The sequence below is a fragment of the Polyangium fumosum genome, assembly GCF_005144585.1.
Taxonomy (GTDB): Bacteria; Myxococcota_A; Polyangia; order Polyangiales; family Polyangiaceae; genus Polyangium; species Polyangium fumosum.
Genome location: NZ_SSMQ01000024.1, coordinates 1 through 115343 on the forward strand (window position 1 = coordinate 1; position 115343 = coordinate 115343).

Consider the following 115343-nt stretch of genomic DNA (forward strand, 5'->3'; position numbering starts at 1 on the left):
TGGGGCCTGCTACCGGGCGCTCCGGCGCTTACCCGGACGGGACTCTCACCCGTTGGAGACGTGCAGCGCAAGACCGACCCTCGAACCGGTGTCCCGGCCGTTTGGTCGATCTCCTCACGACGCACCACGCCGGGCATCGTAGGGCGCGAGCGCCCTCGAAATCCACCCCGAAGCTTTACGTCGCGAGCCGGCCGAGGCAACGCTCGATCGCTGCGAGGATCGCGCCCTCGTCCTTCGTCTCCGCGCCGAGCGCCTCGAATGAGGCGGCGTCGATTTCTGCGGGGAGATGCGCCCCGGGATCTGCGCGCATGGCCTCGTGAATCGCCCGCGCCGCGTGCCCCGTCGCCGCGATGGGCAGGACCACGAGGCCTTGCGCCTTTGCGATCTCGAACTCTTCCAGCACGCCGGGCGCCGGCACGCCGCGCCGCAATCCTCCGATGACGATCATCACGCCCGATTGCACGATCAGGTCCTCGCGCGACTTTTTCTTCCACGCCTCCAGCGACGCGCCGGGCGGGACGACCTCGCGGACCGGGCGCACCACGAGCCGCCTCGAAATGGCCGCGGCCGTTCGGCCGTCGAGCGCCTCGACGAGCCCCGTGACCGCGGCGCTGCCCACGACCCGCCCGAGCCCCGTCACGAGCTGCATATTCTTCGAGCCCACGATGCGCCCCACGCCGCGCGCGATCGACGCGACGAACGCGCGCTCTTTTTCGTCCCCGTCCTCGGGAAAGCTGCCCGACACGAACACGCTGCGCTGCGCCCGGCGCCGCTCCAGTTTGCGCAGGATCTCCGTGATGCCGGCAAAATCGTCGACCACGAGCGCGCGAATGCCATATCGGTGCAAGTCCGTGACGAGGTGCGCGAACCGCTGCGCATCGTACGGGTCCGAGGGGCGCCTGAGAATCGTGTAATGCTGGCGCGGGCCGTCTTCGAAGGAGCGGCGCAGCGCGGAGAGGACGTGCCCGAGGTTCGGATCCGTGAAGCTGAGTCCGAGGAACAGGAACGTGCGTGTCGTGAGGTCACTCTCGAGGATCTGCAAAAAGGCGGGCCGCGTGCGCGCATACCGCTCGTAATCGTCTTTCGTCAGGACGATCGCGTCCGGCTGCGAGGCCGTGCCGTGCATCTTGAAGAGCAACGCGTCGGCCTCGGGGTCCGAGGTCGTGAGGTCGCGGCTGCGCGATTTCACGTCGAAGACCTTGCCCGCCTCCCGCCACGCGCCTTCGAGGATCTCGTCGTAGTTCGTGGTCCAGACGTGGCCAATCGGCAGGCGCGCCAGGATCCGGTGGTTGTCCGGGATGGCCACGTCACGATCGAACGTGCGCCGGACGAGGGATTCGAGGTGCGTGCGGTTGCCGGCGTACCGATTGACGTAGTATTGGCTGAGCGAGACGAGGTCGTGCTCTTTGCCGACGTCGAGCCCAATCTCGCGCGCCATGCCTTCGAGCAGCTTGCCCCAGCCCGGCAGGCCGGTCGCCATCGACAATCCCGCGCCGACGAAGAGGGCCGCGCTCCCGCGTTCGAGGGCGTCGACGTAATCTCGCAGGAAATCGCTGAGGCCCTGATCCATGCTCCGGCTCCTCCGCGCCCGGCACGCGCCGCGCGTTTGCTCAGCGTACACCCGAGGCGCCGCGCCTGGTAGACTCCGCATCCATGAGTGACGCCGCGCAAGGGCAGGAGATGTGGGTGCAGGTCGCGGGCACGGGTTCGCGCAAAGCGCCGTTGCCCAGGACGGAGGAGCTCACGGCACAAGCGATCGGGCGGGCGCTGGCGCACAGCGGCGCCGGGCTCGTGACGTGCGGCTGGAACGGCGTGGACAAGGCCGCGACGATGGCCTTCGCCGGCGAGCTCCAGGCCCTCGGGATGCCGCTCTCCACGCGGCTCAAGCAAATCGTCCCGCGCCCCGACGAGCCCTCCTTTTTCGGCGGCGACGTGGTGTACGTGGAGAAAGGGGTCCCCGAATGGGTCGAGAGCGTGCGGCGCGCGCAAGCCGTGGTCCTCATCGGTGGCCTCGGCGGGACGTACAAGACCTACCAAACCGCGCGCAATGAGCAGGTGCCCGTGTTTCCGCTGCCGTCCACGGGCGGCGACGCGAAGAAGGCATTCGACGAGATCATGGCCGATTTTCAGGGGCTCGGTCTCCACCGGCGCGTGACGCGGGCGCAGGTCGCCGCGCTCGATACGCCGATCACGACGCGCGAAGAGGCCGACGACGTCGCCGAGCGGCTGCTGGATCTCATCACGGAGGAGCTCTCGGGCCGGCGGCCCGTCACCGCCACGGATCGCCCGAAGGGGCCGCGGCAGCCGAAGAGCACGTCGAAAACGAAGCCCGAGCGGGTCGATTTTTTGCTGGTGACGGCGCTGCCCGAGGAGCGCGACGCGCTTTTGCGGCGCCTGCCCGGCTTCGAGCGGGTCGTGCCGCGCAAGGACGACGTGCACGTCTATTTCCGGGCGACCTTGCCCGTGACGGACGGGTCGGGCAGCTATCGAATCGTGGTGCTGCCGCTGCTCGGCATGGGCCGCGTGAATGCAGCGACGGCGACGGGCGAGGCGATCAAGCGCTGGCGGCCCCGGCACGTGGTGCTCGTGGGGATCGCGGGGGGCGTCGCGGCGCGCAGCGTCTCGCTCGGGGATCTGCTGATCTCGGAGCAGGTCGTCGATTACGAGCTGCAAAAGCTCACGGAGCAGGGGATCGAGGTGCGCTGGTCGGTGCACAAAGCATCACGGCGGCTCTATGCGGCGGCGCTGAACGTGCTCGGCGACGCGTGGACGAAGAGCCTCTCGGTGCCGCGTCCGGGCGAGGGCGCGCCGCGGATCCACCTCGGGCCCATCGCTTCGGGCGACAAGGTGGTCGCGGTCGAGCGGGTGCTCACGGAGTATCGAAATGTATGGCCGACGCTGATCGGCGTGGAGATGGAGGCCGCGGGCGTGGCGAGCGCTTGTTTCGCGGCGGCGCGTCAGCCCGAGTTTTTCATGGTGCGCGGCGTGTCGGACCTCGCCGACGAGAACAAGAACACGCCGCGGGTGGATGGTTTTCGATCCTATGCCTGCGAGGTGGCCGCGGGATACACGGTGGAGCTCTTGCGCAGCCACCCGATCCCCTTCTTGAAGAGCCGTTAGCTCATTTCGGTTCGAGCTTCACGCCATGCAGGACGTTGCGCTTCTTGTCGACCTCTTCCAGGAGATCGGAATCGATGAGCAGGTGCGCCTGCATGCTGTCTTCTTCGCTGTTCCAGAGCTTGCCCGCGAACGAGATGCGGCCCGCGCTGTCCGTGTCGAGCCAATAATTGCCGCTCGCGTCGTCGCCGGCCACGGTGGAGGAACCGGGGAGCGGCTCATTGCCGCTGTCGTTGCCGGGGAACGGGTTCGGAGGCTGCGCGAACTGCTGGCCGAGCAGGTTCGTCACGCGCCGCTCGAAGGGCGACGCGGGCGAAGGGTCGAGCGCGAGGGGGCGCAAAAACCCGCGATCGTCTCTCATCAATTGGGGGCTACGCTCGGCCAAGCCGAGCTGCGCCCCCAAACCCCCGGCGAGGCGCGAGCCCTTCACCGTGAACACGAGCGAGGTGCCCGGCTCGAAGCTGACGGCGAGCGCGCGCGGGCCGACCTTCACGGCGACGCCCGGGGTCTTCGCCGGGATCACGACCTCCTCGATCTGCTTGCCCGAGATGAGCAGCAGCTTGTGGCCCGGGGTGATCTTGCGGCCGCCCGACTCGACCTCGCGGCGGAGGGTGATGCCGTGGGAGCTATAGAACTGGAGGTTCTTGACCTCGTCGTCGGTGAGCCCGTGCTCGGTGCGGATCTCGTGGGTGAAAGGAACGAGGCTCGCGCACCCCGTGAGACCCGAGAGCGCGACGAGGACGAGGGACGCGAGGAGAGCAGGGCGGGCGAGCATCAGGATCCTCCGAGGAGAGCGCAGCGAGGGGCGGCTTTCAAGGGCCGGCATGCCTCGAGAACGTCCGCAGCCCGGCCAGGCTTACAGGGCAAGCTCCCGAGGCGCGCCGAAAGCTCGGGGACGGACGTGAATGGACAGGTCGAGGGTCGGGTTGACGGACTGGACACCCCCGCGTATTGCACGGTGTCCTGGGCGAAACTTTGAGCTTCAACGAGGAGCAGCCTTGCTACACGACGCGCGCATCTTCTCCATTGGCCATGCCCATCGCGTGCGCTTCGAGCCGCCCGATGTCGTGGTGCTGGCCTGGAACGGCGACGTGGAGCCGGAGCACATGCTCACGTTTTACGACATCCTCGAAGAGGTGGCGCAGGGGCGGCAGGTGCTGGTCATGAACGACCTGACGCACTCGAACGATCCCGGGGCGCGGACACGCAAGGTGGCGACGATGGATCCACGTTCGCGGCTCGTGGGCGCGCTCGCGCTGCTCCGCGCGAACTTCCGGCTCCGCGTGATCGTGGCGATGATGGACAAGGCGGTGCGTGTCTTCCAGGGGCAAACCCGGCGGACGGCCTGCTTCGACGAGGAGCGCGAAGCGCGGACTTGGCTCGCCACGCAGCGCCAGCACCTCGCGCCGATCGATCTCGCGTCGGCGTTCTAGTCGCGTCCTACGCGGCTTCCCAGCCGAGGCGCGCGACGACGCCGCGGCGCTTCTCCATCCACTCGGCGATGCGCTCGCGCGTCGTGCGGTACGCGTATTCGAGGATGGCGCGGCGCGCGGCGAGGTTCGAAGGGTTGTGCAGGAAGAGCAGGACGTCCGTCGGCTCGGGTTCGAGGACGAGGACGTGCATGCCGGTCTTCTGCTGGATCTGCTCGACGTTCTGCGCGAGCCGCGCGTGCGTGCCGATGCGCATGGCCTGGTTCATCACCCAGAACAAGCCCTTGTCGCGCACGCTCTGCCGCACGCCGTGCCCCGTGGGGACGGCGCGATGCGCGACGGAGACGGGCACCATGGGGTTCACGACGACGGCAAACTCGACGCCCGCCTCGGCCGCGACGTCGAGGTGCGCGACGTCGCCAAGGCCGCCGTCGATGTAGTGCCGATCCCCGATGCGGATCGGCGAAAAGAAGGGCGGGAGCGCGAGCGACGCGGCGCACGCGAGCGAGACCGGGATGTCCTCGTGCCCCTCGGCGCCGAAGAGGATGCGATCGCCGCAGTCGACGTCGTACGTGGGAATGCGCAAGGGGCGCGGCATGGCGCGGAACGCGTTCGGGATGCCGCGGCGAAGGAAAAACTCGGCGAGGAACCGCTCGTACCGGTCGAGCGTGAAGAAGCCGGCGGGGAGCGAGTCGGCGAGGCGATCGATCTGCTCCCACAGGTAGAGGTGGCCCGGCGCGGCGGGCGAGACGGGGTCGCGGCTCGACGAGAGCCGCGCGAGGGCGTGGCGAATCGCGACCCAGGAGGTCGAGAGCGCGCGGCGCCACTCGTCGATGTCCATGCGGAAGACGTGGCTGCGTTCGAGCGGGAAGAAGTTGTCGACCGGATCGAGCAGCGCGCGGTAGAGGCGATCGACGGGGATGCCGCCGGCGAGCGCAGCCGCGACACTCGCGCCGCTCGATTGTCCGAGGTAGAGGGAAAAACTCTGCCCGTCGACGCCACGCACGCCGTCGGCGAGCGCGGCGAGCGCGCCGATCTGGTAGAGCGCGCCGGTCAGGCCTCCGCCGGGCAAGCAGAGGGCGGTCTTCGGAGGTTCGTGGGAGGAACGGGGCGCGTCGCTCACGCTACGTCCTTTTCTCGGGCCTCGCGCGCCACCTCGGACTTTTTTCCGAGGAGGTAGACGAGGCCCAGCAAGACGAGGGTGACGGCAGATCCGCCGATCGTCACGGAGAGCGGGATCGGCGCGGAGTCCGCGATTTCCGTGGGGGAGCGCGAGTACACGGAGCCGAGGGTAATGCCGTTGAAGAGCCCGTGCATGACGAAGCTCGGCAGGAGCGAGCCGCTCGCGCTGCGGAGCAAGCCGAGCGAGAGGCCGACGATGCCGATGGGCAAGACGAGCTGCCACTCGAGGTGCGCGAACGCGAAGAAGGTGCTCGTCGCGAGGATCGTCCCGAGCGCGTCGTAACGGCGACGGAGCGGGCGGAAGAGCGCGCCGCGGAAGAAGACCTCCTCGATGAGCGGGCCGGCGAGCACGAGGATGACGAAGAAGAGGACGCGCTTCGGCACGCCGCCCGCGAGCTCCTCCTGGAGCATCTCCTCGCGCGGCTGCCCCGTGGGCCAGCGCTTGACAATGATGTCGTAGAGCGCGTTCGCCGGGATCTGCACGGCCATGCCGAGCATCGCCGCGAGCGGGAAGAAGCCGCGGTGCGTCGCGCGCACGCCGAGGTAGTCGCGGATCGATTTGTCCGGCGCGTGGAGCTGCAGGATCAAGAAGAGCGCGAGGAGCGTGGAGACGAGCTGGCAGCCGAAGCTCGTGACGAGGTCCAAGCGGCCCTCCCCGCCGCCGCGGATCGAGCCGATGAGCGACAGGAAAAAGATGTAGAGGAACGTCGTGCCGACCGCGAACCCCGCGGCGCTGAGGTAACTCATCGAGCGCTCGCCGCGCTCGGCGGGCGGTACGAGCGGGCTGCTCGGGCGGTCGTCGTCGTTCGGATCCATCAACGACCTCGAAGATGAGGCACGACGCCTCGCTTGACCACGATGTCCGCGGCGAACCGATCGTTCGTCTGCGGATAATCGATCGTCGCGTGCAAGCCGCGGCTCTCGTGGCGCGCAGCCGCGCAGCCGACGATGAGCTCGGCGACGGTGGCGATGTTGCGGAGCTCGAGGAGGTCGCGCGTCACGAGGTGGCGCCAGTAATACTCGCGGATCTCGTCCTGCAAGAGGGCGATGCGGCGAGCGGCGCGGCGCAGGCGCGCGTTCGAGCGGACGATGCCGACGTAGTTCCACATGGTGCGGCGGAGCTCGTCCCAGTTGTGCGTGACCACGACCTCCTCGTCGCTCGGGACGGCGTCGCCGATCTGCCACTCGGGGACCTCGGGGAACGGGCTCTTGCAGAGCTCGCCCATCGTGCTCGCGAGGCGCACGGCGGCGCGGTGGCCGAAGACGAGGCCTTCGAGGAGCGAGTTCGAGGCGAGGCGGTTGGCGCCGTGCAGGCCCGTGCACGCGCACTCGCCGACGGCCCAGAGGCCGGGGATCGTGGTGCGGCCGTGGAGGTCGGTGCTGATGCCGCCGCAGAGGTAGTGCGCCGCGGGGACGACGGGGATCGGCTGCGAGGTGATGTCGATCCCGAAGCGCAGACACTCGGCGTAGATCGTGGGGAAGTGATTACAGACGAAGTTCGCGGGCTTGTGCGTGATGTCGAGCAGGACGAACTCGCTGCCCGTGCGCTTCATCTCGAAGTCGATGGCGCGGGCGACGATGTCGCGCGGCGCGAGCTCCTTGCGCGGGTCGTGGTTCGCCATGAACGGCGTGCCGTCGGGCAAGCGGAGGATCGCGCCCTCGCCGCGCAGCGCCTCGGTGATGAGAAAGCTCTTCGCCTGCGGGTGGTAGAGGCAGGTCGGGTGGAACTGGTAGAACTCCATGTTCGCGATCTCGGCGCCTGCCCGGTACGCCATCGCGATGCCGTCGCCCGTCGCGACGTCGGGGTTCGAGGTGTAGAGGTAGACCTTGCCCGCCCCGCCCGAGGCGAGGATCGTGGCGCGCGCGAGGTACGTCTCGACGAGGTGGCTCTTCGCGTCGTCCTCGCCGTCCGAGCGCGTGGCCATGTTGAGCACGTACGCGCCGACGCAGACGTCGGGACCGCCGAAACGCGACATGACGATGAGGTCGATCGCCATGTGGTGCTCGAGGATGCGGATGTTCGGGTGCGCGCGGCAGCGCTCGAGCAGCGCGCGCTCGACCTCGAAGCCGGTCGCGTCCGCGACGTGCAGGACACGCCGCGCGCTGTGCCCGCCCTCGCGGGCGAGGGCGATCGAGCCGTCTTTTTCACGGTCGAAGCGCGCGCCGCGGTCCATGAGCTCGCGGATCCGATCGGGTCCTTCGCGGACGCAGATGTCGACGACGACGTCGTGGCAGAGGCCAGCGCCGGCGACGAGCGTGTCCTTGATGTGCGCGTCGAAGGTGTCTTCGGGCGAGATGACGGCGGCGATGCCGCCCTGCGCCCACCGGGTGTTCGACTCCTCGCTGCTGCGTTTGGTGACGACCACGACCTCACCGTGTTCGGCGATGTCGAGGGCGAAGGTCAGGCCAGCGATCCCGCTGCCGATGACGAGAAAATCGGTCGTGACGGCCACGGGCGGCAGGGTAGCAGGCTCCTTGACGCACAACGACAACGCTGTCATGAGGCACGCGCCTGGCGGGCGCGCGCGTCCTGTTGGGCCCGACCCTTGGCCGCCGAAAGGAGCCTCCCGAACCGTGAAGATCCTCGTTGCTCTCAAGCGCGTCGCCGACCCGGACAACGCCAACAAGGTGAAGATCCCTGCCTCGGGAGAGAAGATCGACACCACCGGGCTCGAGTGGAAGCCGAACCCCTTCGACGAGTACGCCCTCGAGGCCGCCCTGCGGCTCACGGAAAACGGTACGCAGCCGAAGGTTCGTGCCGGTGAGGTCGTCGTGGTGACGTTCGGCCCGAAGGAGACGGAGACGACGCTGCGCGCCGCGCTGGCGACGGGCGCCGACAAGGCGATCCGCGTGGACGCGGCCGACGACAAACTCGACGGTGATCTCGTCGCGCGGGCGCTGAAGGCGCTCGTCGAGAAGGAGAAGCCGGACGTCGTGCTGATGGGCAAGCAGGCGGTCGACGGCGATTCGAACCAGGTGGGGCAGATCCTCGCGGAGCTGCTCGACTGGCCGATGGCGACGTTCGCCGCGACGATCCGCGAGGAGGCGGGCGCGCTGCTCGTCGGTCGCGAGGTCGACGGCGGCGTGTCGACGCTGCGCGTGAAGCTGCCGGCCGTGGTGACGGTCGATCTGCGCATCGTGGCGCCGACGAGCGTGTACTCGACGAAGACGCCGGCGACCCACAAGTACAACGACGGCGTGCGCTTCGCGGCGCTGCCGGCGATCATGGCGGCGAAGAAGAAGCCGCTCGTCGAGGTGAAGCTCGCGGACCTCGCGCCGGATCAGGCGCTGAAGGTTTCGTACCACGGCTTCGCGGCGCCCCCGGCGCGCAAGGCCGGCATCAAGGTCAAGGACGTGAGCGAGCTCGTCTCGAAGCTCAAGAACGAAGCGAAGGTCCTCTGAGGACCCTCTAGGACAAACACCCCCATTTCGGAGAAGAGGAATCAGAATGGCTGACGTTCTCGTTGTGGCGGAGGTTGCCGAGGGCAAGCTCAAGAAGACCACCCACTCGGCGATCACGTTCGCGCAGAAGGCGGCGGCGACGATCGGCGGGACGTTCTCGCTCCTGGTGATCGGCGACGGCGCCGGGAAGGCGGCGGCCGAGGCGCAGGGCTTTGGCGCGGCGAAGATCCTCGTGGTCGAGGACGCGTCGCTGAAGAACTACCTCGCCGAGCGCTACGCGCCGACGGTGGCCGCGGTCGGCAAGGGCTACGCCGTCGTCGTGGGCACGGCGAGCGCCTACGGCAAGGACCTGCTCCCGCGCGTCGCGGCGCGCCTCGGCGCGGGCTACGCGAGCGACATCACGGAGGTCATCGCGGACGGCGGCAAGCTCAAGTACAAGCGGCCGATGTTCGCGGGCAACGCGTTCGGGATCAGCTCGATCACGACGCCGATCCAGGTGGTGAGCGTGCGCCAGAGCGCGTTCGCCGCGGCGGAGCCCACGGGCGGCCCGTCGGCGGTGGAGACGGTCGCGTACGCGGGCCCGAGCAAGGCGGCGGAGCGCGTGGAGTTCGTCTCGTTCGACCAGGTGAAGAGCGCGCGTCCGGAGCTGACGGAGGCGCGTGTCGTGGTGTCGGGCGGCCGCGCGCTGAAGGAGAAGTTCAACCAGGTGCTCGACCCGCTCGCCGACGTGCTCGGCGCGGCCGTGGGCGCGAGCCGCGCGGCCTGCGACGCGGGGTATGCGCCGAGCGATCTGCAGGTCGGCCAGACGGGCAAGATCGTGGCGCCGCAGCTCTACTTCGCGATCGGCATCTCGGGCGCGATCCAGCACCTCGCGGGCATGAAGGGCTCGAAGGTGATCGTGGCGATCAACAAGGACGCCGACGCGCCGATCTTCCAGGTCGCGGATTACGGCCTCGTCGCGGACCTGTTCGCGACGGTGCCGGAGCTCGTGAAGGGCATCCAGGCCGCGAAGGGCTGACCGAAACCAGCTCCCGGGCTCCTGAAGGCCCCCTCTCCCCGCGGAGAGGGGGCTTTTTTCGTTTGTGTACCTACGAACCTGTAGGCGTCCTCCGCTCTTCTTTCGTTTGTGCACCTACGAACCGATGGTACCCTCGGGGCTTTCTTTCGTTTGTGCACCTACGAACTCGTGCAGAGAAGACTATGTGCGTGCTCGAAATTGGAATAGATTGACGCGTGGGGCACGTCGCGCCTCCACCTGTTTCTCTCGCGCCACGGAGTCGACACCATGGGCGGCAACCTCGAGGTCACGGTCAGCTCGGGCGATGTATTCGACGTCCGGGAGTTCACGATTCACCAGCGGATGTCCTCGATTTTCGACGTCACGCTCCACGCCGTGTGTGAAAACCCGGACGTCGATTTCAACGCCGTCGTGGGGCAGCCGGCGCGCTTCCTCCTCTACAGCGGCGTCGGGGGCACGCAGGTCCGGTTCTGGTCGGGCATCTGCAACGATCTCTCGCAGGTCCGCGTCGAGGAGCGGGGGCTCTCGACCTACCGGCTGAACATCGTGCCCACGCTGTGGCTCCTGACGCAGCGACGCAATTACCGCATGTTCCAGCAGATCTCGGAGCCCGACATCGTGCTCAAGGTCCTCTCCGAGTGGGGCATCGAGCCCGAGCTCAAGATCGACAAAGGGGCGTACAAGAAGCGCAAGTACCGCGTCCAGTACGCCGAGTCGGATTACGCCTTCATCAGCCGCATGCTCGAGGACGCGGGCATCTCTTTCTACTTCATGCAGAGCGGCGACGAGACGAAGCTCGTGCTCGCCGACGCGCCCCACACGAACGCGCCCCGCCCGACGATCTCGTTCCGGGACAACCCCACCGTGGCCGACCGCGAGCACGTGACGAACGTCCGCGTCGGGCAGCGGGTGCGCCCCGGCAAGTACACGATGCGGGACCACGACTATCGCCGCCCGCCCTCGTACAAGCTCGCGGCGAGCGCCGCTGCGCCGAAGGTGAGCATCGAGGAGCGGCTCGAACGATTCCACTACACGCCGGGCGCGTTCCTGTTCGGCGCCGACCGCGGCGACGACACGCCCAACGCGGACGACAGAGGCAAGACGCGCACGGACGAGGCCGAGGCGGCCGGGCTCGCCGAAAAACGCCTCGCCGCCAAGCGGAGCAGCGGCAACGTCATTTCCTTCGAGACGAACGTCCACGACCTCGCGCCGGGCGTGGTCGTGACCTTCGCGGATCATCCGCGCGGGGATCTCGCCGCGGGGAAAAACTTGCTCCTCGTCGAATCCCTCCTCGCGGGCACGCCCAATGGCGACTGGCACCACGCGTGCGAAGCGCGCCGCACCGAAGCGCCCTACCGGCCGCCCATGACGACGCCAAAGCCCAAGGCGGTCGGCGTCGAGAGCGCCACCGTGGTGGGCCCGCCCGGCGAGGAGATCCATTGCGACGAGTTCGGTCGCGTCCGGGTCCATTTCCACTGGGACCGCGAGAGCCAGATGGACGACAAGAGCTCCTGCTGGATCCACGTGAGCCACCCGTGGGGCGGCGCGGGCTATGGCGGGATGAACATCCCGCGCGTCGGGCAGGAGGTGATCGTCGATTTCCTCGGGGGGGATCCCGATCGCCCGGTGATCATCGGGCGCGTCTATACGAACCTCCAGAAGGTCCCGTACAAGCTGCCGGACAACAAGACGCAGAGCGGCTGGAAGAGCAATTCGACCACCGCCACCGGCGGCTACAACGAGCTCATGTTCGAGGACTCCGCGGGCAAGGAGCAGGTGCGCATCCAGGCCGAGCGCGACATGAACACGCTCGTCAAGAACGACCAGACCACGACGGTGCGCCGCAACCGCTCGACGTTCGTGCTCGCGAACGACCTCGAGGTCGTCACCGCGTTCCAGACGCAGGTCGTCGGGCTCGACCGGACCGTGGCCGTGCTCCAGAGCCAGACGCACGCCGTCACGAAGAACATCATCCAGACCGCGGTCGAGGGCTTCGCCTACCACAAGTCGAAGCAGACGACGTTCATCGAGAGCGACGAGCAGATCATCCTGAAGGTCGGGGACAATTCCTTCATTCGGATCACCCCCGAGGGCATCGTGATCCAGGGGCCCAAGGTGTTCATCAATCCGAACGAAGGCGAATAGGCGCGGAACACGCGATGAAGATCAAGCGACTCCTCACGAACGGCTTCCGCGGCCTGCCGGACCGCGCGTTCGATTTCACGTCCCCGAGGACGGGCGCCCCCGCCGACTTGGTTGTGGTGACGGGGCCTTCAGGGTCGGGCAAGACGAGCCTGCTCGAAGCGATCGTCGCGGCCAAAGAGGACGTGGGGCCCTATGGGCTCAAGCGCTCTCCGAGCGCCTTCATCCGCCCCGGCGATGCCGCGGCGAAGGTGCGCGTCGATTGGGTGCTCACGCAAGAAGAGCGGGCGCGCGTCGGCGCGACGGGCTCGGAGCTGTCCAGCGAGTCGATCTTCGCGCCCAACCTCTTCTCGTCCATCGATCACGATCCCTCGCTCGTCGCGCTCCTCGGCGAATACGACGTCGATCCCGGCGTGAGCAAGGTCGAGTATTTCCACGCGAGCCGCCGCATCCCGCGCGGAGGCGCGCCCAGCATGGCCACGATCGGCATCCCCGAGGGCGAACGGCTCGCGCGGCTCACGCGGGACGACGCCAAGTACGCGCTCGTCCCGCAGTACGTCGCCGAGGCGAGCCTCGGCCTTCACGACCAGGGCAGCAAGCGGGGCGCCGAGCGGCTCGCGGACGCGTTCGCGAAGCTCTGCCGGACACGGACACTCGCGGGGGTCGAGCAGGCCGGACGAGCGCTCGTGCCGCGCTTCGTCGATGCGCGCGGCGGGGTCGTCGGCCCGGACGAGCTCTCCGACAGCGAGCGGCAGGCGCTCCTCTTCGTGGTGACGTTTCTGCGCTCCGGGATCGAGGGTTCGCTCGTCCTCGTCGATACGCCGGAGCTGCACATCCCCGAGCCCGAAGTCGGCGCGTTTGTCGCGGCGCTCGCGCGGCTCGGGCTCGACAACCAGCTCATCATCGCGACCGGATCGCCGGGGCTCGTCGCTGGCAACCCGGAGGCGCTCGTCCTTCCGATGGGGTGAGGTGAGGCGTGCGCACGTACCATACCGACGAGCTGCTCTTCGACGTGCCGGATGAATGGAGCGACCGCTCCGTGAACATCTTCGTCAGCGCGCCCGGCGACCGCGTCCCCTTCAACATCGTGGTCACGCGGGACCCGCTCGGGGACGCGGAGCTTCGGCCCTTCGTGCTCGGGAAGCTCAAGGAGATCTCCAAGAGCGTGCCCAAGCTCAACATCCTCGGCCAGCGGGAGCGCATGGTGGGGCCCCTCTCGGGCCTCGAGGCCCGCATTCAATGGCCCGTGCAAGGCGGGACGATGTATCAGCACCAGGTCTACGTGCCTTATTATGGCGAGGTCCTGGTCTTCACCGCGTCGAGCGTCGTGAAGCTCGCGCCCCAGTGTGACGCTTATCTCGAGCAGATGCTCTCCGGCATCAAGTTCCGAAAACAATGAGCGAGTACACGATCGACCAGGCGGTGTTTCCGCTGCCGAGCGGGTGGTTCGACCGCTCCTTGAACGTGCTCGGGCCCGAGCCGAGCGTGGACGAGTTCAAGGTGCTCGTCTCGCGCGCGGATCAAAATGGGCGCACGCTCGACGATTTCGTGAGCAGCCAGGTCAAGGACCTCTCGCAGCGCATGCCGTGGTTCGAGGAGAAGGGCCGGGACGAACGCGTGGTCGCGGGCCTGCGGGCGCTCTCGGTTCGCTCGACGTTCCGCGACGGGAAGAACGAGATGTTCCAGCAACAAGTCACGCTCGTCGTGCGCGGGAAATTCGTCACCTTCACGGCCGCGAGCCTGGCGCGCGTCGAGGAGGCTTGTTCGAAAGAACTCGCGCGGCTGCTCGCGACCGTGAGGGTGAGGCCGATTCTGGACGAAGGACGCTGACGACGAGACGAGGAGAACCCCATGTCCGGTCCCCCGCCTGCTGCACGTGTCGGAGACCCGATCGAACACTCGAACGCCTTGCTCGGCGCGATCACGGGGATCGCGATGGGCCTGGCCATCGGCGTGGCCATTGGCGTCGCGGGGATCCTCACGGTCGCCACCGGTGGACTCGCCGCCGTGGCGTTCGCGGTGATCGGGGCGGCGGCCATGGCGTGTACGGGTGCCGTTGCGGGGTTCTCCTTCGGCGAGTGGATAGGGCAAAAATCCAAATCGATATCCGGGGTCATCAAGGAAGGCGCGAAGACCGTCTTCATCGGGCAGGGTTGTCCCCCGGCGGCGAGGGCCTACGACAAACTCGCGTGTGGGGATCCTCCCGTCACGCCGGGCAAGGTGGTCGTCGCCGCGCTCCTCGGCCCCCTCGGGATGATCGGCCTCGGCATTTACAGCTTTTCGCGCAGCGACCACGGGGACGCGCGGATCGCCGACGGGAGCAAGACCGTCTACATCGAGGGATTCAACGCCGCGCGCGAGACGGACGAGACCGAGTGCAGCGGCAAGATCGTCCAGGGGTGCAAGACCGTCCGGATCGGCGGCCCGAGGATCCAGCTCCTTCCGAAGCGGCCCGAGATCTCCGAGAAGTTCCGGGAGTGGATGGCGTTCATCGACAAGGCCGGCGTCCTTCTGGGCATCATCTCCGGGATCGGCGCGGTCCGGGTGCTCTTCACGCAGGGCATCAAGGGTTTCCTCCCGGCGCTTCGATCCCTGACGAGCTCCCAGCGCTGGGATGTCGGCTTGGCGCTGGGTGATGGGGGGCTCTGGCTCGCCGAGACGTACGGCGGCCTGAACCCGTGGGTCCGCACATTCTACGAGACCGGGACGCTCGGCCGGTCGGGCTGGCTCGCCCGGCCTGGGCGCGGCGGCGCGCCCAGTCTGCCCACCGGCCCGCGCGGCGGCACGCCCGATCTGCCCACCGCCCCGCGTGCCGGCACGCCCGATCTGCCCACGGCCCCGCGCGTCGATACGCCCGATCTTCCCACCGCCCCGCGCGTCGACGCGCCCAATGTGCCGCCCACGCCGCCGAGGGCTATCCCGCAGGGCGGCCAGTCGATCAGCGAGCGCATGGCGCAAGGAGGCAATCCACCACCGTACGCCCGGCAAAACCCGGACAACTATTTTTACGACCCTGCCGCGGGCAGGTACAAACGGCGCCCCTGAGCGGCGCGCCCCCCTCCCACGAAAACCCCACGATGACCCGACCCATTTACGAAGGCGCGTACGCCGAAGTGCCGCCGCCCGGATACCACGTGATCTCCCGCCTCGAAAAGGCGGGCGGCGAGCCCCTGTCCGTCGACGTGATCAAGATCCCCGTCCTCGAACCACGTGATCGCGTGCTCGAATGCACCTACGAGATCCTCGTCGACGGCCTCGACGACGCCGAGGCGGTCCGCCTCATCGTCGACGTCGTCCTGGGCGAGTTATCCGACCATTATTACCGCGACCAGGCCGACACGATCACGCTCGTCAACCTGCGCACCTCGGCGCGGCGGACGATCCCCTACCCCCCCTGACCCTCAGCGCCGGCCCGGCATACCGAGCACACGCCCCAGCGCCAGGGCCACGAGCGCGAGCGGGTTCGTCTCGTATTGATCCTGCTGCCCGCGCGCCTCGGCGATGACCGCGGCGCGGAAACGCTGAAAGAGCGGCAGCTTCGCTTCGAGCTCCTCCGAGAGATAACAAGGGATCGGCGTGGACGAGCCCTCGGGCACGAGGGCCGCGCGGATGCGCTTCTCTCCCAGGATCATGCGCTTCTGATAGCTGCGCTGTTCGAGCAACACGCGCTCGATGTTCTGGTCGAGGAAGTTGCTCGGCAACGTTCGATTGGCCTGCACGAACGCCTCGCGCAGCCGGCTCGTCATGCCGTCGGCCGCGAGCGCGGTGCACTTCCAGTCCGATTGCACGAGCTCGTTCGCGGCGTCGAGCGTCTCGCGCAGCCGTTTGTCCGCGCCCGCGAGCGGCGACGTCACCGCGATCGTCGCCTTGAGCGTCTGCACCTCGTTGAAAAAGAGCTGCACCTCGCCGGTGACCACCACGAGCGGCGGCGTGAGCGCGCCCTCCTCGTCAATGGCCTCCGCCATCGCGCGCATCACGCCGTCGCCGTCGACCGGCGTGACGCGCCGAAGGACACGCACGACGTCGCGACGATCCTTGATCTCCTGCTTCGGCTGCTGCGTGTCGTCGAGCGTGAGCCACGCGCCGCTCTCGCTCGGGTCGCGCAGCTCCTCCGCGAAGCTCGCCTGCGCGCGCACGCGCTTCGGCGCGGTTTTGTCGAACCAGAGCAGGTCGATGTACGGATCGTTCGGCGAGACGCGCGACGCGCGGTACGCGGGCGGCGCGACCGGCTCGGGGACGACCTCGGACGACGACGGCGACGGCGGCACGCTCTCGGCGACGACCCGCTGCCCGATCGAGACCTTCGCGGCCGGTTGCTCCAGCGAGGGCACGGGCCAGAACGCCGGGGGCGCGCTCGGCGGAGGCGCCTGCATCGGCGGAGGCGCCTGGACGGGCAGAGGCGCGCTCGGCGGAGGCGCTTGCATGGGCGGGGCCGCCTGGGCGGGCGGGGACGCGGCCGACAACGACGCGAAGGGCAGACCCGCGAGGGCGCTGCCCGGACGAACGGGCGCGCCGGCCGGGGGGGCCTCGACCACGGGCTGCTGCATCATGAACGGCATCACCTGCCGCGAGGGCTCCAGGGGACGAACGTGCGTCGTCTCCGTGGGGTCGATGGTCATGGTGAGGGGCCGCCTCGGTTTCTCGCTCATGGGCGGGGCGGATGCGGCGGACGGGACCGACGCGCTGGACGCGGGGCCACGCGCTTCGTCGAGGCTCACCGTGATCCGACCGGGCTCGCGGGGATGCGCGAGGTTCAGCCGGCCGCGCCACACCAAGGTGCAGAGGCCACGCCCGGTGTCGATCCACATGGAATCGGCCGTGAGGGCAATCTCTTCGCGCCGGCCGGGGGCGCGCTCCGCCACGGCGCGGGGCCGGAGCCCCGGCAAGCTGGTCGAAAGGCGCTCGTGCTCGGGGTGCAGGTTTTCGAGCACGATGCGCTCATTGTCCCGCAGCTCGCTCACATTCTGATCCCGCGGCGCCACGTTGAAGAACGACGCGTCGAATCCCTCGGGCAGGGGTCGCTCGTACCAGCGCCGAGAATCCCAGACGCCTGCATAAGGCCCGAGCTTCTCCATGCGCGAGGGCCACGTCGGCGCAAGGGGCCCGAACCCGATCGGCTCGACGAAATCACCGCGGCGCATCGGGGTCTTTCCGGGCGGCAAGAGGTTCGGCAGGGGCAACCTTCCGTAGGCGTCGGGCGGACCGGCGCAGCGCACGCCGACGGGATTCCACGTCCCCGGGCCGCCGCTCGCGCGCTCGTAACGGAGGGGCATTCGCGCCACGCGGCTGCCGTCCTGGAGCGTCCCGTCCGCCGCCCACACGCGGTCGCTCGCAACCTCGATCGATTTGTCGACGTCTCCCACGATCATGCGCACGTGAAAGGACGTCGTGGGGACGCGGCCGGGCGCGAAGGCATACCCGACGAGCACGATGTCGGCGCAGGGTTTGTAAGGCGCGAGCTCGCTCGGCGCATAGAGGCTACGCGCGGGATCGTCGTCCCAGTAGTTATCGTCCTCGTTGAGCGCTTCTTGCTCGGGGGCGAGCTGCGACGTCCCCGGGAGGAGGACGTAGGTGGCTTTGCACGCGACCGTGAGCAACGGGGCGCCGTGCGCCGAGGTCCAGACCCGCGCGGCGACGCGGAGCGGGCAGGTTGATTCTACGTCCATCGTGATTGAACCTATTCCGATCGCGGGTCCGGCGCCCGGCAGCTCAATTTCGGCTGTACCGACGGTATGCCTCGGCCATTTTGGTATCGTACTGGTTCGAGGCGTAGTCCTCGCCGTTGTACCCGAGGGCGAAGGCGGCCCAGTTCTTCGTCAAGAGGTGGCGGGTGAGCCGCTTGTCGCGGCAAAAACCAAGAAAGGCGCGCATGTGTTGCGCCTCCGAGACGAACATATCCTCCACGAACGTGCGGACGTTGCGCCACCCGCACATCGCGTGGTTCTCGCCCATGACCTGGAACATGCCCCACGAGCAGCTCTTCACCGCGGCCTCGGGGTCGAGCGTGAATGCCTCGCGGAGGACCTGCCACTGGTCCTTGCGATAACTCTCCCTGCGGCGAGGGCTCTCGTAAGGGGCGGAGAGGTGCGGGTGGCTCTGGTCGTAGCGCCGGGCCGTGTGCTTGCGGAACTTGTGGACCTCGAAGAGGATCTTGGGCCGCTTCTGCGCGTCGAAGCCGCTCCGCCCGCCGGACTCGACCTCGGCGACCGCGCGCACGGCCGCCGTCTCGCAGCCGAGCTCCCGCGCGGCGTTCGCGAAATCGGTGGGGACGAGCTTCAGCGCGAGGCCCTCGCCCGGCAGGATCCAATCGCTGTTCGGCGAGGTGAGCGGGGGGTTCGAGCGGTTCGCGCCGCTCGTCTCGGTGGTGGTGGGGCGCGTGTCGGACGCGGCGTTCGTGCTGCCCTCGCCGCCGCCGCCGCCGCCGCCCCCGGCGCCTTCTGCCGTGGGCAGGACGAGGCGCTGCCCGACGGACAGGACGTTCGGATTCGTGAGCTGGGGGTTGGCCGAGACGATCTCGCGGACGGTCAGACCATTGCGCGAAGCGATCTTGCTCAGCGTGTCGCCTGCCTGGACCACGTAGTTCATCGGGTCGAGGGTACCGCGAAAGGCGCGCGGTGCTCAACGGGTAGTTTGAGGTCCAAGGGCTTTCCGGCGCGCCCATTTCGCGCTCGTGCCTCGTTCCGAGGTTCGAGAACTCCTTGACGATCGCGCGTGAGCGGACGTACCGTCACTGCACACTCCTTCCCTCCCAAGCGCGAGCTGGCCCCATGGCGAAAAATACTTACCAGACGTACACCGAAGAGACGCCTTTTGATACGTACCGCGAGGATTTCATCCGCCGGGGCGCGATGTGCAGCGCGCTTGCCCAGCGGTATCCCGGGCTCGCCGCCGTCGGCGCCGAGGCCAGCGCCCTCGTCGCGGAAATCGACGGCCGCCGAGCCGCCTTGCAGGCCGCCGAGGACGATCAGATCCGGGCGCGCGCCGTCGAGGACGCCGAGAAGCTCGATGTCGTCGACATCTACACGGAGCTGCGGCGGACGATCGCCGTCAAGAGCCCGGAGGAGGCGCTCACGCTCCTGCCCGAGGCCCCTTCCGCGCTCCGCCGTCTCGGCGCTGCGACGTTCACGGATCGCACGAACACGGCCCTCTCGAACCTGCGCACGCGCGGGGTGGACGATCCGCTCCGGGTGGCCTTTCTCGACAAGCTGGAGAAGGAGCTCGCGGAGTTCTCCACCGCCGACAAGAACGAAGACAAGACGCGCCTCGCGCTCCAGAGCGGGAAGGTCGCCCTGACGCTCTACAAGTCCGAGCTCTCGCAGGTGCGCGAGGCGGAGCTGGGCACGATCCAGAGCATCCTCAAGGACCGCGAGAAGACGGCCCTGTTCACGATTCCGTGGCGCAAGACGAGCCGCTCCAGTGCCGCCGCCGCGCCCGAAGCCACCCCCTGAAGCGCAGGCGCCCGTGCGGGGGACGGAAAACGCACCCGCGATGGTGCGGGACGCGTCGCAAGCGTCCGACGACGCTCCCCGCATCCCTGCGGCAGGCGTGACGATCGCCTGAGCGCCCCTCTCCCGCCGACGCCGGGCTCGTCGCAACCGGCTTGCCGGGCCTTGCGCGATGCCGCGGGGAGCCGCGCAGCCGCCTGCGTGAGGTCCCGCATCATCGCTCCTCCGTGGGTCAGGGGCGCGCGGACGACGCCGCGTCCTCGCAGGGCGGCTGCTCGGGCGTCTGCTGGCGCGGGATGCCGTGGAAGATGCGCGTGGAGGGTGCGGAGAGCGCCCGCCACGCGCGAACGGTCCCCCTTCGGGACCAGCGCTGTGAAGCGCGCGCCTTGCAGGGCCTCATCCCTTTTGCGGCTTTGCCCGCGCCTTGCGGCGGGCCTCGCGGCGCTCGATGAGCTCGCGGAAGAGGCGGGCGCGCTCCTCGATCTCCGCTTCAATCATTTTTTCAAGGTGTTGTTGAAAACCGAGGCCATATGCGAAGGGGACAGCCATCTGAAACCCAGTGTCATTTTCCTCAGCCCCCTCCAACTCCCATCGAAGCGGAATCCCGCTCTGCACGAGCATGCTGCGAATGCCACTCAAGGCATTCTGGATGGCCCCCATCGAATCTTCGCTGTAACCAAATTGAATCGATTCGTCGCCGAGCCCCAAGATGATGAACGGGCATTTCCAGGGCCCGGCGCCAGGGGGCCATACTGGAACACCGATGCGGACCACCACGATGCCCCCGACGGCATCACGCCGCTCGAGACGGCGCTCGGCCATCCAGCGCGTTCCTTTGGTTCTCGAGGTGATCTTTTTAGGCTTGGACATTACCATCTCCCGAATTTCTCGTTGCACCAACCGCGCTTTTTCTGTTCGCTCTCATTCACTAGACTCCAGCACCTCTCACGGGCGCGGAGATTGGGGATCGAATTGCACAAGTTCTGCCAAAGCACACCGCCGGCCGCGGCAGCATCAAGGCAGCTATTCAAGTTCGGCTTGGGCCGCTTCCGAGCCGCCTCCGCAATATCCGACTTGCCAATCTCCACCGACGCGGCGATCACGACGATGATGGGGGCCGCCTCGATGATGAGGTCGGCGAGGGCGATCGCCACGAACACGAGCGCACCGGGGTGCCCGACGAGCCCACGCTCGGCCGGCGTCTGCCCGTGCGTAGATGCGGCGGACGCGGAAAGGCGCAACGTGGACAGCCTGAGGAGCTGGTCCGGGACGGTCATGCCTCGCAGCGCGATCCGCATGCATATCGCGAGCTCTTCATGGGGCACGCCTCTGCTCTTGACATCCACGACCTGCCCATCTTCGTCGACCGTCAAGGCGACGTCGAACGTGAACTTCCCGCGGGGAAGGTCACCCCCGAATTCATCGACACATTCCCGCAGCCGCTCCGCGGTGGCGTCCGGGACCCGCGGGCGTTCGTCCTCCACCGTGGGATAGACGATCTTCGCCGCGCAGCCGAGCGGCACGAGCGCCGCCGCCGCGCAGCCGAGGAGCCCCCACGAGACGAGGCTACGCAGGCGTGGGACTCTCATTTCCCACAGGAGACACGAGGCATTGGGCTCTGTCCATCCACGTGGTGCGCGTCTGCCCGCGCGGACGCCCCCATTCACCGATCCGCCAGCACCTCGACCACGATCTCGCACATATCGTCCCCGCGCAGCGGCGAGCGCGTCTCTTCCACATGGAACCGCACGCCACCGCCGCCGAAGAGCCCCGCATACGACTTCGCGCTGATCGGATTCGGCACCGCGAAATCCACCCGGTGGAGGAGCTGCATCACGGCGAGGACCGCGCCCTGCTGAAAGAAAAGGCGGTTTCGCACGGACGCACCATACCGCGTCCCGTAATAGATGCTCTCCTGCGTGGTCGGGCTCCGCACGACGAGCGATTGGCCCGGGAAAAACTCGACCGAATACCAGCGGCCCCAGCCGAGCACGCGGGCGATCGAGAGGAGCTTCTCCAGCCGGTGCTCGACCGGCCCCGTCGCCTTCGAGGAAATCGCCCACTCCGGCGACGAGAGCACCCCGCCGAGCAAATGAAACGCCCCCGCCTGCGCCGCCTCGCGCACGAGCGCCGCATACACCGGCACGAGCTCCGGCGTGCGGCTCTCCAAAAGGTGCATCGTGTCGAACGTGATCTGGTTTACGTACCCGACCGGCACGATCGCGAGGCGCACGCCAAACGCCGCAAGCGCGCCCTCCTCGGTCGCCGCGAGGTTGCGGAGGACCCGCATCGCCGAGGGAATGGCATGCGGATACTGCGAGGCCGGCGCGTCGAGCGGCGGCGCCTTGAGCGGGAGCCCCGCCACGACCTGGCGCGTGACCGCCATCCCGAGCCGCGGCCTCTCCGGGCGGCGCGAGAGCGTGAAGGTGCAGCCGGCATCCCCCCGCCCCACGCACGCGACCTCCTCGGCCTCGAAATGCCCCCAGTCCGAGGGAAACGCGAGGCTCGCCGCCGCCGCCGAGAAGCCCGCCGCGAACGAGTCGACCGGTTGCTTGTGGCGGATCTTCTTGCCGTACTTCTCGGCGAAGCTCGCCCCGTAGAAGAGCGCCTCGCCGCGCACCATGCCGCCCTCGGCCGTCACGTCGAAAACAAGCTTTCCATGGCCCATCGCCGAGAAAAGCGTGGACGCGGCTTCGAGCCGGTCCTTCGCGCCCTCGACGCTCTGCGCCTTGAAGACCGCTTCGAGCAGCGCGTGCGAGCTCTCGAAGGCGGATTGCTTGCGCACGGCCCAGCCCTCGCCGCCGAGCGCGTCCGAGACCGTCTGGTCGAGGAAGATCGCGTGGTGGTGGCTCTGGACGTAGACGAGCTGGTCGCTCAGCGTCAGGAGCGAGTGCGGCTGGAGGTCGCGGACGAGCTCGCCGAGCGACCTCATAACTTGCTCCGAAGCTCGGCGCGGTCGATGCCGAGGATGTCCTCCGCCGCCGTTTCGACGAGGACCATCGCGTCGGCGCCGAGCGACTCGGGGTGGTCGAGCGCGATCGGCTTGATGCCCGCGCGGAGCGAGACGCGGAGGCGCACGACGTGTGGATCGGGCGCATGGGCGTCGAGGTACGCGAGGAGCTTCGTCGCGCGGTCGATCTCCGCCTTCGTGCCGCGCGGGGGCGGGCGCGACGAACGCACGACGACCGCGCCGCTCGCCGGAAACGCGAGCGTACGCGCCGGCTCCTCGTGCTCGGCGTCGTCCGGCGCGGGCTTCGAGACGACGTTCACGGTCGGCGGCGGCACCGAGACCGCAGGCACGCCCGAGGACGGCGTGGCCGACTCCTCCGGCAGCTCCGGCCGGAGCGTCATGGTGATACGCGCCGCGTGGTACCGGACAAAGCCGAGCGGCACCGTGCCGTCGAAGGAGGCCGCGACGACGTGGCTGTGCACGCGCCGGAGCACGATCACGCGGCCCGGCATCTCCAGCGTGATCAGCGGGTCGGAGAGGTCGGCCGAGCCCGGATCGAGCATGGGCGAGGGCGAGAGGAAATCGAGCCGGCGCGCGTGGACCTGGCTCGTCTTGTAGACCTCGCGCAGGCTCTGCGTGACGGCACCCGCGGTGTAGCCGGAGCCCGGGCGAATCCAGGCCGCGTGAATCTTCCCGTCGGCGATGTGGAACGCGACGATCGCCTCGCACCCGTCGACGCTCGCGGCGAGCTGCTCGACGAGGGACGCGCCGGTGGGAGCTCCTTTCGGCCGAGCAGGCCGCGCCGTCATGGTCCTCCGGTACGCAACGCGTCGCCGAGTGCATGCCGGCAAGCGAGGCGAATCCCCAGGGACTGGTTGGGCGTGAGCGGGCGGGCGCGGTTCAAGCCGACGAAAAAGAGCGTCGGGCCGACCTGGAAGCCGATGAGCTGAAAGCACGGCCCCTCGCCGATGTGCATCTCGAACGTCGCGCCCAGGTTGCCGGGCACCGCGGACGCGAGCGAGGCGATCGACGAGGCGACGAGGCCCGAGCCCGCGAGCTTCGCCTCGGTGTCGCTCACGGCCCCGGCGAGCGGCAGGCCCGCGGCGTCGGCGAGGAACACGTCGGTCGCGCCCGTGACTTCGCCGATCCACTGCACGATCTTCTCGCAGCGCTTCACGGGGCTCGTGATGCCCGAGAGATCCGGCAGCTTCGGCAGGTTCCGCGGCGAATCGCCCAAGCTCGCGTCCGGGTCTTGTGCGGCAGAGGCCGCGCCGTGCCCGCCACGCGGCGTCGTCGGCTGGAGCGGCGGCGGCGAGGCCTCGGTCGCCGGCGCGGTCGCCCCGGGATCGAAGGAGACGAGATCGGGCGGCAGCGGCTCGACGGCGGGCTGCTTCTTCTTGCCCTTCTCTTCTCCCGAGAGCGAGGTCGCGGCCGCGATCGCGTTCGTGAGGTCAAACGAGGAGCGGGATCGGGCCATCGTCCTCCTCCGTGGCGGCGCCGCTCTGGCTGTCGAGGCGATCGAGCACGTCGTTCGCGAGCTGATCGAAGACACGCGCGAGCGGCGGGGGGCGCTTCTGCATGAGCAGGAGCGGCGAGCCGCGCAGCGACGCTTCGAGGAACACCTCGTCGCGGGGGATCACGCTGTCGAGGATGATGCCGCCCGGGAAACGCGTCCACAACGTCTCGGCGACCTCGAGCGAGGCCGGCGTCTGCCGGTCGAACATCGAGAGCACGATGCCGATCAACGTGAGGCGCGGGTTCTTCTCGGCGCGGACGCGGTCGACGAGCGCGAGGATCTGGCCGACGGAGCGCAGCGCGAGCGGCTCGGCCTGGAGCGGCGAGAGCACGTGCGTCGCGGCCTCGAGCGCGCGGCTCGTCACCTTGCCGAGGCCCGCGGGGCAGTCGAGGAGCACGAGGTCGAACTCGCTCTCGAGCTTGCTCAACATCCCGGTGAGCATGCCGGTGCGCGTGAGCGCCTCTTCGAAGCCCGCGACGGTCGTGGGATCGACGCGGCCGACGCTGAGCACGTGGAGCTGCGGGTCGCGGGTCCGGAGGAGGACGTTGCCGATGTGCTCGGCGCCCGTGAGCACCTCTGCGATGCCTGGCCGCGCGCGGTCGGGGAGCCCGAGCGAGAGGCAGAGGCTGCCTTGCGCGTCGAGCTCCATGAGCAGCGTGCGGTTGCCGGCCCGGGCGAGGGCGAGACCCAGATTGAGCGAGATCGTGGTCTTACCGACGCCTCCCTTTTGGCTGGCCACGCAGATGACGTGCATGCTTCTCGCGCCATCGTAGCAGGACACCACGCGAAAAGGTGGGTCGCGCGGCGACGAACTAGATCAGGCTGAACCGCTTCATGAGCGATCCGCACAGATCCGACTGCGGATTTCTTTGACGCTCGATCGCGAGCCCAGCCCGGAAGATCGCGCGCGCGGCCTCCAGGTTGCCGAGCAAGACGTGACAGATGCCGAGCATCTCGTGATCTGCCGGGTCGCCGAGGGCCGACACGAGGTCCGTGAGGGGTGGCACAGCGGTGCGATGCGCCTCGACCATCGCAGGCGTGGGCCGCTCGGGGTTCGGCGCGCCTTTCGCCATGATCATGAGCTTCAGTGCGCTCCTCTGGTCCTCCGGCCGATGCTCCGCGAAATCCGGCCTCGAGAAGAGATCGCGGTAGCCCGCGTACGCCTCGTCGAGCTGGCCATCCCGCCAGTGCTTCACGATGGCCTTGACCGTCTGGACCAGTTCCTCCTTGTTCGCCATTCTGGGAACCATACACAAGTGCACGCGCGGAGGGGAGCCGCGAGCGCATCCCGGACGCGAGAGAGACGTCCGGAACGGGGAGCAGAGGGCGCGGAAGAGGTTAAGCTCTCCCCAGGATGTTCCTCGATTTCCTGTACGAGCTGCGGGGCAGGCAGGTGCCGGTCGGGACGCAGGAGGCCGTGGCGCTCGGCCGCGCCCTCGCCGCGGGGCTGCACGACTCGTCGCTGGAGGGTTTTTACCACGTGGCGCGGGCCCTCTGCGTGCACTCCGAGGCCCACCTCGACGACTTCGACCTCGCCTTCGCCAAGCATTTCCGGGGCGTGCACGTGGAGGCGAAGAAGATCGCCGAGGAGCTCAAGGCGTGGCTCCAGGATCCGAAGCAGCTCCGGCAGCTCAGCGAGGAAGAGAAGGCGATGATCGAGGCGCTCGATCTCGACGAGGTGCTGCGCCAGTTCGAGGAGCGGCTGCGCGAGCAGAAGGAGCGTCACGACGGGGGCAATCGGTGGATCGGCACGGGCGGGACGTCGCCGTTCGGCCGCGCGGGCTTCCATCCGTCGGGGATCAGCATGGGCGGCGGCTCGGGCGGCAAGAGCGCGATTCATACGGCGGACGCGCGCAAGTACCGCTCGTACCGCAGCGACATCACGCTCGACGTGCGCACGATCGAGGTGGCGCTGCGCAAGCTCCGCGGCTTCGAACGCGAGGGCGCCGTCGAGGAGCTCGACATCGAGGGGACGATCGACGCGACGGCGCGAAACGCAGGCGAGCTCGAGGTCGTGACGCGGCCGCCGCGACGGCCGAACACGCGCGTCCTCCTGATGATGGACGTCGGCGGCTCGATGGATCCGTACGCGCACGCCGTCTCGCAGCTCTTCAGCGCGGCCAAGCGCGCGACGCACTGGAAGGAGCTGCGCACGTACTACTTCCACAACTGCGTCTACGGGAAGGTCTACAAAACCGAGGGGTTTCAGGACCCGGTGAGCGTGCGGGACCTCATCCACGAGTGCGGCAAGCACTACAAGCTGGTGATGGTCGGCGACGCGTCGATGGCGCCCTACGAGTTGCTCGGCGCGGCGAGCTGGGGCGACGACGCAGGCACGCCGGGCGTCGGGTGGCTCGCGATGTTGCGCGAGCACTTCGAACGGTCCGTCTGGCTGAACCCGGATCCGCCGAGCGGCTGGTCGCACGGCACGGTGCAGATCGTGAAGGACGTGTTCCCGATGTACCAGCTCACGCTCGAAGGGCTCGGCGAGGCCGTGGCGCAGCTCGTCCGCGGCGGGCGCACGCGGCGCTAGAACAACGAGCGGTTGGACAACCGCTCATTGTTCTAGCTCTTTTGTCCCGAGGGGGACGCCTCGCGTCCCCCTCTCGCCCAGGCAAAGCCCGGTCGATTCACCCCCCGAGGCGAGCTCGCTTCACGCTCTCGCAGAGCGCCGAACGAATCGGCGCTCTAGGAAGCGCGCTTTGCGGGCAACGTGAGCCGGAAGAGCGCGCCGCCCGAGGGCGCGCCGAGCGCCTCGACCGTGCCGCCGTGCGCATGCGCGATGATGCGGCACAAGGCGAGCCCGAGCCCCGTGCCCGTCGGCTTGCTGGTCACGGACGGCTCGAAGATGCGCGGCGCGATCTCCGGATCGATCCCCGGCCCATCGTCCTCGACGTCGACCACGACAGCCTCGCCGGAGGCGAGCGCCCGCACGACGATCCGCCCCCTCGCGCGGCCTTCGAGCGCGTCACGCGCGTTCAGGAGCAGGTTCGCGATCACGCGCTCGATCAGGATCCGATCACAGACGACCTCGAGATCCGGCGGCGCCACGCGCACCTCGATCGTCGCGTTCACGTCGAAGAGCTCTCGCTCGGCACAAGCCACGATCTCCGCGACGGACGCAGGCTCCACGTCGAGCGGCTCGCCGCGCGCGAGGGCGAGGACACGGTCGATCACCGCTTGCCCCTTCCGCACCTCGTTCTCCGCGCGGGCGAGGTGCTCGCCGAGGCGCGCACGATCCTCCGCGTGGCGCCGCGCGAGGTAGAGCGCCGACTCGATCGCGGCGAGCGTGTTCCTGAGCTCGTGGGCCACGCCTGCCCCGAGAGCGCCTGCGATCGCGAGGGCCGCCGCGCGCGCGTCTCGATCGTTCGGATCGGATGCCGTCGTCACGACGCGCGAGTCTAGCGCGAAGACGCGAGAAGCAAGGTCCCCCGGCGGCGGCGTGGTCCTCGTCGACTCGCTGCCATCACACGCCGACGCCGGGGGACCGATCCAAGCGAAGCAAAGGAAGAGCGCTCGCGCGCTGCGACGAGAGCATTGAGCAAGAGCCGGGCCGCGCACGCTTGCCCGCAATTCCAGCGTCCCGCCCGAGGGTGCGAAGGCGCCTCCTCTGACAACGCTGTCGCATCGGTGGGTCGTCGTGTGCGCAGGGCCCTCCGCCCTGCGGGTGCCACGGGCGGAGAAGTTCAGCCGCCCGCGAGGATCTGGTAGGCGAGCCGCGCCGCGAGCGCGAGCGAGACGAGCAGGACGGCCGAGCGAATGAGCTGCTCGCCGCCCTTCACGGCCGCGCGTGCGCCGAGGACGCCGCCCACGGCTTGCGCCACGGCCATCGGCAACGCGAGGCGAAAGTCGATCCGTCCGGCGAGCGCGAAGCTCACCATCGCGGTGAGGTTCGAGGCGAAGTTCGCGACCTTCGCGTTGGCCGTCGCGCGCGTCAGATCGTCTCCGAACACCGTGGTGTAGAGCAGGATCAGAAACGTCCCCGTGCCGGGTCCGAAGAAGCCGTCATAAGCGCCGATCACGAGCGCGATGGTCACGGCCGTCGCGAGCGGACGACGCTCGGCGATCACCCAAGGCTTTGGCGCGGGAGGCGGCGCGTCGGGCTTCGGAGGCGCCTTCGGCCGTCGCCCTCCGCGCGCCGCGAAAAAGACGGCGACACCGATCAGGAGCACGAGCACGATCGGGCGCAGCACCTCGGGGCGCGCCGCCAGCAGCGCGCGCGCGCCCGCCGCGGAGCCGAGACCCGCGGCGAGAAACGTCGGCCAGAAGCGCTTCTTGTCGACGTGGCCCGCGCGCACGAACGAGAGGAGCGACGCGCCCGAGCCGAAGACGGCCTGCCCCTTGTTCGTGCCGAGCGCGAGGCGGGGATCGGCGAGCGCCACGAGCAGCGCGGGCACCGTGAGCAGTCCGCCGCCGCCGGCGATCGCGTCAATCAGGCCGGCGGCGAGGGCGACCGCGCAGAGGAGCGGGAGGACGAGCACGAACGGGAGGGCGTTTCCTATCCAAAAGCGAGCGTGCTGTCACTCGGCGCCGGCCGACACGAGGACGGGCGCGCCGGCGGCGGAGGCCGACGCGCGTTCCCGGCCGAGCGCGCTCTTCACCGCGGCGAGATCGAGCGGCGAGAAGCGCGCGTCCGAGGCGCCGCCGAAGAGCTCCAGGCGGATGGCGCGGTGCGCCGGAGCGACGCCGCCCTCCCCGCAGATCACGGCCGCGATCTCCGACGACTTCGCCGCGCCCGAGCCCGTGATCTCCACGAACACGTCGAGCGCGACGAGATCACCGAACAGCCCTGCGCGCTCGAGCGCCGCGCGTGCCTCCGCGCCGCCCACCTCGACCGCGAGCAGGTACTTCCGCACGTCGACGATCTTACCGATCCCCTCGATCTCGCGCCGAATCGGGAGCGACGGCGCCGCCATCGCCGTGCGGCACGCGGCGGCGAGCATCTCCTCGGCGGTTTGCCCGGGCGGCACCACGAGCGCCGCGCGCGCGAACGCGAGCACGTACCGCGCGCCCCGGATCACGCGTGAGATCGCCGCGTCCTCAGGCCCGAGCAGCGCGGCGCCGCGGAACCGGAGGCCCGAGGGGCTCGCCGTGTTCATCCGCTCGACGAGCGAGGCGACCTCGGCGGGCTCGAGCGCGCGTTCGAGCCGCACGTCCGCGTACTCGTCGAGGCTCGCCACGCCGAGGGAGAGCGCGGGCGAGAAGATCATGTCGGGCTTCGGGTGGAAGCCCTTCGTGTAGACCATCCGCTCGCCGACGCGCCGGAACACGCGCGGAAGCTCCCGCACCACGTCGAGGTGCCCGAGCAGCGCCATCGCGCCCGTCTTCTCGAAGCGGACGCGATACAAAAATCCGCCGCGCCCCTTCATCGGCGGAGCCTTCTTCACCGGCGCGGGCGCCTGCTCGATCGCCTCGGCCTCGTCGTCCACGGGGGCCTCGACGACCGGCGCCGCCGCCACCACGGCATCCGTGATCAGCGGCAGCCGCTTGTTCGCGCCGAGCTTGCGGAGGAAGTCGACCCGCTCGCCTCGCATCTGCGTCATGTCGCAGGCCACGCCGCAGTCGTAACAAACGAGCCTGCGTTGATCCGCGACCGCGTCCTCCACGTTCGTGTGGTGCACGAACGTCCCCGCGACCTTCCCACACGGCGGGCTCAACCGGTTCTGCAGCGCCTTCCGGTACTCGCGCGCCAAAAACCCTTCTTCGAGGCCGACGTCGATGTGGTCCCAGGGCAGCCGCGCGGTCACGGGGATCGTCCCGAGGAACCGCGTTCGATCCGTCCCGAAGTGCGTGAAGGCCTCCTCCCACACGTCGAGCCGCAGCCGATCGTCCCACGAATCGAAGCGCGCCCCGTTCCGGTACGCGCGCTCCAGCACGTCGCACAGGCTCCGATCTCCGCGCGCAAAAATCCCTTCGAGCACGCTCGCCTCGGCGCCGTGCGTCTTGAGCTTCACGTTGCGGTGGTACTTCACGGTTTGCCGCAGGAGATCTTGCTTGCGCGCGACCTCGCCGAGCGTGTCCATCGCGGCCCACTGGAACGGCGTGTGAGGCTTCGGGACGTGCGTCGATACGCTCACCGTCACCTCCACGTTTTTCTTGCCGATCTTCCGGCCCACGCCGGCCGTGCGCACGCCCATCTCCACGATCCCGGTGACGTCCGCGTCCTCCTCGGTCGGCAGGCCGATCATCGAGTAGAGCTTCATCCGGTCCCAGCCGCGCGAGAAGATGCGCTCCGCCGTCTCGAGGAGCTGCTCCTCGGTGACGTTCTTGTTCACCACGTCGCGCATCCGCTGCGTGCCCGCCTCCGGCGCGAACGTCAGCCCCGTCGCGCGCACCCGCTTGAGCTCGTCGAGCAAATCGGGCTCGAGTCCGTAAGCGCGCAGCGACGACACGCTCATGCTCACGCGCTCCTTCGCGAGTTTGTCCGCGACCTTCTTGATGAGCGGCGAGATGCACGACACGTCCGCCGTGCTGAGGGCCGTCAGCGACACCTCGTCGTTGCCCGACGCGCGCACCGCTTCGAGCACCGTGTTCACCACCTGCTCGGGGTCCCGCTCGCGTACGGGCCGGTAGATCATGCCCGCCTGGCAGAAGCGGCACCCTTCCGTGCAACCGCGCGCGATCTCGATCGACACCCGATCGAAGATCGCTTCCGGCCCGCCCGTCGGGCTCACGGCAGGGAACGGGTACTTGTCGAGGTCGACGAGCGCGCGCTCGATCGGCAAGGGCAAACCCTTCTCGATCGCCGCCTTCACGATCTGGAAACTCGTCTCCGGATCGACCTCCGTCCGGTAAAGCGAGGGCACGTAGACCGCGCCGAGCTTCGCCAGCGCCACGAGCCGCTCGCGCCGCGGCACGCCCGCCTTGCGCAGCCGCGCCCAGGTCAGCGCCACCTGGGTCGCTTTCTCCTCGCCGTCGCCGATCACGACCGCGTCGATGAACGCGCTCACCGCCTCGGGGTGCGTCGCCACCGGCCCGCCGGCGATGACCAGCGGATCGTCCTCGCCACGATCGGACGAGCGCAGCGGCACGCCGCCGAGGTCCAGCATGAGCAGGACGTTCGTGTAGGTCAGCTCGAACTGGAGCGAGAAGCCGACCACGTCGAAGTCCCGCAATTTTCGTTTGGTTTCCAACGAAACGAGCGGGATGCTTCGAGCTCGTAGTTCTGCCTCAACGTCTTTCCACGGCGCGTAGCAGCGCTCGGCTAGCGTGCGCGGATCGTCGTTCAGGAGCTTGTAGAGGATCTTGAACCCGAGGTGGCTCATCCCGATGTCGTAGACGTCGGGGAACGCGAGGCAGACCGTCGCCTCCACGCTGGACCAGTCCTTGACGACCGAGCCGACCTCACCGCCGGTGTAACGCGCGGGTTTCTCCACGCGATCGAGAAAAGCGGCGTACGGGTGGCCATCGAGAACTGCGGGGGCTTCTGCCATGGGAAAACCTCGGGCGAAGGGTCTCTCGGGTAGCACGCGTGAACCGCAGCGAGAAGGTTCGCGTGCAGCGAACGTGCGCATGGGTGCGCCGGGTTGCGCGGGCTGCCCTTGGCGACTAGGTTGCCCGCCCTCGTGTCAAGGCGTTTCGAGCTCGTCTCAGGCTTCACCCCGCGTGGCGACCAACCTCGTGCGATCGAGGCAATCAGCGGTGCCTTCGGCCGATCGGAGACCTTCCAGTGCCTGCTCGGCGTCACGGGCAGCGGCAAGACATTCACGGCGGCCAAGGTCATCGAGCGCCTCCAGCGCCCGACGCTCGTCCTCGCGCCGAACAAGACGCTGGCGGCCCAGCTCTACGGCGAGATGCGCGAGCTCTTCCCGAACAACGCCGTCCACTACTTCGTCAGCTACTACGACTACTACCAGCCCGAGGCGTACGTCCCCGCGAGCGACACCTTCATCGAGAAGGACGCGATCATCAACGACGCCATCGACCGGATGCGCCACGCCGCCACGCACGCGCTCCTGTCCCGGCCGGACGTGCTCATCGTCGCCTCCGTGAGCTGCATCTACGGCATCGGCTCGGCCGAGAGCTACCACGGCCTGCTCATCAAGATGGAGCGCGGCCAGGAGCTCCGCCGCGACGAGCTGCTCCGCCGCCTCGTCGACATCCAGTACGATCGCAACGACATCGACTTCCACCGCGGCACCTTCCGCGTGCGCGGCGACGTCGTGGAGATCTTCCCGGCGTACGAGGAGACCGTCGCGATCCGCGTCGAGTTCTTCGGCGACGAGATCGAGGCCATCAAGGAGGTCGATCCCGTCCGCGGCAAGGTGCTCGGCACGCTCGACCGCATCGCGATCTACCCCGGCTCGCACTACGTCACCGAGCAGCAGCAGCTCCGCATCGCCATCGCCTCGATCCGCGAGGAGCTGCGCGACCGGCTCGAGTTCTACGACAAAGCCGGCCGCTTCCTGGAGAAGCAGCGCATCGAGCAGCGCACGATGTACGACCTCGAAATGCTCGAGCAGATGGGCTTCTGCAACGGCATCGAGAACTACTCGCGCCACCTCTCGGGCCGCAAGCCGGGCGAGCCGCCGCCCACGCTCATCGACTACTTCCCGAAGGATTTTCTCCTCATCATCGACGAGTCGCACCAGACGATCCCACAGGTCGCGGCGATGTACCGCGGCGATCGCGCGCGCAAGGAGACCCTCGTCGAGTACGGCTTCCGCTTGCCGAGCGCGCTCGACAACCGTCCCCTCAAGTTCGAGGAGTTCGAGTCGCACTACGACCGCGTCCTGCTCGTCAGCGCCACGCCCGGCGACTACGAGCTCCAGAAGACCGGCGGTGAAGTCGTCGAGCAGATCATCCGCCCGACGGGCCTCACGGATCCGCAGATCGTCGTTCGCCCCGTCGCCGGCCAGGTCGACGATCTGCTCGAACGCATTCGCGAGCGCGTCTCGCAGAACGAACGTGTCCTCGTCACCACGCTGACGAAGCGCATGGCCGAGGATCTGACCGAGTACTACACGGAGCTCGGCGTGCGGGTCCGCTACCTGCACTCCGACATCGACACGCTCGAACGCGTCGAGATCCTCCGTGATCTTCGGCGCGGCGAGTTCGACGTCCTCGTCGGCATCAACCTCCTGCGCGAGGGCCTCGATCTGCCCGAGGTCTCGCTCGTGGCGATCCTCGACGCCGACAAGGAAGGCTTCCTCCGCAGCCCGCGCTCGCTCATCCAGACGATCGGCCGCGCTGCGCGTAACGTCCGCGGCGAGGTCATCATGTACGGCGATCGCGAGACGGACGCGATGCGGTACGCGATCCAGGAGACGAACCGCCGCCGCGAGATTCAGAGCGCGTACAACGTCGAGCACGGCATCACGCCCGCGACGGTCACGAAGGCGATCCTCGATCTCTCGCCGACCTCCGGCGCGCGCGACTACTACGCCGTCCCCAAGGGCGGCGCGGGCCGCGGACCTTCCGGCAAGGACACTGCGCCGACGGGCGCCGATCTCGCCGAGCGCGTCGAAGCGCTGCGCCTGGAGATGTTCGCTGCTGCGGAAAACCTCGAGTTCGAGAAGGCGGCGCGCCTGCGTGATCAGCTCCGCGCGCTCAAGGGTGAGCTCGAAGATGCCGGCGTCGAGGTCGCGCCTCCCGCGACCAAATCCAAGCCCAAGCCTCGGGCAAAGGCCAAGACGGGCGAGGCACCGGCGGCGCGCGGCGGCGCGAAGAAGTCGAGCGCGCGTGGGAGCGGCAGCACGGGCCGAGGCCGCTACCGCTGAGCGGCGGCGGCCTTCGGCCCGGCGCGATCTCACTCGCTGCGGCGGCGGATCGCGGGGATGTAGCGGGCCTCGATCGGCCCCTCGGCGCCCGACGCTTCGAGCGCTTCGATGTCGACGTGCACGCGCGACACCTCGGCGATGAGGGCCTTCATGTCGAAGCCCGACGTGCCGTCGGGCGCGTCGCGGAGCTGGTCGAGGGCGAGCTCCAGGAGCTGGGCTGCGCCGCTCGGGCTCTTGGCGCGATGCAGCTTGTGCATGGCCGTGGCCACGAGGATGAGGCCCTTCACGAGCTCACGCGCCGGGTCGGCTTCCGGCCGGGTGCGGCGGAAGTCCTCCCACAGCTCGTGCGCGTCGTAGAACCTCTCCGCGGCGTATGCGTCGAGGGCGTTCTGGAACAACGTCTCCGGGTCTTTCGACGGCGGCGACACACGCGGCTCGAGCACGGGCCCTGCGCCCACGCTCTTCAGCGGCGGAATGAACGCGTCTTCCAGGTTCTTTTGCGCGAGCGACAGCAGGCGCTTGATCTCGGCGAGGCACGTGCGCGTCGCGTCGCGGAACGTCGCGAGGTCGATGCCTCCGTGCACGTCGGGCAGCGCGTCGAGCTTGATCAGCGCGCGTTCGAGCAGGTGTACCGATCCGCGGAGCTCTGCGTTGTGACGAACCTTGTGCATCGCGTTCGTCACTTGAATGATCGCCTGCAAAAACCGGCGATTCGTCTCGTTTTGCTCGTCCTGGTAGACCTGCGTCCAGATGTCGTAGGCATCGAAATGGCAACCGGCGCGGTACGCCTCGAGGCCTCGATTGAAAGCAGCTTCACGATCTTCGTTCGCGTCGTCGGCCATGGCGGCGTGGGAGACGATACACGACCAGGACGGGGTTTGAAAGGGCGGGGGCATGCTTTCCGCAGATCCTCTCGTCGACCGGACGGGCTCGTGCCGACGTACATGCGCCAACCGGGCGACACCTCGGGTCTGTCCGAGTACATGTAGAGCGCCTATCCGATCCATCTCACATTCTCTGCGTCACGAAACCGACGCAGCGGACCATCGAGCGGCGCGCGCGCTTTTTACCGCTCGTGTTTCGCCTGTGTCCCGCATCGTGGATCCATCCGCCGCGCGACGCTCCCTTGGGCGTCTCCGGATCGGAGCAACAACATTCTTCGGGAGACTTTCATGATCGGAACGACACGAACGAGCCTGCTCCTCCTCCTTTCGGCTGCGGCGCTCGCCGGCACGGCCGGCTGTAGCGACGATGCACCGCTCCCGCTTGGCACCTCCAGCTCGACGACCGGCAGCGGTGGAATGGGCGGCATGGGTGGCTCCGGCGGGACCGGCATGGGCGGCTCCGGTGGGACCGGCATGGGCGGCTCCGGCGGCGTCGGGGGCACGATGAGCGTCTGCGGCAACGGGGTCGTCGAGGAGGAGGCCTGCGACGATGGCAATTCGACGCCGGGCGACGGCTGCAACGATTGCATCGTCGAGGAGGGCTGGGAATGCGGAGCGCCGTGCACGCCCATCTGCGGCGACGGCCTCGTGAAGGGCGCCGAGTCCTGCGACGATGGCAACAAGAACCCCGGGGACGGCTGCAGCGACGCCTGCGCGACCGAGGCTGGTTATCAGTGCACCGGCGAGCCGAGCGCTTGCTGCGCGCCGCAGACCGAGATTTGCGACGGAATGGACAACGATTGCAATGGCGTCCCGGATGAGGGCTGCGATTGCGTCGACGGCACCACGCAACCCTGCTACATGGGCCCGCCGGGCACGGAGAACGTCGGCATCTGCGTGGGCGGTGACCAGACGTGCGCGAACGGAACATGGGGCGCCTGCGTCGGCGAGGTCCTCCCTGCAATGGAGGTCTGCGACGGCCTCGATCAGGATTGCGACGGCACGCCCGACGACAGCGTCGGCTGCATCTGCATGCCTGGCACCACGCTGAACTGTTACACGGGCCCGATGAACACCGAAAACGTCGGCCAATGCAAAGGCGGCACGCAGACCTGCGCGGCCGACGGCAAATCGTACGGCCCCTGCCTCGGCCAGATCCTCCCCGCGCCGGAGAACTGCGCGACCCCGGTCGACGACGATTGCAATGGCGCGGCGCCCGCTTGCACCGGGGCGCACGTGGTCAGCAAGGGATTCGGCGACGCCAGCGCCCAGCAGGGCCTCGCGATCGCCGTCGACGCCATGGGCAACGTCCTCGTCGCGGGCAACTTCACCGGCACGATCGATTTCGGCGGCGGCACGCTCACGAGCACGGACGCCGTCGACGTCTTCGTCGCGAAATTCACCGCGCAGGGCAACCACGTCTGGTCGAAGGCCTACGGCGGCACTGGCGATCAGACCGCCACGGGCCTCGCCGTCGATGCGCAGGGCAATGCGTTCGTCACCGGCAACTTCGCCAATGCGATCAACATCGGCGCCACGACCCTCACGAGCGCCGGCGCCGACGATTTCTTCGTGGCGAAGCTCGACGCCGCGGGGAACGAGCTCTTCGCCAAGGGGTTCGGCGCGACCTTCACGCAGACGTCGTCCGGCGTCGCGGTCGATGGCGCGGGCAACGTGGTCGTCACCGGCGCATTCTCCGGCACGTTCTCCTGGGGCATGACGATGCTCACGGGCGCCGGCAACCTCGACGTCTACGTGGCGAAGATGGACAACGCGGGCAACCCGCTCTGGGCCAAGGGATTCGGCTCCGCCCAGAACCAGCAGGGCCTCGACGTCGCGACCGACGCCGCTGGCAACGTCATCATCGTCGGCGCAATGGAAAACGTCGCCGATTTCGGCGGCGGCCAGTTCGTGAGCGCCGGCGGCGAGGACGTCTTCGTCGCGAAGTTCAGCCCCGCGGGCAATCACCTTTTCAGCCAGCGCTTCGGCGACGCCTCGGCTCAGCGCGCCCTCGCGGTCGCCGCGGATCCCAGCGGCAACATGCTCGTCACGGGCCAGTATGCGGGCACGATCGACCTCGGCGGCGGCATGTACACGAGCGTCGGCGCCGACGACGGGTTCGTCGTGAAATTCGATCCGAACGGCGCGCACGCTTGGAGCAAGAGCTTCGGCGCCGTGAGCGCGCAGCGCGGCAAGGATATTGCGACCGACGCCTTCGGCAACGTTCTCATCACGGGTGAATTCTTCAGCACCCTCAGCTTCGGCGGCAATACGATCGCGACGGCCGGCATGGCCGACGCGTTCGTCGTCAAGCTGAGCCCCACGGGCACGCAGGTCTGGCTCCGCGGCTTCGGCAACAATCAAAACGACCGCGGCGAGTCCGTCGCCGTCGACGCCGCCGGCGCCCCCTGGTTCACCGGCTCGTTCATCGGAAACGTCAATTTCGGCGGCGGCGCCCTCGCGGGAGGCGCGGCCGACAACGTCTACCTCCTCGGCCTCGCGCCGTGACGCGCGCCGACCCGACCCGCGCGTGATCCGGCCGCGGGGGCGAGCGAAATGACGCGCTCGCCCTCGCGGCGCCTTCGCGATGTGTGTGGACCTTCGGGCCTTTCGGGGCTACACCTCCCACGTGACGAAGGATCAAGGGAAACGCGGGGGCCGGGGTCGCAAAAAGGGCAAGGGGGCCTCCGCGAAGGGCGCGTGGGGCAGCCTCGCCGCAGCGGGGGGCGCCGTCGCGGTGCTCGGCGTCCTGCTCTACGGCTCCTTCAGGGCGGAAGGACCGACGGCCGCCGTGAGCCCCGAGCCCGTCGCCGCCGTCACGACCACGCCTCCCGCCGTCACGCCCGCGCCCGCGCCCGGCCCGCCGCCCGTAAAATCGGCGAATGGCGAGAACTGGAACGACGCGCAAATCGCCTGGCAGGGCTACGAGGCCGGCATGGCCCGCGCGAAGGCCGAGAACAAGCCGGTTTGTCTCGTCTTCTACACCGCCTGGTGCCCTCATTGTCGCAATTATGCGAACGTCTTCCACGATCCGCGCATCGTGGCGCGCGCCAAGGATTTCGTGATGATTCGCGTGAACCCTGACGACGAGTCCGCGATCGGCGAGCGGTACGCCCCCGACGGCTCGTACGTCCCGCGCACGTTTTTCCTTGCCCCGGATGGCATGCTCATGGCCGACGTGCACGCGCCGCGACCCAAGTTCCAGCATTTCTACGACGAGAGCAACCCGGCGTCGCTGCTCGGCGGCATGGACGCCGCCGTGCGCAAGCTCGCGCGGCCGATGTGAGTCTCGTTTACGCTTCCGGATCCAGATCCGGACGGCGCTCCCCCATTCCGATCCCCCACCCCATCGAGTACCGCGCGTTGATCTCGCAGCGCGGATTGAACCGCAGGCTCCCTTTCTCGTCGCGCCAGCGGAACGCGTCGAGCCCGAACGGCCCGAAATAACGCGCGGCCACGAGCGCCGCGCCCGCTCGCTCCATCGCCTGCGCGAAAGCTTCCGTCTCCTCCAGGCCAATCTCCCCGGGCTTCGCGGGCCGCGTCGAGAGCCACGTCCCATCCGGCGCCGTCTCCTGCCACGTCGGCTCGCCGAGCGAGAGCTGCCCCTCGCGCGACACGAACCCGTGCCACCCGAAATCGGCCACACGATCGACCCACGGCTCGACCACGAGCGCGCCGAACGAGCGCAATGAGGCTTCGATCCAGGACTGCGCCGCGCCGAGCACCTCGTCCTCCCGCGCCCGCCGCCGTCCGCGCCCCGCGAATCCGTGCGGCCTGCGCAAAAGCCAATTTCCTCCCGGCGACGGCGCCGCGAGCGCCTCGCGCACCTCGTCGAGCGTCATCACGGCCCGCTGCCCCGGCAGCGTCGCCCCGAGCCCGAGCGAAAATCGCCGATCGTTCACTTGGCGCAGCACCTCATAGGACGGCACCGCGGGCACGCGCGCACCGGCCTGCGTGAGCGCCGCGAGCGCCCGCGGCGTCGGCAACCACGCCTTCCCCACGGCCCCTTCGGCGCGCCGCGCCTCGTCAGGCCCACCCCAAAGCAATATATCGGCCGGACGCACCAATGCCCCGAGCCGCCCCGCGAGCTCCGGAAGCCGCGCCCGCGCCTCCGCCCCGAGCGTCCGGCGCGCATCCTCCAGCTCCACCTCCGCGCCGAGGTTCAGGAGCCACGCGATTCGGGGGCCCATTTGTCGAGTTCCTGCAGAAAATCTTCCGGAAATCCCGCTCGGATTCGATCCTCTCGATTCAGCGGCGAACCCCGCATCACCATCGGCGAAAGCGGCTCCGGCAAATGCGCGCGCCACGCCTCGAAATCGAGCCCCTCCGTGAAGCGCTGGAACCACCGCAGGCCGAAGCGCACGTGCGGCACCTCCTCGGCGCAGACGATCTCCTGGATGCGCGCCCCCTCCTCGTCCCCGATCGCTCGAAATCGCCCTGCGAACCGCGCCGTATGGTCGAGGTTCCCCCCTTCGAGCCCCATCCCCATCACGGCCGCGAAATGCGCCGGCGACTTCGACCGTGGCACCCGCTCCCAGAACCAATCCCGCACTGGAAACTCTCCGAATGCGTGACCGAGCCCCTCCATGTACTGCGCGTACATCGCCATGTGACGGATCTCGTCCCCGGCAATACGCAAAAGCCCCACCTTGAACGCCCGCGGCGCCTCCGGAAACGCGAGCAACGCCCAGGCCATCAGCTCTGCGGCCTGCAATTCGTGATGCAGGAACGTGTGCACGAGCTGCGCCCGCCGCGCCGGATCCCGAATCGCATCCGGACCCGGCGACTTGTGCGCGCGTTTTACAATCTGAAGCGAGCTCGGCCTCCCGGGCCGCTCGATACGACGCACGGGCGCGGCTTCTTCCCATCCCGCGGGCACGGGCGGCGGGGCGAGCTTGTGCCCGAGCTCTTCGCTCGTCACATAATCGTACGCCCAGCGCTCCGCCGTCCCTTCCGGCGGGATCGGGATGTCCATCACGACCGTGCTCGTCAGTTGTTCTTCATCTCCACGCCACGCCCGGGCGGGAGCGGATCCCATCGTAACGAATCTCCGACGAGTGTCGAGATCCGTTTCGGCCGCCCGCCGTCAAGCCGCATCACGTAGAGCCCGGGCCCCTCGCCCGACGTCCGCGTCGAGAAAAAGGCCACGAGTCTCCCGTCGGGGCTGCACGCCGGATACCCATTGCGCCCTTGCCCCTGCGTCAGCCGCACCATCCCTCGCCCGCGTTCGTCCGTCGATACGAGGTCCGTATCTTTGCCGACCCCCACCGCGAAGACCGCCCGCACCCCGTCCGGGTGATTGCAGAACGTCGGCGCCGACGCGAACAGGCCATCCGGCGAGATGGGTTTGTCTTCCACGTAGATTCGTTGCCCGAAGCGCCCCTCGCCCGAATACGCGAGCTTGCCGCTCGGCGTGAACGTCGGCCGGAGGGCCATCCCGACCTCGCTCGCCGGCGCAAGGCTCGCGAAATCCGGGCCCACGAACATCTTGATCGTGCCCCCGTCCGCGATCGACACCGCGACGCGCGACCTGTCCCGCGAGAACGCGAGCCCGTACACCGAGCCCTTCATCGGCAGATCCACCGCCTGCCCGCTCGCCGTCCGGATCCGGTATTCTCCGTTTTGCGCGCTTGCGGCCCAGTACAGCGCGTCCCCTTTTCCGAACGCCGGTGCGACCGCGATCTCCTCCGTCGGCGAGACCGGCTTCGGATCATGCCCATCTGCGTCGACGGTGAACACGCGCCGCAGCTTGCCCACCCCCGCGACGAACGTCATCCGGCTGGCGAACCCGCCATTTTGCCCCGTCAGCGCCCCGATCACGAGATCCGAAATCCGGTGCGCCTCCTCCCTCAAATCCGAGGCTGGAATCAAAAACCGCTTGTCGAATACAGCCGCGGCCCCATTGCGCACGAAATACACCCGGGCGCGGAGCTCCACCTTGTCCTGCCCCGGCACAGGCCGCGCGCGCGCCTCCACGAGCGCCTCGACCTTCTTTTTCGCCCAGATCGACACGTCGAGCGTCTCCGCGCCCCACGCCTCCTCCGGCGAATCGTCGTCCGAGATCACCTCGAACTCGCCCGAAAGCTCGAGATCACGCCGCGCCACGCTCCGCATGATCACGTCCTCCTCGTCCCAGCTCGACGAGGGCAGGACCGCGATCCGCGGCAAGGGCCGCGTCGCACCGGCGACGACTACGATATTGCCGAGCAAATCCTCCGGCGACGGCGGCGCGTCCGCGGGCGTGGGCTCCTCCGCGCGCGCGGCTGGCGGCGCGGAGGCCGCGAGGGACGAGAGGACGGCGAGGGCGAGCAGGTTCTTCTTCAATCGCATCGCTCCGGCGTGCAGGTGAAGGTGAGCGAAATCTGGCTCTGGACGATGTCCGGATAATTCTCGGGCGGCGGCGGCAACTCCTCGCCCTTGGCGCTCTCCAGCGCGGCGCGCGCCGCGGCGTCGAACGCGGCCTGGCCGCTGGAGACGATCGCGAAGCTCCCGACCGATCGACCGCCCGAGAGCGTCACCGTCGCGGCCACGCGGAACTTCGTAATCTCATCGGGTGACAAACCCGACCCCGACACGCGGAACCTGCGGCTGAACCAGCTCCGGATCTTCTCCCGGTAGATGTCCACCGCGCGCGCCTTGAGCGGATCCATCTCCGTCCCGCCCTTCACGCCGTCCTCGTGGCCTTTTTCATCCACGTTCGGCGGGGGTTCGGCCTTCGCGGGCTCCTCGATCGGCGTCTCGACTACCTTCGCGACTTCGGCCTCGGGCGGCGGGACCGGCGTCTTCACCTCGGCCACCTCGATTTCCTTCGACGGAATGGCCTCCTCGGTCTTCTCCGCCTTCGTCGAGACGAATGCTTTTTCCTCCACGCGCCGCTTCGCGCGGGGCTTCAGCCATCGATCCGGCAGCTTCGCCGGATCCCGTTTTCCGCCGAGCTTCAAGGCCGGCGCCGCGTCGAGATCGAGCACGGGCACCACCTTCACGGGCACGCTCGGCCCCTTGTCGATCTCCGGCGCCAGGGCCGGCCGATCGAGGTCCGCCGCGCGCAGCAGCAAAAGCGCCCCGCCCTGCAGCCCCACCGCGCAAATCACGGCGCACGCGATCTCGTGGATCCGAAAATCGCTCTTCGTGGACGGCGCCGCGTCCGTGCTCACCGGACCGCCTCCCGCGCCTCGTCGGGCTCCGGCTCGACCAGCAAATTGAGCCCCAGCACGCCCGCCGAGCGCGCCGCCGCGACCACGCGCGCCACAGCGGCATACCGCGCGTCCTTGTCCGCGCGGATGTAGAGCTCTTTTTCTTTCTGCACCCGCGGGTTCGTCGCGAGCACGTCCTCCACGCTCGTCGTCACGTCATCCTCGCCAAAGAGGATTTTTTCCTCCTTGGTCACCGTCACGACGAGCTTCGTGTCCTTGACGGGCGCCTCCGTCGCCTCGACCTGCGGCAATTCGACCCGCAGGCCCGACGCGAGCAACGGCGCCGTCACCATGAACACCACGAGCAGGACCAGCATCACGTCGACGAGCGGCGTGACGTTGATATCGCCGAACCCTTTTCCTCTGCCTCGCCTCGATCCGCCGGCCTGCATGCCCATGGCTCGTCCCTACCCTTGCGCGCCCGACTTCGGCAGCGTTGCCGGCACCTCGGAGACGAGCGCCACCCAGCCCTCGCTCGCCGCCTCGATCGCCGACAAAAGCGCGTCGATCCGCTTGTTCAGCGCGTTGTACGCCACGACCGCCGGAATGGCCGCCGCGAGCCCGATCGCCGTCGCGATCAAAGCCTCGCCGATCGCCGGCGCCACGACCGGCAAGCTCGCGCTCTTCGCCTGCCCGATGCGCAAGAACGCATCCATGATCCCGTACACCGTGCCAAACAGCCCCACGAACGGCGCGGCAGCGGCAATCGTGGAGAGCGAGGCCATGAGCGAACCGGCCCGCTGCTCCTGATCGACGAGCGCACGCTTCGCCACGGAATCGAGCAATTTCGGGCTCCCGGCGCGTTTTCCGAGCTCGAGCACGACCACGGCGCCCGGGGCGTCGGCATACCGGCTCGCAGCGGCGAAGAGCGCGTCGGCCGACAAGGCGTGCTTCGCCTCTTGCTCGAAGCGCCGCTCCGCGCGGCTCAGCCGGCCGAGCTGGAGCGCCTTCAAGAATGCGATGATCCAGACCATGACCGCCGCGGCCACGAGCAGCCAGACCACGACGAACACGGGCCCGGACGAATGCAGGACGAGCGAGACCGGATCCAGGCGGATCGGCGCCGCGGCAGGTTCGATCGTATCGATCATGATGGTTCGTCCTCAGTCCGCGAGATACACGTCGACCTTGCGATCCTGGGCCCAACCTTCCTCGTCGACCCCGATCGCCTCGATTTCCCCGCGCGACGACGTCTCCACGCGCGACTTTTCGAGCCCCTTCTTGCCCAGGAATTCCGCCACGTTGCCGGCGCGCTTCTGGCCGAGGCCGAAGTTGTATTCGGTCTCCCCGCGCGGATCGGCGTGGCCCACGAGCTTCATTCCCTTGCCGGCGAGCGGGCCCGTCGTGAAGCAGCGGGCGAGCGCTTCGAGCGCCTTCGTCGCCTCCGGCTCGAGGTCGACCGAGTCGAACGCGAAGCGCGCGCGCGGAATGTCGCCGCACGCCTTCACGATACGATCCTCGATGTGCACCGAACCGGCGGTGGGGGTCGTCCTGTCCTTCTTCACGGGCGCGGCTTGCGTGCTCGCGACCTGCGGCTGGGCTGCGGCCGCGGGGTTCGGCGCGGCGACCGCCGCGGCCGTGCTCGGCGTGGCGACGGGATCCGAACCACAACCGATCGACAGCGCGGCGAGCGTGGAGCCCAAGAGGGTGATGACCGTGAGACGCGACATGATTCCTCCGGCGGGACGCCCCCCGGCGCCCCTCGACCTCGCGCTTACCACGTCGCTCTGGTTCGGGCACAAATTTGGCGAAACCCGAGCCCTTGGTATACAGGCCATGATCGCAGCCCTCTTGACGTGAGGCGCGCCCAGGGCCTACGACGTTGGGGCTTCTCCGGAGGACCCCGACCATGCCGATTCCCCGCATCCTCGAAGGCCGCCTCACGCTCCCCGTGATCGGCGCGCCCATGTTCATCGTCTCGGGCCCCGAGCTCGTCATTGCCCAGTGCAAGGCCGGCGTGGTCGGGTCCTTCCCGGCGCTCAACGCGCGCCCGAAGGAGCAACTCGAAGTTTGGATCACGCGGATCAAAACCGAGCTCGACGAATACCGCGCCCAGAACCCCGGCGCGCGCGTGGCGCCGTTCGCCATCAATCAGATCGCGCACCGCTCGAATGACAGGCTCGAACACGACGTCGAGGTCTGCGTCCGGCACGAAGTGCCCATCATCATCACGAGCCTGCGCCCGCCGGCCGAGATCGTGAAGGCCGTGCATTCGTACGGCGGCATCGTGCTCCACGATGTCATCAACGTGCGTCACGCCGAAAAGGCGCTCGAGGAGGGCGTCGACGGCCTCATCCTCGTGTGCGCGGGCGCGGGCGGCCACGCCGGCGCGCTCTCGCCCCTCGCGCTCGTCGCCGAGGTCCGCAAGTTCTATCAGGGCACGGTTTGCCTCGCCGGCGCGATCTCGACGGGCCGCGACGTCCTCACCGCGCAATCGACCGGCGCCGACCTCGCGTACGTCGGCACGCGCTTCATCGCGACCGAGGAGGCGAATGTGGTGCCCGGGTACAAGCAAATGCTCATCGACACGACGGCGAAGGACATCGTGTATTCGTCCCTCTTCACCGGCATCCACGGCAATTACCTCAAGCCCTCCGTCGCGGCGGCCGGTCTCGACCCGGACAACCTCCCCTCGGCCGACAAATCGACCATGAATTTCGGCTCCGGCGGCAACACGGCCGCGAAGGCGTGGCGCGACATCTGGAGCGCGGGCCAGGGCGTCGGGAGCATCACGGACGCCCCGCGCGTGGAGACGCTCGTCCGCCGCATGCGCTCCGAGTACGACGCCGCGCGCGAGGACCTCATCGCCCGGTCGAATGCTTTCCGCGAATAGGTCTGTTTTGCGAAACCGTTTGTCCCCGCTCATCCCAGGTAGAGCCGCGCCGAGGTGCAGAACCTCGTGTGCGGATCGAATTCGAAGAGCCCCACGCCGCTCCGGCGCGCGCCGTGGGCCGTGAACGTGCAGCGGAAGGCCGTGAAGAACCCCGCAGAGATCGGCGCCTCGACCTCCAGCGACGCGCCCGGGCCGAGCGCATCGAAGACACTCCGCGGCGAATGCCGCTTGCCCGGCTCGATCTCGATCCGCGGCTCGTCATCCGCGAAGAGCCCCCGCAGCCCGGCGAGATCACGCTCTCGTATCGCACGGGCAAACTCCTCCGCCGCCGCGTGCCCGCGCTCGAACATGCCCCGCCAGAGGCCTTCGAGGTACGTCGACACATTGGAAAAACCCTGGATCCGCAGCATACGCGCGGTGAGCCCGGTCATCGCGATCAGGGTCGTGGGCCCGCCCTTCAGCGCGGACATGGTGACGCCGCGAAGCTCCCAGAACGCCCGCATGCGTTGCACCCGCAGCACGCTGTCGACCTCGCCGAGTTCATAAATCAAATACGCGGGCAGCTCCACGCGCGCGCCGTTTGGCGTGCGCGTCGTGATGTTCACGTCCCGCACCACCGTGAGCCCTTGCACCACGTCCGCGAGCACCTCGAAGCGCACTTCGTTCGGGGCGATGTAGACGTCGTAAAAGCGCCCGAGCTCGTCGTCGCCGTCGCGCGGGTCCGCGCCCTTTCGCGCGGGCGGGCCGCCGACCGGGTCCTCGACGACCGCGCCGTGCGCGAAGAGCCCCACCCAGCCTTCTTTGTCGTGCGCGGCGACGCGGTCGGGTGAGCGCTTCACGACCGCGAGCACATCGTCTCGGCTCCACTCCATGCGCCGCGTATACCACGGAACGGCCGGGCAAGGGCAACGGGAAGGCGCTCGACCGGCCGCGGCCGACCTCCTCGGCAGCGCGGGGCTCGCGCGGCGCCCGTCCCGGCCTTATGCGTCTCGGTGGAGGGGAGGAGACGCGCATGGCGAAAGACGGCAATGGTCACGCGGCGGCGATGCGAAAGCTGAGGCGGCTCGTGAAGGGCATTCGCGTGGCGATGATGACCACGACCACCGGAGACGGCACCTTGCACAGCCGCCCGATGGCGACGTGCGAAGCGCTCGACGAGGACGGCGCGCTCTGGTTCTTCACGTCCTGCGAGACCGCGAAGGTGCACGAGATCAACGCCGATCACCACGTGAACATCGCATACTCCGATCCGGAAAACGATCGATACGTCTCTCTCGCGGGCATGGCGCGGGTCGTCCGTGACAGGGAGAAAATGCAGAAGCTCTGGAGCCCCATGCTGCGCGTCTGGTTCCCGCGTGGCCTCGACGAGCCGGACATCGCCCTTTTGCGGGTCGAGGTCGACCGGGCGGAATACTGGGATCCCTCGGCAGGCCTGTTCTCCGCGATCGTCAGCCGCGTGCGCTCGGCCGTGACGGGCGCCCCGGGATTCCCCGCCAGGCACGGCCGGATCGACCTCCGGCATGCCGAGGAGCAGCCACGCGCGGCCTGATCAGCTCGGTTTCCAGCGGACGTTCAAAAGGCCTGCACGAGGAGCGTGCCGAGCTCGCCCGATGCCTCCTGGAGGAGGATGGGATACGCGTCCTCGATGAGATTCTTCGGCGTCCCGAGGACCCCATCCAGCTTCTGCATCGACGCGTCGTAGCTGTCCGGACGGATGGTCTCGGAGCGTGGGCTCGTCGTGACAAACGATGGCGTCGGGTCCGCCCCTGGGATCACCGCGTGCATCTCCAGCCGGATCCTAGCGTCACAGAAGACGAGCTTGTCGTTCCTGGACACGAACGGCTCATTGCCTGCTTCGAGCCTCATCCGAACCACGAGCCGAGGCAGCTCGGGCGTCCCCTTTTCTGCCGTCGGGCTCTGAAACTGGATGGCACCACCAAACCTGTCCCGCGCGCGTAGGACGATTGCATTGAACACCTTCTCCTCGATGCCCTTCGCGATCCGCGGAAACGCCGTCCCGACCGGCTGATATCGGTCCCCGTGCTCGTTCCTGAAGGCCGTCTCCGACTCCAGGAACGAATTCGGGAGGACGATCGTCACGTCCAGGAGAACGCGAGGGTCCTCCTTCGTATCGAGCCACGTGAGCAGCGGCTGGAAGATGGCCCGCGCTTCGTCGGCGCCGGCTCCCTTTCGTAGACGAAGGAGATCGAGCCGGTCCGCATAAGCGTGGTGAATCGCCTCCGTCACGGCCTGCGTCCACTCGGCTCCATACCGGCGCTCAATCGCGCGGAGCTCCGCCACCTCCTGCTTCTGCGTGGCGTCCGTGATCTCGGCTTTGGGCAAGAACTTCGAGCGGACCTCGTGCTCGTGTTTTTTCCCGTGGGCGTCGAGGTATTCCTGGTACGCGTAGCGGGTGTTGCTCCGCTTCGCTTCTGCAAACATCGCATCGTCCACCACGTCCATGTGCCGCCGGCCTCGCGCGTCGTCGAGATAGAGCCGATATCTCGGGAGGGAATCCGCCTTCATCACCATGTCGAAGAGCAGGTCATCCGCTTCGACCGCGTGTTTGCCTTCGGGGGCCATCGTCAGATACTCCGCGAGCCACTCCGGTCGCTTCTTGGCGTGCTCGAACGCGAGATCATCGAGCTCGTCCCGATGGTGCATGCCGAGGTCCTTGTACAGCATGTGTCTTCTCGCGAACTCATACTCCTCGCCGCGCTCGGCGGCCTCGCGCACCTGGTCGAACATGGACGCGTCGCTCGCATGATTCCGCGCGACCCACGACGCCGAGCCGAGGAGCGCGCCCGCGGCGACCGACACAAGGACGAGCCATCGAAATGCGGGGACCCTGCTGTCCGCTTCTCTCGCGACGGGCGCCGCGCTCGCCCAGTCGTCGGCGATCCGCAATTCGAAGAAAGGATCGATCCGCTCGATCTCGGGCTGGTCGTCAGGTAAAATCAGGCGCGCAGCCTCGTCGATCGCCGCCTGGACCTGGCGCGCGGTCTCCGTCACATCCTCGGAGACGCGGAGGGGCGCCGCGTCTCCGTCTCCAAAGACGAGGAGCACCTCCCCGCGTTTTCCGCCCGCGCGCCCCTCGACACGCCGGAGCGTCGCGAGCGAAGTGACCGTGAGAATCCGGCCGCGGACCTCCACGAGGTCGAGCAAAAAGAGATAACGGCCCGACGGGAACGGCGCGCCCTCGTCCTTCGATCGCCGAAAGAAGACGTGCACGATCACGACGAGCGCGAGCAACGACGCCACGAGGACGTGCCCGAGCACGAACGCGCGCGGCTGCACGGAAAATGGGCCGTCGAGATCGCCGAACTGCACGAACCAAAGCCCGAGCCAAACGAACGCGGCAACGATCCCGGTGCCGCGCCAGAAGCGCTGCGAGCCCGGGATCGTCCCTGCCGCGCTCTCCTCGACGCGGAGCAGCGGCGCGGGCATGCCCCCCGCTTCGAGCGCGCGAACGAGCCGCTCCCGCACGACGTCCGGGAGCCGGTCGAAATCAAGGACGCGGACGGTGCGTGGCTCGCCGCCGGCGGAGCGGTAGTGATTGGGGGCGCCCATGGATCCGGAGAGAAATGCAATCACGTTCTCGCTTGACGCGCCATGGGAAATCCGCTAGTCGTGGATCCTGGCGGGCCGCTCGGGCTCCTTCGGCCTCCTTTTCGTCCGCCACATCACGCCGTTCGCGGCTGTCCGCAGGCTCGATTTCGAGCCTGGCGGGACACGTGCGCGCGGTGTCCGGAGGACGTCGTGGAACGCAAGCTCGTTTCGATTCAAGTGGTGGAGAGCCTCGCGCCGATCGAAGGCGCGGACCAAATCGAACAGGCCCGGGTGATGGGCTGGACCGTGGTCGTCAAGAAAGGGGAGTTTCGTCCCGGCGACCGCTGCGTGTTCTTCGAAATCGACAGCGTGCTCCCTTCGAGCGCGCCGTGGGCGGAGTTCATGCGGTCACGCGGGTTCCGCGTGCGGACCATCAAGCTCCGGGGCGTGCTCTCGCAGGGCCTTGCGTTGCCGACCACGATCCTCGACGGCGAGGTCCCGGAGGTCGGGACGGATGTGCGCGATCGGCTCGGCGTCACCAAATACGAGGCCGTCTTGCCGGACGCGCGCGAGGTCGCGGGGGGGTTTCCGGCGCTCGTGCCGAAGACGGACGAGATCCGCCTGCAATCGGCGCTCGGCGTGCTCGACGAGATGCGCGGCCAGGCGTTTTACGTCTCGACGAAGCTCGACGGCTCGTCCGCCACGTTCTTCCGCGCACCCGAAGGCGAGTTTGTCGCGTGCTCGCGCAACTGGGCCCTCGCGCCCGGTCCGAACCCGATTTGGAGGGCGGCGGAGCGATACGACCTTGCCAAGCGCCTCCCCCCGGGCATCGCGGTGCAGGGCGAGCTGTGCGGCCCGGGCATTCAAAAGAACCGGCTCGGCCTCTCGGAGGTCGACGTCTTCATGTTCGGCGTGTACGACGCGCGCGTGGGCCGTTATCTCGATTTCGCCGATTTCATCGGGTTCTGCAAGGAGTACGGCCTGCGCACCGTGCCCATCGAGCGCGAGGTCCGCGGCGACGAGGCGCTGCACTTCGAGCATACGCTCGATCGCTGGCTCGAAACGGCACGAGGCCTTTATGCTGGAACGAAAAACCGCAAGGAAGGCATCGTGGTCCGTCCCCTCGTCGAGTCGCGCTCCGCGACGCTCGGCGGCCGGCTCTCGTTCAAGGTGATCAACAATGACTTCTTGCTGAAGGACGAGGCGTGAGCGTCAGGAGACGAGGCGGATCCCCACGGGCAAACCCTCTCCATAAAACGCCGCCCGATCCGCCTCCTCGACCGCGACGACCTCCCGCACGGCCCGCACCCATTCCTCGCGCGCGCCCGAGGCGACGAGCCTCCGCTCGACGTCACGCCGCACCCGCTCGGAGACGTCACGCGCACGGTCGCCCGTGAGCCGCGCCATATCCATCGCCGCCCGCGGCGCCGTGGGCATCTCGGCCCATTTCTCCCGCAAGAGGTGGTCGAGCCAGCGCTCGGCCACGTTCGGCGCGATGACGTGGTGCGCGCTCGCATAGGCGGGCACACGCGCGCCAATCCGCCCGATCGCCGCCCAGTTCCGCGGATCACGGTCGGTCCAGGTCCGTTCGAGCAAAAACCCACCGAGCTCCGTCCGCCGCGCCGGCGGCACACGCTCCAAGGACGACGCGAGGTCCACGACGTCCGCGTCGGGCTCGGCGCGAATGCCCTTGGGCTTTTTCAATCGTTTCTCCGACGGCGCGAGGAACGGATCGACGAGGTCCCGGATCGCCACCTGCGCCGCCTCTTCGAGGCCGCCCGCGATGCGCCGCCACGCGATCCAGAAATGCTGCCACGTGCGCGCCTCCTGCGCGAACACCACGCGCTCGTGGAACAACGAAAACAGATTCGCCGCGCGCTCCTCGTCGAGCGCGTGGCCGAAGCCGGGCCGGAGCGTGTACCCCGCGAGTTGCCAGAAGACCCGCTCGTGATCGGCCGAGCGCCGCCGGCCCTTGTGCCCCGGCCATAGCACGTCGAAGAGCGCGCGGTTCGTCTCGGCCGTCCACGTGGGCCGCTCGCCGAGGATCCGTTCGAGCTCGCGCACGAGGTCCTTCACCTCGCGCGGGGTGACGTCCGCCCGCCCCTTGCCATAAATGCGGGCAATGGCCTCGCGCGCGTCCTCCAGCCGCTTGCCGCCGGCCGTCACGCCCGGCCGCATCGTTTTGCCCGGAGAAACGCCGCCCTCGGTCTCGACCGCCGTGTCGGGGCTCGTCTCGCGCAGATCCCAGGTCAATCGAAAGCGACGGCCGACCTCGGCGGCCACCTCGACACACGCGAGCTCCAGCGTGCCGATCGCGCTGAGCTCGCCCGCGAGCGAGACGGTCACCTCGCCGGGACGCGCGCCCGGCTCGAAGGCCGAGGAGACGGGCGGCAAGGCCGAAAACCGCTCGATGTCCGGCGTGACGACCGTGCCCGGCAGGTCGAGCGCCTCGTCGGAGGCGTACAGGGGAAATCGGACCGGACGGCCCACGGTGAGCGAAAAGGTTCTTCCGGGCACATCGTACCGGATGCCCTCGCGCGCGCCGCGCGGCACCACGCAGACGGCCTGCCGCTGGCCGGAGGCCCCCGCCGACAATCCCAGGTAATACCCGCGCGCCGAGCCGCCTCCGATCCGCACGCCACGTCCGAGGAGGGACAAACCATACACGACGGCGCCGCGCGCGACGGCGAGATCGGGATCCGGATGCGGCAGGATCTCCGGGCGAACGGCGCCCCACGCCCCGATCGCCTCGGCGAGCCGATCGACGATCCGTTTGGCGCGAAACACGCCGCCGTTCAGGAGCAAGGCGTGGGGCGCGGGCGCGCCGGGCGCGTGACGGGCGAAGAAATGGGCGACATGCCGGGTGATGGCGACGTCGCGCTCGTAGGGCAAACCAAACGCGACGAGCGCGCTGCCGCCGCGGCGCGGGCGATCGGCGAGGCTGGCGGGCGGCAAGAAGCCGTCGAGCACGACACGCTCGGCCTCCTCGCGGGAGAGGCGCGTGGAGAGCGCGGAGCCGATGAGGCGCGCGCCCTTGCCGAGCACCGTGACCGCGACATCATTCGGAGGATCGTCGCCGAGGAGCTGCTCCTTGGCGGCGCGACAGGCGAGCACGAGCTGGCCGAAGCGCGCCGGGGGCAATCGATCCGGCGCTTCGATGAGGCGGCCCTCGCAGAGGTGCGCGAGCGCGAGATCCATGTTGTCGCCGCCGAGCAGGAGGTGTCTTCCCACGGCGACACGCTCGACCTCCGTGGATCCGCGTTGTTCGCCCGGACGAACCCTTATCAAGGACAGATCCGTCGTCCCGCCGCCGACATCACAAACGAGGACGAGCGCCTCGCCGCCGCTCCGCCGGCAGAGCGCCGCGAGCTCGCCCTCCCCCGCACGGGCCATGTAATCGTAAAAGGCCGCTTGTGGCTCTTCGAGCAGCCGCACGTCGAATCCGGCGCGCCGCGCGGCCTCGACCGTGAGCTCGCGCGCGTCCTCGTCGAACGACGCGGGCACGGTCAAAACAACGTCTTGCTCTTCGAGCGGATACGCGAGGAACGTTTCGTTCCACGCGCGCTTGATGTGCAAGAGCAATCGCGCGGCCGCGTCGACGGGCGAGAGGCGCGGCAGATCCTCGGCGTCCTCGCCCGCGCCCCACGGCAAAATGGGCGCGGTTCGATCGACGGCCGCGTGCGCGAGCCAGCTCTTCGACGAGGCGACGAGCCTGCCCGCGACCTCACCCCCGCGCCGCCGTGCATGCACGCCGAGCACCCAGGGCGCATCCCCGAACGGATCGGGCAGCGCCTCGCCCGCAAGGGGCGCATAAAGAAACGACGGAAAGAGCGGCTGGGGCTCGATCTCGCCGGCGCTCACGAGCTGGGGAATCGGAAACACCTCGGGCGGCCGGCGGCTCGCCGGGTCGGCCCAGGCGACCACGGTATGCGTCGTGCCGAGATCAATCCCGACAATGCGGCGCGCGCTCATGAAAAAACTCCTAGCCTTCCACGGCGACCTCGCCGCCGTGCGCGCGTACGCCGAGCTCCACCTTCCACTTTTCGCCTGGCTTTTGCGGCTCGATCGGCACGGCCTCGACGAGCAAGGTCCCGACCTCGGTGATGCTCGATCGCAGCCGCACGGGCACGACGTCCCCCTCGCGCCGCCCGTCCGCCGGCAAGGTCACTTCCATCGGCGCGAGCTCGTCGAGCTCGCCCTCGCCCCACGATTCGAGCTCGACCCCGGCCGGGTCGTCTCGACGAACCGACGAACCGAAGAACCGGAATCGCACGGGCTCGCCGACCACGACGCCGAGCTCCTGCGGCGGCAAGGCCGCCTCCGTGCCTTCCTCCATCCCGAACGGCGCCACGCAGAGCGCGCTGATCGGCGGTTCGAGGCCGGGCACGGCCGGCACCGCGCTCTCGATGCCCACATAATACGCCCGCGCCGTGCCGCCACGAATGCGCAGGCCCCGGCCCTTGCGCACGAGCCCGTACGTCGCCGCGCCCCGCGCGACCGCGAGGTCGAGATCGGCCGCGGGCAAGACACGCACCGGCGCGCCGCCGTCCGCCTGGAGCCATGCATCGAGGGTCGAGACGATACGATCGGCGAGCACCTTGCCCTTCATGACGCCGCCATTGAAGAGCAGGACCGTCGGGTGCAGGAGCGTGCGGCCCTCGCGCTTCGGAAACCCTTCGATTCGATCGAGCGCACGCGCATGACGGCCAAGGAACGCCGCGAGGTGGCGCGTGACGCCCGCGTCCTGCGCATACGGCAAGCCGAGCTGCGTGAGGCCGCCGCGGGCGCGCGGAGCGGGGCGAGCGTTTGCCCCGACGACCGGGAAAAACCCGTCGACAAGGATTTTTCCGACTTCGGATTGCAAAAGCTCGGTTCGCAACGACGATCCGAGGAGCTTCGCCCCGCGGCTCGGGACGACGATCGGCATGCTCTCGATCGAGGCGTCCGAGAGCAGCCGCTCCTTGGCCACGCGCGCCGCATGCGTGAGCGCGATCATTTGCCATCGATCGAGCTCTTTGCCCTCCGTGACGAACTTCTGCCGCGCCACGTGCGCGAGCGCGAGATCCATGTTGTCGCCGCCGAGCAGGATGTGATCCCCCACGGCCACGCGCTCGAGCACGAGCGAGCCATTCACCTCGGTCGCGGCGATGGCCGAAAAATCGGTCGTGCCGCCGCCGACGTCGACCACGAGGATCACGTCGCCCGGGTGAATGTATTTGCGCCAATCTTCGCCCGCGGCGTCGATCCAGGCATACAACGCGGCCTGCGGCTCTTCGAGCAACGTGAGATCCTCGAACCCGGCGAGCCCCGCGGCCTCGACCGTGAGGTCCCGCGCCGCCGCGTCGAACGAGGCCGGCACCGTGAGCACGATCTCCTGCGCCGAGAGCGATGGCTCCTTTCCTTGCCGATGCACCCACGCCTCGGCGAGGTGCTCCAGGTATCGCCACGAAGCCTCGACGGGCGAGATTTTCTCCACGTCCTCGGGCGCGCCGAGCGGCAGGAGCGCCGATCGCCGATCCACGCCCGCATGCGAGAGCCAGCTCTTCGCGCTCGACACGAGCCGGATCGGCGCGTCGATGCCGCGCGTCCGGGCATATTCACCCACGACGAACGTGCGCTCGGCGTCCCAGGGCAAACCCTGCGCGCCTTCGCTCTCGTGCGCGGCGTAATAGAAGGACGGCAAGAGGGTCCGCTCCTCCAGCGTGCCGCGGGCGACGAGCTGAAGAATGGGCAGGACCTCGGTGCGAGGCTTTTCCGCGGCGCTCTCGGCGAATGCGAGGGCCGAATGGGTGGTGCCGAGATCGATACCAACGACGAAACGAGCGGTCACAGCTCCACCTCCGCGGGCGCGAGGATCTTCGGATCGTGTCCGGCCGTGGGCGTGGGCAAGCGCAGCTCCGTCACCCTCCAGCCCCGATGCTGGATCGTCCCTCGATAAGGGGGTTTGCCCTGCACGTTGCCCGTGAGCTTCACCTCGGCCGAAGAGAAGCCGGCTTCCAGCGTCACCTTGTGCCCCTCCTCCTCGCTCCTCACGGGGACGATCGTCAGGTGATCGTGCAACGCCTTGCGGCATCCCTCGTGGACGACGCGCACGGCGGCGCCGATCTCGGCGTCCGGGAAGGTGGCGATGTCCTGCTCCAAGAAGTCGACGAGCCTGCCCTCCCGCTGGAGGAGCGCGAGGAGCGACAGGGCCGGGGAGAGGTCTGGCTCCGCGGGCTTTTCGGGCGCAGGTTTCTTGGCCTTTTCAGGCAGCTTGGCCGGCTCGGGCTCGGGGGGCGGGAGGGCCGGGACGGCGGCCTTGAACACGCGAGCCGCGAATTGGCCGTCGAACAGGATCCGCACCAGGCAGGCCCAGGCAAACCAGAGCCGTGTGGCGAGAGGGAGCGGGGTTTCTTCGGACACGCAGGAAGGGTAACGCGTGTCGCGTCAAGGTGGGAGTTTCCGGCGAGCGGGTTTTTTGTCGGGGCGGGGGGAGCCGGGGGAGGTGTGCTTCGGGCGGGACGATCGGCGCGCGGGAGGCGGGCCTCGATAGGCGCCGGTTTTCATGTCACGTCGGGCGAGCCGGGCCAGGTAATGCCGACCTTTTGAAGCCCGCGCTGGATGGCGAGCACGCGCTTCGGGTCGGGCGTGGGGAGAAGGAGCGCCTCGAGCTCGGCGGGCGTGAACTCCGTGGGGCCTTTCAGGGCGCGGTCGGTCACCGCGTCCATGACTGCGTGGGCGGGGACGGCTTTCGGGTCGACGAACGCCGTCACGATCCACCCGGGGCGTCGACGATACGACTCACACGACAGCGGCAAAAGCCGACCGTTGTGGAGCAAGCCCCATGTGGCCAACCGGCGGGCGCCGTGGGCCCCATACGGATCGCGGACGGCGAAGAGCGTGCCGCCCGCGCGATCGCCGTGAAGCCAGAAGCCCGCGCCCGCCCATCTCTCCCCATGCTCTTCCCCCACGACGAGCCTGCCGACGGCCATCACGAGCGCGGGCTCGAGCTCGGCGGGGAGCCCCGGCACGGCCCCGCGCACGTCGTCCGGGCCACCGGTCACCGCGTCGAGCGAGAGGCCGAGCTGCTCGATCGGACCGAACCCAAGCTCGTACGCGAGTCCGACGACGCCCGCCTCGGTCCACGCCACGACTTCGTAGTCGCCGCTGCCGTTGTCGTGGCGGAGAGTTCCCCGCTGGAGATCGCCCGTCCAACTCGCGTACTCGATGCACGGGAAGCCGAAGCGCGAGATCCCATCGAGGCAGCCTTCCAGGTAAGCGCGCAGCGCGGCGCGCACGATGGCATCTCGATCGAAGACGAGGCGTCCGAAGTGAGGTGTAACCCTTTCGATCATAGCGTCGCGCCTAGACCCCGTCGGTCTCGGCGTCAACGTGCTCGCCGCCTGCGTCCGCTTGCCGCGTTACTGCGTGTAGGGCGAGACGTTGTTGATCTGCGCCACCTCTTTTTCCGGCGGGACCTTGTTGCGGAGATGTTGGTTGAGCCTCGCCGAGATGACGGCCGCGTTCTTGTACGCGTTCGTGCCCCAGGGGCAACCGCGCGGATCCTTCATGGGCACCACGTGGTGCACCTGCGCTTCGTCCGGGTCATAGACGGGCGGCTTTGACGGCTCTTTGAGGACGAGCTTCTCCGTGCACGTCGTCGGCTCGCACTTCTCATCCTTGCAAGGCCACGTGAAGCCCGCGAGATCGGAGTGAATCTCGCCCTTGTGCGCCTTGCGGTTGACCTCCAGGATCCACTTCCTCTGGCTGAGGGGCATGCCGTCGGCGCCGACTTGGCCGCTGGAGCAGTTGAAGTCTTTCTCCGGCTTGACGGTCGTCACCTCGACCAAGTTGCGGTACGGACCGCTCACCTCCGTCGGGACGGTCTTGATCTCGATGAGCGACGACTGGAGCGGCGCGGGCTGGTAGTTGATCGTGATCTTGATCGCGGGGTCCGGACCGACTTGCAGCGTATAGTCACCATTGCCGACGGCCTCGCACTCGTAGCCCTCGTCGTACGGCGCAGCTCCATAGATCTTGGCGATCTTCTGGGCATCCGTGCACGCCTTCCCCTTCGGCGTCATCTCCTCCCTCTTGTAAAAGCAGTCGAACGTGGGAAGGGGGCCCTCGGACATGTAACAAGCGCTGCCGAAAGCGGCGAGATACTTGCTCCGCAGCGCGCCGTCCGTCTCCGGTTCTCCCAGGATCGGGATGCGGTAACGCATGCACGCCTCGGGCATCGGCTCCGCGCATTCGATCGACGTGTCCGTCGGGGTCTCGGCTGGAGCAGGGCATGAATCGACAGCCTCCGGATCGAGGGGCGGCCCGCACGCACCCGTCAATCCTGCCCCACCAAAGCCCAACAGCAGCACGCCCAGCATGGCCGAGCGGCGTCTCGTCATTGCTTGCATGGAGGATCGAATCGCACGTCGATCTGCCGGGCGACAAGGAAACCGCGCCAGGGAGGTCGGGCTGCGGGAGCGCGCCACACGCGAGCGCCCCCGCCCCCGCCGCTCGTATCAGCCCTCCCCCTCGCCCTCCTCCCCCCCGCTGCTCGCGCGCAGGTGGATCCGCTTGTATTCCTTCGACGATGGCCCGTGCACCTCGCGCACCACCCGCTTGAACGAGAGATACTTCTCGTACGCCGGACCGTACGCCGTCGCGCGGGTGGTCTTTGCGTTGGCCAGCGCCGTGTTGGCCTCGACCGATTCGCGGATTTCCTTGATCACGTGGGGCGCGCGCTGACCGAAATCGCCGTTCACGATCTCGTCGGCCCACGGCGTCCCCAGGTGATCGTCGACCGCGTCGAGCAAGTCCTCCAGCGCGGTCACCTTGTCCGTGTCCGTCGGCTGCCGCTTCAAGGTATCGGGCACCAAAAGCGTCGGCACGTAGGCCAATGCGACGGCGCGCGCCTCGCGATAAGGTTGGTCGATCGACACGAGCGCGGCATTCGCCTCCGCCCCCTCCTTGCCCGCTGCGCTCTCCCCGGCGACCACGGTCTTGTGCGCGGTGAGAAATGCCTCCCCCACCACCTTCAAGACGTCCCCATACACCCGCGCCACCACCGGCCGCGCATTCACGTCCGTGCCCAGATCCTGGCACCGCGCGAGGAGCCGGTAGAATCGCTTATAATCAATCGCACCCATCAGTCCATCCTCCCGACCGAGCGCTGTGCGCTGGTTTGGTGTGGACGGTACCAGAAGGTTTGTGGGCCGGGGAGCAGAACCGTACGGCTGTACACGATGGGCGTGGAGGCGCTCCCGAGGCCGGGGCGGACGCGCAGGGAGCGCCACGAGGCGCGCACGAGCAAAACGCGGCGGCGCGCGAGCAACACGCGGGTGCGTGGGAGAAAAATGCTCGCGGACAAAGAACAAAACGCAATCCCGCAGGAGCAAAACGCAATCCCGCAGGAGCGAAACGCAATCCCGTAGGAAGGCCGGCGTGTGATGTGGCTCTCTTTACTCGACGCGTGGGAACGAAACGCGCGGAGGCGGTGAGCGAACGGCACGGGCGTTCGAAGCGCGGGCGCGTCTGTTTCGCGCGGTCGTTCTCGTGAGGGGCGCGGGCGACGTGAAGGCTGGCGGCGACACGCGGTTCCTGGAGCGTTACGAGCGCCCCTCCTGTCCGCTCACGCGCACCGATCACACGTGCCGCGGAACTGGATCTCCAGCCCCTTCTTGCGCAGCGCCCGCGGGATGCCGCGCGCGGGCTTCACCTCGACGATCTCGTCGGGCAGGCACGCCACCTCGCCGCAACTGTTGCAGACGAAGTGCGGATGCGTCCCGCTGTCATGCTCGCCCCCTTCCCGCACCAGCTCGAAACGCCAGACGTGATCCCCCACGTCGGTGCGTCGCACGAGCCCGACCTCCGTGAGGTCGATCAGGTTGCGGTAGATCGTCGCGCGGTCCCAGCCCTCGGGCGCGAGCTCGGCGCACAGGTCGCCGTGGCTCACGGGCGTCTTCTGCGCGAGCAGCCGGCGGAGCACGGCCAGGCGGGGCGCCGTCGCGCGCAGGCCCTTGTTCCGGACGAGCGACCGTAGCTCGTCGATGCTGGGAGGGTCCGTCGAGCGCGCCATGCATGTTCCCTACCCCGACCACGGGCAGGTCGCAATGGGGACCAAGGAGGAGCCGCAACACGGATGCTGTTGCAGATGCCCACCCTGTGTAAGGAGATGGCCCCGCCCCCGTTCTTTCTGTCTCGAAGCAGAGGGACAAGGTTTACCATCGTCAGATCGTTGGGGCGGGTCGTTCGTCGAAGGGCCTTCGGCGCACCGCGCCTTCTGCTGGTTCGCACGTAGAGGTTCTTCCCGATGAGAAAGATTCTGGCTCCGATCGCGCTCCTCTGGCTCGCTGGGTGTGCCAAGACGACGACCTTCGTCAAGAGCGACACCACGCTCGGCCGCGTCGTCGTCTACCGCAACGGCATCGCCTACTTCGAGCGCTACGCCGAGATCGACGGTGACTCGCTCCGGCTCAGCGTGCCGGGGGACAAGATCGACGACTTCTTGAAGTCGCTCACGGTCATCGACGCGACCACAGGCAAACCCGCGCCCGTCGCGTACCCGACGTCCGGCTCGGCGTTCGTCGGCCAGGAGAACAACCAGCAGAACAACCAGAACCAGCAGTACAACGGCTCGCCCCTCGTCAACATGGAGATCCAGCTCCAGGGGCCGAAGCCGCACAAGCTCCTGCTCTCGTACGTGACCGAGGCCCCGTCGTGGAAGCCGAGCTACCGCGTCTCCGTCGGCAAGGACGGCAAGATGAAGGTCGAGGCGTGGGCCATCGTGGACAACACCTCGGGCGAGGACTGGAACAAGGTGAAGCTCGGCGTCGGGTCGAGCTCGGCGCTCTCGTTCCGCTTCGATCTGCGCTCGGTCCGCATGGTCCAGCGCGAAACTTTGCAGTCGAACGATCTCTTCGCGCAGGCGCCGCCCATGGGCGGATCGACGTACGAAGGGGTGCCCGTGCTCCCGGGCCAAAAGCCGGGCGGGGGCAAACGCGTCGTCGCGGAGCTCGACGACACGCGGCTCGCGAACGCGACGACCGTGGCGCGTGAAGAGCTGGAGCGCGCGCCCGTGGGCAAGGCCTCCGCGGCCGACAAGAAGGGCAACGCCGGCCCGACGACGGGCGCGTTCGGGGGCTTGGGCGGCGGAGGCGGCGGCATGCGCGCGCAGAGCGTCCCGAGGCAAGAGCCGGCACGCCGACCGGCCGAGCCGTGGCCCGACGCCAACAACAAACCGAGGGACGACTCCGGCCTCGATCGGCTGGCCGCGCAGTACAAGAACTCGCGACGGCAGGTGGTCGTCGAGGGCTATGCCGACGGGCGCGACGGCGACAAGTACGGCGCTTCGCTCGAACGGGCGAACCGCGCCCGCGAGCAGCTCATTCGCTCCGGGCTCGATCCCTCGCAGGTCGTCGCCGTGGGCAACGGCATGCAAGCCGGCCGCGCGGGCGGCGTCCGGATCGTCGAGGCGCCGGAGGAGGCGCAACAAGGGCAGATGCAGAACACGGCGACGCTCGATCCGAACGCGCCGGCGCCCGCGAGCGCCGAGCCGATCGGGACGTCGCATTTCGAGTCGCCCACGCCGATGACCGTGCCGCGCCTGACGAGCGCGATGGTGTCGATCCTGAGCACGGAGACCGAGGGCGGCTTTGTGTACTTCTACGATCCGGAGAGCGCGCGCGGGAACACGTCGTTCCCGTTCCGCGCGGTGCGCCTCAAGAACCCCACCGAATCGGTGCTGGAGAGCGGGCCCGTGACCGTGTTCGGCGAGGGTCGGTTCATCGGCGAGGGCATGAGTGATCCGATCCCGGCGCGCTCGTTCGCGTTCGTGCCGTTCGCGCTCGATCGGCAGATCGTGGTGGAGCGCAAGGACGATACACGCGACGCGATCGCCCGCATCCTCAGCGTACAGCGCGGCGTGTTCTCCACGGAGGTCCGCCACACGAAGAAGAAGACGCTCGTCATGACGAATCGTCTGCAAGACAAGGCGACGGTGTACGTGCGGCACACGGTCTCGCCCGGGTTCAAGCTGGCGAAGGCGCCGCCTTCGCAGGAGCGGTTCGGCGAGTCGTACCTCTTCAAGATCGAGATCCCGGCGGGCGCGAAGGTCGAGGTCGACATCGAAGAGGAGACGCCGCTCTTCAAGAGCACCGACATCCGCAGCACGGTGGGGATGGAGATGGTGCGCGTGCACCTCTCCAGCGCGGCGGCGTCGGGCCCGCTGAAGGAGTCGGTCACGAAGCTGCTCGATCTCCAGAAGGAGATGGCGAACCTCGAACAGCGGATCACCACGTCACGCGAGCAGATGGCCGAATACCGGCAGCGCCTCGACGAGCTTCACGCGCAGATCGTGACGCTGAAGGTCGTGAAGAGCGGCGGGCCGCTGATGCAGAGCCTCGAAAAGAAGATGCAGGAGGTGAGCGATCGGATCTCGAAGGCCACGATCGATCTCGTCGCGCTTCAGGAGAAGCTGATGCTCGCGCGCATCCGCTTCCAGGACGGCGTCTCCGAGCTCTCGCTGGAGAAGGAGACGACGGGTGCGGACACGAAAGACGGTTCGACCACGAAGATCTAGCGCCGGGAGGCGCGAAGCCATCTTTACACCCTCTCCCGGAGGGCTGTACGCTCCGCCCTGACTTGCAACCAGGGACGGTGCACGGATGAACCCAGGCGGTTACGGTGGCGGCGGCGGGGGATACCCGCCCGGCGGTGGTTATCCTCCCGGCGGTGGTTATCCCCCCGGCGGTGGTTATCCTCCCGGCGGTGGTGGGATGCCGCCCGCTGGTGGTGGAGGGGGCTGGGGGCCGCCTCCGGGCGGCGCGCCGCCTCCGGGTGGTGGTGGAGGCTGGGGGCAACCTCCGGCCGGCGCCCCGGGCATGGGGGCGTATGCGCCTCCGCAGGGTGGATATGGACCGCCGCCCGGCCCGCCGATGGGCATGATGGGCGCGGGCGTGCCCGGCATCGGGCAACGCGTCGTGTTCAATGGCGACGGCGGCAAGCTCTTTGGCACGTACCTGCTCTTCGCGGTGGTGCCGATGATCGTCGCTTACTTCATCATGGGCATCTTCTACGCCATCGGAATGGCCATCGAGAGCGCGGCGCGCACCGGTGGCGTCATCATGTTGCTGTTCTCGCTCGTCGGCGGGCTCATCATGTTCGCGGGCATCCTCGGGGCGTCCGTGATGTTCGCGAACAAGTTCTACGGCTTCTATTTCGAGGCCCTCCAGCTCGACGGTCAGCCCTGCCAGTACACGGGCACGCCGCAGGAGCTCGCGAAGGTGATGGTCATCAACGCGCTCCTCACCACGGTGACCTGCGGCATCTACACGCCGTGGGCGATCGTGAAGACGAAGGAGTTCGTCGACAGCAAGGTGCTCGTCGCCGGGCAGCCGGGGCGGCTCACGTTCCACGGCGATCCGGCGTCGCTGCTCGGCACGTATATCCTCGGCATGATCCTCGTGTATTGCACGCTCGGGATCTACGGCCCCTGGTTCGCGAACAACATCTTCGCGTTCATGTGGGAGAACACGAAGCTCGACGGCCGGGCCTACCAGTTCCGCAAGGATCCGGGCGGGTTCTTCGGGACGTACCTGCTCACGATCATCCTGTCGGCGGTCACCTGCAACATCTATTACCCCTGGGGCATCTGCAACATCCTCAAGTGGGAAGCGGAGCGCGTCGCCTGACGCGTCCGAGCGCATGCGTGAGAGCGCCGCAAAGCGGCTCCGCTTCGCCCTGCCGGCGCTCTCGATAGCCTCCCTCCTCGCCCTCCTCCCGCAATCCACCTGCATCCTCCACCTCACGCTCGGGCTCCCCTGCCCCGCGTGTGGCCTCACGCGCGCGGCGCTCGCGCTCCTGCGCCTCGATCTCGCGGCCGCGACCACGTTCCATCCGCTCGCGCTGCCGCTCGCGCTCGTCGTGATCGCCACGGTCTTCGCCGCGCTTTTCCTCGACGACGCGCGATGGAAAAGGTTTGGCAGGGACGTCGCCGGCGGCAGCGCGGTCGCGCTCGTCGTCGTATGGGCGCTTCGGTTCCTCGGCCTGTTCGGGGGGCCCGTGCCCTGAGATCACGCGGCGCGGCAACGGATTCCACAGAAAAATCCGCTCGGGCGCCTCGCGCGTAGATGCAGAAACCAGGGAAAAGCCCCTTGTTTTTGGCTCTGGCACGCGTGGTAGAATTACATTTATGCCCATCCTCGAGCTCAAGGTAGCTTCAGGCGCGGATCTCTCCGTTCGACGCTTCACGGTGGAGGAGAGCGTCTCGACCCTCTCCACGATCGCCGTGTGGGCCCGCTGCGAAGATCCGGACGTCGATCTCGAGGGCATCATCGGCAAGGACGCCTCGCTCAAGATCGTGCACGGCGTGCGCTTCGTCGCCGGGCTCGGCTCGCGGACGTGGAAGGGCGTCGTGACGCACGTCGAGCAGGTCCACGGCGTCGCGCCGATCCCGGGGCAGAAGGCCGAGTCGACCTACTTCCTCCGCATCGCGCCGAAGGCCTGGCTGCTCACGCAGCGCCGTGGTCACCGCATCTACCAACACCTCTCGATCCCGGACATCATCGACAAACTCCTCGGCGAGTGGAGCATCACGCCCGTCTGGAAGATCGATCGCGGCACGTACCCGAAGCTCGAATACAAGGTCCAGTACGGCGAGAGCGACTACGCGTTCATGAGCCGCCTCGTCGAGGAGGCGGGCATCGCGTTCACGTTCCCCGACGAGGTGGGCACGAACATCACGTTCCACGACAAACTGGAGAAGGGGCCGAAGCGCGGGGGTTTGCCCGTCCCGTACATCGAGGAGCCCAACCAGGAGTCGGAGAAGGAGTTCGTCACGAATGTCCGGCTCTCGCACGAGGTGCGGCCGGGCCTCGTGACGATGCAGGACTACAACTTCCGCAAACCCTCGTACACCCTTCGCACGCAGAGCCCGCGCGCCGCGGCGCCGGAGGATCGCTACGAGCAATACCACTACCAGCCGGGCGCGTTCCTCGTCGAGACGGGCAAGGCCGACGACAACACGCCGGTCGCGGACGACAAGGGCATCGCGCGGCACGACGAGCCCTTCGGCAAGGGGCGCGCCGAACGAGCGCTCCTCGCGCGCCGCATGGGCCGCGGGCAGGTCGCGTTCGACACGAACTGCCCCGACGTCGCGCCCGGCGCGATCTTCAACATCGGTCATCACCCGCATCCCGACATCACGGACGGGACGAACCTGCTCGTGATCGATCTGCGGATCGAGGGTTCGCCGCAGGACGAGTGGAACATCTCGGGGCGGGCGGTGTTCGCCGACGTCGTGTACCGCCCGCCGCTGCGGACGCCGAAGCCGAAGCTCAACAACGTGCAGAGCGCGACCGTGGTGGGCCCCGCGGGGCAGGAGATCCACGTCGACGAGTTCGGCCGTGTGCGCGTGCAGTTCCCCTGGGATCGCGAGGGCAAATTCGACGACGGGAGCTCCTGCTGGATCCGCGTGAGCCAGGGCTGGGCCGGCACGGGCTACGGCATGATCGTGATCCCGCGCATCGGCCAGGAGGTGCTCGTCGGTTTCCTCGACGGCGATCCGGACATGCCGATCATCACGGGCCGCGTCTTCAACGCGACGCAGATCGTGCCGTACGAGCTGCCCAAGTACAAGACGCGCAGCGCGTGGAAGAGCAACTCGTCGCTCGGCGGCAATGGCTTCAACGAGATCATGTTCGAGGATCTCAAGACGAAAGAGCTCGTGTGGATGCAGGCCGAGAAGAACCTGCGCAAGCTCGTGAAGAACGACGAGATCATCACGATCGGGCACGACCGGCAGAAGTACGTCGTGCGCACGGAGCTGGAGACGACGAGCGGCACGCGCATCGAGGTGACGGGCGTGAACCGCACGGAGATCACCGACCAGGATCGCAGCCTGTTCGTCGGGGACAACAGCCTCAAGATGGTGAAGGGCGACGAGCACGAGAAGACGGAAGGGAACATGAAGCTCCTGATCGAGAAGGATCAGGACATCGTCGTCCGGCAGATGAAGCGCGAGCGCGTCGAGAAGGACATGAGCCTCTACGTCGTCGGCAACCGCAACGAGCGCGTGGACGGCACGCTCTCGGTGACCGTCGACAAGAACCACTACGAGAAGATCGCGAAGAACGCGGCGCTCGAAGTGGCGAAGGAGCTGCACCTCAAGGCGGGCACGTCGATCGTGATCGAGGCAGCCAAGGACCTCACGATCAAGGGGCCGGGGGGGTTCATTCGTATCGATTCGAGCGGCGTGACGATCCGCGGCACGCTCGTGCGCATCAACAGCGGCGGCAGCGCGGGCTCGGGCGCGGGGGCGAGCCCCATCCTGCCCGACGAGGCGCTGCTCGCGGTGGTGGAGGAGCCGGATCGCCCGAAGCCGATCGACCTGCGCGTCGACGGGATCGGCCAGTAACGAGAGGAGCGGGACATGCCTGCAGCAGCACGCGTGACGGACATGCATACCTGCCCCATGTGCGAGGGACCGAAGCCCCACGTGGGGGGCCCGATCATCTCGGGGGAAATGACCGTGCTCATCGGGTTCATGCCGGCGGCGCGGATCAGCGACAAGGCGATTTGCATCGGGCCGATCGACTCGATCTCGCAAGGCGAGTCGACCGTGCTCATCGGCAACCAGCCGGCGTCGCGCATGGGCGACTCGACGGCGCACGGCGGCAAGATCGTGATCGGATGCCCGACGGTGAACATCGGCTCGTCGGCGCAGGCGGAGACGCTGCGCACGGACGAACCCTTCTGCGAGGAGTGCGAGCGCGCGAAGCAGAAGCGGGAGGCGGCCCGAAAGAACCGGGAGGCGTAGGCCATGCAGCGGGCGATCGTCGAGCTGCGCTGGGGCGCGGAGGCGGGCACGAAGCGGATCCTGTCGGCGGGGGATCGGCTGCGGGTCGGTCGCAAGCCGAAGGCGCAATGGGTCGTGCCGGACGGCGCGATGTCCGGGGTCCATTTCGAGGTCACGTACGACGGGTCGCGTTGCAAGGTGCGGGACCTGAAGAGCGCGGCCGGGACGCTCGTCGGGGGCCAGAAGATCGACGCGCCGCGGGAGGTCGATCACGGCGGCTGGATCCGGGCGGGCGGGAGCGATTTCATGGTCTATTACGAGGCCAGGACGCCGCCCGAGGACGACCGGACCGACGTGCTGCTCGACGCGGAGGAGGGGGATCTCGAGCCGCTCGAAGCGTGCTGGGTCGAGGAGAACCGGCCGCGGCTCGAACGCGAGCGGGCGGGGCGGCAGGCGCGCAAGCAGGCGGCGCTCGAAGTGCTCCGGCAGGTCGACGGGCCGCTCTTCGCGGTGCTCGACGCGGCGCGGAGTGATCGTATCCTCACGTTGCTGCGCGAATCCGTCGAGGGATATCGCTCGCTTTACGAGGGGATCGAAGGCGAGACGCTCGCGCACGTCGCGCCGTACCTCGTGGAGCTGCCGCGCGGCTCGGGGCTGCTCGACAGGCTCGTGCGGGAGGGGTTCCAGAAGCGGTGGGGGATTTTCATCGAGTATCCGCGGAGCTTCAAGGAGCTTCGGTCGCACCTGCGCCGCTTCTTGATGGTGGCGGACGCGGATACGCGGAAGAAGTTTTATTTCCGCTTCTATGACCCCGGGGTCTTGCGGGTCTTCTTGCCGACGACGACGACCAAGCAGCGGGCGGAGCTCTTCGGCGAGATCACCGCGTTCCGCGTCGAGGACGAGCACGGCCACCTCGCGCGGCACGTGCCGGTGGAGGCCTGATGCTGCTCATCACCCGCGAGCAACGCGAACGAGCCGGCGATCCCGCGTTCGTGACGCGCGTCGTGCGTCACCTCAAGCTTTATTATTTCGAGGAGCTTTGCCTCCTCGAAGACGAGGTCCTGCGCAATCGCGTGGTTCATTGCATCGCGCGGGCGCGGAAGCACGGGCTCACGTACGAGATGTGCCTGACGCTGTTCACGGCGAACATGCTCCGCATCAACCCGGCCTACGACGAGCATCCGGTGCTCGCGGCGATCCTCGCCGATACGTCGCGGCCGGAGGAGAAGCGCATGGAGGCCCTCGTGTTCGAGGCGACCCCGGAGGACTGGGACGAGGCCGAGCGGCAATGTGATGCCGAGGCGTACTGGAAAGACGTGGATGCTGTCGTGATGGAGGAGGACTGAGCCATGGCTTCGGCGATCCAACGAGCGCTCGAAAACCTCGCGAATGCGCAATCCATGCCGCTCGCGCCGCCGAGCGGGACGAAAGAGTGCCCCGACGGCCGCTGCCGCATCGGCGTTTTCTTCGACGGCACGGGCAACAACAAGTGGCGCGACTGGGGCAACGGCGCGAGCAACCGGAAGCTCGACTTCGAGGCCACGGATTTCCTGAACGACACCGAGCGCCAGAAGCCGAACGGCAAGGGCAAGCGGGTCGGGATGAACGGGCCGACCAACGTCGCGAAGCTCTTCGAATGTTACAAGCCGTCGGACATCCCGAAGCTGCACAAGGTCTATCACCACGGCGTCGGCTCGGATTTCGATTACGACGATAAGACGGCCAAAGACACGCCGGGCGGGGTCACGAAGCGGTATGGCAACGGCATGGCGGGCGGCGGCCTCGGCTTCGGCGGCAAGGAGCGCATCCGCTGGGGGCTGAACCAGCTCGCCGAATTCTATACCCGGCACGGCAACCTGATCGTCCCGCACAAGCTCTTCGACGTCTTCGGCTTCAGCCGCGGCGCGGCGCTCGCGCGTGATTTCGTGAACGAGGTCAAGACCACGGGCGTGCGCAACCTGGAGGTCCCGGTGAAGACCGAATACATCCGGGTCCCCTCCCCCCGCGGCGGGACGGTGCTCGTGCCGCGCGAGGTCTTCGAGCGCATTCCGGACAACCAGATCACGCCCAAGTTCATGGGGGTCTTCGACACCGTGAACATGTTCAACACGGGCGATAGCTTCCTGCTCCAGGTCGATCACTCGTATGTCGAGTATTGCGTGCACCTCGTGGCCGAGGACGAGTTCCGCATGCTCTTCCCGCTCACGTCGATCTTCATGGATCCGAACGACCAGGATAGCTGGTTCAAATCGACGCGGAACAAGTACCAGAAGCCCATCCGCTACAAGAAATGGATGCTCGAGCTCTGGTACCCCGGCTGCCACAGCGACGTCGGGGGTTCGTACCTCGACCGCGCCGACAAACCCCCCGTTCCTGCGCAGACGATCCGGCAGGTCGACGAATTCGGCTTCCCGTACGAATACACGATCCCGGCCAAGCCTGCCGTGCCCGGGAAAAAGAAGGAGCTCGCGCACATCCCGCTGCTCGACATGCACACCGCCTGCAAGAAGGCGCTCGTCCCGATGGACCCGCTGAGCAAACTTCCCGCCCACATGTACGTGATCCCGGATCGGCTCGGCCAGATCTACGCGCAATACGTCGCGTACCGCAAGGGCACCGATTACGCGCAGATCACGGAGAAGGCCGACGCGCGGTACATCCACGCGTACGAGGACAGCGAGTTCCGCCGGCGGTTCTACACGGAGACACGGTACAAGGATTTCCTCCAGCCGTGGAACTGGCACCGCGACGACCCCAAGGCGCGAGAATCCCAGCCCTTCATGCAGGAGCTTCAGCGCGATTACATTCACGATTCATCGGCGGAGTTCGCGCTCACCGGCTGGGCCGAGAAGAACATCGTGCAAACGCGCCTCCAGCGGTCGATCGTGTATGCCGACGCGCAGCCTTCCGTGGGCGCCCCGGGGAAGATCGGCAATGAAGCAGGCGTGCGCGACTACAACCTGCCGAAAGATTGAGCCATGGCGACCCTCGAATTGAGCTTCGAATGCGGTGAGTCCTCGCTCTCGGTGCGCCGGTTCTCGATCCACGAGGCGGTCTCGACGCCGTTCACGGTCTCGATCTGGGCCCGCTCGGAGAGCCCCACGGTCGACGTCGCGGCCATCGCGGGCTACCCGGCGATCTTCAAGGTGCGCACGGGCTACAAGAACCTCACGAGCGCCGACCTCCGCGTCTGGAGCGGCTACGTGAGCTTCATGGAGCAGACGCACGCCGAGCGCCGGCAGACGAAGGTGCACTCGACGTACCATTTCCGGATCGTGCCGCACCTCTGGCTCACCGATCAGCGGCGCAATTGCCGGATCTTCCAGCACCTCTCGATCCCCGACATCGTGGACAAGATCCTCGACGAGTGGGGCATCAAGCGCGCGTGGAAGATCGACCGCGGCAAATACCCGAAGCACGAATTCAGGGTCCAGTACGGGGAGACCGAATTCACGTTCATCAGCCGTCTCCTCGAAGAGGCCGGCATCGCCTACACGTTCCCCGACGTGGACGATTCAGGCTCGCTGCTCACGCTCAGCGACGCCTTGCACACGAATGCGCCGCGCCCGGGGGCGCCCGTGCCCTACGAGCACAACCCGACGATGGAGGCCGAGCGGGAGTTCATCTCGCGCATCTCGCTCGTGCGCGAGGTGCGCCCCGGCGCGCTCGTGATCCGCGATTACGACTTCCGGCGGCCCGATTACAAGCTCATCGGCGAGGCGCCGAAGGCCGGCGACAAGGCGCGGTTCGAGCAGTACCATTACATCGCGGGCGGCATGTTCGTCGAGGCGGGGCGGGGCGGAGGCACGCCCATCGCCGACGACAAGGGCGTCGCGCGGCACGACGACGCGACGGGCACGGCGCGCGCGACGCGGGCGCTCGAAGCGGCGCGCGCGGATCGCGGCGGGATTGCCTTCGAGAGCAACCTGGACGACCTCACGCCGGGCGTCGTGTTCCGCATCGACAACCACCCGCACCCCGACGTCGCGCGGCCCATGCTGACGACGGACACGATCTTCGAGGGGACGGCGGAGGGGGAATGGCAGGTCGTCGGGCACGCCGTCTTCGCGGACGTCGCTTACAGGCCGCCGCTCGCCACGCCGCGGCCGGAGGTGCTCGGCGTGCAATCCGTGCGGGTCGTAGGGCCTCAAACGGGCGACGACGTCGACCAGGCGATCCACGTCGACGAATTCGGCCGCATTCGCGTGCAATTCCCCTGGGACCGGCACGGCCAAAGCGACGACGACAGCTCGTGCTGGATCCGCGTCGAGGAGGGCTGGGGCGGCACGGGTTATGGCTGGCTGAACCTGCCGCGCGTGGGGCAGGAGGTCCTCGTGACGTTCATCGAGGGCGACCCGGACCGGCCCGTCATCGCGGGCAGGCTCTACAACCCGGAGAAACCCGTCCCCTACGCGCTGCCCGAGCACAAGACGGTCAGCACGTGGAAGAGCCAGTCGATCCCGAGCGAGAATGGCTTCAACGAGATCAAATTCGAGGACCAGAAGAGCGAGGAGCTCTTCTTCATGCAGGCGGAGAAGAACCTGCGCAAGCTCGTCAAGAACGACGAGATCGATACCGTCGGCAATGTCCGCGACAAACACGTGACGGGCATGTTGCTGGAGACCGTGGGCAAGGACCGGGTGCAGGTGACGAACGAGAAGCGCCTCGAAATGACGGGGCGCCTGCACCACATCCGGATCGGGCGCCACCGCTTCCAGCGCATCCGCAAGGACGAGACCGAATACAACTTCAGCCACCGCCGCCTGCTCGTCTTCAAGAACAAGGACGTCGTCGTCCGCGGGCACAAGCGCGAGCGCAACGAGTGGGACCTGCACGTCCGCGTGAACAAGGACCGCAAGGACCGCACGGGCAAGGACCACTCGCTCATGGTCTACCAGGAGCGGCACGAGAAGGTCGGCAGCGATTACGCGCGCGAGACGGGCAAGGAGATCCATTTCAAGGTCGGCGAGGAGCTCGTCGGCGAGACGAAGGACGCCACCCTGAAGGGCCCGGGCGGATTCGTGCGGATCGACATGACCGGGGTCGTGATCTCGGGGACGAAGGTCGACATCAACGTGAGCGGCCGGGCCGGGCATGGGCATGGCTCGCACCCGAAAGAGATCGCGAAGGCCAAGGAGGCGAAGACGGAGACCGGCTTCACCCACGTGCCCGAGAAATCGCCGGCGTTCGCGACGGTCGCGGCGCTCGCGGAGGCGCTCAAGCCCAAGGTTCGGCGCAAGGGGCCCGCGGCCGTTCGTTATGCGGCGCTCATGAGCATCGCGCTCGAAGGCAACGTGACCACGCCGCCGAGCGGCGCCGTGTTCTGGTCGGGCGGCGGCGACAAAGCAGGGTTCGTGGCCGAGCAGCTCGCGATGGAACGCTCGGCGGGCGGCACGCCGAGCGCGCGCCTCGAAATGACCCCGGGCGGCGACGCGCTCGCGAAGGCCGCGTACGGCGACGAATGGGAGGTCCAGGACAAGGCCTGGCGCACGATCTCGGGCAGGCTCGCGGACAAGGCGAGCGGCGAGATCAACGTGGTCGTCTCGTACATGCCGCTCGGCATGTCGGCGATCTTCCGCGAGGAGGTGCAAATCCTCCTCGATAACGAGAAATACACGTCGATCAACGTCCTCTTGATGCAAGAGAGCGCCACGGGCAAATACAAGGACCAGGCCGGAAAAACCTACGACCTCGTCCCCGTGCCGCTCGAGGACGTGCTGGCGGTGCCCCCGCCGAAGAAGGCCTCATGAGCACCGAAGAGCGAGCCCAGGCATTCAAGCGTTTCGTCGACAGCGTCGAGAGACCCGGCGAGAATTTCCGGGAGTCGGTCGACGTGGAGACGCTCCTCTCCCTCGAAAAGGAGGAGCGGCGCGCGGCCGAGGAGCTGCTCATGGAGCGGCTCTTGGTCGACGATTGGCGCGCGCCGCCCGCGCTCGCCGCCGCAGAGACGCGCGGCGCCGTCATGCCCATGCAAAGGGCCTTGCCCGACGCGAGCGGGCGCATGAAGGTGGCCATCGCGCGCGCGCTCGAAGACCTCGAAGCGATTCCCAAGGCCGACCCGATCGTCGCCGAGGTGATTCGCGAGGGCGACGAGGACAGTGGTCCGCCGGCGGTCGTCGCGGCCGGCCAGATGAAATCACCGGAGATTCGCGACGCGCTCGCCTGGGCCTGCATTCACCACCCGACGCGCGTGGTCCGCGTCAGCGCGGGCGCGACGCTTCTTTTCATGGCAGGCCTCGCGAAGAGCCCGCTCGCGCTCGAGTTCCGCCCCCTGATTCGGGGCCTGCGCGACGACGACGAGGCGACGCGGCGGGCCACGTTCGCGCAGATTTGCCATCTCGTCGGCATGCCGCCCGAGCTCGCCGATACCTGATCTCACGCGGAGGAGCGCACCATGTATCGTCTCACGGGTTCGGTCGGCCAGGGCGGGCGCAACGCGCACGACGACGTGCTGCTCGTCCAAAAACAGCTCAACAAGAACGCGCACATCACGTCCGCCATCGGCACGTTGCCCGAGACCGGAATCATGGACGAGGCGACGCTGCGCGCGATCCTCTCGTTCCAGCGCGCTGTCGTGCGGCTCGGCTCGCCCGACGGGCGCGTCGATCCCCACGGGCGAACCTGGCGTATGTTGCTCGGCGATCAGCCCCAGGCGACGAACGTGGCGTTCGTGCAGCTCTCGGGGGAAAACGGCAATTTTTATCTGTACGAGTCGCAGGACCGGGTCTGGGGCACGGCGTCGACCATTCAATCGATCCGGAACGTCGCCGCGGTGCTGAAGCCGCACGGGTTCGAGATCGCGATCGGGGACATCAGCTTTCAGCAAGGCGGCCGGATGGCGCCACACGGCTCGCACCGGCGCGGCACGGACGTCGACATTCGGCCGGTGCGCGCGGATGGGCGCAGGGCGCCGGTGACGATCTCGGATCCGAATTACAGCCACGCGCGGACGAAGCTGCTCGTGGAGGCGCTGCACGCGGAGCCGAACCTGAAGCTCATCCTGTTCAACGATTCGAAGATGGCCGGCGTGCGCTTCTGGGAAGGGCACCACAACCACCTGCACGTGCGCTTCGAGGAGTGAGCGCGTCGGCCGGGCGCCGATCACGCAGCGAGCGTCACTCGAGGTACCGGCAATTCGACGGGTCGGAGAGCTCGGTCGGGCACAGGGCCCTCCTGTACTCCTCTCCGTAATGCGAACAGCTGCCGCCGATGGGCAGCCACACGCACGTCTCGGGGTTCCCGCTGCCGTTCTCGCCGTGGCAGCACTTGACGACACCCGACTGCATTGGCTCCGGCGCGGGCGCCGTCCGGTGGCCGACGAGCGGCTCGCCGTGCTCCACGGCGCCGAGGTTTTGCGCCGATACCCCCTCGTTCGCCTGCGCCGTGAAGACGGGATACAGAAGAGCCGCGGCGAGGAAGGCGGTCGCAAAGAATCGATTGCGGTTGTGCGCGAGGGTCGTCTTCATTATGGTCGTGCTCCCTGAACGGTGATGGGTTGTGACGTTGTCGTGGCCGCGAGGCGCCTGCCGCGCGGAGCGCTCACGTTTGCGTATATCGCAACGGCCGTGCCGACCCGCTCGATAGCCTTCCGGGCCTCGCTGGGCGGGCAGATTCGAAAGGGAATCACCGCAGCCTGTCACGGACGTGGAACAACCGTCACGACGCTGTTACGGCACCTGTCACGGGCTCATGACGGCCTCGCCGGGAAGAAGCGAGGAGCGGGCGCCCTCCTCGTCGAGGCGGCGAGGGGCTAGCGCCGCTCGCCGGAGGCTTCGAGCGTCTTGCGCTCATCGAAGGGGAACGAGAGCTCGCCTGCGAGCAAGAGCAAGAGCAAGGACGGGACGAACTTGCCTCCTCAGGCGCGCTCCTCCGCCGGCTCGCCCGTTCGTGCAAGGGCAGGGATTGCACATCTCCAGAGGCGCGCTCGGGGCGCAAGCGTTGCTTTGCCATCGAGCGCGTCTGGGAGGTACACCATGGGTTACGTTCTGCGATCCCTGTTCGCGATGCTGCCCGTCCTGTCGATGGTCGCCCCAGCGGTGGCGGATGAGCCGAACAGACTGGCCAATACGCAATGGGAGCTCGAATCCATCGTCGAGGGAAGGACGGAGTGGCGTCCCTCCGGGAGGACCGAGGTCACGCTCGTGTTCCAGGCGGACGGGACCGCGAATGGCAAAGCCCCCTGCAACTACTACTTCGCCTCCTACACGGTCGAGGGGGACACGCTCTCGATGTCCTCCGCGGGAAGCACGAGAATGTTCTGCGAGGGCGTGATGGAACAGGAGGGCCGGTACCTCCGCGCGCTGGAGCAGGCCGGCCGCTTCGAGCTCTCGGGGGATGAACTGAGGATCGAGTACGGCAATGGGCAAGGCACGCTCATCTTCGAGCGAGACGACTGAGGGAGAGACCTGCCGGCGTCAGCGCCGATCGATCGAAGATTGCACCCGGCCGATGGAAAGCGCCTTGAGCGCGGCCGGGTGTGGCTCGTACTGGTCTTCCTGGAAGTAGAGCTCGACGAGCAAGCGCGCGCGGAACTTCTGGAAGAGCGGGAGCTTTTTCGCGATGTCGTCGGGGAGGTACACGGGCGCGGGGCGCGCGCCGGTGCCCGTGCTCGTGTGGAGGTGCGCGCGGATCGCGCTCATGCCGAGGACCTGGCGCTTCTGGTAATGGCGCCCCTCGATGAGCGCGCGCTCCATTTGCATATCGAGCGCGTCGGGGCCGAGAGCGCGGCGGCCGCGCTGGTAGGCCTCGCGAATACGCGCCGTGTATCCCTCGACGATCGGCGCGGGGCAGAGCTGCTCGGGCGAGGTCAAAAATTCGCGGGCCTCGCGCAGCGCCGTCTTGAGCCCCTCGTCGGCGCCCGCGATCGGCGTCGCCACGGCGATCGCGGCTTCGAGGGTCTTGCGCTCGTCGAAGGGGAAAGAAAGCTCGCCGGCGAGCAAGAGGAGCGACGGGACGAACTTGTTGCCCGGGCGAACGGCCGCGCCGAGCTCGGCTTCGAGCTGGTCGACGTCCTGGGAGGCGCCGCGCGAGAGGATCTCGAAGATGTCGCGCGTGTCCTCGACGATGATCGGGTCCTTTGTCGGGGCCGGGTCGTTCAGCGACTCGTCGGCGGCCTCGTCCTCCATTTCGTCGAGAATGGCGCGCCAGACGGGGACGCGGCAGATGCGCGCGACGCTCTCGGGGTTGTACCAGATCAAATGCACGACGTCGCGCACGTCGAGCCGGCCCGAGGGGCGGACGCCCACGCCGAAGGCCGTGGCCGGGAGGCGGCCGTCCTCGCGTTTGCCCGCGGCCGCCGTCGCATTCGAGGGGCCCGCGGCGGCATTGCTGGCGCCGAGGACACCGGCGGTCGCGTCGTCGCGCGTCGCTTGCGCGGCGGCGGTGGCCGCGACGACGACCTGCCCAATGGAGGGCCCGGCCGGGGTCTCGCCGCGGCTTATGCCCGCGCCCCACACGCTGTCGTCGGCGGGACGGGTCGCGCCGCCCGGCTGCGAGCCGCGCGGGACGGGCGGCGGCGGCTGCACGGGCGCGGGCGGCGCGGGGGCCACGACGGGGGCCACGACGGGCGACGGCGGCGCCGCGGGCGGCTGCCCGGGCATACTCTGCGCACGGAAGCCAGGCGACGAGCTGCGCGCCGGGGGCGGAGGCGGCGCTTGTGGCGCTTGCGGCGCGGGCGGCACGGGGGACCAGGATTGGGCATTCTGGCCTGGCTTGGCGAACGGGAGCCCGCCCGAGGGCGTGGTCCGCTCGTCCCATATCGCCCGGGGCTGCGCCGGCGGCGCGCCCGCGGCGGCGAACGGGAGCCCGCCCGATTGCGTCGTGCGTTCGTCGGCGATGTTGTGCGCGGGCGCGGCGGCCTTCACGAACGGGAGCGCTCCTGTCTGCCGCGGCGCCGCACCCCCGCGCAGATCCGTGGGAATGACGGTGTCGATTCCCTCGTCGTCGGCCGCGATCATCGTCATCGTCGCGGCGCGCGGCTTGGGCGGCGGAGGAACGACCGTCTCCGGGCCCACCGGCCTCCCGGGGACGGCCGGCGCGATGGCGACGACATTCGTGGCCTCTTCGAGCGTCACCACGATGCGGCCCGGCTCTTCGAGGCGTTCGAGCTGAATGCGCCCGCGGAACGTCAACGTCGCGATCTGGCGGTCGGTGTCGATCCAGAGCGTATCGCAGGCCAAGGGAAGGACGTGCGCGCCGCCCCGGCCTTCGAGCACGGCGCGGGGGCGGAGGCCCGGCAGGTTCGTGACGAGGCGGGGGATTTGCGGGTGCATGTTTTCGAGGACGATGCGCGCGTCCTCGGCGAGCTCGGCGAGCTGCTGGTCGCCGGGCGCGGCATTGAAGAACGAACGATCGAGGTCCTCGGGCAAGGGGGCCGCGATGAGGGAATGCGGGGTGAAGCTCGCGGCATACCGGCCGAGCTTTCCGCGGCGGAGGGGCCAGCCCGGGGCGACCGGGCCAAACCCGACGGGCGCGATGGGGGTGCTCGGGGAGCTGACGAGCAGGCCGGGCGGCTGGAGGTTCGGCAGCTTCATGCGGCCGAAGGAGTCGCGGACGTCGAGGCGCACGCCGACGGGGTTCGTGGTCTCGGGGCCGCCCGCGGCGCGCTCGTACGCGAGCGACATGCGGGAAAATCGTTGGCCCTCGACGAGGGCGCCGTCGGCGGTGAAGGTGCGGTCCTGGTGGACCTCGATCGATTTGTCGAGGTCGCCGACGATGAGGCGCGCGAAGAGGGAGCGGACGGGTTGTCCTTGCGGCGCGAACGCGGAGCCGACGAGCATGACGTCGATGCGCGCTTTGAGGGGGGCGAGGTCGCTCGCGGCGAAGAGGCTCCGGGCGTCGTCGTCGTCCCAGTGGGAGTCCTCCTCGTGCACCGGCTCCTGGGCCGGGGCGAGGGGCGATTTTCCGGGCTGGATCTGGCACGTCGCCTTGGCGACGAACGTGAGCGTCCAGGCGCCGGGTCCGGACTGCCAGATCATCGAGGCGACCGGTAGCGGGGAGAGGGATACGACCTCCATTCGGGGAGGTTAAACCATCGGAGTCCCCTGTTACCAGGTCATTGCATCGAAGCGCCGCCGTTGGGATCGGGCGGCAGCGGAGGCCTGCGCGCGAGCAGGTCGAGGGCGGCGGAGCGAAGGACGGCGGGGACCTGGGTCGACGCGGCGACGTCGGCGAGCTCGTGGCGCAGGAGCTGCGAGAGGACGGGCACGGAGAGCTCGGGGGGCGTGCCGGGATTCAGGACGAGCGCCATGCGCACGCGGGCGCGGGCCATCCAGCGCGCGGAGCGCGCGACCTCGGAGGCGATTTCGGGCTTCTGCGGGCGCTTGGCCGCGATACGGACGACGTCGTCCTCGGTGAGGCGTGGATTGGCGAGCAGGTTCTCGATGACGCGCGGATGCGGGTCGGCGAGGAGTTTGTCGAGGATCCCGCGGGAGGGCTTGCGCGCGAGGGCGCGGCGCTCGCCGAGGGAGAGGGGCCGGCCGCCGGGTTCGAGGGCGATGCCGCGATGCTCGATCGGCGAGGGGGCCTGGGATTCGGCGTGCCTGGCTTTGCGGCGGAGGAGGCGGCCGAGGGCGAGGAGGGAGGCGTCCTTGGCGACGACGCGGAGGGCGCCGACGAAGCCGGCGTGCAGGGGGTCGCCGAGGAGCGGGAGGAGGGCGGCGAGGACCTCGCGGGCGGGGGCTTCCGTCTGTTCGGCGCGAGAGGCGATCTCGTCGAGGGCGCGGGCGGCGGTGGGGGGGCCGGCGTCTTCGAGGGTGCGCAGGACGAGGGCGGTGCGCATGGCGAGGTCGGCGAGCGCGGGGACGACCTTGCAGAGGCGCGCGGCGAGGGCGGCGGAAGGATCGTCGGGGGCGGTCGGGCCGGGCATCGAGGGGAGGTGGAAGGGTAGCAGGGTCGAACGATGTCGGCGGCGGGGTCGATGATGTCGTCGGAGCGGGTCGACGACTTCGCGGGCCGGCTCGACAATCCCGCGGGCTGGCTCGATGACCTCTGGTCATGTCGTCTCGCGGGCAAGGTAGCGGACCTCGCCAGCGAGGTCGACGATTGTCGCGCGCGGCTTCCACGAAGCCGCGGGCAGGGTCGCACGAGGCGACGGGCTAAGGTCGGCGGCAAGGTCGCCGTTCATGCCTGCGGGTGGACGTGACGAGCGCACATACGCCGGGGGACGCAAACGAATCGTCTCGGCGAACGGATTGCGTGCCCGTGAGAATACGCGGACCTCGTGGCCGCACACGTTATGCGCTCGTACGCGCGGATGGCTCGACGCTCCACGGTCGGCCTCCGTCGTTTCCGTATCTGGCACGGACATCGCAATGGAGCGTGACCAGCCGTCGGCGTGGGGGCTCTTCCCGCGTGGGAAGCGGATCACGCTCGGACACCTCGCTCGCGAGGAGGAAGGGACTTGGCATGACGACTTCGAACAGGACCATCAAGACGTTTCTTCAGGCGAACAGCGCCGCCCCCTCGCTCGGGTCCGGCGGCGTCGATCGCGCCGCGCGGAGCTTCCTCGTGGCAGACGAGGAAATCGAGCGCATCGAGGCAATGGTCGTCGCCAAACAGCCGGACCTCCCCCTCCTCCTCCTGCGCGCGGACGCGACGTATGAGCCGATCGCCGAGGTGATTCGCCATCATCGCGCCTACCAGCACGTGCCCCGTAGCCTGGTGGGGCCGGCCGGCGAGCTCCAAGGGCTGCTCGCCCTGCAGGCCCTCGTCCCGCAGATCCAGAAGGAGAACGAGCCGATGTGGCGTCCGGAGCTCGTCGAGGAGCTCTCCGGGGCGGCGAAGCAGCTTCTCGATATCGAGGTGCCGGCGGACCTCGTCGAGGTCTACCACTCGGCGCGGAAGACACGCGGGGACGCCGTGAAGGCGCTGCTCGACGCGGATCTCATCCCACGCGAAGGTCCGAGGAGCGACCCGCGCATCGATACGGTCAAGAAGGGGCTCCCGGGGCGAGACGACCGGGGCTCCGAATGGGCGGACTCGGTCGTCCAGGTCACGGCGAACGGATTGAAGCCGAAGGTGGGCTCGGGCGTGTTCCTCGGTTCGTACCTGGTCCTGACCGCGGCGCACGTGGTCGTGGGCGCCCACTCCGTGACGGTCGCCTCACCGAGGCTCGGCCGTTCGTTCAGGGTTCGCGATGTGAAGGTGCATCCCGGGTTCTCGCAGGGCCGCGTGGACTGCGACTATGCGCTCATCGAGGTCGAACATGCGCCCGGCCTCGGGGTCTGGCGCAAGCGCGACTTCGGCGCCTCGGGTGGGCGCCATTCCGTGGTGCGTTATGGCTTCCCGACGAGCGGCTCGCGCTTCGGCGAGGGCTCGGTGGAGCGGATCGGGGACGGCCGCGCCTTTTTCTCGGACGATCTGACCGTGCCCCCGGGCGCCAGCGGCGGCGGTCTTTTTCATGCATCGGGGGACAAGGTCTACCTCGTGGGAATCACGACCAATGACGATACACCAACGGGGCCCAACAAGTCTTATGTGGGTCTCGCATTGAGCGGCATGTACGAATTACTCCCGGAGAAGCAATGAGAACGCATCGAGCAAATTCCTTCGGATCGGTCATGGCCGTCCTTCTTGCGGCCCTGTCGCCTACGCTCCCGGCGTCCGACGCGGCGGCGCAGAGCAAGCCCGCCAAGCCCGCCGCGGCGAGCGACGCGAAGAAGCCGGCGAACAAGGGCAACGCAGCGGCGAAGGCCGGCGCGGCCAATGCAGCGGCAGGCGAGGAGGCTCCGACGACGCCGCGCGATCCCGATGCCCCCGAGCCGCCGATCGACGGCGGGCGCGCCTCCGGGCAAACCAGGAGCTCGGTGCCCGCGATGCGCGTGATCGAGCTGAAATGGCCCAATCTGGAGGACATGACGCGGCGGATCTGCGGCGATGGCGCCGAGTCGGGTGCGGTGAAGGGAGCGCTCTCGTGCGCGGGTGACGGATATCAGGCCTGGTTCCGTATCCAGGAGGGATCGAGCTACAGGTCGTTCCCTCCGCGGACGAGCATGACGACGGCGTGCGACGCGGCTACCAAGGTGGCGAAGTTGGTGGATTTCGAAGCCCCCGGCGCGGCGCCGACGAAAGAGCTCCTGAAGGCATGCGGGGCGCAGGAAGACCCGGCTCGCCTCGTGGCCCAGCTATGCAAGACGCTACCGGACAAGTCGCCCATGCACACGGCGCTGGAATGCGGCGACAGCGCAGGCTGGACGTCCCAGGCCACGAGCCGCGCTTCGTCCTGGGAAGCGAAGACCGTCGGGATGCCGAGCCAAAAACAGACCCTGTGCGACGTCGTGCTCAAAACCCCGGGCGCCGACGGACTGCGGACGATCCCTGCCTACGACGAGCTCCACGAGCTCTGCAAGCCGGGCACCAAGCGGGCAGGCGCCGGGATCGCGCTCGCTGCGTTCGTCGCCCCGATGCTCCAGGGCGCCGGCGACTTCTTGAAGGAGCGCGCGCAAGAGGAGCTGCTCGCGTTCGCCGTGGAGAGCATCGGCGAGAAATTCTGCGGCGCGGGCGAGGACTATGGCTTCGAGGACCTGCAGACGTTCGCGAAGCACAAGCTCACGATCAAGTACGAAAAAGACAAGACGGGAAAGCTCGCCGATGTGGAAGGCTTCGCGCTCGGCACCAGCAAACCCATTGCATGGCTCGATTCCACGAAGCTCACGGGCCTGCGCTGGTCCGATCCCATCCTTGCGGCTCGCTCGGCGGCGACCCTCCCGAACGGGGTGGCGGTCGGGTACTGGGCGCTCGGCTCCGTGGACAACAAGAAAGCACGCGAGCTCCGGACGAACGCGATGTCGAACCGAGACCTGGCCTCGGGCTCCATGTTCTTCCCGGAGACGTGCGCCACGTTCCTCCCCCGCGGGCTCCGCGGGCATGCGGACGTCGACGCCATCTACAGCGGCCGGCTGCAACGCGTGCTCGCGGGCGAGGTCATGACCCTGCCGATCCGCCTGCTCTCGCTGGAGGGTCTGCCGCTCTCCAAGGCCACCGCGACCGCCACGGAAGAGAAGCAACTCCGGATCATGGCGTACACGCTGGCCACGCAGCTCCTGAGCACCGTGCAGACCAAGAAGCCTGCGCTCGAGTTCCTCGAAGGTCTCGAGCCGGCCATCCGGAAGGCGCTCGAATCCGAGAGCATCGACAAGGACAAGACCGCCTTGCCGACGGATTGCAAGTTCCAGAAAGGCACCACGCCCTCGTTGCCCTGCGTCCTCGGGCTGTTCTTCACGATGGCCTCGAAGACCCAGGTCATGCTGGAGCAGCTCGACGCCGAGAAGTTCCCTCCCGAGCAGCTCGGATTCAAGTGGATCGAGGAGGGCACGAAGAGCTTCTGCAAGGAGTACGGAGGCGAGACGGGCGGGAACACGTGTGTCTTCGGCGGGCTCGCAGAGACCGAGGTCGCCGTATGGAACGAGCTCCAGGCGATGGTGCAGGCGATCGCCGACTTCCACGACGCGGTCAGCGCCGTCGAGGTGCAATACAAGGCGGCGCTCGCGTCGAAGCCGCCCATGGTGGCCGGCGCCGAGGCCGCGGAGGGCGTCGCGGCAGCCCTCGACGCGCTGACTGGCTCCATGCTGAGCCTCGGCGAGGCCATCGCGAAACATGTGGCGACCACGCAAGGGTCGTCGAACGGATTGGGGAACGGGCTGAACAAGCTCCAGCAGTTGAAACAGGTGACGGGCCTGGTCCACGAGGGGCTGAAGGCGACGACCGCGGCGACACGGCAGGACTATCGCGCCGTCGCGACGAGCCTCAACGTCATGCTCAACAGCCCGCTCGTGGCGCCGTACATCCACGAGAAGACGAAGAAGGGCCTCACGTTCGTATTCGCGCTCGGCCAGGCGAAGACGAGGGACGACGTCCACAAGCTCCTCGACGAGCACGCCGCGCCCCTCGGCAGCTACCGGGCGAAATACGTCGGGACGAACCGGTGGTTCATCAACGGGTTCGTCGGGCTCGGCGGCTCCTACAACTTCTGGACAATGCGCACCCGCGAGAAGAACGACGTGGTCCAAAGGCCAGACGACTTCAGCTTCGTCCCCTTGTCCGCCCCCATCGGGATCGACTGGACGATCGCCTCGCGGAAGACACAGAACGTGGGCCTGACCCTGACGGTGCTCGATCCCCTAGCGCTTCGGGTTGTGGAGCGTGAGGATCAGGAGGTGGAGTACGATTTCGACGGCGTCGTGTCGCCGGGCTTGTTCGTGCGCTGGGGGATGTTCCGCTCGCCCATCGCCCTCATGGGCGGGGTGCGCTGGCAGCCCTTGATGAAGTCGGGCGCCAATGATTGCGGGGCCGGCGGCAAGCAGGCATGCTGGCAGGGGCCGATGCAAGTCATGCTCAACGTCGCGGTTGACCTGCCCATCTATCCGCTCGATTGACCGGCGCCACCGGCAGGCGCGCCCGTGTCCGGTCAAACGATCCCGGCCATCACCTCGAACGCGAGCTCGCACCGCCCGAACAGCGGCACGATGCAAGCCCCCGCGACGCGGTTTCCCACCGCTGCGAGCAACCTTCATCGCGAAACACGGCCCCGGCGGGGAGCGCATCTTCAGCAGGAAGATCGCAACGGATCCAACGCCGATGTGCAGGCACGCGGGAAAACCTTCCTCGGCCTGTTGCCGTCATGGACGGGTTTCGATAACGTCGTTGCACCACAAACGATGGAGACTCCGTGACCCGCAAAAACATCCTCCTCGCGACCGACCTGAGCTGCCGATGTGATCGTGCCCTGGACCGCGCGGTCCTCCTCGCCTCCACGTGGCACGCGAGCCTCACGGTCGTGCATGCGGTCGAGGATGCGACGCAGGCAACGGACCTCCCCTCGTGGCGCCAGACGCTCACCCCCGCGCAGCTCGCCTTGCAGCAGATCCGCGCCGACATGCCCAAGGACCCGAAGGTCCACGTCGACATGGTGGTGGAGCAAGGGGACCCGGCCTCGGTCGTCCTCGGGGCCATCGAGCGGGTGAAGCCCGATCTCATCGTCACCGGCGTGGCGCGCGGCGAGACGCTCGGGCGCATGCTCCTCGGCAACACCGTCGAGCAGATCGTGCGAAAGACCCGGGTCCCGCTGCTCGTCGTGAAGTCGCGGCCCCACGAAGCCTACCGGAACGTGATGCTCACGACCGACTACTCCGAGAGCTCCCGCGACGCGCTCCCGACGGCGTTCGCCCTGCTCCCGCCGAGCGCGAAGCTCAGCCTCTTCCACGCCTACGACGTGTTCTTCGAAGGACACATCGACGACCGGATCTCCGCGCGCGATGCGGCGCATCACCGGGCGCTCGACGAGGGACAGGCGTTCCTCGAGGGCCTCCACGCGAAGACCGGGTCGGGCCACGCCATCCCGCTGATCTGCGAATACGGCGACCCCGGCGTGCTCCTGTCCGATCTCACCCATACCCGTGGGATCGACCTCGTCGTGCTCGGCACCGCAGGTCGCACCGGGATCCTGGGCGCCCTCCTCGGCAGCGTGGCCATGCGCCTGCTCTCCACGCTGCCGAGCGACGTGCTGATCGTACGCGCGACGGCCGGCTGATCACGAGCGCCCGTGGGCCTTCTTCGTCGGGGGCGTGCTAGCGTCCGTCCCCCATGCGCACGCGCGTTTCGACCTTCCTGGCCCTCGCCCTCTTCGGCTGCGGCGCGGCGACCGCCCCGGACCCCGCCACGCCTTCCGCGACCTCCACGGCCCCCACCTCCCCGAGCGCGGCCGTGTTGCCCCCGTGGACCACGCCCGCCACGCCCGCCGCCTCCGCGCCGGCCCCTGTGCCCACGCTCCCGGCGGAGGCGCATGCCGAGACGCGCCCGCTCGCGGTGGACGTCGCGTCCCTGCCGCGTATCCAGGCCGTCAGCATCTCCCCGGACGGGCAGCAGGTCGCCTACGTCGTGCGAACGTCGCGGCTCGACCCGGACGCGCAGCCCTCGGACAACGACACGTCCGGCGGCTGGAAATCCGAGGCGCAGCTCTGGGTGGTGGGGCGCGCGGGCGGGACGCCCCGGCAGCTCACGCGGGCCGAACCATCCGTCGGAAACCCGAGATGGCTGCCGGACGGCCGCGCCCTCGCCTTCGTGCGCGCGCAGGGCAAGGGGCGCAAGATCCACGTGCTCCCGCTCGATGGCGGCGAGGCCGAGGTGCTCGACCTGGGCGAGCTGGACCTCGAGGACTACGATTTCTCGCCCGACGGCCGCGCGATTGCCTTCACGGCCGCGCCGCCGCTCACCGCGGCCGAGAAAGAGGCCGCCTGGCGCAAGGGCGGCGTGGTCGACGAGGCCAGCCACTTCCGGTCGTCGCAGCTCTGGGTGATGGTGCGCGGCGACAAGGCCCCGCGGCGGGTGACGTCGGGCAAGGAGAACGTGATCACGTTCCGCTGGTCGCCGGACGGGCGGACGTTCGCGGTGATCACCTCGCCGTCGGCGGAGCCCCATGACGTGGCCATCTCGCACTCGGTGCGCATCCTCGGCGCCGCCGACGGGGCCCTCGTCCGCGAGTTGACCCGGGAGCCGCGGCCGCTCGGCCACCTCGCGTGGTCGCCGGACGGGCGCCACCTGGCCGTGCACAGCGGAAAGAACACGCTCTCGATGCTCAACGCGCTCCACGTGTACGAGGCCACGAGCGGGCGATCCTGGGACGTGGCGGACAAGCTCGACGCGACGATCACGAGCTTCGCCTGGTCGGGCGACAGCCGGAACCTGACGCTGCTCGTCGCCGAGCGGACCGGGACCAAGCTCGTGCGTGTCCCGGCCGCGGGCGGCAGCCCGACCCAGCTCGGCCGGACGACGCGTATCCTCAGCCCCCTCGGCACCACGGACCGATCGGGGCGGTTTGCGGCGACGCTCTCGTCCGCGCCGACCGATCCCCATGCGCCGACGGTGGTCGACCTGCAAACCGGCGCGCTGCAGGTGGTCGCGCCGCAAGCGTCGCGCGTCGGGGGATGGACGCTCGCGAAGAGCGAGGTGGTGCGCTGGAAGAACGCGGACGGCCAGGAGATCGAGGGCGTTCTCACGGTCTCGCCGCACGCGGGCGCGGGGCCTGCGCCGCTTTTGGTCTACCCGCACGGCGGGCCGGACGACGTGAGCCAGGACGGGTTCAGCCCCTTCGCGCAATACATGGCGGCGCGCGGCTATTCCGTGCTGCGCCCGAACTACCGCGGCAGCTTTGGTTATGGGCAGGCCTTTTATGCGGCGAACCGGGGCCGCCTCGGCGAGGTCGAGTTCGCCGACATCGAGAGCGGCGTGGACGCGCTCATCAAGGCCGGACGCGTCGATCCGCAGCGGCTTTATTATGGCGGCTGGTCCTGGGGCGGGTTCGTCACGGCGTGGACCATCGGCCATACGCGCCGCTACCGGGCCGCGCTGGTGGGCGCGGGGGTCGTGGACGTGGTGGCGCAGTACGCGAACTCGGACATCAACCACGGAGAAGCCGCGCAATGGGAGTTCCGCGGCAATCCCTGGAAGCAGCCCGAGGAGTTCGCCGACTCGAACCCGCTGCGCTCGGTGAGCAACGTGGCGACCCCGACGCTGATCGCGCACGGCGACGAGGACACGCGCGTGCCCCCCATCAACGGCTGGTTGCTCTACCGCGCCCTGACGGACATCGGCTGCGAGGTGCGCTTCCACCGCTACCCCCGCGAGCCGCATGGCTTCGGGGAGCCGGCCCACCAGGTGCACCTCTGGACCACCTGGGCGGCGTGGTACGCGGCGCACTGAGCCTGGGAAGCCGCGTGCAGGGTTCGAGCCGTGCTGCGGCTTCCCAGCGGTCGCCCGCTACCTCCCAGCGGTCCGAGCGCTCTCCCGTGCGGCGTCAGGGTACGAGGATGTTCGACAAGACATCTGCCCGCGCGAAGTCTGCGGGGTAGCCGTACGGGTGGGTCGTGATGTCGACAGCCGACGCATAGGCCTGGACACGGACATAAAAGGCGCTCGCGCCCTCGAGGATGCGCGGCGGAAGATCAACCTTCGTGTCCTTCGTGTGCAGCATCGCGACAACCTGCCCGATCGAGTTCCCGGTGGGTTTCGAGACCACGATCGTGTAATGCGTCGGCGTCCCGACGGCCGGCGCCTTCCAGCTCAAGCGTGGTGTCCGGGTGACGCCCGTCTGATCGCTGAACGCGCTTTTCCCATTGACCTCGAGGTCCTGGACCGGGCTCAAAGGCGGATCGATGGGCCGCCCGCTGACGCTCGCGACATCACGGCTGAACATGATGACACCGTAGTCGCTCCACGGGGTCGCCACGCCGGGCGCGGTATAGTCCACCAGGCCATAGTGGGAGACGACCACGGAGCTCCCCCAGGCCGCGGGATACGGGTTTCCATACGGGATCGCGCCCAGATTCACGTCGGCGGTTCCGGCAGCGAGGCCGAGGAAAAGAAGCGTCGCCGAAGAGCCGATGGGGGCGAGCGTATTGCCGGGCTGCGTGCGGATCTCGACGAAGGTACCCTGGTCGACGGCCTTGGGGTTCACCGCTGCGACGTGGCTCGCGAATTTCGTCGTATGTACATCGAGCGAGGCGCTCAGGTTCGACGGGACGCCGGTGAACGCGCCGCTCTTCGAGACGGTGCTCCCGTCGGTCTGCGTGATGTCGTCGAAGCTCGCGAATCGCGTGACGATGGCGTAAGGCACGCCGGAAGCGCCCGTCTGCTGCGAGAGCTGGGAGACCGTGAGGACATCCCCCTTGCCCGCGTCGATGAGGCTGCTGTAGGCGAAACCCGCCCAGTTTACGGTGAACCTCTCGAGCGTGGTGTCGCCAACCGCAGGCCAGTTCTCGGCGCCCGTGCCCGAGCCGAACATCCTCTGCCCTGCACCGCTGTTCGGGACGAACAATTGGAGGTCATCAGGGGCCTGCCAAGGATCGAGGTTCGTGATGTCCAGGGCGAGCTTGGTCGGAACCGTCGCGCGCGGGGCATCCTTGCGCCCGGCGATTGCGCCGCCGAGGTCGACGACCCTGGCCGAGGTGTAGATATATTCGACGTCGCCCACGTGGAGGACATACGGACCCTCGGGGACGCCGGGGATGACGACCGAGCCATCCGCCTTGCCCGTGCCTTCGAATGTCCGCCACTGCCCGCCGCCCAGGGGGACGAGGGCCTCGATGCGGGTCGTGCGGAGGTCTCGGGGGGCCTCGACGGTGGCGTTTTCTCCGATCCAGCGGTCGATCGCGCGGACGGACACGGCGTCACGCTCGCCGCTCTCCGAGGGGCCTGGAGGGTTCGACGATGGCGGGCCGCCTGTACCTTCGTCCTTGCCGCCGCACGCAGGGAAGGAAGCCAAAGCAAGAAGGGTCGCGGCCTGTGCAACGTGGGTACGTCGGATCATCATTCTCCTCCCGGGTGCGGGCATCCGCAGGGGCCATGCCACGGGGGGTTGGTCGTCCCGCACGCTCGAGCCGAGAGGCTGGGCTTTCCTGCCCGCGCTCGTGGACGAGGTCGTCGGACCCGGCCCACGAGGTCGTCGGCAAGGTCGACGACTTCGCCGGCCTGCTCGACGAGGTCGTTGGACCCGTCCGACGAGGTCGCCGATCGTCTCGACGACGTCGCCGGACCAGGTCGATGACCTCGTCGACCTGATGGACGACGTCGCCGACCTTGCCGACGAGGTCGCCGGACCAGGTCGATGACCTCGTCGATCCCGTGCAACGACGTCGCCGATCGTCGCGACGACGTCGGGGGACCAGGTCGATGACCTCGTCGACCTCGTGGACGACGTCGTCGGACCATGACGACGAAGTCGCCGACCCGCCCACGCGATTTCTGGCAACACGTCGCGCGGGCTCGCAGGATACCGTCGAGGAAGGCCCCGCGGGCTGAGCCAACCTGGGCCAATGCTGCGCAATTTGCACGAGCGTTTTCGCGCGCTCCCACCGAGCCCCCGCGCCGAATGCGCTGGCACGGGCATTGCCAAGCGCGGCCGAAGCAACCAGCGCTCGCCGCGGCTTTTCATGCGAAGAGGTTTTCGCATGAACGACACGACGCGGTATCGAGCGAGATAGAGGAGCAAACAACGTGACCTTTCTTCGTGCGAATTCGAACCGCCTTCGTTCGGCATGGCCGGGTATCCATGTCCTCGGCATTGCTTGCCTCGTGTTTTCGGCAGCCTGCGGCGGCACCAGCGGACAAGGAACCCCCGAGGGACAAGGCGGCGCCGGTGGCCAAGGCGGCGCGGGCGGGCAAGGCGGCGCGGGCGGCCAAGGCGGCGGCGGTGGACAAGGCGGCGACGGCGGACAAGGCGGAGCGGGCGGCCAAGGCGGCACCAGCAATCCCGGCGTCATGGCGTGGAGCAAGAAGCTGCCTGCCGACTACGACGGCCAGCAGGTCGCCGTGGACAAGGCAGGCAATGTCTACGTGGCAGGGGTCTTCTACCAGACGATCGATCTTGGATTGGGCCCGATCGACCCGCCCGCGCACGGCTCGATCTACCTCGCGCAGTTCGACGCACAGGGCCAGATCCTCTACGCCAAGGCCTTTGGCGGCGATGGGGGAACGCGCGTCGACAGGCTCGCCATCGACGGCGACGGCAACCTGCTCCTGAGCGGCATCTTCAAGTATGAGCTCGATCTCGACGGCGTGACCCTCACCACCGAGGCCTCTGGGCATTCTTTCGTGGCCAAGCTCGACGGCTCGGGCCACGGCCTGTGGGCCAAGATCATCGGGTACGCGGACGGCGTCGAGTACACGCGCCGTTACCTCGCAGCGGACGCAGCAGGAAACGTGCTGGTCACGGGCATCGATCCCAACGGCATCGATTTCGACGGCGGCTACATCGAGCTCGACGATAACCTCTTCCTCGCGAAATACGGCCCCGGCGGAGAGCACATCTTCAGCAAGAAGATCACGACCCTCGCGGACGCCGACAAGGTGTTTCCGTGGGCGATTGCGGTGACCCCGGCAGGCGAAGTGGCCATCGTGGGGTTACGCGAGGGGCAGCCCGATTTCGGCAAGGGTCCCCTGCCGGGTTCGACCTATGGATTCCTGGTCAAGCTCGACGCCGCGGGAAACACGCTCTTCAGCGTCCCGGTCGACACGGACATGTCCGGCGTCGCCTTCGACGCCGAGGGCACCATCCTCGCCGCGGGCCTGCCGAGCAATGGGTATGCGCTGAAGGACATCCACGTCGCGAAATTCAGCGGCGCCTCGGGCGCGCAAATGTGGGCGAGGCAGTTCAAGTCCCTGGACGAGTTCGAGGGGGGAGCGAGGTACTTCAAGGATCTCGCGGTCGACCCGGTAGGCAACGTGGCCTTCACGGGCCAATTCATCGGTCCCTTCGATTTCGGCGGAGGGATCCTGGACAACCCGGACGGCTCCTGGTGGGTGGACTCCTACGTCGTCAAGCTCGATCCCTCAGGAAACCACCTCTACAGCACCGTGCTGTCCGGCACGGAGAGCCAGCAGGACGCCTCCGACATCGCCGTGGACCCGCAAGGCAACATCTTCGTCGCGGGCTACTTCGAGTCGACGCTCGATTTCAACGGCGTGTCGCAGATGCAAGCGCCGTCGGAGTATCCGGGGAGTGGTTTCCTTGTGAAGATTGTTCCCTGAGAGCGTATCCTCGCGCTCTCAGCCTCCGCCTCTCGGCCGAATTCCAAGGAGCGCGAGCGCGTCGGCCCAGAAGGGCCAAAGCGTGCGGAAGGGATGTGTCGCGAGGAGGACGCCTCCGTTCGAGAGCCTGCGGACATGGTAGGGGGCGTGGGATTCGATGAAGCGCCGGTGTTTGCTCGTGACAGCGATCTCCAGCGTGGGTGCCCCATGCTTCTTCGCTTCGATCGCCGCCTGGGCGAGCGGCTCGGCCGCGCGCCATTCATCATCCGGGAAGGCTGCCGCTTCGAGGGCGTCCAGGAGCGCGGCCGGCGGCTCCGCGATGGCCCGCAAGACCTGCTCACGGGTCAGCTCCTCGTCACCCGGCCGGATCGGGCGGGGGCCCTTGCGCGCAAGCTCGGGGCCGGGGGCGCGGGTGGGGAAGGACTTGCTCGCTTCGTGATCCTCGTGGAAATGCTTTTCCACGCGATCGAGGGAGTTCGCAATGCCGACACGCGCGCCTGCGGGGGCCGCTTCGACGCGCGCGGCGAGCTCTTCGAGGGAGAGCCCCGCGACGGCTCCGATATGGTACCCGTCGTGCAGATGAACCCACGAGAGGGCGACGTCGCGCGCGACGGATGCTGCATCGGCGTGATACGTCGCGTTGCACTCCAAAGGCGCCCCCCATGGCCAGCAATAGGAACACGCGCCCGTCGTCACGATCCCTGCCGCAGGCGCACAGAGGCCGAGGAGGAACTGCTCCACGTCGCCTTGCGTGTCGATCGCGATGGCAGCCGCCTCGACCGACGCGGAGCGCGGCCCCTCTCCGAGGGCGAACTCGATGCGGGGGGGAAAGAACTCCCTCTGATCATCCACCCATATCTTCATCGGGATGCATGAGGTTCGTGCTGCGGACGATTCGGCACGGCTGGAGACGCTTGGAGAGGTCCCCTGCCCCGAACGGAGCCGCATGCCCAAATTCGCCCGCACCTCCTCATCATCCTTGCCGAGATGCGCGCGCACGAGCGCTCGCACCTCCTCGAGCGAAAGCTCTCTGTGTTCCTCGTATAGCCAACGCTCGCGCGAGCTCAGCTCCACGTTATAGGGCGGATCCCCATAGAGCGCGGGCAAGGCCGCCACGAAGGCTTCGGCCCTGTCCGCTTTGTCGCACCACGCGAAGAAGAACGGCCCGGATTCGCTCATAACTTGAGCACTCTCACCAAGAGCAGCGGAAATCCATCGATCCCGATGGTCGTCGTCTTTCCGTCGATGGTCTTGATCAGGTATCCGTCCTTGACACCGTAGATCGGCTCCCCAAACCCACCGTCGAATTTTTTCATGATGATCTCGACCCTGTCGACGTCTCCGGCGAGGTTCTCCGCCTTCAGCTTGTTCATCGTGTTCTGCAGTTGCTTCAGCGTATCCCCCACGTCGATGCTCCCGCCGCTCTTCACCTCGCTTACAGCCAGCTTGTTCCCCTTTGTCACCGTGAGGTAATCCGCCGCCCTGCCCAAAATCGTCCCAGGAGGTGATGCGTCGGGAATATCCAGCACCTTCCGCACCCCATCATCCCCCACCCCGATCATCGCTCGTCCCTCCGTCTCCATCAGGTAGAGCCCCGCCTTGCCCTCGAACTCATTCGCGATCGACCCGACCGCCCCCTTCATCGCCCCGTTGAGGGTCTTGTACTTCATCCTCCGGCTCTTCTGCAACGCCTTGAGGAACTCATCCGTATTCCCGAGCACCCCCGCCGCGACAATCTTCGCCCCCGGCTTGACCCCAGCCGCCTTGATCCCCGCCCAAGCTTTCGTGATCTTGCCGAACCCGAAACCCACCCCCGAGAAGATCCGCTCCTCCGTGGAAAGATCCTTCCCTCCGGGCAAACACAGGAGCTTGCCCGTCACCGCCTCGCAAAGGTCGAGCGCAGGCCCCGCATACGGCACGAATCCGATCGCGATCCGCGACGACGCATGCACCAGCGTCTGCATCACCTCCGCATACGCCGCCGCCCCTTCCCCGACCGTCGACATCGCCCCCGCGAACGCCCGCACCGTCTCCATGAACGAGCCCTGCTCCGGCCCGAGCACGATCGCCTCCCACACATTGAGGCTCTCCTTCATCTGCTCCGCCATCTCAGCGAAAGCATTCTTCAGAACCCCGTCCACCTGCGCCCGGACATCCGCGGGGATCGGCGAATCCAGAAACCAATCCGACGCATCCATGAACTGCCGCACGTACTCCGTGACGCGAATCTGCGCCTGCAAGAACGCGCTCGTCTCCGCCTGCGAAACACTCACCCGCGTGGCCAGCGCCTTCTCGATCGCCGCCGTATTCGACCGCCACGCCCGCACATTCGTCACGAAGTCCCCGCGCAGGACCACCTTGCCGCCCTCGACGTCCTGCGACAGCGCCTCAATCACGGCATCCGCATACGCCGCATAAGGATCCTTCCCCGGCTCGAACGCCCCCGCCGCGCCCGAGACGTCGGGCACCTCGACCCACGGCACCTCGGACGACGTCAGCGAATACTCCCAAGGATCATCCGGCGAAAACCCTGCCGCCCGCGCCTCCCCCGTCACCAGATCCGCCACCGCGTCCGCCTGCGCGCCGAAATGTTCGAGCAAGCTCGCAAGCTCGTCCTTCAAATCCTGGACGCTCTTCTTCAGGTCGGAAAGAAGCTGCGAAAGCGCGGCCCGCGTGGCCTCATCGACCACGTCTCCATACCGCTCCAGGATCGCATCGAGGTCCGCCTCGCTGATCTCGTCGAGCGGCCGGGACACGAGATCGTGCAATTCCGTGTCGAGCTGCTGGAGCAGATCGAGCCTCTCCGCGAGGTTCGCGGCTTTCGACGCGTTCTCGATGAGCCATTTCCGCTCCGCCGCGATCTCGACCTCCAGATTCGCGATGGCCTGGGCGAGCGGAGGATTGATCTCCGAAAGCGTGAGCCCGACCTGCGTGCTGCCGCGAAAGGCGGTCCCATCACGTCGAACGTTGAAGAGAGGCTTTTGGATCCCGAGCGGGATCGAGACGAGCGTCACGAAGTTCTGCTGGTGGACGCAGGTATCGTTGCCCTTGGCGTTCTGGATGCCGAAGGTGAATTCGTTCGTCCCCATGCGGAGGAGCACGGAGTCGAACGGGGCCTCCGCCACGTTGCTCTTCGGGCCGTTGGGGATCGAAGTGTAGGCCCCCGGAACCTCGAACGTCGCGAGCGGCATCCGGTTCGCGTGGAAATACGCACCGCCGGGGATGTTCAGCCGGGCATCCTCGCAAGAGTTGCTCTCCTGGAGCATTTCCCAGTGAACGCTGTACGGTGTGCCTGCCCGCGCATGCGCAGGCACGAGAAGGACGAACGCCACGATCCAGCAAACAAGCAATCGATTCATGTCCCCTCCGCGCCACGCAATGCGGCATCGTGCAAAACAGCAGCGCCCTTCACATCGCCTGCCGCGAGCTTCGCCGCCGCCGCGTCGAGGAGCGCGCCGCCCACGCCTTGCACCTTCATTTTCGAGAGCCCTGTCTTGACGAGCCCCGGCAACGTCGTCGCGCGGTACGTCGCCGCCGCCTTGAAATGCGGACGCATCGCCGCGCAGCCGGCCTCACGCCAGGAGGACGACGGCAACTCGCAGAGCGGGCGCATCTGCAAGAAGGCTATGACCTCGTCGTACCGCTTCGCGAGGTACGGGAGCGACAGCTTCACGCCCTGAGGCGCCGCCTTCTCGAACGCGAGCACTTGCGCCTCCGCGCTCTCGTGAAAGGTCACCTCCGCCTTCGCGATCTTCGCCTCAGCGACCGTCTCCCGCACGGATTGGCTCTCCTCGAGCAATTGCAGCGCTTGCCTGCGCATCGCAATCCCGAAGAGCAACGCCATGGCCGCCCGATCACTCTGACGAACGCGCCGCTCGACATACCCGAGCATCGCGTGGATGGAGCGTTGCGCCCCGGAGGTCAGGTCGGGATCCGCCGCGCCGTGCGCCGCCATGAAATCCGTATGCGGTGCGAGCGCCACCTCGGACGCGACCTCGAATTGCGTCACCGCCGCCGAGAGCTTCATCGCCCGGAGCGCCATCTCCTGCGGCGCCGCGCTTGCGCCATGCGCCGTTTCGAGCACGCTCGACGCGATCGCGTCGAGCTCGGTTTCGGCCGCCATCGACGCCTTCGCCGCGAACTTTGCGTACGTATCCAGCTCCGCGGACTCCGTCTCTCGATACGCCACGAAATCCGCCGCGAGATCCGCATACGCCGCCGAGAGCGGCCCGACATCGAGCGTCACTTGATCGAGCACGCCTTGCACGGCGCCCATGGAAAGCTTGTCCGCCGCGATCTCCGCGACGAGCGGATCCTCATCGCTGTTCGCCTTCTCCGCGAGCGCCTCCTCGAACCTCCCCACCGCGTCGATCGGCTCTTCCGCGAGCCGTTGATTTTGCTGGATGCGGGCTGACACGAGCCTTTCCCGTACCCGACCTGCCATGCTCGCCCTGTAGGACTCGGCGCATCGCTCGTCCTCACGCACGTATCGGAGCGCGTCGTCCATATCCCCGAGCCACTGCTCCACGTCCTCGCGGTTCGTCACGAGCGCGTCGAGCGTCCTCCCCTCCGGCCACTCGGCCCATATCTCGATGGGCCGGGATCCATGCGCCGCCGCCTGCCTCCACGCGCTCGCGGGTCCCTCGCCCGACGAGACGCAAAACTCGCCTCCTTCCACCGGCGCCGCGCAAATGCGGCCCTGCCCTTCGTCCTCCCCGAACGACCACAAACACCCAGGCAACACGACGCCCGGCGCCGCGACGACGAGCGCCGCGACGAGAAGATCCCCTCGTCTCATCTGGAACCACCTCCTGCGATGAGCTGTGGCCTATCTATCAGGAAGACGAACGGGTCGGGCAAGACAAAACACGAGGTGGGCAGACGTTGTCTGTCCGGGGTCGGCCCCCCTTTGCCGACCCTCACTGCGCCGGGGCGTTGCCCCGGCGAGGCGCCTTCGGGATGAGACCCATGCTCAGCCGCCGCGCGGAGAGGGGGAAGGGGGGTGCGGTTCCGAGCTACCGCTGGCTGTGAAACACTCTCTTCGGGTCGTCAGATACTGAATTGGGTGGTCTTCGGCGCTCCGTTCTCGAAGACAATCGAAAAATAAACAGGAGTGAGCCCATTGACTCGTTGCTTCCGGCTCAACCGGTACACTTCCTCTACCCCTAGCACATAGTCATCCCTCGCGTATTTGATCACAGATACGTTCCCCCACAACTCCGTAGCCACAGGCATGTCGCGGGCCCACGATGGTCCACTTTGATACTTTCTCTCCAATTCCTTGTTTTTAGGATCGAATATAACGAATGAGTGAAAGTGCTCGTACCCGTCGTATGAATTCCCGCTCTTTTTTTTGGTCGGCCCGATGTGCATCACCACGTGAGTGATGCTGGGCCAACCGAGCATCTGGGCGAACTCCACTGTCTGGTGCAGGTGCTCGATCGCTACGTCCAGTTCGTCATCTTCCCGATGGCGCTTGCTGATGACATAGAGGCTCGACTTGAAGATACACTTGGTAACCTTGACGAGATCGTTTTCCCATAGCGCCTTTATGCCAAGAAAATCATTACAGTGTTTACATACGAGAGAGCTATCATCCTCTTCGATTTCCATGCGCTGGACGGCGGCGTGCTTCACCTGCCGCATCTGGGCCTCGCGCCGCTGCGCCACTGTCGCGGGATGCGGCGCCCTCGCCACGGGCGTCCCGAAAGCGGACTTGGGCTGTATGATCGTCGCCGGGTGCGGCGGCCTCTCGGGTCCGATGCTCGGCGGTCTCCTCGGCTGAGCTGTCGTGGCCGGATGCGGGGACCGTGTTCTCGAGGATTCGTTGAGCTTCTTTGGCGGAGTCGGCAGCATGGTCCCGGATCTTCCGCTCCCCGTTCACAAGGGGGCCAACTTCCAGGCGGTCCTCGCGGAAGCTCCCTTCGCTTTCCGGAGCCGCACCCGGGACCGCCGTCGTGCGCGGGTGGGTCGTCAGACGACCGAGAGCACGAGCTCACCGTCGTTCTCGGCCGGAGCGGCGGCGTCGGCGTCACCTCCCTGCGCGACGTCGTTCTCGGCTTCCCGGGGCTAGACCGAGACGGAAGCGGCGACGTCGTTGCTGGCCTCCGGTCGCGGAAGGTTCGAGGCGGCGGCGAGGAACTGTTCGCCCAACGGCCGCTTGGATTGCCCCTTCAGGGATGGAATCTCGGGATCGGCCGCGCCGCCGATCTTGCTGCCATCCTCCTCGAACTTTGGCTCTCCGGGGTCGCTCGGTCGTCGGGGGGCGTTTTACGTCAAACGATCCCGTCCATCACCTCGAGCGCAAGCTCATACCGCCCGAGCGGGGGCATGATGTACGCCCCCGCGACGCGGTTTCGCACCGCCGCGAGCATCTCCCGGGCAATGGCGACGCCCTCCTTGCGCGCGGCGGGGCCGCTGCCGGCGCGTTGCATGCGGTCGCGCACCTCCCGCGGGATCTGCATGCCGGGGACCTCGTTGTGGAGGAACTCGGCGTTCTTGTGGCTCGCGAGCGGCAGGATGCCGACGAGGACGGGCAGGCCCAGGGGCTCGGCGTCTTTCAAGAATCGATCGAGCACGCTCGGGTCGTAGACCGGCTGCGTCATGATCAATTCGGCCCCGGCGCGTTTCTTCAGCTTGAGGCGCTCCATTTCGCGCTCGTAGTTCAAGGCCGCAGGCTCGGCGCCCGTCGCGCAGAAAAACGAGGTGACGCCGCCGAGCGGTTTGCCGCCGGGGTCGATGCCGGCATTGAGGCGCGAGGCGAGGCGGAGGATGCCGACCGAGTCGAGGTCGTAGACGGCCGTCGCGTCGGGGAAATCGCCCATCTTGGGGGGATCGCCGGTGACCACGACGAGGTTGCGAATGCCGAGCGCGTGGGCGCCGAGCAGGTGCGCGACCTGCCCGAGCAGGTTCCGATCCCGGCCGCAGACGTGCAGGAGCGTCTCGACGCCGAGCTCCTCCTGCATACGCACGGCGAGCGCGAGGTTCGACATGCGCGCCTGGGCGCGCGCGCCGTCCGCGATGTTGATGACGTCGACGCCGCCCGTGACGAGCATCTTCGCAGCCTGGATGGCCGAGTTCGGGTCGACGCCGACGGGCGGGTTCACCTCGACGGAGACGACGAACTTCTTGCCGATCTTGGCCGCGAGTTTGCTCTTTTCCGCCGTGGCGACGGGCCGCTGGCCGATCACGAGGACCGGCGGCTCGGGGGGAATGCTGCTATCGGCGACCCCGACCCATAGTGGACCGGGATCCTCGCACGCGCCCGCGGCGGCGCTCGCCTCCATACGCGCGGCGGCGGCCATGCGGCGAATGTGCTCGGGCGTCGTGCCGCAGCAGCCGCCGATGAGCCGGACGCCGAGCTTGCAGAGGCGCCGGGCGAAGACGCCGAAGTATTCGGGCGTGGAGACGTAAATGAAGCGGTCGTCGACGCGGCGGGGAAGGCCGGCGTTCGGAATGGCCGAGAGCGGAATGTCGAGCGGCAGGAGTTTTTCGATCGCGGCGAGGACGACCTGCGGGCCGTCGGAGCAGTTGACGCCGATGACATTGCAGCCGAGGTCCCGCAGGCGCGCGCCCATGTCGGCGACGGGCGTGCCGTCGGAGAGGGTGAGGTCGGCGTCGACGGAGACATTGGCGACGATGGGCAAGGCGTCGCCGACGGCCCTGCGGACGCCGTCGATGGCGAGGAGGAACTCCTCGGGCTGGCGCATCGTTTCGAGCAGGAGGACGTCAGCGCCGCCCTCGGCGAGGGCTTCGGCCTGCTCGCCGAAGGCGTCGCGCACGCGGCTGCGGTCGTCCTCGCCGAAGGCGGCGAATACGAGGCCACTCGGGCCGATCGCGCCGGCGACATAGCCGCGGTCGCCCACGGCCTTGCGGGCGAGCTGGGCAGCGCCGACGTTGAACTCGCGGACGCGGTCGGCGTAGCCGTGGCGGGCGAGCCGGACGCGGTTGGCGCCGAAGGTGTTGGTCTCGACCACCTGGGCGCCGGCGCGCACGTAGTCTTCGTGGATGCGGAGGACGAGCTCGGGGCGCGAGACGACGAGCTCTTCGTAGTTGACGTTGAAGAGGACGCCTCGCTCGTAGATCTGCGTCCCCATGCCCCCGTCGACGACGAGCACGCCGCGACGAACGGCGTCGAGGAAACGCGTGGGCTTCGGGGTCAGGGCAGACGGGGCGCTCGACATCGCGCGCACCCTAGCACAGGAGATGTCGTTGGCGGCCGGACGAGCGCCCGCCGTTCGCCTGTCTCCCGGGTCGAACGTGACATCACGACCGAGGACGTCGACGCCATTGTCAATGCGGCGAATGCCAGGCTGCACGGCGGCGGCGTGGACGGCGCCATGCAACGGGCCGCGTCGCCGTGCCCGGTGGTCATGGGGAGGACCTGTGCAACACTGGCGCCGTGATCGGGAAAGAGACGAGTGCACGAGAAGCCTTCGAGGCGGGCCTGCCCGAGCCGCTGCGTCGTGCGCTCGACGCGCGGGCCGAAGCCGCGCTCGCGCGGGCAGCGGCGCGCGGCCGCGAGGCGTGGCCCACGGTCCCGTTCGAGGACGAGCTGTGGCTCGGTCACCTGGCCCGCCGGCTCCGCGAGGACGAGCCCCTCGCCACGCAGCTCGACGCCATCGACGCGGGCGGCCTGTACCTCGCCGCCGCTTGCTTGCGCGGCGTGTCTGCGGCGCTCGAAGCGTTCGAGCGAGAGGTCCTGCCCTCGGCGCGGCGCGCGCTGTCGATGCGCGCCGACGAAGCGCGCGTCGACGAGATGCTGCAACGGACGCGGACGCGCCTGCTCACGGAGCTTCACGGCCCCCCCAAGCTCGCGTTGTACGCCGGGCGCGGGCCCCTCGGCGGGTTCGTGCGCACCGTCGCGGTCCACCTGCTCGCGAACGACGAGGCCGCGGCGAAGCCCATCGAGGACGACGACGACGCGCTGGCCGCGCTGCCCGAGGCCGCCGACGTGGAGGCGGGGCTCTGCCGGCTGGACCAGCAGCAGCACTTCCGCGCGGCCTTTCGCGAGGCGCTCGCCACGCTCTCGTCGCGCGACCGGGCGCTTTTGCGCCTCAGCTTGCTCGACGGCCTCTCGATCGACGACATCGCGCCGATGTACGGCGCCCATCGCGCGACCGTGGCCCGCTGGCTCGGCGCCGCGCGTGACCTCCTGGCCACGCGGACCCGGCAGGCGCTCGCGAGCCGCCTGCGCCTGCGCCCGGACGACCTCGAGAGCCTGCTCGGCGGCGTGCTCAGCCGCTTCGACCTCAGCCTGTCCCGCCTCCTGCGCGAGTCCCACGGCGCCGAGGCCCCGCCCGATGCGACCTGACGATTTGTTGCGACCTCGATCGGAGACGACCTGTCCCTTGGTGCGGGGTGCATGTGCACCGGCCGCGGTGTTCCTCCACGTCACCAAGGAGTCTCGTCGTGAAACAACTCGTGTGGTCGCTCCCTCTCGCTTTCCTCCTCGCCTGCGGCGCCGGCACCGGGAGCTCCGGCTCCGACAACGGCGAGGGCGGGAGCGGGGGCGAGGGCGGCAACGACCCCGGTCCGTCGTCGTCCAGCACCTCGTCGTCCAGCACCTCGTCGTCTTCGTCGTCCACGTCGTCCGGGCCCAGCGGCCTCACCGAAATGGACCGCCTCCAGGTCTTCTGCGAAAAGACGATGCTCGCCGGCTGCCCCGCCTGGTTCAGCTCGACGGCCCAGTGCGTCGACATCATGAGCAAGACGCAGACCGATCTCTGCCAGGACAAATGGGTCGCGGAGACCGATTGCCTCGGCAAGACGCAGGCCGGGGACTGGACCTGCAACGGCGCCGGCGAGCCGGAGGTCGTCGGCACGATCTGCCGCGACGAGTACGGGTTCGGCTCGTATTGCCGCATCACCGTCGCGACCCCGGCGTGTTACGGTGCCGCGTGCATGTACGACTCCGATTGCTCGGGCGAGTCCAAATGCAACGAGGCCACGGAGCATTGCGTGGAGTCGAGCGCCCAGTGCGGCGGGCTGCCGTGCAAATACAACGCCGATTGCCCGAGCGCATTCAAGTGCAACGACGCGCTGGGGCAGTGCGTCTTGCCCTGAGGCAGAAGCCGCGCTGATGGCCTGCCTCGACGAGAACCTCTTGTTCGAGCTGTCCGTCGGGCAGCTCGACGGGGCCGCCTTGGCCAAGGCCGAAGAGCATCTCGACACCTGCCCCCGCTGCCGGCGCGTGGTGGCCGCGGCGCTGCGCGCGAGCGGGGCCGCCGCGCCGGCGCCCCCGGCGCTCGTGCAACGCGGGACGGCGATCGGCCGGTATCTCGTCGTGGAGCGGGTCGGCGTCGGCGCCATGGGGCAGGTGTTCGCCGCCTACGATCCCGAGCTCGACCGCAAGGTGGCGCTGAAGCTTCTGCGCTTCTCGTCGCGGCCTTTCGCGGAGGAGGAGCAGCGGCGCGCGCGGCTCGCGCGCGAGGCCCAGACGCTGGCGCGCCTGTCGCACCCGAACGTCGTGACCGTGTTCGACGTGGGGACGTGGGAGCAGCAGGCGTTCATCGCGCTCGAGTTCGTCCCCGGCGGGTCGGCCCGCGTTTGGGCCACGCGAGAGCCGCGCGCGTGGCGCGAGATCGTGCGCTTGTGGATCCAGGTCGGGCGCGGCCTCGCCGCCGCGCACGCAGCCGGGGTCGTGCACCGGGATTTGAAGCCCGACAACGTCCTCGTGCGCGCCGATGGCCGCGCGCAGGTCACCGACTTCGGCCTGGCCGCCGAAACGACGCTCCGCGACGAAGCGGCCGCGCCGACCGCCCTGGCCCTCACGGAGACGGGCGCGCTCCTCGGGACGCCGGTCTACATGGCGCCGGATCAGCTCGAAGGCGCGCCGGCCACCGAGGCCTCCGACCAGTTCGCGTTTTGCGTGTCGTTATGGGAAGCGCTGTACGGCGAGCGTCCCTTCGCGGGTCAGACCCTCGCCGAGCTCGCGCGGGCCGTGCGGGAGCAAGCGCCCCGCGCGCCGGCGTCGTCGCCGGTGCCTCCCGCCGTGCGCCGCCTGCTGCAAGGCGGGCTCCATCCCGATCCACGCGAGCGCCATCCTTCGGTGACCACGCTCGTCGACGCGCTCGAACGCGCGATCGAGAAGCCTCGGCGTTTCGGCCTCCCGGTGCTGATCGGCGCGGCCCTGCTGACGCTCGGCGTCGTCCTCGTCGCGCGGCCAAACGAGGCCGTTCGCCGTCATCCGACGTGCGTGCTCGCCGAGGAGCGGCACCGGGCCGCGTGGGACGAGGCGCGTCGCGGCGTGGTGCGTGAGGGCTTCGACCGCACGGGCCTCTCGTATGCCGCGCAGGCCTTCGGCGTCGTCGACGGCGCGGTCTCGGCGCGCGCGTCGGCCTGGCGGGCCGAGCGCGCCGAGGCGTGCGAGGCGCTCGTCGATGCTGCGACGCCCGATCCCCTCTTCCGCGCGCGGGTCGCCTGCCTGGACGAGCGCCTGGCCGAGCTCGATGCCGCCACCTCGGTGCTCTCGCTCGGCGGGGCCGACGCGGTCAACCGCGCGACGTCCGTCGTCGAGCGAATGGCGCCGCTCGACGCCTGCGTGGCGGCCCGCGCCGGACCTGCCGACGCGGAGCCATGCGAGGCGTGCGTGGCGATCCGCGCCGACGTGCAGCGCGGAAAAACCCTGCTGCAGCTCGGAAAATTCGCCGAGGCCGAGCGTGTCACCAAGGGCGCGCTCGGGCGCGAGGCGCCGCCGAACGCCGCCGCCGCGCGGGCCGCATTGCTCGTCGAGCACGCGCGCACGCTCGAGCCGCTCGGCCGCCTCGACGAGGCCGAGCGCGAGATGTTCGACGCGGCGCTGGCCGCGCACCGGATAGGCAGCCGCGTCCTCGCCGCCGAGGCGTTCGCGGAGCTCGCCTACTACGTGGGTTATCTGCACGCGCGTCCCGACGACGGCGAACGATGGGCACTCCAAGCGGACGCGCTGCTCGGCCCCGACGATGCGCCGATCCTCGATCGCGTCGCCATGGTGCGCGGGGTCATCGAGACGCGCCGCGGCAACCTGCGGCTGGCCGAGGAGCATTTTCGCCGCGTGGAGGAGAGCGTCCGCAAGCGGCTCGGCGAGGCGCATCCGAGCCGCGCCCGCGTGCTCTCCAATCTGGCGAGCGCGATCTTGCACCAGGGTCGCTTCGACGATGCGCTGCCGTTGCTGAAGGAGTCGTACGACCTCTTCGTCGCGGCGCTCGGCGCCGATCACCCCGACGCGTTCCAGGCGCTCAATGCCTACGGCGTGGCGCTCGGCAACGCCGGCCGCTTCACCGAAGCGGTCCCGGTGTTCGAGGCGGCGCTCGCCGGGTACAAGCGCACGCTCGGCGCAAACCATCCGCGGATTGGCCGTGCGGCCTCGAACCTCGCCGAGGCGCTCTACCGCCTGAAGCGATATCCGGACGCGCGCGCTCGTTACATCGAGTCGGCGGCGGCCTTGGAGCGGGCCCTCGGGCCCGACGCGCCGGACCGCGCGCGCGCGCTCACGGGCGTCGGCCAGGTGTACGTCGCGGAGGGCGCGTGCGCCGAGGGACTCGCCGAAACGCAGCGCGCGCTCGTCATCTGCGCGAAGGCCGCGTGCGAGCCCGAGGACGCGGCGGCCCTCGCGTTCCTGCACGCGAAGGCGTGGGTCTGCGCGGGCCACGCGAAGGCCGAGGCGATCCCGCACGCGCGCCGCGCCGTCGAGCTCTACCGCTCCCTCGGCGCCGGGACCGAGGCGCAGATCGCAGAGATCGAAGCGTGGCTCCGGTGAAGTGAGCGCAACGTTGCTTCGCCGTCGTATCGAACACCCGCCTCGACAGCCGCCCGCGCCATGACGAACGAGAGCGACGAACCGTTCGGCGCTCTGCGAGATCGCGAAGCGAGCTCGCCTCGGGGGGTGAATTGGCCGGGCTTCGCCTGGCCGAGAGGGGGACGCGAGGCGTCCCCCTCGGGACAAAAGAAGCCTAGAACATCGAGCGGTGGTCAAACCGCTCGATGTTCTAGGCTATGCTCCGCCCGCCCGCGCGGCTGCGCGAGGATGCACGGAGGCGAGCACCATGTACGAACCGATCAAATTTCCGACGAAAAGTGGGGCCGAAGCGCCGGGTGAGCTCGTGGCGCCCGAGGGCGTGGAGCGGGCGCCCGCCGTGGTGCTTATCCAGGAGTGGTGGGGGCTCAACGGACAAATCCGCCACGTCGCGGCGCGCCTCGCCCGCGAAGGGTTCCTCGTCGCGATCCCCGATCTCTATCACGGGCGCTGGACCGTCGACCCTGCCGAGGCGCAGAAGCTCATGGAAGGCCTCGATTGGCCGCGGGCGCTCGACGAGATCGGCAGCGCGGCCGCCTACCTGAAGACGCATCCGCGCAGCAACGGGCACGTCGGCGTGATCGGATTCTGCCTCGGCGGCGCGCTCTCGTTCGCCTCGGCCACGCTCGTGCCGGAGCTCGAGGCCGTCGTGCCTTTTTACGGGCTCGCCCCCTCGGACAAGTTCGATTACGCGAAGGTGAAGGCGCCGATCCTCGCGCATTTCGCCAGCCAGGACGAGTGGGCCCGGGCAGACAACGCCCGCGCGGTGATGGAGCAGATGCAATCGCGCGGGCAATCCATGGAACTTCACGTGTACGAGGCCGGGCACGCGTTCGCGCACGAGTCGCGCAAGGACGTGTACGTCCCGGAGGCGGCCGCGCTCGCCTGGAGCCGCTCGATTGCTTTCTTGCACCGGCACCTCGGCTGATCCGCGGGGCCGCTTTTCGGATGACTTGGTTGGAGGTTTCGGTCGATGTCGATGAATCGTTGGATGAAGACTTGGCTTTTCGTCGTGCCTTGCGCGGCGGCTCTCGGCTTCGCGGGGACTGGATGCTCGGACGAGCCGGACGGCTCCGGCGGCTCCGGTGGTGAAGGCGGCGCGGGCGGCTCGCCGGCGAGCAGCAGCTCGAGCAGCTCGGGCAGCGGTGGCATGGGTGGCATGGGCGGGTCCGGCGGCGCGGGCGGCGGCTGCGGCGATACCATGACGGATCCGGAGAACTGCGGCGCCTGCGACAACCAATGCGCGCCGGGCCAGACGTGCGCGGGCGGCGTGTGCACCTGCGGATCGGCGAGCGTCGCCTTCGCGGACGTGCAGACGATCCTGTCGGCGAGCTGCGCCGTCGGCGGCTGCCATTCGGGCGCGGCGCCGAAGCAGGGGCTCGATCTGACGAGCGCGAACGCGCACGCGGAGCTCGTGGACGTGCCGGCCGAGCAATGCGCGGGCGGCACGCGGATGCGCGTCAAGGCGGGCGCCCCCTCGGAGAGCTACCTCATCGACAAGATGATGAACGTCGACAAATGCGGTGGGAACAAGATGCCGCCGTCCATCGCGCTCTCCAACGAGAAGATTCAGGTGGTGTCGGACTGGATCTGCGGCGGCGCGTTGCCGTGATTCGTTGAAGGGGACGGGGACCGATGTACTGCCCACGTTGTCTCAGGCGTTTCGAGGATGAAGAGCACCGCTTCTGTCCGTACGACGGGACCAAGCTCGTCGCGACGCCCGACGTATCGACGCTCCGCGCCAAGCCCACGTCCGAGACCGGCGTGGTGCTCGGAGGCCGCTACGAGGTGCGAGGGCTCATCGGTCGGGGGGGCATGGCCCGGATCTACCTGGCGCTCGATCGAAACACGAGCGAGCCGGTCGCCATCAAGATGCTCGATTCGCTGCACCTCCGCGCCCCCGGCGCGCGCGCCCGGTTCGACCGGGAGGCGAAGGCGGCAAACGCGCTCGCGCACCCGAACATCGTAAAGGTCCTCGATACGGGGGAGCGGCCGGATGGCGTGCCGTTCCTCGTGATGGAATACCTCTTCGGCGAGACGCTCGGGGATTGGCTGCGTCGCGAGACGACGATGCCGCTCCACATCGCGCTCCCGGTGCTATCGCACACGGCCTCGGCGCTCGGAGTGGCGCACCGCGCGGGGATCGTGCATCGCGACGTGAAGCCGGACAATCTCTTTTTGGTCGGCGAGCCGGGCGAACCTTACAACACGAAGGTGCTCGATTTCGGGTTGTCGAAGCTCGAAGCGGCCAAAGCGGTCACGCAGGCGGGGGTGGCCGTGGGGACGCCCGAATACATGCCGCCGGAGCAGGTGGTGGGGGACAAGTCGGATCCGCGGTCGGACGTGTATGCGCTCGGCGTGATGATGTATCGGATGCTGGTCGGAGAGCTGCCGTTCCGCGCGGACGATTACGCGGTCCTCCTGGCGAGGCAGCTCATCGTGCCGCCGCGCGAGCCCTCGGACGTGCTGCCGAACATCGATCGGGCGACGGAGGGCGTGATCCTGAAGGCGCTGCGCAAGAAGCCCGAGGATCGGTATTCGACGATGGAGGCGTTTGGCGACGACCTGGAGCGGCTCATGGGCAAGCGGCTCGGTTCGCTGTCGGCAGGGCTCTTGCCGCGCGGGCCGGACGTGTACGAGCCGAAGGATCAGCTCTCGCGGACGGCGGCGAAGTTTTTTTACAACAAGCTCGGGATGACGCCGCCGGCCTGGAAGTGAAAAGCGGGCGGCGCCCTCTCATCGGGCCGCATGCGCGAGAGCGCTGAAAGTCACCGACCCGCAGAAGAGGACGATGGAGGCGAGAGGTGCTTGCCCAAACGCGCGCGCCCCCATCGCCCGCTTCTGCGGGTCGTTTTGCAGAAAACCCGCCCGAGGCCAAACACGGCGCCTTTTCGTTTACGAGGCCAGGAGGACCGTATTCGGCTCGGGCAGGAGGGACGAGCGTCGAACCCTCGGTTTGGCCTGGCGCGCGTTCGCCGGAGGTCCGAGTCTCGCCCCTCACCAGCGCTACATGATCGAGGAGGCGATTCGGATCGACGAACGTGAAAAATAGGTGGGAGCTTTGACGACTCGGCGAACCAAAACGGCGCGAAGCAGCAGAACGTCACGGCGTCGGCAGGGTCTTCCGAGGCCGCGCCTGTGGGCTGCTCTCCCCCCGTCGCGAGGCAGAGACCGGGCAGGAGCACACGTGCGGGAGGGAGCATTCCCAGGCTGACGCCTCGCGCACCGCTCCCCGCACAGGACGAACCCTGCGCTACACCGCGCCACCTGATCGCCCCGAACAAAGTTTGGCTTGACAGGACACCCGTTCTAGGACAAACATTTTGTCGGAGGGCGCGTCCACGCCGGATCCACGAACTCGAGTCACCCACCCGGTCTCCGGGAGACGGGCCGAGAAAAACGCCTTATCGGCACTCCGGTCTAAGTGGGCGCGCCCTCCCCTTTTCGAAACCACGTCTTGGCGTCACGCACGGGAAGCAGTCCTTCCGGACGCGGCGAGCAGGAACGGGGGTTCTACTTGGGAAACTCGAACGGCGCGAGACAGCAGAACGTCACGGCGTCGGCGGGGTCTTCCGAGGCCGCGCCCGTGGGCTCTCCCCCCGTCGAGAGGCAGAGGCCGGGGATGTAGGCGAGGTCCGTGATCGCTTTGCTCCCGAGGGCTCGACCCGGCGGGAAGACGTTCGTGCACTGCTCGTCGAAGGACGCCACGTCCACCGTATTCTCCCCCGTGGTGCATGCGCCATCGCTGTAAAACCGCAGGTTTCCGATGCAGCCGCTCCCGACGGGGCTTCCCCCGCACTCGCACGTCGTGCAGCCGCGCGTGTCGATGGGCACCTCGCCGTAGAGGTAGATGGGGTCATAGCGGTCGTAGTTGCCGGGGCACTTGGCGTGTATCCCCCGGAGCGCGACGCACTGGAGAAACGGATACGGCAGGTCGTACATGCACCGGTGCGTGGACGTCTCGCACGTGCCCTCGCGCTCCTTCGCCTCGCAGGCGAGGCCGATCCACTTCCAGTCGGTCGTGGTCGTGACGGTCGCCGGCTTCGTGATCGACGGGCAAGACTCGCTCGTTGGGCCAGGAAGCGGCGAAGCGTAGACGGACTGCGCGCAAGGCTCGCCGCCACAATCAGCCCCCGCCGGCAAGGCGTTCGTGCTCGTGCACGAGCCGTCCCAGCCGGCGGGTCCGCCGAAAGGGAGCGCAGGGGCTCCTTCCTCCGCGCAGGTCCCGGCGCGAACCTCGATCGTCTCGGGGAGGTTGGTGCACGAGCCTTCCGAGTTCGGACACGAGCACTCGCACGCCGCGGGGGGCGCGTCGAGATACGCGAAGCGTCGGTACTTCTCGAAGAACTCGACGTCTTCGCCGTAGCCGCCCAGCTTGCGCGCCTCGTCGCAGTTCGCGGGCGCGAGCTCCCGCGGCCCGTACCAGAGGAGCATCGTCGTGCGCGGCCAGTCCCCAGCCGACTCGCTGCTCGGCTCGGGGACGCAGCGCCCCTGGCCGTCGCTGCAAGTGGCCTGGGCCCCGTCCGGCTCGTCGGACCCGCCGTCCGCGTCGTCGGCGGCGTCGGAGCCGGCGTCGGAGCGACATGCGGGAGAGGGTTCCAGCGCCTCCGGGTCGCACTCGCCACGATTGTAAGAAGGTGGCGCCGAGCAGGCTTCAACGACAGCCAGGCCGAGGATGGACACAAGAGGGAAAAGCGCGACAATTCGCATGGTTAAAACTCCCAAACGCCTACAAATTGAGCCGTGATCATGACGGGAGGCTGCTCCGCCAAGACCGTTTCGCCTGCGACGATTTTCAGGCCACTCGACAATCCTAGAACATCGGCGGACGAATTGAGCGAGAAAGACGGTGTTACACGGACGCGGGCGCCGAGGCGTCCGCCCGCTCCCGGCTTGAAATTCACGAAGCTTGCGGGCTTGTAGCTCTGCGACGAGAAGTCAACGTTGATCACGCCGAGGTGCCCGAGCGCGCAGCCGAAGAACCATCTGTAGTGTCCGCACACGCTCGCGATTCCGCCAGCGGTCATCGCGCTGATCGGTTCCCCGCCGACCGCCGTCGTCAGCCACGCAGCGCGCCCCTCAATCCCGAGCGACACGTACTCGCTCGGCCGCAAGCTCGCCCCCACGGAAAGTCCCACCGCGGGACTCCATGACGCCACGCCAAACACCACGACCGGCCCCGCGCCGACGGAGCCGCGCACGCCTTTCTTCTCTCCGTCGCCTCGGTTCGCGTCCGGGTTGTTGTCGTCTCCGAACGGATCTTCCTGCTTCGAAAGCTTCGTCTCACCCACCACCACCGTGGGGGCCACGCTCTTCGGCGGCTCCTGCTCCGGCTCATACACCGCCGGCACGGCTGGGGGCGGCGCGGGCAGCGGCTTGAACGTGATCCGAACCGGCAAGTTCCCGCCCTTCGGCGCCGTGAACTTCACGGCGACCTCCTCGTACCCGTCGAGCTTCGCGCGTACTTCGTGCTCCCCCGCGCGGACAAAGAACCAGGACGCCGTGTGCCCGCCCGTATCCTTGGGCTCCCCGTCCATCGTCACCTCTGCGCCCACGTGCGACACCATCAGCTCGATCCACGCGCCCTGCGCGCGCGCCGCCTCATGCGCCTTGAAAAACTCGCCGCGCTCCTCCGCCGACGTCGTCGCGAGGTGGATCGCGTCGAGCAAATACTCGGGGGCAAACTCGGGCCGGCCGAGCGTTACGAGCAAGACGCCGAGCCGCCCGCCGACGAGCGGATCGTGGCGCACGTCGAGCGCTTCCATGTAGGCCCTCGCCGCCGCGCGAGGATGGCCCGCGGCACGCTCGCGATCGCCCAGCGATGCGAGCGCACGGAAGCGCATGTCCTCCGCGCTCTCCTCGCCCTCTTCCTTGTCGATCGGCGCGTCCGCCCATGCGGGCGATGCGAGTCCACAGAGGAGAACCGATACGAGACCGAGGCGGCTCATACCCGCGATCGATACCGCAGCCCGACGGCGACGTCTACCCGGACGAACCGTTCCCGCCGACCAACCAATGCCGTCGCCCCGAGGGTTTCACCACGAACGGCTCGGGAGCCCTTCCACGGCGCGGCATCCCCGTCGTCGTCGCTGGCGCTGCCGGGGGCGGCTCGGGGTTTGTCAGCGGGCCCGAGACATCCGCTGCCCTTGCCACGTCGGCGGCCGAGGCGCCGATGACGCGGGCGGCCCCGGTCGCGACGGCATGGGGCGTGTGCGGTGCGGGCCGGGGCAAGGCGAAGAACAGCATGGCGAGGAGAAGGTGTCCGAGCGGGTACGCATACTCGCCGACGGCCCCGAGGACGCGGCGTCCGAACAGAGCAAGCAGTCCGGGGCTGCCGAGGTACTGCTCCTTCGGTCCGAGGGCGCGCAGCATGTTCGTGCGCGCGGCGGCGAGTCGCGATTTCACGGTGCCAAGCGGGATGTCGAGCAGCTCGGCCGCCTCCGAGCACGTGGACTCTGCGAGGTCGACGAGCACGATCACGAGGAACTGCTCGGGCGAAAGCGTCTTCAAGGCCGATAGAAGCGCGCGGCGGGCCTCGGAACGAAAAGCCCCTTCCTCCGGCGACACGTCCGGCGTCGCCGTGCGCTCAGCGTCGCCGAGGTCCGGGCAGAAGTGCTCGCGCTCGCGCCGCGCTCGGCGCTTCTCCTCGCTGCGGAGGTTCTTGGCGATGCCGAACAGCCAGGGCCGAACCCCGTCGGGGTGGGAGCTGTAGCCGGAGAGCGCCCCGAGTCCCCGCACCATGAGTTCCTGCATCCTGTCGGTGGCGAGGATGTCCGATCGACGTTGCAGCATGCATGCCACATCTGGACGAAGCGCGACCAGTTCGGACGTGAGCGAAGAGGGAATCGTTGTACGCGCCATGTTCCCCCTTCATGATCGGCCGAGGAATTTGGATCGAAGAAATCGACTGGCTCGCGTCGATTTTCGTCCTGCCGCGCGGGGATCCGACCTCTTGTTCCCAGCCGTGCCGAGCGGGTCCGCCTTCTCCTCCCTCAGGTGGATGGCTCGCCGCCCTTTCGCTGGGCTTCGAGTTTGTCGCGGAGTTCGCCGAGGGATTTGATCGAATTGCGGTAGAAGCTCGGGGACGGCTCCTCGCGCGTGGGTGGTTCGCTTTTCGCGTGCGCCTCGCGCCGTCGCTCCAATTCCGCTTCGAGCCTTCGCTCCAGCTCCGCGAACAGCGGTTCGACCACGGCGAGGCCCTCCTCGGGCTTCCGGTTCAAGCCGCAGGACTCCGCGTAGAACTCCGTCAACCTGCATTGTTCGCCGAAGCTCGTGAAGCCCGCTCCAACGAGATTGCTCCAGGCCTCCCGGCAGACCTCGAAGGGTTGTTGGAGCATACAGGCTGCATTGAGAATATCTTTTGCAATTTCTTGCCTCGCTTCGAGCACGAAAACCTGGAAGGCCTCGCCTTCACCCGCGCGCACAACGACGTCCGCCTCGACCTTTCGGTAGTCGGCAGCGACCTCGGCGAAGCTCCGATCCCGCGATTCTGCAAAGGTCTTGAAGACGGCGCTGCGTCCTTCCCACAATGCATCGTCGAGCTCGGCGACTCTCTCTTCTTCCGGGGTCGGCTGGTACGCCTCGTCCATACGCCGCGTGATTCGTCCTGGGCTGAGCTGTCCCCTTTGCTGGGCAAGGAGTTCGTCCCGGAGGTCCCCCAGGTGCTCGATCTCATCTTCGTAGAAGCGCGCGGGCTTCTGCGTCGCCCTTGCTTCCTCGAGCCGTCGTTCGAGTTCGGCGAGCAGAGGCTCGAGCACCGCGAGCCCCTCCTCGGGCTGCTCGTCGTACGCGCAGCACTCCACGTATAACCATCTCTCTAGACATTCTTGTTGGATGCACCCGAAGCCGAGGCGGAAAGCGTTGTTCCACGCCTCCCGGCAGGCCTCGAAGGGCGGGTGCTTCGACTCTGCCGCGGCGAGGATCGCCTCGGCGACGCGTCGTCTCGTCTGAAGCACGCCGAATTCGTTGTCGCCCATTCGCGCCACGAACTCCGCCTCGAGACAACGGAAGTCGTCGACGACTTCGACGAAGCTCCGGCTCCGATCCAACGATTTCGCCAGGAGCGCGTCGCTCGCTTTCGCCATCTCTCCCCCTAGCTGATTCATTTTTTCTTTTTCTGTGGTCATATTATATGAATTGTTACCATTTGATGTTCGGGTATATGCACGACTCCCAGGAGGCTGCCGTTGGCCACCGCTTCTCCGCCATGCATTGCTTATAACATTCATTACATTTCGACGAGTTCCACGTATCCCCGTGTTCGCTCTGCACAGGCGTCTCCAGGCAAGCCGTCCGGTGACGATTGCATTCATTCTCCCATTTGGGCCTCTTCCGTAGCGCCTCCGCGACATCCTTGGCAATCTCCATGGTGACAGCAAACACCATCGTCGCCACGCCCGCTTCAATGAGGATGTCGACGAAGACGATCGTCACGGTCGTCACGGTCACGATCACGACCTCCCCGACCAGCCCCCGCTCTGGCATCGTCTGCCCGTTCGCCGGAGCGGGCAATGCGGACAGGCGCAACTTGCGCAGCCGGAGGAGGTCCTCCGGGACGGTCATGCCTCGCAGCGCGATCCGCGTGCACCCCGCGAGATCCGCGTGGGGCACGCCCTTCGACGCCACATCGACCACGCGGCCCTCCTCGTCGACCAGCACCTTGTAGTCGAACGTGTAGGACCCCCGGTCAAGGTCACCTCCGAACTCATCCGCGCACGCTCGCAGGCGCTCGGCGGTGGCATCCGGCACACGCGGGCCCTCGCTCGCCGCCGGATAGGTGATCTTGGCCCCGCAGCCGAGCGGCACGAGCGCCATCGTCACGCAGCCGAGGAGCCCGGGCGAGAGGAGCGTTCGTGTGCGCTGGAACAGCATGGCCGAGATGCGACCAGACACCTCGAACTGCGTCAAGGCAGGGTGCGCGCGGTGGCTCTGCATTGCGGCGGCGCGGACGCCTCGGAGACCATCGCCACGGTCGCCCGCCTCTTTTGCGGACCACGCTGACGTCACATGTATCCACGTCGACGCCACCCGACGCCACATCATCGTCGGCTCCAAGCACGTCGACGTCGCCTTCAATGACGTCGAGTCGCCTGCGATCACGTCATCGTCGCCTGCGATCACGTCATCGTCGCCTGCGATCACGTCATCGTCGCCTGCGATCACGTCATCGTCGCCTGCGATCACGTCATCGTCGCCTCCAACCACGTCGACGTCGCCCGGCACCACGTCATCGTCGGCGCGGACCACGTCGACGTTGCCTCCAAGGACTACCGAGTCGCGTGCAACGACGTCGACGTCGTCCGGGACCACGTCATCGTCGGCTCGAACCACGTCGACGTCGCCCGATGATGCGACATCGCACACCTTGCCGCCCTCACCGTGGTGCTTCTGGTCGCGATCGCTGAAATTTTGCGGCCACAGCTCCTGCGCGTAAATACGTTGTTGACAAAATCTCCCCCGTTCTGAAATCTGACCGACGTAGGGCAAGAGACGAAGGGGATGATTGGATGAGCAACGGACCCAAAGCGATCTACAACGGGCCGAGCGTGTGTGACATCACGGACATCAAGAACGACATCATCGACCTCCCGGACGGCGAGAAGCAACATCTCAAGTTCGAGAAGGACGGGCTCGAAGAGGTGCTCAACGAGCTCCACCAGGCCAAGAGCGGCGCGCTCGCGAAGGCCGGTATCGCAATCGATGTCGTCACGCGGATCGAGGGCCGCACGGGCCGGCTCAAGGTCGTCCGCGAGAGGAAGGGCATCGCGAAGAAGATGTACGAGGTCCTCGACGAGACCGAGGCGCACGAGGAACACCTGCGCGAAGGGGATATCGCGATCGTCGCGAAGACCGTGCAGACGGCCGCCAAACACATCGACCCCAGCGTGGCCGCGTCCTTCGAGAAGACGCTGAAGTACTACTCGCAGATCGGCGAGAAAGCCGCCGCGACGAGGCGCAAGAACGCCAAAGCCGCCGCGGAAGCCGCCGCCGCCGAAAAGGCGAGCGACGGCTCCACATGACGACTGCTTCGTGATGCCTGCGCTCGCCTCTCCGCATCAAGCCGCCTTCACGAACTTCTGCAGCGATTGCGCGAGATCGTGCGTCCGTTGTTGCTCGGGCGAGAGCTCCTGCAGAACGAAATCACGTACGGGTGGTTCGAGCTCGTCGAGGTCCCGCGCATATCGCTTCTTGCCTTGATCCTCACCCTCTTCCAGCGCGGCGAGCGCGGCGCGGTGGCCGAGCAGGTCGGCGCCGCGCTGCACGATCCGCGCGAATGCGCCCCATACGCCCGAGCTCGGCGCAGGTTCGCCGCCGAGCTCGCTCACCTTGCCCCGGAGTTTGTCCACCCGCCGCTGGTGGCTCTCGAAGATCTGGCGCAGCGAGCTCGTCAGGTCCGGGTCGCGCACGCTGCGGAGCGCGAGATCGTAGGTCTCGACGCTCGCGAGCTCGCCCCGCAAGAGGTCGTTCAGCCGGTCGAGCGTGCTCTCCTTCGAGGGCTCGCCCGTGCGCCGGGTCGAGGGCACTTCGTCCTTGAACGCTTCTTTCGCGGACTCGGCCGCGGCGCGCGCGACGGTGGCCACCTCGGTCGCCGCGGCGGCGATGTCGCGGCCGGCGTGCCCGAGGTGGGCCTTGGCCCGCTCGATCGAGCCGCTCTCGCGCTCATCGCTGCTGCTGCGCTCGATCGGGGCATTCTCCTCGCCCTGCACCTCGTGCTCGACGTCCGTTCGTCCGCTCGTCTCGGTGTCGCTGCCGTGGGGGACGTTCGTGGAATAGTCGGGCTGGCGCTTGTCCTGGTTCATGCGCCGATCCCTGGGGCGCACGCGCGTCCACGTCGAGCGCGCGTCGTCCACGACGTATCGTGGTAGGCTCGCGCCCGTGACGCTCCTCAAGATTGCTCAGATTGGTCATCCGGTGCTCCGGAGCCGAGCGCGCGAGGTCGAGCGCGACGAGCTCGCCACGGCCGAGGTGCAGGCGTTCATCGACGACCTCGTCGAGACGATGCGCGACGCGAACGGCGCCGGCCTCGCCGCCACGCAGGTCCACGTGCCGAAGCGGATCGTGGCGATCGAGGTCAAGGACAACCCGCGGTATCCGTACAAGCCGAACATCCCGCTCACGATCGTGGTCAATCCCGTGGTCGAGCCGCTCACGGAGGAGCGATTCGACAACAACGAGGGGTGCCTGTCGGTGCCGAACCTGCGCGGCATGGTCTCCCGGTTCGCCGAGGTGCGCGTGACCGGCTGGGATCGGCACGGGGCGCCGTTCGAGCGCGTGGCGCGGGGGCTCACGGCGGGGACGTTCCAGCACGAGGTGGATCACCTCGACGGGAAGCTCTTCGTGGATCGGGTGACCGATACCTCGACGCTCTGCACGTGGGCCGAGTTCGATCGGTTCCACAAGCAGGCGTTCGTGGAGCGGATCGTGCCGTTCGTGAAGCGAATGGGGGGCTGATTCAGCGAATCACTTCGGGATGACGATCCCGCAGGGGAACTGGACCGAAAGGGAATGGTCGCCCTGCTTGATCGTATCGCACGCGGCGCCGAGCAGCTCGATCTCGTCGGGCGCGTTGAGCCGCCAGCCGTTCATGTCGTTGTAGGGGAGGGCCTTGCCGTCGAGATAGACCTGGCCCTCGGCGGCCGCGGTCTCGTCGACGATGCCGTTCAATTTGAGCACACACGAGCGGACGCCGTTGATGATCTCGTCGAAGGCGTCGATCAGCGTCTGCGGGTTGAGCGCCTGGTAGTACGGGGCCTTCTCGGCGCCGCCGATGGGCAGGCCCGCGCCCGCATTCGCGAGGTCCTGCAAATGCCCGAGGCTCACGTCGGCGCCGACGCTGATCACGAAGGTGCGGACGTCCTTGCCAAACGCGGCCTGCGCGGCGGCGATCGACTCGTCCTGACCATTCTGGGGATTCGGCTCGGCGCAGGTGTCGGGCTCGCCGTCGGTCGCGAGGACGATGATCTTCGGCCCCGCCTCCTGGTAGGCGACGAGATCCGTGGTCACGGCCGTGATGCTCTCGCCCGTGGGCGTGTCGCCCTCAGGGCTCTCTGGGGCGTACACGGCGTCGATGGCCGCGTGGTTGTTCAGCGCGAGCGGCACCTTCGCGAGCATGGGGCACGTGCCGCCCCCGTTGCCGCCATTGCTCGTGTAAAGCGCGAGCCCGAACCGCACGTCCTTTTCGAGCTTCTTCACGATTCCGGTGTTCGGATCCATGAGCGTGTCGTAAAGGACGTCCCAGCGATTGCCATTGCCAAAGCCCTCGGTCATGCTGCCCGACTGGTCGATGAGCAACATCACGGTGGGGATCTGCTTGTCGAAATTGACGTTCACGTCGGCGCATGCGTCGGCGCCGGTGCCCATGCTGGTGCCCGTCGATGTCACGAAGTCGATGCCGCCCATGCCGCCGGACCCGCCCTCCCCCGTGGGGATGCACCGGCCCTTGACGTTGCAGACATGCCCCGCGGGGCAGCCGGCCGCGCCGGGGGCGCAGTCCGCCGTGCAGGTGCCGCTGATGCCGCAATACAGGCCGTTCGAACACGCGAAGTCGTCGCCGCAGGTGCCGCCGCACTTGCCGGCGTAGACGGTCTCGCAAGGCGCCGCGCCGGTGCTGCTCGAACCGCAGCTCGCCGCGAGCGCGGCGACCCAGGACGCGAGCCCGATGGCGAGAACGGGCGCGAAGAGGCGGCGGAAAAACGGCGGCGTGTGGTGATGACGATGACGCTCGAAGTGCATGTGCAAGCTCCTGTGTTTGTCCCTTCGGGAGTGTAACAGCCCACCACGCAGGCGCGCCGAGGTTCCGCGCCATCCTCTCGCGCATGGGCCTTTTGAGCATGGTCGCGGCGTGGTACCCTGCTCGCGGATCTCCTCGATGCAGACCTATAACCTCGCGAAATTGAGAGCGGATCAGCCGAATTTGTGGCCGCCGCTCGTGCTGCCTGCGTGTCTGCTCGCGTGCGAGGCCGCGCCCGGGACCACGAGCTCGTTCGAGCTCGCCTACTTCGCCCCGGGCGCCCAGGATCCGAAGGTCGAACGTTTTTCGCTGGTGCACGCGGCCGACGTCTCGGCCTCCGACGTGGAGGTGCTGCGCGCCGCCGGGCACGAGGATGTCCTGCATGTGGCGGCGGCCGGCGTGATCACGGCGATCCTGCGGGTGCGGGACGATCTCCGCGTGGCGCGCGTGTCGAAGCGGGGGCCGTGGCTGGATCTGCATCTCCAGCGGCTCGACGGGCGGGCCGACGGCGTGCTCGTCGTGTTCGGGACCCAGGGCGCGGATCCCGACGGCGTGCTCGCGGACGTGGTGAAGCACGTGCATGGCGCGCCGGGTGGGCGGAAGATCGCCGGCGCCGTGGCATTCGGCGGAGGAAAGGCCGCGATCCGGGTCCTGTCATGATCACCTTCGCCTTCGGGGCCGAGGCCTGGCCGAAGAGCCTCACGGTGCCGGACGTCGAGCGCCACAAGAGCCTCCTGATCCAGGAGGCGATGTACGCGCGGCTGACGCAGCCGGCGATGGTGTTTCGCACGCTCTCGCGCGGCGCGCTCTACTGGGAGCGCTGGCTCTTGGAGAAGGACCCGGGCCGCTGCGACGAAGAGCGCGTGCTGTCGGGCCTCGAGCTCGCGCGTGACGCGGGCGACTGGAAGGAAGCGGAGCTTTTGCTCGCGCACTGCGAGGCGTCGCCGGACCTCGGCGGGCGGCCGTTCCTGGAGGCCTGGAGCGTGATCGTGCGGGATCGGCTGCAGGAGCAGGTCGACAACGAGCAACGGCTGGAGATCGCGTTTCAGAAGTTCCGGGGCGCGAAGAACGTTCCGGACGAGGCTGCGCGCGCGGAGCTCGCCCGCGACGTGATGGCGCGCGCGTCGGAGATCGGGCAGGTCGGCTCGCCGGTGCCGGTGAACGCCC

95 protein-coding genes (1 of these 95 running past the window's edge) are annotated in these 115343 nt (G+C 68.2%); 45 read left to right on the forward strand and 50 right to left on the reverse strand.

The annotated features are described in order from the left end of the window. Nucleotides 1-175: 175 nt before the first annotated feature. On the reverse strand, nucleotides 176-1570 hold the full coding sequence (locus tag E8A74_RS22765) for an SIR2 family protein (protein ID WP_170229299.1): 1395 nt from the start codon (nucleotides 1568-1570) through the stop codon (nucleotides 176-178). Between the two features lie 83 nt (nucleotides 1571-1653). Here E8A74_RS22765 and E8A74_RS22770 point away from each other — a divergent pair, with 83 nt between their 5' ends. Continuing rightward, entirely contained in the window at nucleotides 1654-3120 is a 1467-nt protein-coding gene (locus tag E8A74_RS22770; protein WP_136931158.1) for a 5'-methylthioadenosine/S-adenosylhomocysteine nucleosidase family protein, read from the forward strand. 1 nt (nucleotide 3121) lies between these two features. Here the strand turns inward: E8A74_RS22770 and E8A74_RS22775 are convergent, their stop codons facing one another. Next, nucleotides 3122-3892 (reverse strand): DNA-directed RNA polymerase, encoded by a 771-nt coding sequence (locus E8A74_RS22775; RefSeq protein WP_136931159.1) that lies wholly within the window; start codon nucleotides 3890-3892, stop codon nucleotides 3122-3124. A 223-nt stretch (nucleotides 3893-4115) separates the two neighbouring features. On the opposite strand from E8A74_RS22775, the gene E8A74_RS22780 reads away from it, so the two are divergent. Then, complete coding sequence (locus E8A74_RS22780; protein WP_136931160.1) at nucleotides 4116-4550, forward strand: STAS/SEC14 domain-containing protein; 435 nt, start codon at nucleotides 4116-4118, stop codon at nucleotides 4548-4550. Between the two features lie 7 nt (nucleotides 4551-4557). Here E8A74_RS22780 and E8A74_RS22785 read toward each other — a convergent pair whose 3' ends face one another. The 3 genes from E8A74_RS22785 to nadB are packed head-to-tail and all read right to left on the reverse strand — an operon-like array spanning nucleotide 4558 to nucleotide 8182. Continuing rightward, on the reverse strand, nucleotides 4558-5670 hold the full coding sequence (locus E8A74_RS22785; RefSeq protein WP_232379701.1) for a patatin-like phospholipase family protein: 1113 nt from the start codon (nucleotides 5668-5670) through the stop codon (nucleotides 4558-4560). Then, complete coding sequence (locus E8A74_RS22790; RefSeq protein ID WP_136931161.1) at nucleotides 5667-6545, reverse strand: CPBP family intramembrane glutamic endopeptidase; 879 nt, start codon at nucleotides 6543-6545, stop codon at nucleotides 5667-5669. The genes E8A74_RS22785 and E8A74_RS22790 overlap by 4 nt, the downstream gene beginning before the upstream one ends. After that, a complete protein-coding gene (gene nadB, locus E8A74_RS22795; protein WP_232379702.1) occupies nucleotides 6545-8182 on the reverse strand; it encodes an L-aspartate oxidase in 1638 nt (545 codons plus the stop codon). Before nadB ends, E8A74_RS22790 begins: the two co-directional genes overlap by 1 nt. A gap of 121 nt (nucleotides 8183-8303) precedes the next feature. Here nadB and E8A74_RS22800 point away from each other — a divergent pair, with 121 nt between their 5' ends. The 8 genes from E8A74_RS22800 to E8A74_RS22835 all read left to right on the forward strand — a co-directional run bounded on the left by E8A74_RS22800 (nucleotide 8304) and on the right by E8A74_RS22835 (nucleotide 15689). Next, the gene (locus tag E8A74_RS22800; protein WP_136931163.1) at nucleotides 8304-9131 is read left to right on the forward strand and encodes an electron transfer flavoprotein subunit beta/FixA family protein; all 828 of its coding nucleotides are present in this window, start codon (nucleotides 8304-8306) and stop codon (nucleotides 9129-9131) included. Between the two features lie 46 nt (nucleotides 9132-9177). Continuing rightward, on the forward strand, nucleotides 9178-10149 hold the full coding sequence (locus E8A74_RS22805; protein WP_136931164.1) for an electron transfer flavoprotein subunit alpha/FixB family protein: 972 nt from the start codon (nucleotides 9178-9180) through the stop codon (nucleotides 10147-10149). A 267-nt stretch (nucleotides 10150-10416) separates the two neighbouring features. After that, nucleotides 10417-12294, forward strand: a complete 1878-nt coding sequence (locus tag E8A74_RS22810) for a type VI secretion system Vgr family protein (RefSeq protein ID WP_136931165.1) — start codon at nucleotides 10417-10419, stop codon at nucleotides 12292-12294. 14 nt (nucleotides 12295-12308) lie between these two features. Next, on the forward strand, nucleotides 12309-13259 hold the full coding sequence (locus tag E8A74_RS22815; protein ID WP_136931166.1) for an AAA family ATPase: 951 nt from the start codon (nucleotides 12309-12311) through the stop codon (nucleotides 13257-13259). An 8-nt stretch (nucleotides 13260-13267) separates the two neighbouring features. Further along, the gene (locus E8A74_RS22820) at nucleotides 13268-13690 is read left to right on the forward strand and encodes a DcrB-related protein (RefSeq protein WP_136931167.1); all 423 of its coding nucleotides are present in this window, start codon (nucleotides 13268-13270) and stop codon (nucleotides 13688-13690) included. Beyond that, nucleotides 13687-14121 carry a DcrB-related protein gene (locus E8A74_RS22825; RefSeq protein WP_136931168.1) on the forward strand — a complete coding sequence of 145 codons (435 nt, stop codon included), beginning with the start codon at nucleotides 13687-13689 and terminating at the stop codon, nucleotides 14119-14121. Before E8A74_RS22820 ends, E8A74_RS22825 begins: the two co-directional genes overlap by 4 nt. 21 nt (nucleotides 14122-14142) lie before the next feature. After that, nucleotides 14143-15336 carry a PAAR domain-containing protein gene (locus E8A74_RS22830; protein WP_136931169.1) on the forward strand — a complete coding sequence of 398 codons (1194 nt, stop codon included), beginning with the start codon at nucleotides 14143-14145 and terminating at the stop codon, nucleotides 15334-15336. 32 nt (nucleotides 15337-15368) lie between these two features. Next, the gene (locus tag E8A74_RS22835) at nucleotides 15369-15689 is read left to right on the forward strand and encodes a hypothetical protein (protein WP_136931170.1); all 321 of its coding nucleotides are present in this window, start codon (nucleotides 15369-15371) and stop codon (nucleotides 15687-15689) included. A gap of 3 nt (nucleotides 15690-15692) precedes the next feature. Here E8A74_RS22835 and E8A74_RS22840 read toward each other — a convergent pair whose 3' ends face one another. Beyond that, a complete protein-coding gene (locus tag E8A74_RS22840) occupies nucleotides 15693-17957 on the reverse strand; it encodes a DUF2169 family type VI secretion system accessory protein (protein ID WP_136931171.1) in 2265 nt (754 codons plus the stop codon). 43 nt (nucleotides 17958-18000) lie between these two features. Next, on the reverse strand, nucleotides 18001-18876 hold the full coding sequence (locus E8A74_RS22845) for a LysM peptidoglycan-binding domain-containing protein (RefSeq protein WP_136931172.1): 876 nt from the start codon (nucleotides 18874-18876) through the stop codon (nucleotides 18001-18003). Nucleotides 18877-19058: 182 nt separating this feature from the next. Here E8A74_RS22845 and E8A74_RS22850 point away from each other — a divergent pair, with 182 nt between their 5' ends. Further along, entirely contained in the window at nucleotides 19059-19739 is a 681-nt protein-coding gene (locus E8A74_RS22850) for a hypothetical protein (RefSeq protein WP_136931173.1), read from the forward strand. Nucleotides 19740-20132: 393 nt separating this feature from the next. Here the strand turns inward: E8A74_RS22850 and E8A74_RS22855 are convergent, their stop codons facing one another. The 7 genes from E8A74_RS22855 to E8A74_RS22885 all read right to left on the reverse strand — a co-directional run bounded on the left by E8A74_RS22855 (nucleotide 20133) and on the right by E8A74_RS22885 (nucleotide 25440). Beyond that, on the reverse strand, nucleotides 20133-20612 hold the full coding sequence (locus E8A74_RS22855; protein ID WP_170229300.1) for a DUF6968 family protein: 480 nt from the start codon (nucleotides 20610-20612) through the stop codon (nucleotides 20133-20135). Further along, entirely contained in the window at nucleotides 20606-21325 is a 720-nt protein-coding gene (locus tag E8A74_RS22860) for a hypothetical protein (protein ID WP_136931175.1), read from the reverse strand. The genes E8A74_RS22855 and E8A74_RS22860 overlap by 7 nt, the downstream gene beginning before the upstream one ends. Nucleotides 21326-21399: 74 nt before the next feature. Continuing rightward, a complete protein-coding gene (locus E8A74_RS22865; protein WP_136931176.1) occupies nucleotides 21400-22668 on the reverse strand; it encodes a hypothetical protein in 1269 nt (422 codons plus the stop codon). Next, nucleotides 22665-23495 (reverse strand): hypothetical protein, encoded by an 831-nt coding sequence (locus E8A74_RS22870; RefSeq protein ID WP_136931177.1) that lies wholly within the window; start codon nucleotides 23493-23495, stop codon nucleotides 22665-22667. The genes E8A74_RS22865 and E8A74_RS22870 overlap by 4 nt, the downstream gene beginning before the upstream one ends. Then, on the reverse strand, nucleotides 23492-24163 hold the full coding sequence (locus tag E8A74_RS22875; RefSeq protein WP_136931178.1) for a hypothetical protein: 672 nt from the start codon (nucleotides 24161-24163) through the stop codon (nucleotides 23492-23494). The genes E8A74_RS22870 and E8A74_RS22875 overlap by 4 nt, the downstream gene beginning before the upstream one ends. Next, nucleotides 24138-24956 (reverse strand): ParA family protein, encoded by an 819-nt coding sequence (locus E8A74_RS22880; protein ID WP_136931179.1) that lies wholly within the window; start codon nucleotides 24954-24956, stop codon nucleotides 24138-24140. The genes E8A74_RS22875 and E8A74_RS22880 overlap by 26 nt, the downstream gene beginning before the upstream one ends. Before the next feature lie 58 nt (nucleotides 24957-25014). Then, a complete protein-coding gene (locus tag E8A74_RS22885; RefSeq protein ID WP_136931180.1) occupies nucleotides 25015-25440 on the reverse strand; it encodes a hypothetical protein in 426 nt (141 codons plus the stop codon). Nucleotides 25441-25556: 116 nt separating this feature from the next. On the opposite strand from E8A74_RS22885, the gene E8A74_RS22890 reads away from it, so the two are divergent. Then, a complete protein-coding gene (locus E8A74_RS22890; protein WP_136931181.1) occupies nucleotides 25557-26735 on the forward strand; it encodes a vWA domain-containing protein in 1179 nt (392 codons plus the stop codon). Nucleotides 26736-26890: 155 nt separating this feature from the next. Here the strand turns inward: E8A74_RS22890 and E8A74_RS22895 are convergent, their stop codons facing one another. From E8A74_RS22895 to E8A74_RS22905, 3 genes are all read right to left on the reverse strand, one after another. Beyond that, entirely contained in the window at nucleotides 26891-27592 is a 702-nt protein-coding gene (locus tag E8A74_RS22895; RefSeq protein WP_136931182.1) for a sensor histidine kinase, read from the reverse strand. A 296-nt stretch (nucleotides 27593-27888) separates the two neighbouring features. Continuing rightward, a complete protein-coding gene (locus E8A74_RS22900; RefSeq protein ID WP_136931183.1) occupies nucleotides 27889-28683 on the reverse strand; it encodes a TSUP family transporter in 795 nt (264 codons plus the stop codon). Nucleotides 28684-28722: 39 nt separating this feature from the next. Further along, the gene (locus E8A74_RS22905; protein ID WP_136931184.1) at nucleotides 28723-31635 is read right to left on the reverse strand and encodes a TIGR03960 family B12-binding radical SAM protein; all 2913 of its coding nucleotides are present in this window, start codon (nucleotides 31633-31635) and stop codon (nucleotides 28723-28725) included. A gap of 132 nt (nucleotides 31636-31767) precedes the next feature. Here E8A74_RS22905 and uvrB point away from each other — a divergent pair, with 132 nt between their 5' ends. Then, nucleotides 31768-33921, forward strand: coding sequence for an excinuclease ABC subunit UvrB (gene uvrB, locus E8A74_RS22910; RefSeq protein WP_136931185.1), 2154 nt, complete (start codon nucleotides 31768-31770; stop codon nucleotides 33919-33921). A gap of 29 nt (nucleotides 33922-33950) precedes the next feature. Here uvrB and E8A74_RS22915 read toward each other — a convergent pair whose 3' ends face one another. After that, nucleotides 33951-34817 (reverse strand): DUF309 domain-containing protein, encoded by an 867-nt coding sequence (locus E8A74_RS22915; protein WP_170229301.1) that lies wholly within the window; start codon nucleotides 34815-34817, stop codon nucleotides 33951-33953. A gap of 276 nt (nucleotides 34818-35093) precedes the next feature. On the opposite strand from E8A74_RS22915, the gene E8A74_RS22920 reads away from it, so the two are divergent. Next, nucleotides 35094-37313 carry a DUF4215 domain-containing protein gene (locus tag E8A74_RS22920; protein WP_136931187.1) on the forward strand — a complete coding sequence of 740 codons (2220 nt, stop codon included), beginning with the start codon at nucleotides 35094-35096 and terminating at the stop codon, nucleotides 37311-37313. A gap of 121 nt (nucleotides 37314-37434) precedes the next feature. Continuing rightward, nucleotides 37435-38091 (forward strand): thioredoxin family protein, encoded by a 657-nt coding sequence (locus E8A74_RS52560; RefSeq protein ID WP_170229302.1) that lies wholly within the window; start codon nucleotides 37435-37437, stop codon nucleotides 38089-38091. Between the two features lie 7 nt (nucleotides 38092-38098). On the opposite strand, the gene E8A74_RS22935 is transcribed toward E8A74_RS52560, so the two are convergent. From E8A74_RS22935 to E8A74_RS22965, 7 genes are read right to left on the reverse strand one after another with little or no spacing between them, the layout of a single operon-like run. Continuing rightward, a complete protein-coding gene (locus tag E8A74_RS22935; protein WP_136931189.1) occupies nucleotides 38099-38995 on the reverse strand; it encodes a hypothetical protein in 897 nt (298 codons plus the stop codon). After that, nucleotides 38968-39843 carry a ferritin-like domain-containing protein gene (locus tag E8A74_RS22940; RefSeq protein WP_136931190.1) on the reverse strand — a complete coding sequence of 292 codons (876 nt, stop codon included), beginning with the start codon at nucleotides 39841-39843 and terminating at the stop codon, nucleotides 38968-38970. The genes E8A74_RS22935 and E8A74_RS22940 overlap by 28 nt, the downstream gene beginning before the upstream one ends. Continuing rightward, on the reverse strand, nucleotides 39795-41135 hold the full coding sequence (locus E8A74_RS22945) for a PD40 domain-containing protein (protein ID WP_136931191.1): 1341 nt from the start codon (nucleotides 41133-41135) through the stop codon (nucleotides 39795-39797). Before E8A74_RS22945 ends, E8A74_RS22940 begins: the two co-directional genes overlap by 49 nt. After that, nucleotides 41126-41959, reverse strand: a complete 834-nt coding sequence (locus E8A74_RS22950) for a TonB C-terminal domain-containing protein (RefSeq protein WP_136931192.1) — start codon at nucleotides 41957-41959, stop codon at nucleotides 41126-41128. Before E8A74_RS22950 ends, E8A74_RS22945 begins: the two co-directional genes overlap by 10 nt. Then, a complete protein-coding gene (locus E8A74_RS22955) occupies nucleotides 41956-42396 on the reverse strand; it encodes a biopolymer transporter ExbD (protein ID WP_170229303.1) in 441 nt (146 codons plus the stop codon). The genes E8A74_RS22950 and E8A74_RS22955 overlap by 4 nt, the downstream gene beginning before the upstream one ends. A 9-nt stretch (nucleotides 42397-42405) precedes the next feature. After that, complete coding sequence (locus tag E8A74_RS22960; RefSeq protein WP_136931193.1) at nucleotides 42406-43089, reverse strand: MotA/TolQ/ExbB proton channel family protein; 684 nt, start codon at nucleotides 43087-43089, stop codon at nucleotides 42406-42408. A gap of 12 nt (nucleotides 43090-43101) precedes the next feature. Beyond that, nucleotides 43102-43668, reverse strand: coding sequence for an OmpA family protein (locus E8A74_RS22965; protein WP_136931194.1), 567 nt, complete (start codon nucleotides 43666-43668; stop codon nucleotides 43102-43104). A gap of 179 nt (nucleotides 43669-43847) precedes the next feature. Here E8A74_RS22965 and E8A74_RS22970 point away from each other — a divergent pair, with 179 nt between their 5' ends. Then, nucleotides 43848-44831, forward strand: a complete 984-nt coding sequence (locus E8A74_RS22970; RefSeq protein ID WP_136931195.1) for an NAD(P)H-dependent flavin oxidoreductase — start codon at nucleotides 43848-43850, stop codon at nucleotides 44829-44831. 29 nt (nucleotides 44832-44860) lie between these two features. On the opposite strand, the gene E8A74_RS22975 is transcribed toward E8A74_RS22970, so the two are convergent. After that, a complete protein-coding gene (locus E8A74_RS22975) occupies nucleotides 44861-45703 on the reverse strand; it encodes a nuclear transport factor 2 family protein (protein ID WP_136931196.1) in 843 nt (280 codons plus the stop codon). A gap of 140 nt (nucleotides 45704-45843) precedes the next feature. On the opposite strand from E8A74_RS22975, the gene E8A74_RS22980 reads away from it, so the two are divergent. Beyond that, nucleotides 45844-46380, forward strand: a complete 537-nt coding sequence (locus E8A74_RS22980; RefSeq protein WP_136931197.1) for a pyridoxamine 5'-phosphate oxidase family protein — start codon at nucleotides 45844-45846, stop codon at nucleotides 46378-46380. 23 nt (nucleotides 46381-46403) lie between these two features. Here E8A74_RS22980 and E8A74_RS22985 read toward each other — a convergent pair whose 3' ends face one another. After that, on the reverse strand, nucleotides 46404-48401 hold the full coding sequence (locus E8A74_RS22985) for a hypothetical protein (protein WP_136931198.1): 1998 nt from the start codon (nucleotides 48399-48401) through the stop codon (nucleotides 46404-46406). 189 nt (nucleotides 48402-48590) lie between these two features. Between E8A74_RS22985 and E8A74_RS22990 the strand changes: the two genes are divergently transcribed. Then, nucleotides 48591-49589, forward strand: coding sequence for an RNA ligase (ATP) (locus E8A74_RS22990; protein WP_136931199.1), 999 nt, complete (start codon nucleotides 48591-48593; stop codon nucleotides 49587-49589). Nucleotides 49590-49592: 3 nt separating this feature from the next. On the opposite strand, the gene E8A74_RS22995 is transcribed toward E8A74_RS22990, so the two are convergent. The 7 genes from E8A74_RS22995 to E8A74_RS23025 form a co-directional block, all read right to left on the reverse strand. Next, entirely contained in the window at nucleotides 49593-52352 is a 2760-nt protein-coding gene (locus E8A74_RS22995; protein WP_136931200.1) for a hsp70 family protein, read from the reverse strand. A 10-nt stretch (nucleotides 52353-52362) separates the two neighbouring features. Then, nucleotides 52363-54210 carry an Hsp70 family protein gene (locus E8A74_RS23000; RefSeq protein ID WP_136931201.1) on the reverse strand — a complete coding sequence of 616 codons (1848 nt, stop codon included), beginning with the start codon at nucleotides 54208-54210 and terminating at the stop codon, nucleotides 52363-52365. After that, nucleotides 54207-54782, reverse strand: coding sequence for a DUF2760 domain-containing protein (locus tag E8A74_RS23005; RefSeq protein ID WP_136931202.1), 576 nt, complete (start codon nucleotides 54780-54782; stop codon nucleotides 54207-54209). Before E8A74_RS23005 ends, E8A74_RS23000 begins: the two co-directional genes overlap by 4 nt. 140 nt (nucleotides 54783-54922) lie before the next feature. Then, a complete protein-coding gene (locus tag E8A74_RS23010; protein WP_136931203.1) occupies nucleotides 54923-55714 on the reverse strand; it encodes a hypothetical protein in 792 nt (263 codons plus the stop codon). A 66-nt stretch (nucleotides 55715-55780) separates the two neighbouring features. Then, nucleotides 55781-56761 (reverse strand): hypothetical protein, encoded by a 981-nt coding sequence (locus tag E8A74_RS23015; RefSeq protein WP_170229304.1) that lies wholly within the window; start codon nucleotides 56759-56761, stop codon nucleotides 55781-55783. Between the two features lie 117 nt (nucleotides 56762-56878). Further along, nucleotides 56879-57505: a hypothetical protein gene (locus E8A74_RS23020; protein ID WP_136931205.1), complete on the reverse strand. Its 627-nt coding sequence runs from the start codon at nucleotides 57503-57505 to the stop codon at nucleotides 56879-56881. Between the two features lie 482 nt (nucleotides 57506-57987). After that, entirely contained in the window at nucleotides 57988-58434 is a 447-nt protein-coding gene (locus tag E8A74_RS23025; protein WP_136931206.1) for a Fur family transcriptional regulator, read from the reverse strand. A 234-nt stretch (nucleotides 58435-58668) separates the two neighbouring features. On the opposite strand from E8A74_RS23025, the gene E8A74_RS23030 reads away from it, so the two are divergent. The 11 genes from E8A74_RS23030 to E8A74_RS23085 all read left to right on the forward strand — a co-directional run bounded on the left by E8A74_RS23030 (nucleotide 58669) and on the right by E8A74_RS23085 (nucleotide 72232). Further along, the gene (locus E8A74_RS23030) at nucleotides 58669-60936 is read left to right on the forward strand and encodes a DUF4139 domain-containing protein (protein WP_136931207.1); all 2268 of its coding nucleotides are present in this window, start codon (nucleotides 58669-58671) and stop codon (nucleotides 60934-60936) included. An 85-nt stretch (nucleotides 60937-61021) separates the two neighbouring features. Beyond that, nucleotides 61022-62047 carry a DUF898 family protein gene (locus E8A74_RS23040; protein ID WP_211365428.1) on the forward strand — a complete coding sequence of 342 codons (1026 nt, stop codon included), beginning with the start codon at nucleotides 61022-61024 and terminating at the stop codon, nucleotides 62045-62047. A 13-nt stretch (nucleotides 62048-62060) separates the two neighbouring features. Then, complete coding sequence (locus E8A74_RS23045; RefSeq protein ID WP_136931209.1) at nucleotides 62061-62426, forward strand: DUF2752 domain-containing protein; 366 nt, start codon at nucleotides 62061-62063, stop codon at nucleotides 62424-62426. Between the two features lie 121 nt (nucleotides 62427-62547). Continuing rightward, nucleotides 62548-64770 (forward strand): type VI secretion system Vgr family protein, encoded by a 2223-nt coding sequence (locus E8A74_RS23050; RefSeq protein WP_136931210.1) that lies wholly within the window; start codon nucleotides 62548-62550, stop codon nucleotides 64768-64770. A 15-nt stretch (nucleotides 64771-64785) separates the two neighbouring features. Beyond that, the gene (locus E8A74_RS23055; protein WP_136931211.1) at nucleotides 64786-65172 is read left to right on the forward strand and encodes a PAAR domain-containing protein; all 387 of its coding nucleotides are present in this window, start codon (nucleotides 64786-64788) and stop codon (nucleotides 65170-65172) included. A gap of 3 nt (nucleotides 65173-65175) precedes the next feature. Then, on the forward strand, nucleotides 65176-66093 hold the full coding sequence (locus E8A74_RS23060) for a DUF4123 domain-containing protein (RefSeq protein ID WP_136931212.1): 918 nt from the start codon (nucleotides 65176-65178) through the stop codon (nucleotides 66091-66093). Beyond that, on the forward strand, nucleotides 66093-66497 hold the full coding sequence (locus tag E8A74_RS23065; protein ID WP_136931213.1) for a hypothetical protein: 405 nt from the start codon (nucleotides 66093-66095) through the stop codon (nucleotides 66495-66497). Before E8A74_RS23060 ends, E8A74_RS23065 begins: the two co-directional genes overlap by 1 nt. Nucleotides 66498-66500: 3 nt before the next feature. Beyond that, on the forward strand, nucleotides 66501-68126 hold the full coding sequence (locus tag E8A74_RS23070) for a T6SS phospholipase effector Tle1-like catalytic domain-containing protein (RefSeq protein WP_136931214.1): 1626 nt from the start codon (nucleotides 66501-66503) through the stop codon (nucleotides 68124-68126). Nucleotides 68127-68129: 3 nt separating this feature from the next. Continuing rightward, entirely contained in the window at nucleotides 68130-70901 is a 2772-nt protein-coding gene (locus E8A74_RS23075; RefSeq protein WP_136931215.1) for a type VI secretion system Vgr family protein, read from the forward strand. Beyond that, entirely contained in the window at nucleotides 70898-71524 is a 627-nt protein-coding gene (locus E8A74_RS23080; RefSeq protein ID WP_136931216.1) for a HEAT repeat domain-containing protein, read from the forward strand. Before E8A74_RS23075 ends, E8A74_RS23080 begins: the two co-directional genes overlap by 4 nt. 21 nt (nucleotides 71525-71545) lie before the next feature. After that, on the forward strand, nucleotides 71546-72232 hold the full coding sequence (locus E8A74_RS23085) for a penicillin-insensitive murein endopeptidase (RefSeq protein WP_136931217.1): 687 nt from the start codon (nucleotides 71546-71548) through the stop codon (nucleotides 72230-72232). Nucleotides 72233-72266: 34 nt separating this feature from the next. On the opposite strand, the gene E8A74_RS23090 is transcribed toward E8A74_RS23085, so the two are convergent. Next, nucleotides 72267-72617, reverse strand: coding sequence for a hypothetical protein (locus E8A74_RS23090; protein ID WP_136931218.1), 351 nt, complete (start codon nucleotides 72615-72617; stop codon nucleotides 72267-72269). 507 nt (nucleotides 72618-73124) lie between these two features. Here E8A74_RS23090 and E8A74_RS23095 point away from each other — a divergent pair. After that, nucleotides 73125-73547, forward strand: a complete 423-nt coding sequence (locus tag E8A74_RS23095) for an META domain-containing protein (RefSeq protein WP_136931219.1) — start codon at nucleotides 73125-73127, stop codon at nucleotides 73545-73547. 18 nt (nucleotides 73548-73565) lie between these two features. Here E8A74_RS23095 and E8A74_RS23100 read toward each other — a convergent pair whose 3' ends face one another. Next, complete coding sequence (locus E8A74_RS23100; protein WP_136931220.1) at nucleotides 73566-76166, reverse strand: DUF2169 family type VI secretion system accessory protein; 2601 nt, start codon at nucleotides 76164-76166, stop codon at nucleotides 73566-73568. Between the two features lie 38 nt (nucleotides 76167-76204). Beyond that, the gene (locus E8A74_RS23105; protein WP_136931221.1) at nucleotides 76205-77017 is read right to left on the reverse strand and encodes a hypothetical protein; all 813 of its coding nucleotides are present in this window, start codon (nucleotides 77015-77017) and stop codon (nucleotides 76205-76207) included. A 539-nt stretch (nucleotides 77018-77556) separates the two neighbouring features. Here E8A74_RS23105 and E8A74_RS23110 point away from each other — a divergent pair. The 4 genes from E8A74_RS23110 (at nucleotide 77557) to E8A74_RS23125 (ending at nucleotide 84846) form a co-directional block, all read left to right on the forward strand. Beyond that, complete coding sequence (locus E8A74_RS23110; protein ID WP_136931222.1) at nucleotides 77557-78678, forward strand: trypsin-like serine peptidase; 1122 nt, start codon at nucleotides 77557-77559, stop codon at nucleotides 78676-78678. A gap of 32 nt (nucleotides 78679-78710) precedes the next feature. Next, nucleotides 78711-81524 (forward strand): hypothetical protein, encoded by a 2814-nt coding sequence (locus E8A74_RS23115; RefSeq protein ID WP_136931223.1) that lies wholly within the window; start codon nucleotides 78711-78713, stop codon nucleotides 81522-81524. A 293-nt stretch (nucleotides 81525-81817) separates the two neighbouring features. Then, nucleotides 81818-82678, forward strand: a complete 861-nt coding sequence (locus E8A74_RS23120) for a universal stress protein (protein ID WP_136931224.1) — start codon at nucleotides 81818-81820, stop codon at nucleotides 82676-82678. Between the two features lie 53 nt (nucleotides 82679-82731). Next, nucleotides 82732-84846: a S9 family peptidase gene (locus tag E8A74_RS23125; protein WP_136931225.1), complete on the forward strand. Its 2115-nt coding sequence runs from the start codon at nucleotides 82732-82734 to the stop codon at nucleotides 84844-84846. 94 nt (nucleotides 84847-84940) lie between these two features. Here E8A74_RS23125 and E8A74_RS23130 read toward each other — a convergent pair whose 3' ends face one another. Next, nucleotides 84941-86308, reverse strand: a complete 1368-nt coding sequence (locus E8A74_RS23130; protein ID WP_136931226.1) for a peptidase associated/transthyretin-like domain-containing protein — start codon at nucleotides 86306-86308, stop codon at nucleotides 84941-84943. Nucleotides 86309-87138: 830 nt separating this feature from the next. Here E8A74_RS23130 and E8A74_RS54050 point away from each other — a divergent pair. Next, nucleotides 87139-88671, forward strand: coding sequence for an SBBP repeat-containing protein (locus E8A74_RS54050; RefSeq protein WP_211365429.1), 1533 nt, complete (start codon nucleotides 87139-87141; stop codon nucleotides 88669-88671). 18 nt (nucleotides 88672-88689) lie between these two features. On the opposite strand, the gene E8A74_RS23140 is transcribed toward E8A74_RS54050, so the two are convergent. The 5 genes from E8A74_RS23140 to E8A74_RS23160 all read right to left on the reverse strand — a co-directional run bounded on the left by E8A74_RS23140 (nucleotide 88690) and on the right by E8A74_RS23160 (nucleotide 96854). Continuing rightward, nucleotides 88690-89850: a hypothetical protein gene (locus E8A74_RS23140; protein ID WP_136931227.1), complete on the reverse strand. Its 1161-nt coding sequence runs from the start codon at nucleotides 89848-89850 to the stop codon at nucleotides 88690-88692. Continuing rightward, nucleotides 89847-92030: a hypothetical protein gene (locus E8A74_RS54905; RefSeq protein WP_232379705.1), complete on the reverse strand. Its 2184-nt coding sequence runs from the start codon at nucleotides 92028-92030 to the stop codon at nucleotides 89847-89849. The genes E8A74_RS23140 and E8A74_RS54905 overlap by 4 nt, the downstream gene beginning before the upstream one ends. Beyond that, nucleotides 92027-93469, reverse strand: a complete 1443-nt coding sequence (locus tag E8A74_RS54910; RefSeq protein WP_232379703.1) for a hypothetical protein — start codon at nucleotides 93467-93469, stop codon at nucleotides 92027-92029. The genes E8A74_RS54905 and E8A74_RS54910 overlap by 4 nt, the downstream gene beginning before the upstream one ends. A gap of 251 nt (nucleotides 93470-93720) precedes the next feature. Beyond that, nucleotides 93721-94341, reverse strand: a complete 621-nt coding sequence (locus tag E8A74_RS23155) for a hypothetical protein (RefSeq protein ID WP_170229305.1) — start codon at nucleotides 94339-94341, stop codon at nucleotides 93721-93723. A gap of 605 nt (nucleotides 94342-94946) precedes the next feature. Then, nucleotides 94947-96854 carry a bifunctional homocysteine S-methyltransferase/methylenetetrahydrofolate reductase gene (locus tag E8A74_RS23160; RefSeq protein WP_136931229.1) on the reverse strand — a complete coding sequence of 636 codons (1908 nt, stop codon included), beginning with the start codon at nucleotides 96852-96854 and terminating at the stop codon, nucleotides 94947-94949. 218 nt (nucleotides 96855-97072) lie between these two features. On the opposite strand from E8A74_RS23160, the gene E8A74_RS23170 reads away from it, so the two are divergent. From E8A74_RS23170 to E8A74_RS23195, 6 genes are all read left to right on the forward strand, one after another. Further along, a complete protein-coding gene (locus E8A74_RS23170) occupies nucleotides 97073-97984 on the forward strand; it encodes a sigma factor-like helix-turn-helix DNA-binding protein (RefSeq protein WP_170229306.1) in 912 nt (303 codons plus the stop codon). A 98-nt stretch (nucleotides 97985-98082) separates the two neighbouring features. Continuing rightward, a complete protein-coding gene (locus tag E8A74_RS23175) occupies nucleotides 98083-98736 on the forward strand; it encodes a hypothetical protein (protein WP_136931231.1) in 654 nt (217 codons plus the stop codon). A gap of 16 nt (nucleotides 98737-98752) precedes the next feature. Then, nucleotides 98753-101410: a serine/threonine-protein kinase gene (locus E8A74_RS23180; RefSeq protein ID WP_136931232.1), complete on the forward strand. Its 2658-nt coding sequence runs from the start codon at nucleotides 98753-98755 to the stop codon at nucleotides 101408-101410. A gap of 286 nt (nucleotides 101411-101696) precedes the next feature. Beyond that, nucleotides 101697-102374, forward strand: a complete 678-nt coding sequence (locus tag E8A74_RS23185; RefSeq protein WP_136931233.1) for a dienelactone hydrolase family protein — start codon at nucleotides 101697-101699, stop codon at nucleotides 102372-102374. A gap of 63 nt (nucleotides 102375-102437) precedes the next feature. Further along, nucleotides 102438-103058 (forward strand): PE-PGRS family protein, encoded by a 621-nt coding sequence (locus E8A74_RS52570; RefSeq protein ID WP_170229307.1) that lies wholly within the window; start codon nucleotides 102438-102440, stop codon nucleotides 103056-103058. Nucleotides 103059-103081: 23 nt separating this feature from the next. Continuing rightward, the gene (locus tag E8A74_RS23195; RefSeq protein WP_136931234.1) at nucleotides 103082-104164 is read left to right on the forward strand and encodes a serine/threonine-protein kinase; all 1083 of its coding nucleotides are present in this window, start codon (nucleotides 103082-103084) and stop codon (nucleotides 104162-104164) included. Between the two features lie 795 nt (nucleotides 104165-104959). On the opposite strand, the gene E8A74_RS23200 is transcribed toward E8A74_RS23195, so the two are convergent. From E8A74_RS23200 to E8A74_RS23220, 5 genes are all read right to left on the reverse strand, one after another. Continuing rightward, entirely contained in the window at nucleotides 104960-106156 is a 1197-nt protein-coding gene (locus E8A74_RS23200; RefSeq protein ID WP_136931235.1) for a hypothetical protein, read from the reverse strand. A gap of 2 nt (nucleotides 106157-106158) precedes the next feature. After that, nucleotides 106159-107394: a hypothetical protein gene (locus E8A74_RS23205; RefSeq protein WP_136931236.1), complete on the reverse strand. Its 1236-nt coding sequence runs from the start codon at nucleotides 107392-107394 to the stop codon at nucleotides 106159-106161. A gap of 34 nt (nucleotides 107395-107428) precedes the next feature. After that, nucleotides 107429-108238: an RNA polymerase sigma factor gene (locus E8A74_RS23210; RefSeq protein ID WP_170229308.1), complete on the reverse strand. Its 810-nt coding sequence runs from the start codon at nucleotides 108236-108238 to the stop codon at nucleotides 107429-107431. Nucleotides 108239-108438: 200 nt separating this feature from the next. After that, nucleotides 108439-109530, reverse strand: a complete 1092-nt coding sequence (locus E8A74_RS23215) for a hypothetical protein (RefSeq protein ID WP_136931238.1) — start codon at nucleotides 109528-109530, stop codon at nucleotides 108439-108441. Nucleotides 109531-109585: 55 nt separating this feature from the next. Beyond that, complete coding sequence (locus E8A74_RS23220) at nucleotides 109586-110809, reverse strand: hypothetical protein (RefSeq protein ID WP_338089486.1); 1224 nt, start codon at nucleotides 110807-110809, stop codon at nucleotides 109586-109588. A gap of 143 nt (nucleotides 110810-110952) precedes the next feature. Here E8A74_RS23220 and E8A74_RS23225 point away from each other — a divergent pair, with 143 nt between their 5' ends. Continuing rightward, nucleotides 110953-111465, forward strand: coding sequence for a hypothetical protein (locus E8A74_RS23225; RefSeq protein WP_136931240.1), 513 nt, complete (start codon nucleotides 110953-110955; stop codon nucleotides 111463-111465). Nucleotides 111466-111501: 36 nt separating this feature from the next. Here E8A74_RS23225 and E8A74_RS23230 read toward each other — a convergent pair whose 3' ends face one another. Further along, on the reverse strand, nucleotides 111502-112245 hold the full coding sequence (locus tag E8A74_RS23230) for a DUF2383 domain-containing protein (RefSeq protein ID WP_136931241.1): 744 nt from the start codon (nucleotides 112243-112245) through the stop codon (nucleotides 111502-111504). On the opposite strand from E8A74_RS23230, the gene def reads away from it, so the two are divergent. Then, a complete protein-coding gene (def, locus tag E8A74_RS23235; protein ID WP_136931242.1) occupies nucleotides 112244-112897 on the forward strand; it encodes a peptide deformylase in 654 nt (217 codons plus the stop codon). The two genes, E8A74_RS23230 and def, sit on opposite strands and share 2 nt — an antisense overlap. Nucleotides 112898-112906: 9 nt before the next feature. On the opposite strand, the gene E8A74_RS23240 is transcribed toward def, so the two are convergent. Further along, nucleotides 112907-114178 (reverse strand): vWA domain-containing protein, encoded by a 1272-nt coding sequence (locus E8A74_RS23240; RefSeq protein WP_136931243.1) that lies wholly within the window; start codon nucleotides 114176-114178, stop codon nucleotides 112907-112909. Nucleotides 114179-114314: 136 nt separating this feature from the next. On the opposite strand from E8A74_RS23240, the gene E8A74_RS23245 reads away from it, so the two are divergent. Both E8A74_RS23245 and E8A74_RS23250 read left to right on the forward strand, forming a co-directional pair. Continuing rightward, complete coding sequence (locus E8A74_RS23245) at nucleotides 114315-114836, forward strand: nucleotide exchange factor GrpE (RefSeq protein ID WP_136931244.1); 522 nt, start codon at nucleotides 114315-114317, stop codon at nucleotides 114834-114836. Continuing rightward, on the forward strand, nucleotides 114833-115343 hold the 5' portion of the coding sequence (locus E8A74_RS23250) for a hypothetical protein (RefSeq protein ID WP_136931245.1). Its footprint extends 203 nt past the window's final position; 511 of the gene's 714 nt are visible here — the first part of the coding sequence; the start codon lies at nucleotides 114833-114835; its stop codon lies beyond the right edge, outside the window. Before E8A74_RS23245 ends, E8A74_RS23250 begins: the two co-directional genes overlap by 4 nt.

Excerpts from the sequence above, each read along its gene's own strand:
- E8A74_RS23110 (WP_136931222.1), top strand. The coding sequence starts at position 77,557 with ATGACGACTTCGAACAGGACCATCAAGACGTTTCTTCAGGCGAACAGC.
- E8A74_RS22875 (WP_136931178.1), bottom strand. The coding sequence starts at position 24,163 with ATGGCCCGATCCCGCTCCTCGTTTGACCTCACGAACGCGATCGCGGCC.
- E8A74_RS23100 (WP_136931220.1), bottom strand. The coding sequence starts at position 76,166 with ATGGAGGTCGTATCCCTCTCCCCGCTACCGGTCGCCTCGATGATCTGG.
- E8A74_RS22860 (WP_136931175.1), bottom strand. The coding sequence starts at position 21,325 with ATGAGAGTCCCACGCCTGCGTAGCCTCGTCTCGTGGGGGCTCCTCGGC.
- E8A74_RS22850 (WP_136931173.1), top strand. The coding sequence starts at position 19,059 with ATGGCGAAAAATACTTACCAGACGTACACCGAAGAGACGCCTTTTGAT.
- E8A74_RS22985 (WP_136931198.1), bottom strand. The coding sequence starts at position 48,401 with ATGGGCGCCCCCAATCACTACCGCTCCGCCGGCGGCGAGCCACGCACC.
- E8A74_RS23030 (WP_136931207.1), top strand. The coding sequence starts at position 58,669 with ATGAGAAAGATTCTGGCTCCGATCGCGCTCCTCTGGCTCGCTGGGTGT.
- E8A74_RS22805 (WP_136931164.1), top strand. The coding sequence starts at position 9,178 with ATGGCTGACGTTCTCGTTGTGGCGGAGGTTGCCGAGGGCAAGCTCAAG.
- E8A74_RS22855 (WP_170229300.1), bottom strand. The coding sequence starts at position 20,612 with ATGGTAATGTCCAAGCCTAAAAAGATCACCTCGAGAACCAAAGGAACG.
- E8A74_RS23090 (WP_136931218.1), bottom strand. The coding sequence starts at position 72,617 with ATGAAGACGACCCTCGCGCACAACCGCAATCGATTCTTTGCGACCGCC.
- E8A74_RS22790 (WP_136931161.1), bottom strand. The coding sequence starts at position 6,545 with ATGGATCCGAACGACGACGACCGCCCGAGCAGCCCGCTCGTACCGCCC.
- E8A74_RS23195 (WP_136931234.1), top strand. The coding sequence starts at position 103,082 with ATGTACTGCCCACGTTGTCTCAGGCGTTTCGAGGATGAAGAGCACCGC.
- E8A74_RS23085 (WP_136931217.1), top strand. The coding sequence starts at position 71,546 with ATGTATCGTCTCACGGGTTCGGTCGGCCAGGGCGGGCGCAACGCGCAC.
- E8A74_RS22885 (WP_136931180.1), bottom strand. The coding sequence starts at position 25,440 with ATGGCGAACAAGGAGGAACTGGTCCAGACGGTCAAGGCCATCGTGAAG.
- E8A74_RS23225 (WP_136931240.1), top strand. The coding sequence starts at position 110,953 with ATGAGCAACGGACCCAAAGCGATCTACAACGGGCCGAGCGTGTGTGAC.
- E8A74_RS23055 (WP_136931211.1), top strand. The coding sequence starts at position 64,786 with ATGCCTGCAGCAGCACGCGTGACGGACATGCATACCTGCCCCATGTGC.
- E8A74_RS23245 (WP_136931244.1), top strand. The coding sequence starts at position 114,315 with ATGCAGACCTATAACCTCGCGAAATTGAGAGCGGATCAGCCGAATTTG.
- E8A74_RS23210 (WP_170229308.1), bottom strand. The coding sequence starts at position 108,238 with ATGCTGCAACGTCGATCGGACATCCTCGCCACCGACAGGATGCAGGAA.
- E8A74_RS23075 (WP_136931215.1), top strand. The coding sequence starts at position 68,130 with ATGGCGACCCTCGAATTGAGCTTCGAATGCGGTGAGTCCTCGCTCTCG.
- E8A74_RS22975 (WP_136931196.1), bottom strand. The coding sequence starts at position 45,703 with ATGGAGTGGAGCCGAGACGATGTGCTCGCGGTCGTGAAGCGCTCACCC.
- E8A74_RS22770 (WP_136931158.1), top strand. The coding sequence starts at position 1,654 with ATGAGTGACGCCGCGCAAGGGCAGGAGATGTGGGTGCAGGTCGCGGGC.
- E8A74_RS22960 (WP_136931193.1), bottom strand. The coding sequence starts at position 43,089 with ATGATCGATACGATCGAACCTGCCGCGGCGCCGATCCGCCTGGATCCG.
- E8A74_RS22980 (WP_136931197.1), top strand. The coding sequence starts at position 45,844 with ATGGCGAAAGACGGCAATGGTCACGCGGCGGCGATGCGAAAGCTGAGG.
- E8A74_RS23230 (WP_136931241.1), bottom strand. The coding sequence starts at position 112,245 with ATGAACCAGGACAAGCGCCAGCCCGACTATTCCACGAACGTCCCCCAC.
- E8A74_RS22955 (WP_170229303.1), bottom strand. The coding sequence starts at position 42,396 with ATGGGCATGCAGGCCGGCGGATCGAGGCGAGGCAGAGGAAAAGGGTTC.
- E8A74_RS54905 (WP_232379705.1), bottom strand. The coding sequence starts at position 92,030 with ATGAATCGATTGCTTGTTTGCTGGATCGTGGCGTTCGTCCTTCTCGTG.
- E8A74_RS23040 (WP_211365428.1), top strand. The coding sequence starts at position 61,022 with ATGAACCCAGGCGGTTACGGTGGCGGCGGCGGGGGATACCCGCCCGGC.
- E8A74_RS23105 (WP_136931221.1), bottom strand. The coding sequence starts at position 77,017 with ATGCCCGGCCCGACCGCCCCCGACGATCCTTCCGCCGCCCTCGCCGCG.
- E8A74_RS54910 (WP_232379703.1), bottom strand. The coding sequence starts at position 93,469 with ATGAGACGAGGGGATCTTCTCGTCGCGGCGCTCGTCGTCGCGGCGCCG.
- E8A74_RS22970 (WP_136931195.1), top strand. The coding sequence starts at position 43,848 with ATGCCGATTCCCCGCATCCTCGAAGGCCGCCTCACGCTCCCCGTGATC.
- E8A74_RS23215 (WP_136931238.1), bottom strand. The coding sequence starts at position 109,530 with ATGGCGAAAGCGAGCGACGCGCTCCTGGCGAAATCGTTGGATCGGAGC.
- E8A74_RS22865 (WP_136931176.1), bottom strand. The coding sequence starts at position 22,668 with ATGAGGTCGCTCGGCGAGCTCGTCCGCGACCTCCAGCCGCACTCGCTC.
- E8A74_RS22890 (WP_136931181.1), top strand. The coding sequence starts at position 25,557 with ATGTTCCTCGATTTCCTGTACGAGCTGCGGGGCAGGCAGGTGCCGGTC.
- def (WP_136931242.1), top strand. The coding sequence starts at position 112,244 with ATGCGCCGATCCCTGGGGCGCACGCGCGTCCACGTCGAGCGCGCGTCG.
- E8A74_RS22880 (WP_136931179.1), bottom strand. The coding sequence starts at position 24,956 with ATGCACGTCATCTGCGTGGCCAGCCAAAAGGGAGGCGTCGGTAAGACC.
- E8A74_RS23095 (WP_136931219.1), top strand. The coding sequence starts at position 73,125 with ATGGGTTACGTTCTGCGATCCCTGTTCGCGATGCTGCCCGTCCTGTCG.
- E8A74_RS22905 (WP_136931184.1), bottom strand. The coding sequence starts at position 31,635 with ATGGCAGAAGCCCCCGCAGTTCTCGATGGCCACCCGTACGCCGCTTTT.
- E8A74_RS22830 (WP_136931169.1), top strand. The coding sequence starts at position 14,143 with ATGTCCGGTCCCCCGCCTGCTGCACGTGTCGGAGACCCGATCGAACAC.
- E8A74_RS22995 (WP_136931200.1), bottom strand. The coding sequence starts at position 52,352 with ATGAGCGCGCGCCGCATTGTCGGGATTGATCTCGGCACGACGCATACC.
- E8A74_RS22835 (WP_136931170.1), top strand. The coding sequence starts at position 15,369 with ATGACCCGACCCATTTACGAAGGCGCGTACGCCGAAGTGCCGCCGCCC.
- E8A74_RS23180 (WP_136931232.1), top strand. The coding sequence starts at position 98,753 with ATGGCCTGCCTCGACGAGAACCTCTTGTTCGAGCTGTCCGTCGGGCAG.
- E8A74_RS22845 (WP_136931172.1), bottom strand. The coding sequence starts at position 18,876 with ATGAACTACGTGGTCCAGGCAGGCGACACGCTGAGCAAGATCGCTTCG.
- E8A74_RS52570 (WP_170229307.1), top strand. The coding sequence starts at position 102,438 with ATGAAGACTTGGCTTTTCGTCGTGCCTTGCGCGGCGGCTCTCGGCTTC.
- E8A74_RS22915 (WP_170229301.1), bottom strand. The coding sequence starts at position 34,817 with ATGCCCCCGCCCTTTCAAACCCCGTCCTGGTCGTGTATCGTCTCCCAC.
- E8A74_RS22765 (WP_170229299.1), bottom strand. The coding sequence starts at position 1,570 with ATGGATCAGGGCCTCAGCGATTTCCTGCGAGATTACGTCGACGCCCTC.
- E8A74_RS23025 (WP_136931206.1), bottom strand. The coding sequence starts at position 58,434 with ATGGCGCGCTCGACGGACCCTCCCAGCATCGACGAGCTACGGTCGCTC.
- E8A74_RS23010 (WP_136931203.1), bottom strand. The coding sequence starts at position 55,714 with ATGATCGAAAGGGTTACACCTCACTTCGGACGCCTCGTCTTCGATCGA.
- E8A74_RS23070 (WP_136931214.1), top strand. The coding sequence starts at position 66,501 with ATGGCTTCGGCGATCCAACGAGCGCTCGAAAACCTCGCGAATGCGCAA.
- E8A74_RS23185 (WP_136931233.1), top strand. The coding sequence starts at position 101,697 with ATGTACGAACCGATCAAATTTCCGACGAAAAGTGGGGCCGAAGCGCCG.
- E8A74_RS22965 (WP_136931194.1), bottom strand. The coding sequence starts at position 43,668 with ATGTCGCGTCTCACGGTCATCACCCTCTTGGGCTCCACGCTCGCCGCG.
- E8A74_RS23240 (WP_136931243.1), bottom strand. The coding sequence starts at position 114,178 with ATGCACTTCGAGCGTCATCGTCATCACCACACGCCGCCGTTTTTCCGC.
- E8A74_RS23115 (WP_136931223.1), top strand. The coding sequence starts at position 78,711 with ATGGCCGTCCTTCTTGCGGCCCTGTCGCCTACGCTCCCGGCGTCCGAC.
- E8A74_RS22940 (WP_136931190.1), bottom strand. The coding sequence starts at position 39,843 with ATGGGATCCGCTCCCGCCCGGGCGTGGCGTGGAGATGAAGAACAACTG.
- E8A74_RS23125 (WP_136931225.1), top strand. The coding sequence starts at position 82,732 with ATGCGCACGCGCGTTTCGACCTTCCTGGCCCTCGCCCTCTTCGGCTGC.
- E8A74_RS23205 (WP_136931236.1), bottom strand. The coding sequence starts at position 107,394 with ATGAGCCGCCTCGGTCTCGTATCGGTTCTCCTCTGTGGACTCGCATCG.
- E8A74_RS22815 (WP_136931166.1), top strand. The coding sequence starts at position 12,309 with ATGAAGATCAAGCGACTCCTCACGAACGGCTTCCGCGGCCTGCCGGAC.
- E8A74_RS22775 (WP_136931159.1), bottom strand. The coding sequence starts at position 3,892 with ATGCTCGCCCGCCCTGCTCTCCTCGCGTCCCTCGTCCTCGTCGCGCTC.
- E8A74_RS22870 (WP_136931177.1), bottom strand. The coding sequence starts at position 23,495 with ATGACGGCGCGGCCTGCTCGGCCGAAAGGAGCTCCCACCGGCGCGTCC.
- E8A74_RS23080 (WP_136931216.1), top strand. The coding sequence starts at position 70,898 with ATGAGCACCGAAGAGCGAGCCCAGGCATTCAAGCGTTTCGTCGACAGC.
- E8A74_RS22935 (WP_136931189.1), bottom strand. The coding sequence starts at position 38,995 with ATGGGCCCCCGAATCGCGTGGCTCCTGAACCTCGGCGCGGAGGTGGAG.
- E8A74_RS23020 (WP_136931205.1), bottom strand. The coding sequence starts at position 57,505 with ATGGGTGCGATTGATTATAAGCGATTCTACCGGCTCCTCGCGCGGTGC.
- E8A74_RS23015 (WP_170229304.1), bottom strand. The coding sequence starts at position 56,761 with ATGACGAGACGCCGCTCGGCCATGCTGGGCGTGCTGCTGTTGGGCTTT.
- E8A74_RS23045 (WP_136931209.1), top strand. The coding sequence starts at position 62,061 with ATGCGTGAGAGCGCCGCAAAGCGGCTCCGCTTCGCCCTGCCGGCGCTC.
- E8A74_RS22920 (WP_136931187.1), top strand. The coding sequence starts at position 35,094 with ATGATCGGAACGACACGAACGAGCCTGCTCCTCCTCCTTTCGGCTGCG.
- E8A74_RS23065 (WP_136931213.1), top strand. The coding sequence starts at position 66,093 with ATGCTGCTCATCACCCGCGAGCAACGCGAACGAGCCGGCGATCCCGCG.
- E8A74_RS23140 (WP_136931227.1), bottom strand. The coding sequence starts at position 89,850 with ATGAGCGAATCCGGGCCGTTCTTCTTCGCGTGGTGCGACAAAGCGGAC.
- E8A74_RS22840 (WP_136931171.1), bottom strand. The coding sequence starts at position 17,957 with ATGGACGTAGAATCAACCTGCCCGCTCCGCGTCGCCGCGCGGGTCTGG.
- E8A74_RS23050 (WP_136931210.1), top strand. The coding sequence starts at position 62,548 with ATGCCCATCCTCGAGCTCAAGGTAGCTTCAGGCGCGGATCTCTCCGTT.
- E8A74_RS22810 (WP_136931165.1), top strand. The coding sequence starts at position 10,417 with ATGGGCGGCAACCTCGAGGTCACGGTCAGCTCGGGCGATGTATTCGAC.
- E8A74_RS23200 (WP_136931235.1), bottom strand. The coding sequence starts at position 106,156 with ATGCGAATTGTCGCGCTTTTCCCTCTTGTGTCCATCCTCGGCCTGGCT.
- E8A74_RS22825 (WP_136931168.1), top strand. The coding sequence starts at position 13,687 with ATGAGCGAGTACACGATCGACCAGGCGGTGTTTCCGCTGCCGAGCGGG.
- E8A74_RS23160 (WP_136931229.1), bottom strand. The coding sequence starts at position 96,854 with ATGTCGAGCGCCCCGTCTGCCCTGACCCCGAAGCCCACGCGTTTCCTC.
- E8A74_RS23060 (WP_136931212.1), top strand. The coding sequence starts at position 65,176 with ATGCAGCGGGCGATCGTCGAGCTGCGCTGGGGCGCGGAGGCGGGCACG.
- E8A74_RS22945 (WP_136931191.1), bottom strand. The coding sequence starts at position 41,135 with ATGCGATTGAAGAAGAACCTGCTCGCCCTCGCCGTCCTCTCGTCCCTC.